Source organism: Streptomyces sp. 35G-GA-8, assembly GCF_023534745.1.
Taxonomy (GTDB): Bacteria; Actinomycetota; Actinomycetes; order Streptomycetales; family Streptomycetaceae; genus Streptomyces.
Map to the genome: position 1 here is coordinate 113,984 of NZ_JAMHJQ010000003.1, position 113,869 is coordinate 227,852.

106 protein-coding genes, 1 pseudogene and 4 riboswitches (2 of these 111 cut by a window edge) are annotated in these 113,869 nt (G+C 70.9%); of the genes and pseudogenes, 50 read left to right on the forward strand and 57 right to left on the reverse strand.

The window, feature by feature from the left end:
- Positions 1-465: the 3' portion of a YbaK/EbsC family protein gene (locus tag M1203_RS06995; RefSeq protein WP_249948640.1), read on the forward strand. It extends 90 nt beyond the left edge of the window; only the last 465 of its 555 coding nucleotides appear in the window; its start codon lies off the left edge, out of view; its stop codon occupies positions 463-465.
- A gap of 166 nt (positions 466-631) precedes the next feature.
- Here the strand turns inward: M1203_RS06995 and M1203_RS07000 are convergent, their stop codons facing one another.
- From M1203_RS07000 to M1203_RS07030, 7 genes are all read right to left on the reverse strand, one after another.
- Complete coding sequence (locus tag M1203_RS07000) at positions 632-1,483, reverse strand: maleylpyruvate isomerase family mycothiol-dependent enzyme (RefSeq protein ID WP_249948641.1); 852 nt, start codon at positions 1,481-1,483, stop codon at positions 632-634.
- A 95-nt stretch (positions 1,484-1,578) separates the two neighbouring features.
- Positions 1,579-1,986 carry a CoA-binding protein gene (locus M1203_RS07005; protein WP_249948642.1) on the reverse strand — a complete coding sequence of 136 codons (408 nt, stop codon included), beginning with the start codon at positions 1,984-1,986 and terminating at the stop codon, positions 1,579-1,581.
- Between the two features lie 47 nt (positions 1,987-2,033).
- Positions 2,034-2,645 (reverse strand): DNA-binding response regulator, encoded by a 612-nt coding sequence (locus M1203_RS07010; RefSeq protein ID WP_249948643.1) that lies wholly within the window; start codon positions 2,643-2,645, stop codon positions 2,034-2,036.
- A gap of 32 nt (positions 2,646-2,677) precedes the next feature.
- Entirely contained in the window at positions 2,678-3,916 is a 1,239-nt protein-coding gene (locus M1203_RS07015; protein ID WP_249948644.1) for a sensor histidine kinase, read from the reverse strand.
- Positions 3,917-4,064: 148 nt separating this feature from the next.
- Entirely contained in the window at positions 4,065-6,380 is a 2,316-nt protein-coding gene (locus M1203_RS07020; RefSeq protein WP_249948645.1) for a TOMM precursor leader peptide-binding protein, read from the reverse strand.
- Complete coding sequence (locus M1203_RS07025) at positions 6,377-6,553, reverse strand: hypothetical protein (RefSeq protein WP_249948646.1); 177 nt, start codon at positions 6,551-6,553, stop codon at positions 6,377-6,379. The genes M1203_RS07020 and M1203_RS07025 overlap by 4 nt, the downstream gene beginning before the upstream one ends.
- Positions 6,554-6,767: 214 nt before the next feature.
- Complete coding sequence (locus tag M1203_RS07030) at positions 6,768-7,751, reverse strand: helix-turn-helix transcriptional regulator (RefSeq protein ID WP_249948647.1); 984 nt, start codon at positions 7,749-7,751, stop codon at positions 6,768-6,770.
- 334 nt (positions 7,752-8,085) lie between these two features.
- Between M1203_RS07030 and M1203_RS07035 the strand changes: the two genes are divergently transcribed.
- Positions 8,086-8,487, forward strand: coding sequence for a cold shock domain-containing protein (locus M1203_RS07035; protein ID WP_249948648.1), 402 nt, complete (start codon positions 8,086-8,088; stop codon positions 8,485-8,487).
- Between the two features lie 172 nt (positions 8,488-8,659).
- Here M1203_RS07035 and M1203_RS07040 read toward each other — a convergent pair whose 3' ends face one another.
- Positions 8,660-9,457 carry an ABC transporter permease gene (locus M1203_RS07040; protein WP_249948649.1) on the reverse strand — a complete coding sequence of 266 codons (798 nt, stop codon included), beginning with the start codon at positions 9,455-9,457 and terminating at the stop codon, positions 8,660-8,662.
- On the reverse strand, positions 9,454-10,431 hold the full coding sequence (locus tag M1203_RS07045; RefSeq protein WP_249948650.1) for an ABC transporter ATP-binding protein: 978 nt from the start codon (positions 10,429-10,431) through the stop codon (positions 9,454-9,456). Before M1203_RS07045 ends, M1203_RS07040 begins: the two co-directional genes overlap by 4 nt.
- Before the next feature lie 85 nt (positions 10,432-10,516).
- On the opposite strand from M1203_RS07045, the gene M1203_RS07050 reads away from it, so the two are divergent.
- The 6 genes from M1203_RS07050 (at position 10,517) to M1203_RS07075 (ending at position 17,964) form a co-directional block, all read left to right on the forward strand.
- Positions 10,517-10,927 carry a GntR family transcriptional regulator gene (locus tag M1203_RS07050; protein WP_249948651.1) on the forward strand — a complete coding sequence of 137 codons (411 nt, stop codon included), beginning with the start codon at positions 10,517-10,519 and terminating at the stop codon, positions 10,925-10,927.
- 72 nt (positions 10,928-10,999) lie between these two features.
- Positions 11,000-12,154, forward strand: coding sequence for a DUF1648 domain-containing protein (locus M1203_RS07055; RefSeq protein ID WP_249949063.1), 1,155 nt, complete (start codon positions 11,000-11,002; stop codon positions 12,152-12,154).
- 34 nt (positions 12,155-12,188) lie between these two features.
- Positions 12,189-12,809, forward strand: a complete 621-nt coding sequence (locus tag M1203_RS07060) for a YigZ family protein (RefSeq protein ID WP_249948652.1) — start codon at positions 12,189-12,191, stop codon at positions 12,807-12,809.
- Positions 12,810-12,845: 36 nt separating this feature from the next.
- Complete coding sequence (locus tag M1203_RS07065) at positions 12,846-14,012, forward strand: exonuclease SbcCD subunit D (RefSeq protein ID WP_249948653.1); 1,167 nt, start codon at positions 12,846-12,848, stop codon at positions 14,010-14,012.
- The gene (locus tag M1203_RS07070; protein ID WP_249948654.1) at positions 14,009-17,062 is read left to right on the forward strand and encodes an AAA family ATPase; all 3,054 of its coding nucleotides are present in this window, start codon (positions 14,009-14,011) and stop codon (positions 17,060-17,062) included. The genes M1203_RS07065 and M1203_RS07070 overlap by 4 nt, the downstream gene beginning before the upstream one ends.
- Before the next feature lie 50 nt (positions 17,063-17,112).
- The gene (locus tag M1203_RS07075) at positions 17,113-17,964 is read left to right on the forward strand and encodes an SDR family oxidoreductase (RefSeq protein ID WP_249948655.1); all 852 of its coding nucleotides are present in this window, start codon (positions 17,113-17,115) and stop codon (positions 17,962-17,964) included.
- A gap of 148 nt (positions 17,965-18,112) precedes the next feature.
- Here M1203_RS07075 and M1203_RS07080 read toward each other — a convergent pair whose 3' ends face one another.
- The 4 genes from M1203_RS07080 to M1203_RS07095 form a co-directional block, all read right to left on the reverse strand.
- Positions 18,113-19,795, reverse strand: coding sequence for a DUF885 domain-containing protein (locus M1203_RS07080; protein WP_249948656.1), 1,683 nt, complete (start codon positions 19,793-19,795; stop codon positions 18,113-18,115).
- Positions 19,796-20,241: 446 nt separating this feature from the next.
- Complete coding sequence (locus tag M1203_RS07085; RefSeq protein WP_249948657.1) at positions 20,242-21,651, reverse strand: GNAT family N-acetyltransferase; 1,410 nt, start codon at positions 21,649-21,651, stop codon at positions 20,242-20,244.
- A 258-nt stretch (positions 21,652-21,909) separates the two neighbouring features.
- A complete protein-coding gene (locus M1203_RS07090) occupies positions 21,910-23,535 on the reverse strand; it encodes an alkaline phosphatase (RefSeq protein ID WP_249948658.1) in 1,626 nt (541 codons plus the stop codon).
- Positions 23,536-23,635: 100 nt separating this feature from the next.
- Positions 23,636-25,141 (reverse strand): PLP-dependent aminotransferase family protein, encoded by a 1,506-nt coding sequence (locus M1203_RS07095; protein ID WP_374402223.1) that lies wholly within the window; start codon positions 25,139-25,141, stop codon positions 23,636-23,638.
- Between the two features lie 65 nt (positions 25,142-25,206).
- On the opposite strand from M1203_RS07095, the pseudogene M1203_RS07100 reads away from it, so the two are divergent.
- From M1203_RS07100 to M1203_RS07110, 3 genes and pseudogenes are all read left to right on the forward strand, one after another.
- Positions 25,207-26,091 (forward strand): annotated as a pseudogene (locus M1203_RS07100) (DMT family transporter); the annotation flags it as partial.
- Between the two features lie 48 nt (positions 26,092-26,139).
- Entirely contained in the window at positions 26,140-27,036 is an 897-nt protein-coding gene (sigJ, locus tag M1203_RS07105; RefSeq protein ID WP_249948659.1) for an RNA polymerase sigma factor SigJ, read from the forward strand.
- Between the two features lie 256 nt (positions 27,037-27,292).
- On the forward strand, positions 27,293-28,057 hold the full coding sequence (locus M1203_RS07110; protein WP_249948660.1) for a GntR family transcriptional regulator: 765 nt from the start codon (positions 27,293-27,295) through the stop codon (positions 28,055-28,057).
- 37 nt (positions 28,058-28,094) lie between these two features.
- On the opposite strand, the gene M1203_RS07115 is transcribed toward M1203_RS07110, so the two are convergent.
- The 11 genes from M1203_RS07115 to bioB form a co-directional block, all read right to left on the reverse strand.
- Positions 28,095-29,252 carry an ROK family transcriptional regulator gene (locus tag M1203_RS07115; protein WP_249948661.1) on the reverse strand — a complete coding sequence of 386 codons (1,158 nt, stop codon included), beginning with the start codon at positions 29,250-29,252 and terminating at the stop codon, positions 28,095-28,097.
- Positions 29,253-29,348: 96 nt separating this feature from the next.
- Entirely contained in the window at positions 29,349-29,840 is a 492-nt protein-coding gene (locus tag M1203_RS07120; RefSeq protein WP_249948662.1) for a DUF6328 family protein, read from the reverse strand.
- A 120-nt stretch (positions 29,841-29,960) separates the two neighbouring features.
- Positions 29,961-30,500 carry a G/U mismatch-specific DNA glycosylase gene (gene mug / locus M1203_RS07125; protein WP_249948663.1) on the reverse strand — a complete coding sequence of 180 codons (540 nt, stop codon included), beginning with the start codon at positions 30,498-30,500 and terminating at the stop codon, positions 29,961-29,963.
- A gap of 7 nt (positions 30,501-30,507) precedes the next feature.
- Complete coding sequence (purB, locus tag M1203_RS07130) at positions 30,508-31,941, reverse strand: adenylosuccinate lyase (protein ID WP_249948664.1); 1,434 nt, start codon at positions 31,939-31,941, stop codon at positions 30,508-30,510.
- 141 nt (positions 31,942-32,082) lie between these two features.
- A complete protein-coding gene (locus M1203_RS07135) occupies positions 32,083-32,862 on the reverse strand; it encodes an SGNH/GDSL hydrolase family protein (RefSeq protein ID WP_249948665.1) in 780 nt (259 codons plus the stop codon).
- A gap of 47 nt (positions 32,863-32,909) precedes the next feature.
- Positions 32,910-33,923 (reverse strand): hemolysin family protein, encoded by a 1,014-nt coding sequence (locus M1203_RS07140; protein WP_249949065.1) that lies wholly within the window; start codon positions 33,921-33,923, stop codon positions 32,910-32,912.
- A complete protein-coding gene (locus tag M1203_RS07145; protein WP_249948666.1) occupies positions 33,923-35,257 on the reverse strand; it encodes a hemolysin family protein in 1,335 nt (444 codons plus the stop codon). Before M1203_RS07145 ends, M1203_RS07140 begins: the two co-directional genes overlap by 1 nt.
- A 95-nt stretch (positions 35,258-35,352) precedes the next feature.
- Complete coding sequence (locus M1203_RS07150) at positions 35,353-35,781, reverse strand: GNAT family N-acetyltransferase (protein ID WP_249948667.1); 429 nt, start codon at positions 35,779-35,781, stop codon at positions 35,353-35,355.
- Entirely contained in the window at positions 35,778-36,530 is a 753-nt protein-coding gene (gene bioD / locus M1203_RS07155; protein WP_249948668.1) for a dethiobiotin synthase, read from the reverse strand. The genes M1203_RS07150 and bioD overlap by 4 nt, the downstream gene beginning before the upstream one ends.
- A gap of 3 nt (positions 36,531-36,533) precedes the next feature.
- Positions 36,534-37,823 carry an adenosylmethionine--8-amino-7-oxononanoate transaminase gene (locus M1203_RS07160; RefSeq protein ID WP_249948669.1) on the reverse strand — a complete coding sequence of 430 codons (1,290 nt, stop codon included), beginning with the start codon at positions 37,821-37,823 and terminating at the stop codon, positions 36,534-36,536.
- The gene (bioB, locus tag M1203_RS07165) at positions 37,816-38,970 is read right to left on the reverse strand and encodes a biotin synthase BioB (RefSeq protein WP_249948670.1); all 1,155 of its coding nucleotides are present in this window, start codon (positions 38,968-38,970) and stop codon (positions 37,816-37,818) included. Before bioB ends, M1203_RS07160 begins: the two co-directional genes overlap by 8 nt.
- A 143-nt stretch (positions 38,971-39,113) precedes the next feature.
- Here bioB and M1203_RS07170 point away from each other — a divergent pair, with 143 nt between their 5' ends.
- A complete protein-coding gene (locus M1203_RS07170) occupies positions 39,114-40,265 on the forward strand; it encodes an 8-amino-7-oxononanoate synthase (protein ID WP_249948671.1) in 1,152 nt (383 codons plus the stop codon).
- Positions 40,266-40,295: 30 nt separating this feature from the next.
- Here M1203_RS07170 and M1203_RS07175 read toward each other — a convergent pair whose 3' ends face one another.
- Complete coding sequence (locus M1203_RS07175; protein ID WP_249948672.1) at positions 40,296-40,502, reverse strand: DUF397 domain-containing protein; 207 nt, start codon at positions 40,500-40,502, stop codon at positions 40,296-40,298.
- 8 nt (positions 40,503-40,510) lie between these two features.
- A complete protein-coding gene (locus M1203_RS07180) occupies positions 40,511-41,365 on the reverse strand; it encodes a helix-turn-helix transcriptional regulator (RefSeq protein ID WP_249948673.1) in 855 nt (284 codons plus the stop codon).
- Between the two features lie 256 nt (positions 41,366-41,621).
- Here M1203_RS07180 and M1203_RS07185 point away from each other — a divergent pair, with 256 nt between their 5' ends.
- A complete protein-coding gene (locus tag M1203_RS07185) occupies positions 41,622-42,062 on the forward strand; it encodes an ATP-binding protein (RefSeq protein WP_249948674.1) in 441 nt (146 codons plus the stop codon).
- Positions 42,063-42,186: 124 nt separating this feature from the next.
- Here M1203_RS07185 and M1203_RS07190 read toward each other — a convergent pair whose 3' ends face one another.
- Positions 42,187-42,660 (reverse strand): C40 family peptidase, encoded by a 474-nt coding sequence (locus M1203_RS07190; RefSeq protein WP_249948675.1) that lies wholly within the window; start codon positions 42,658-42,660, stop codon positions 42,187-42,189.
- Positions 42,661-42,663: 3 nt separating this feature from the next.
- A riboswitch (cyclic di-AMP (ydaO/yuaA leader) is annotated at positions 42,664-42,860 on the reverse strand.
- A gap of 316 nt (positions 42,861-43,176) precedes the next feature.
- Complete coding sequence (locus tag M1203_RS07195; protein ID WP_249948676.1) at positions 43,177-43,824, reverse strand: ATP-dependent Clp protease proteolytic subunit; 648 nt, start codon at positions 43,822-43,824, stop codon at positions 43,177-43,179.
- Positions 43,825-44,009: 185 nt separating this feature from the next.
- On the opposite strand from M1203_RS07195, the gene M1203_RS07200 reads away from it, so the two are divergent.
- Positions 44,010-44,324, forward strand: a complete 315-nt coding sequence (locus M1203_RS07200; protein WP_249948677.1) for a type II toxin-antitoxin system Phd/YefM family antitoxin — start codon at positions 44,010-44,012, stop codon at positions 44,322-44,324.
- Positions 44,325-44,341: 17 nt separating this feature from the next.
- Here the strand turns inward: M1203_RS07200 and M1203_RS07205 are convergent, their stop codons facing one another.
- The gene (locus tag M1203_RS07205; RefSeq protein ID WP_249948678.1) at positions 44,342-45,346 is read right to left on the reverse strand and encodes an ABC transporter permease; all 1,005 of its coding nucleotides are present in this window, start codon (positions 45,344-45,346) and stop codon (positions 44,342-44,344) included.
- 110 nt (positions 45,347-45,456) lie between these two features.
- On the opposite strand from M1203_RS07205, the gene M1203_RS07210 reads away from it, so the two are divergent.
- The 8 genes from M1203_RS07210 (at position 45,457) to M1203_RS07245 (ending at position 52,441) form a co-directional block, all read left to right on the forward strand.
- Positions 45,457-46,077 (forward strand): TetR/AcrR family transcriptional regulator, encoded by a 621-nt coding sequence (locus M1203_RS07210; protein WP_249948679.1) that lies wholly within the window; start codon positions 45,457-45,459, stop codon positions 46,075-46,077.
- 136 nt (positions 46,078-46,213) lie between these two features.
- Positions 46,214-46,516, forward strand: coding sequence for an urease subunit gamma (locus M1203_RS07215; protein ID WP_249948680.1), 303 nt, complete (start codon positions 46,214-46,216; stop codon positions 46,514-46,516).
- A 16-nt stretch (positions 46,517-46,532) separates the two neighbouring features.
- Positions 46,533-46,844, forward strand: coding sequence for an urease subunit beta (locus M1203_RS07220; RefSeq protein ID WP_129769228.1), 312 nt, complete (start codon positions 46,533-46,535; stop codon positions 46,842-46,844).
- Positions 46,837-48,558, forward strand: coding sequence for an urease subunit alpha (locus tag M1203_RS07225; RefSeq protein ID WP_249948681.1), 1,722 nt, complete (start codon positions 46,837-46,839; stop codon positions 48,556-48,558). Before M1203_RS07220 ends, M1203_RS07225 begins: the two co-directional genes overlap by 8 nt.
- On the forward strand, positions 48,558-49,232 hold the full coding sequence (locus tag M1203_RS07230; protein ID WP_249948682.1) for an urease accessory protein UreF: 675 nt from the start codon (positions 48,558-48,560) through the stop codon (positions 49,230-49,232). The genes M1203_RS07225 and M1203_RS07230 overlap by 1 nt, the downstream gene beginning before the upstream one ends.
- A gap of 54 nt (positions 49,233-49,286) precedes the next feature.
- Entirely contained in the window at positions 49,287-49,964 is a 678-nt protein-coding gene (gene ureG / locus M1203_RS07235; RefSeq protein WP_249948683.1) for an urease accessory protein UreG, read from the forward strand.
- Positions 49,961-50,722, forward strand: a complete 762-nt coding sequence (locus M1203_RS07240) for an urease accessory protein UreD (RefSeq protein ID WP_249948684.1) — start codon at positions 49,961-49,963, stop codon at positions 50,720-50,722. The genes ureG and M1203_RS07240 overlap by 4 nt, the downstream gene beginning before the upstream one ends.
- A gap of 141 nt (positions 50,723-50,863) precedes the next feature.
- The gene (locus tag M1203_RS07245) at positions 50,864-52,441 is read left to right on the forward strand and encodes an alpha/beta hydrolase (RefSeq protein WP_249948685.1); all 1,578 of its coding nucleotides are present in this window, start codon (positions 50,864-50,866) and stop codon (positions 52,439-52,441) included.
- A gap of 63 nt (positions 52,442-52,504) precedes the next feature.
- Here M1203_RS07245 and M1203_RS07250 read toward each other — a convergent pair whose 3' ends face one another.
- The 3 genes from M1203_RS07250 to M1203_RS07260 form a co-directional block, all read right to left on the reverse strand.
- Positions 52,505-53,536 carry an NAD-dependent epimerase/dehydratase family protein gene (locus M1203_RS07250; RefSeq protein ID WP_249949066.1) on the reverse strand — a complete coding sequence of 344 codons (1,032 nt, stop codon included), beginning with the start codon at positions 53,534-53,536 and terminating at the stop codon, positions 52,505-52,507.
- 85 nt (positions 53,537-53,621) lie between these two features.
- A complete protein-coding gene (locus M1203_RS07255) occupies positions 53,622-54,338 on the reverse strand; it encodes a lysophospholipid acyltransferase family protein (RefSeq protein WP_249948686.1) in 717 nt (238 codons plus the stop codon).
- 231 nt (positions 54,339-54,569) lie between these two features.
- A complete protein-coding gene (locus M1203_RS07260; protein ID WP_249948687.1) occupies positions 54,570-55,982 on the reverse strand; it encodes a hypothetical protein in 1,413 nt (470 codons plus the stop codon).
- Positions 55,983-56,100: 118 nt separating this feature from the next.
- A riboswitch (cobalamin riboswitch) is annotated at positions 56,101-56,175 on the reverse strand.
- Between the two features lie 108 nt (positions 56,176-56,283).
- A riboswitch (cobalamin riboswitch) is annotated at positions 56,284-56,430 on the forward strand.
- Between the two features lie 113 nt (positions 56,431-56,543).
- Between M1203_RS07260 and M1203_RS07265 the strand changes: the two genes are divergently transcribed.
- From M1203_RS07265 to M1203_RS07285, 5 genes are read left to right on the forward strand one after another with little or no spacing between them, the layout of a single operon-like run.
- Positions 56,544-59,297 (forward strand): prenyltransferase/squalene oxidase repeat-containing protein, encoded by a 2,754-nt coding sequence (locus tag M1203_RS07265; protein ID WP_249948688.1) that lies wholly within the window; start codon positions 56,544-56,546, stop codon positions 59,295-59,297.
- A gap of 47 nt (positions 59,298-59,344) precedes the next feature.
- On the forward strand, positions 59,345-60,238 hold the full coding sequence (locus M1203_RS07270; protein WP_249949067.1) for a hypothetical protein: 894 nt from the start codon (positions 59,345-59,347) through the stop codon (positions 60,236-60,238).
- Between the two features lie 5 nt (positions 60,239-60,243).
- Complete coding sequence (locus M1203_RS07275; protein ID WP_249948689.1) at positions 60,244-61,428, forward strand: energy-coupling factor transporter transmembrane protein EcfT; 1,185 nt, start codon at positions 60,244-60,246, stop codon at positions 61,426-61,428.
- A complete protein-coding gene (locus M1203_RS07280; RefSeq protein WP_249948690.1) occupies positions 61,425-63,098 on the forward strand; it encodes an ABC transporter ATP-binding protein in 1,674 nt (557 codons plus the stop codon). Before M1203_RS07275 ends, M1203_RS07280 begins: the two co-directional genes overlap by 4 nt.
- Positions 63,095-63,919 (forward strand): ECF transporter S component, encoded by an 825-nt coding sequence (locus tag M1203_RS07285; RefSeq protein ID WP_249948691.1) that lies wholly within the window; start codon positions 63,095-63,097, stop codon positions 63,917-63,919. Before M1203_RS07280 ends, M1203_RS07285 begins: the two co-directional genes overlap by 4 nt.
- Positions 63,920-63,964: 45 nt before the next feature.
- Here M1203_RS07285 and M1203_RS07290 read toward each other — a convergent pair whose 3' ends face one another.
- The 4 genes from M1203_RS07290 to M1203_RS07305 form a co-directional block, all read right to left on the reverse strand.
- Complete coding sequence (locus M1203_RS07290; RefSeq protein WP_249948692.1) at positions 63,965-64,744, reverse strand: ABC transporter ATP-binding protein; 780 nt, start codon at positions 64,742-64,744, stop codon at positions 63,965-63,967.
- The gene (locus M1203_RS07295) at positions 64,741-65,754 is read right to left on the reverse strand and encodes an iron ABC transporter permease (RefSeq protein WP_249948693.1); all 1,014 of its coding nucleotides are present in this window, start codon (positions 65,752-65,754) and stop codon (positions 64,741-64,743) included. The genes M1203_RS07290 and M1203_RS07295 overlap by 4 nt, the downstream gene beginning before the upstream one ends.
- Positions 65,751-66,749 (reverse strand): ABC transporter substrate-binding protein, encoded by a 999-nt coding sequence (locus M1203_RS07300; protein WP_249949068.1) that lies wholly within the window; start codon positions 66,747-66,749, stop codon positions 65,751-65,753. Before M1203_RS07300 ends, M1203_RS07295 begins: the two co-directional genes overlap by 4 nt.
- 69 nt (positions 66,750-66,818) lie before the next feature.
- Positions 66,819-67,016, reverse strand: a riboswitch (cobalamin riboswitch).
- A gap of 18 nt (positions 67,017-67,034) precedes the next feature.
- Complete coding sequence (locus tag M1203_RS07305; protein WP_249948694.1) at positions 67,035-68,243, reverse strand: erythromycin esterase family protein; 1,209 nt, start codon at positions 68,241-68,243, stop codon at positions 67,035-67,037.
- A 69-nt stretch (positions 68,244-68,312) separates the two neighbouring features.
- On the opposite strand from M1203_RS07305, the gene M1203_RS07310 reads away from it, so the two are divergent.
- From M1203_RS07310 to M1203_RS07335, 6 genes are all read left to right on the forward strand, one after another.
- Positions 68,313-69,062, forward strand: coding sequence for a TioE family transcriptional regulator (locus tag M1203_RS07310; protein ID WP_249948695.1), 750 nt, complete (start codon positions 68,313-68,315; stop codon positions 69,060-69,062).
- 192 nt (positions 69,063-69,254) lie between these two features.
- The gene (locus tag M1203_RS07315) at positions 69,255-69,530 is read left to right on the forward strand and encodes a DUF6296 family protein (RefSeq protein WP_249948696.1); all 276 of its coding nucleotides are present in this window, start codon (positions 69,255-69,257) and stop codon (positions 69,528-69,530) included.
- A gap of 83 nt (positions 69,531-69,613) precedes the next feature.
- Entirely contained in the window at positions 69,614-70,009 is a 396-nt protein-coding gene (locus tag M1203_RS07320; RefSeq protein WP_249948697.1) for a DUF2267 domain-containing protein, read from the forward strand.
- Between the two features lie 220 nt (positions 70,010-70,229).
- The gene (locus tag M1203_RS07325; protein WP_249948698.1) at positions 70,230-74,291 is read left to right on the forward strand and encodes a Pls/PosA family non-ribosomal peptide synthetase; all 4,062 of its coding nucleotides are present in this window, start codon (positions 70,230-70,232) and stop codon (positions 74,289-74,291) included.
- Positions 74,288-74,956 carry a hypothetical protein gene (locus tag M1203_RS07330; RefSeq protein WP_249948699.1) on the forward strand — a complete coding sequence of 223 codons (669 nt, stop codon included), beginning with the start codon at positions 74,288-74,290 and terminating at the stop codon, positions 74,954-74,956. The genes M1203_RS07325 and M1203_RS07330 overlap by 4 nt, the downstream gene beginning before the upstream one ends.
- Positions 74,957-75,110: 154 nt before the next feature.
- A complete protein-coding gene (locus M1203_RS07335; protein WP_249948700.1) occupies positions 75,111-76,163 on the forward strand; it encodes a chitinase in 1,053 nt (350 codons plus the stop codon).
- Positions 76,164-76,211: 48 nt separating this feature from the next.
- Here M1203_RS07335 and M1203_RS07340 read toward each other — a convergent pair whose 3' ends face one another.
- Positions 76,212-76,877 carry a TetR family transcriptional regulator gene (locus tag M1203_RS07340; RefSeq protein ID WP_249948701.1) on the reverse strand — a complete coding sequence of 222 codons (666 nt, stop codon included), beginning with the start codon at positions 76,875-76,877 and terminating at the stop codon, positions 76,212-76,214.
- 109 nt (positions 76,878-76,986) lie between these two features.
- On the opposite strand from M1203_RS07340, the gene M1203_RS07345 reads away from it, so the two are divergent.
- Entirely contained in the window at positions 76,987-77,934 is a 948-nt protein-coding gene (locus tag M1203_RS07345) for an SDR family NAD(P)-dependent oxidoreductase (protein WP_249948702.1), read from the forward strand.
- Positions 77,935-78,008: 74 nt separating this feature from the next.
- On the opposite strand, the gene M1203_RS07350 is transcribed toward M1203_RS07345, so the two are convergent.
- Together M1203_RS07350 and M1203_RS07355 are read right to left on the reverse strand one after the other, a co-directional pair.
- Positions 78,009-78,626 (reverse strand): DedA family protein, encoded by a 618-nt coding sequence (locus tag M1203_RS07350; RefSeq protein ID WP_249948703.1) that lies wholly within the window; start codon positions 78,624-78,626, stop codon positions 78,009-78,011.
- Between the two features lie 243 nt (positions 78,627-78,869).
- Positions 78,870-79,679 (reverse strand): pectate lyase, encoded by an 810-nt coding sequence (locus M1203_RS07355; protein WP_249948704.1) that lies wholly within the window; start codon positions 79,677-79,679, stop codon positions 78,870-78,872.
- Positions 79,680-80,061: 382 nt separating this feature from the next.
- Here M1203_RS07355 and M1203_RS39000 point away from each other — a divergent pair, with 382 nt between their 5' ends.
- A complete protein-coding gene (locus M1203_RS39000; RefSeq protein WP_249948705.1) occupies positions 80,062-80,532 on the forward strand; it encodes an Lrp/AsnC family transcriptional regulator in 471 nt (156 codons plus the stop codon).
- Here M1203_RS39000 and M1203_RS07365 read toward each other — a convergent pair.
- Complete coding sequence (locus tag M1203_RS07365) at positions 80,519-81,004, reverse strand: Lrp/AsnC family transcriptional regulator (protein WP_206300588.1); 486 nt, start codon at positions 81,002-81,004, stop codon at positions 80,519-80,521. The genes M1203_RS39000 and M1203_RS07365 overlap by 14 nt on opposite strands.
- Positions 81,005-81,286: 282 nt before the next feature.
- On the opposite strand from M1203_RS07365, the gene M1203_RS07370 reads away from it, so the two are divergent.
- The 9 genes from M1203_RS07370 (at position 81,287) to M1203_RS07410 (ending at position 89,436) form a co-directional block, all read left to right on the forward strand.
- A complete protein-coding gene (locus M1203_RS07370) occupies positions 81,287-82,165 on the forward strand; it encodes an ABC transporter permease (protein ID WP_249948706.1) in 879 nt (292 codons plus the stop codon).
- Positions 82,162-82,959, forward strand: coding sequence for an ABC transporter permease (locus M1203_RS07375; RefSeq protein WP_249948707.1), 798 nt, complete (start codon positions 82,162-82,164; stop codon positions 82,957-82,959). The genes M1203_RS07370 and M1203_RS07375 overlap by 4 nt, the downstream gene beginning before the upstream one ends.
- 106 nt (positions 82,960-83,065) lie before the next feature.
- Positions 83,066-84,166, forward strand: coding sequence for a PotD/PotF family extracellular solute-binding protein (locus tag M1203_RS07380; protein ID WP_249948708.1), 1,101 nt, complete (start codon positions 83,066-83,068; stop codon positions 84,164-84,166).
- A 1-nt stretch (position 84,167) separates the two neighbouring features.
- Positions 84,168-85,280 (forward strand): ABC transporter ATP-binding protein, encoded by a 1,113-nt coding sequence (locus tag M1203_RS07385; RefSeq protein ID WP_249948709.1) that lies wholly within the window; start codon positions 84,168-84,170, stop codon positions 85,278-85,280.
- Positions 85,281-85,377: 97 nt separating this feature from the next.
- Positions 85,378-86,166 (forward strand): carbon-nitrogen hydrolase family protein, encoded by a 789-nt coding sequence (locus M1203_RS07390; RefSeq protein WP_249948710.1) that lies wholly within the window; start codon positions 85,378-85,380, stop codon positions 86,164-86,166.
- A 7-nt stretch (positions 86,167-86,173) separates the two neighbouring features.
- A complete protein-coding gene (locus M1203_RS07395) occupies positions 86,174-86,845 on the forward strand; it encodes an RraA family protein (RefSeq protein WP_249948711.1) in 672 nt (223 codons plus the stop codon).
- Positions 86,846-87,003: 158 nt separating this feature from the next.
- Positions 87,004-87,747: a 3-keto-5-aminohexanoate cleavage protein gene (locus M1203_RS07400; protein ID WP_249948712.1), complete on the forward strand. Its 744-nt coding sequence runs from the start codon at positions 87,004-87,006 to the stop codon at positions 87,745-87,747.
- Positions 87,748-87,955: 208 nt separating this feature from the next.
- Positions 87,956-88,177, forward strand: coding sequence for a hypothetical protein (locus M1203_RS07405; RefSeq protein ID WP_249948713.1), 222 nt, complete (start codon positions 87,956-87,958; stop codon positions 88,175-88,177).
- 47 nt (positions 88,178-88,224) lie between these two features.
- Positions 88,225-89,436 (forward strand): flotillin family protein, encoded by a 1,212-nt coding sequence (locus M1203_RS07410; RefSeq protein ID WP_249948714.1) that lies wholly within the window; start codon positions 88,225-88,227, stop codon positions 89,434-89,436.
- 142 nt (positions 89,437-89,578) lie between these two features.
- Here M1203_RS07410 and M1203_RS07415 read toward each other — a convergent pair whose 3' ends face one another.
- From M1203_RS07415 to M1203_RS07445, 7 genes are all read right to left on the reverse strand, one after another.
- Positions 89,579-89,938, reverse strand: a complete 360-nt coding sequence (locus M1203_RS07415; protein WP_249948715.1) for a helix-turn-helix transcriptional regulator — start codon at positions 89,936-89,938, stop codon at positions 89,579-89,581.
- Positions 89,935-90,396 carry an SRPBCC family protein gene (locus M1203_RS07420; protein WP_249948716.1) on the reverse strand — a complete coding sequence of 154 codons (462 nt, stop codon included), beginning with the start codon at positions 90,394-90,396 and terminating at the stop codon, positions 89,935-89,937. The genes M1203_RS07415 and M1203_RS07420 overlap by 4 nt, the downstream gene beginning before the upstream one ends.
- A gap of 106 nt (positions 90,397-90,502) precedes the next feature.
- Positions 90,503-90,661 (reverse strand): hypothetical protein, encoded by a 159-nt coding sequence (locus tag M1203_RS07425; RefSeq protein WP_249948717.1) that lies wholly within the window; start codon positions 90,659-90,661, stop codon positions 90,503-90,505.
- 61 nt (positions 90,662-90,722) lie between these two features.
- Positions 90,723-91,673 carry a cytochrome c oxidase assembly protein gene (locus M1203_RS07430; protein ID WP_249948718.1) on the reverse strand — a complete coding sequence of 317 codons (951 nt, stop codon included), beginning with the start codon at positions 91,671-91,673 and terminating at the stop codon, positions 90,723-90,725.
- Positions 91,674-91,809: 136 nt separating this feature from the next.
- Entirely contained in the window at positions 91,810-92,835 is a 1,026-nt protein-coding gene (locus M1203_RS07435) for a 6-phosphofructokinase (protein WP_249948719.1), read from the reverse strand.
- 173 nt (positions 92,836-93,008) lie between these two features.
- The gene (locus M1203_RS07440) at positions 93,009-93,737 is read right to left on the reverse strand and encodes a type 1 glutamine amidotransferase (RefSeq protein ID WP_249948720.1); all 729 of its coding nucleotides are present in this window, start codon (positions 93,735-93,737) and stop codon (positions 93,009-93,011) included.
- 49 nt (positions 93,738-93,786) lie between these two features.
- Positions 93,787-95,025: a MurT ligase domain-containing protein gene (locus M1203_RS07445; protein ID WP_249948721.1), complete on the reverse strand. Its 1,239-nt coding sequence runs from the start codon at positions 95,023-95,025 to the stop codon at positions 93,787-93,789.
- Between the two features lie 115 nt (positions 95,026-95,140).
- Between M1203_RS07445 and def the strand changes: the two genes are divergently transcribed.
- Positions 95,141-95,686 (forward strand): peptide deformylase, encoded by a 546-nt coding sequence (gene def / locus M1203_RS07450; protein WP_249948722.1) that lies wholly within the window; start codon positions 95,141-95,143, stop codon positions 95,684-95,686.
- Positions 95,687-95,760: 74 nt separating this feature from the next.
- Here def and M1203_RS07455 read toward each other — a convergent pair whose 3' ends face one another.
- Complete coding sequence (locus M1203_RS07455) at positions 95,761-96,405, reverse strand: TetR family transcriptional regulator (RefSeq protein WP_249948723.1); 645 nt, start codon at positions 96,403-96,405, stop codon at positions 95,761-95,763.
- Positions 96,406-96,580: 175 nt separating this feature from the next.
- On the opposite strand from M1203_RS07455, the gene M1203_RS07460 reads away from it, so the two are divergent.
- Entirely contained in the window at positions 96,581-97,807 is a 1,227-nt protein-coding gene (locus M1203_RS07460; RefSeq protein ID WP_249948724.1) for an acyl-CoA dehydrogenase family protein, read from the forward strand.
- Positions 97,808-97,866: 59 nt separating this feature from the next.
- Here the strand turns inward: M1203_RS07460 and M1203_RS07465 are convergent, their stop codons facing one another.
- A complete protein-coding gene (locus M1203_RS07465; RefSeq protein WP_249948725.1) occupies positions 97,867-98,355 on the reverse strand; it encodes a glutathione peroxidase in 489 nt (162 codons plus the stop codon).
- Between the two features lie 129 nt (positions 98,356-98,484).
- On the opposite strand from M1203_RS07465, the gene M1203_RS07470 reads away from it, so the two are divergent.
- Positions 98,485-98,676 carry a DUF6011 domain-containing protein gene (locus tag M1203_RS07470; protein WP_249949069.1) on the forward strand — a complete coding sequence of 64 codons (192 nt, stop codon included), beginning with the start codon at positions 98,485-98,487 and terminating at the stop codon, positions 98,674-98,676.
- 71 nt (positions 98,677-98,747) lie between these two features.
- Here the strand turns inward: M1203_RS07470 and M1203_RS07475 are convergent, their stop codons facing one another.
- Positions 98,748-99,626, reverse strand: a complete 879-nt coding sequence (locus M1203_RS07475; RefSeq protein ID WP_249948726.1) for an acyl-CoA thioesterase II — start codon at positions 99,624-99,626, stop codon at positions 98,748-98,750.
- Between the two features lie 74 nt (positions 99,627-99,700).
- The gene (locus M1203_RS07480) at positions 99,701-102,274 is read right to left on the reverse strand and encodes a DEAD/DEAH box helicase (RefSeq protein WP_249948727.1); all 2,574 of its coding nucleotides are present in this window, start codon (positions 102,272-102,274) and stop codon (positions 99,701-99,703) included.
- Positions 102,275-102,348: 74 nt separating this feature from the next.
- Here M1203_RS07480 and M1203_RS07485 point away from each other — a divergent pair, with 74 nt between their 5' ends.
- The gene (locus M1203_RS07485) at positions 102,349-103,140 is read left to right on the forward strand and encodes a metal-dependent hydrolase (protein ID WP_249948728.1); all 792 of its coding nucleotides are present in this window, start codon (positions 102,349-102,351) and stop codon (positions 103,138-103,140) included.
- Positions 103,141-103,214: 74 nt separating this feature from the next.
- Here the strand turns inward: M1203_RS07485 and M1203_RS07490 are convergent, their stop codons facing one another.
- From M1203_RS07490 to M1203_RS07505, 4 genes are all read right to left on the reverse strand, one after another.
- On the reverse strand, positions 103,215-104,996 hold the full coding sequence (locus tag M1203_RS07490; RefSeq protein ID WP_249948729.1) for an ABC transporter ATP-binding protein: 1,782 nt from the start codon (positions 104,994-104,996) through the stop codon (positions 103,215-103,217).
- Entirely contained in the window at positions 104,993-106,822 is a 1,830-nt protein-coding gene (locus M1203_RS07495; protein ID WP_249948730.1) for an ABC transporter ATP-binding protein, read from the reverse strand. The genes M1203_RS07490 and M1203_RS07495 overlap by 4 nt, the downstream gene beginning before the upstream one ends.
- A gap of 327 nt (positions 106,823-107,149) precedes the next feature.
- Positions 107,150-108,646: a Gfo/Idh/MocA family protein gene (locus M1203_RS07500; protein WP_374402280.1), complete on the reverse strand. Its 1,497-nt coding sequence runs from the start codon at positions 108,644-108,646 to the stop codon at positions 107,150-107,152.
- Positions 108,647-108,841: 195 nt separating this feature from the next.
- Entirely contained in the window at positions 108,842-109,285 is a 444-nt protein-coding gene (locus M1203_RS07505; protein WP_249948731.1) for a MarR family winged helix-turn-helix transcriptional regulator, read from the reverse strand.
- A gap of 108 nt (positions 109,286-109,393) precedes the next feature.
- On the opposite strand from M1203_RS07505, the gene M1203_RS07510 reads away from it, so the two are divergent.
- On the forward strand, positions 109,394-111,274 hold the full coding sequence (locus M1203_RS07510) for an ABC transporter ATP-binding protein (RefSeq protein WP_249948732.1): 1,881 nt from the start codon (positions 109,394-109,396) through the stop codon (positions 111,272-111,274).
- A 129-nt stretch (positions 111,275-111,403) separates the two neighbouring features.
- Entirely contained in the window at positions 111,404-112,255 is an 852-nt protein-coding gene (gene mltG, locus M1203_RS07515) for an endolytic transglycosylase MltG (protein WP_249948733.1), read from the forward strand.
- A 34-nt stretch (positions 112,256-112,289) separates the two neighbouring features.
- Here the strand turns inward: mltG and M1203_RS07520 are convergent, their stop codons facing one another.
- Both M1203_RS07520 and M1203_RS07525 read right to left on the reverse strand, forming a co-directional pair.
- Positions 112,290-113,363, reverse strand: a complete 1,074-nt coding sequence (locus M1203_RS07520; RefSeq protein ID WP_374402529.1) for an NAD(P)-binding domain-containing protein — start codon at positions 113,361-113,363, stop codon at positions 112,290-112,292.
- A 123-nt stretch (positions 113,364-113,486) separates the two neighbouring features.
- On the reverse strand, positions 113,487-113,869 hold the 3' portion of the coding sequence (locus M1203_RS07525; protein ID WP_249948735.1) for an LLM class flavin-dependent oxidoreductase. Its footprint extends 826 nt past the window's final position; only the last 383 of its 1,209 coding nucleotides appear in the window; its start codon lies off the right edge, out of view; its stop codon occupies positions 113,487-113,489.

Consider the following 113,869-nt stretch of genomic DNA (forward strand, 5'->3'; position numbering starts at 1 on the left):
GCCTGGCGCGGCGATGTCCCCGCCGAACAACTGGTGTACGTCGACACCGACCCGGCGATCGCGGACACGGCGGTCTTCGCCGAACACCACGGCCCCGGACTGCTCGACCGATCCGCGAACTGCGTGGTCGTGGCGGGCAAGCGGGGCGGCGAGTCGACGCTCGCGGCGTGTGTCGTGCTCTCCCGCACCCGCGTCGACGTCAACGGCGTGGTCCGCCGACAACTGGGCGCGCGCAAAGCCTCGTTCGCCGCGATGGACACGGCCGTGGGCGAGACCGGCATGGAGTACGGGGGCATCACCCCGATCGGCCTGCCCGCGTCCTGGCCGCTGCTGGTGGACTCCGCCGTGCTCGACACCGACTGGGTCCTGATCGGCAGCGGCCGGCGCCGCGGCAAGCTGATCGTCCCGGGCAAGATCTTCGGCGGCCTGCCGGGCGCGGTGGTGCTGGAGGGTTTGGGCGTCTGACCGCGGCAGGGTGCCCCCCCCATCGCAAGGGCGGAGGAGCGTCGGCACGGCACCTGAGACGATCATCCGGTCCGGCTCCCTGATCGACGAGACCGTCCGCGAGCGCGCCTGCCGGAAGCTCGCCGCCTGGCCCGGAGGCCGAAGTCAACCGATGGATACAGGACGCTCAGTAGACGATGGACACGATCTGGCAGGCAGCTCCGGCTAGCTGACGTTCCCCCCGGATGTTGGCGCGTGTCAGGGCTGTACTGGGCTCGATGCCACGGGTGCACAAGAGCCAGGCCGTCTCTGCGTCCAGCGTCACCGATGCGGTCGGCCGCCCGTCGGGTGCCGCGGCCAGTGACCATCGGCCCTCAGTTGCCGTCACGGTCCAGATGCCGCCGGCTGGACCACTGATGGCCATCCGGACCTGGGCTCCGTCGGCTGCTGAGGTGCCGTGCATCGTGTGAGGCAGGGCCCGCATGAAGGTGTCCAGGACCGTGGCGAGAGCCCGAGGCTCCGAATCCGTGCCACGGCCGGTGGCATGGCGAATCTGCTGGCGGTGCGTCCAGTACTCGGTGAACTCCCGGGCGATGTCCAGCCATGCAGGTGCTGGATCTGCCCCTGCCCAGGACACCCCCAGTCCCGCGGTACCGAGGTCGGCGGCCTCGAATTGCCGGTTGACCTGGGCACCTGCCAGTTCCAGAGCTTCGATGAGCTCGACCGGGCTGTGACCGGTGTGGAGATTGATCCAGTCCTGATTGACGCGATGGATGAACGCTTCCACGGTCTCGCCGGGTGCGAAGGCAGGCCGAAATCCCTCTGTGCTCCAGCCGAGGCGGCCGCGGTAGTCACCGAGGACGTGTGCGGCGAGGTCCTTCACGCTCCAGCCCGGGACCGCCGGCTCGTTCCATTCAGCAGGTCGCAGCGCGCGCAGCAGGTCCAGGAGGGAAGCCATCTCCGGCCCGAACAGAGGGCGGGCGTCGATCGGTGTGCCTAGCCAGGACGCGTCGGACAGGCCGTTGGTCTGGGGACTCATATGCGGAGCCTGGCAGTCTGCCGGCCCAGCCTGCCAGCGGAATACCGTCCTCGCGCGGAGCCCCCCCAGCTTCTGGTCCAGGACTTCCCGTGGGGTCAGCCGAGCTGTGGGATCTCGATCGCGGGGCAGCGGTCCATGACCATGTCGAGGCCCGCCGCGCGGGTGCGGTCGTAGGCCTGTTCGTCGACCACGCCGAGCTGGAACCAGACGGCCTTCGCGCCGATCGCCGTCGCCTCGTCCGCGACCGCGCCCGCCAGCTCGCTGTTGACGAAGACGTCCACGACATCGACCGGGAAGGGGATGTCGGCCAGCGAGGCGTAGCCCTGCTCGCCGTGGACCGGCTCGGCCTTGGGGTGGACGGGCACGACGCGCTTGCCGTAGCGCTGGAGCACCGCCGCGACGCCGTAGGCCGCGCGGGACGGGTTGTCGGACAGTCCCACCACGGCCCAGGTGTCGCCGCTCTGCGTCAGGATCTTACGGATGGTCTCCGTGTCTGCGTACATGACCTGAATAACGGCCCACCGCGCCTGGGCATTCCGCCGGACACGACCTAGAGCAGCCAGTCCGCCTCCTGCGCGATCCTGATCGCGTCGACCCGGTTCCGCGCGTTCAGCTTGGCCACGATCGTCGTCAGATAGTTTCGTACGGTGCCCGGTGACAGATGCAGCTCCCGGGCGATCTCCTGGGCCTCCGACCCCTCCGCCGCCCTCCGCAGCACCTCCGTCTCCCGCTCGGTCAACGGAGACTCGGCGCCGTCCCACGCCGAGAGCGCGAGCTGCGCGTCGATCACCCGGTGGCCGGCGACCACCCGCCGTACCGCCGCGGCCAGTTCCTGGGGTGGCGCGTCCTTGAGCAGATAGCCGGAGACATGCGCCGACAGCGCGCGCCGGAGCGTTCCCGGCCGGCCCAGGCTGGTGAGGATCAGCGTCCGGCACTCGGGCAGCGACTCCCGCAGCCGGGCCGCCGCCGTCAGCCCGTCGATCCCCGGCAGATCGATATCGATGATCGCGACATCGGGGCGGTGCTCCAGAGCGGCCGGCAGGATGAGGTCGCCGCGCTCCAGCTCACAGACGACCTTGAGATCGCTCTCCAGGTTCAGCAGAGCCACCAGCGCTCCACGGACCATGTTCATGTCTTCGGCCAGCAGAATGCGGATGGCCATGAATCGGGTCTCCTCCTCGGATCCAACAGGGCCTAAGCCGCGGAGTCCCGAGCGTAGATGTCGTCGTCCACATCGGGCACCCCTCTGATCAGTTGGGCGGGCGCCTCGGCCATCAGCCGGAAGGTCCCGTCCGCGCCGCGTGCGATGGACAGCCGGCCCGACACGGCACGCAGCCGTGTCTCCAGATTCCCCAGACCGCTGCCGCTGTGCGGCGAGGAGTCGCGGTACGCCGGATCGACGCCGTCGTTGGACACGGACAGCCGCACCAGCCCGCCTTCCTGAATGGCCTCGATGTCGCAGACACACGCGCGTGAGTGCCGCAGCAGATTGGTGATCGCCTCGCGCAGCACCGCGGCGAGTACGGTGTCGACCGGCTGACTGATCTTCCCGAGCCGGACGGTGGCCCGCACCTTCACATCCGCGGCGGTGAGCAGGGACTGCGCCGAGCCGAGCTCCTGTTCCAGCGAGAGCCCGCGCAGCCCGCTGGCGACCGTACGCACATCGGCGAGCGACTGCCGTGAGATCGCCAGGACCTCGCTGATCTCGTCCATCGCGCGCCGAGGATGCGTCGGCACCAGCCGGTGGATCAGCTCGCTCTTCAGTGTGATCGCGGAGAGGCTGTAGCCCAGCAGATCGTGCAAGTCCCGCGCGAAGCGCAGCCGTTCCTGTGTGACCGCCATACGGGTCAGCTCGACCCGGGTGTCGTGCAGTGCCCGGACCAGCTCGGCCATCCTGGAGAGCCCGTACACGACCAGGCCGGTCAGCAGGGTCGACTGGCACAGATAGAAGGCCTCGCGCAGGGGGAGGCGTTCCACGATCGGGGGGACGAGCATGCTGATCCCCACCGCTCCATAGGCGAACCAGGCCCGCCGGCCGGGCAGGAGCAGCAGCAGCGACCCCGCGAGAAACCCGGCCATCGCCCCCCACTGGGAGTGAAAGGCCGCGATCGGCAGATAGGTGAGCAGCGCCTGCGTACCGAGCGTCACCCACTTCTGCCAGGTGGGGGCACGGCGGGCCGTGGCGCTGGAATGTCTCAGTTGCAGCAGGAAGATGAGCACCATCCCGGCCAGGGACGCGGTCAGGGCGAAGGTGCTGTGATCCACTCCTACGAGATTGACGACGGTGACGCTCAGATAGCCGAGAAGAGCGATCGTCAGGATGACGCGGGCCAGCTGAGGAGCCGGCAGATCCGGTGGGGCCGCGGGGCCGTGCGTCGCCCCGTCCTTCTCCCCGGGCCGGACATTCTCTGTGCATCCGTCGCGACTTCGCATGATCGTGAGTCTTCGCAGCCTTCCCCGTCGAACCTCCTTGCTACGTGAAGAGCGTAAGTGATCGACGTGAAGGATGTGCCGAGATCAGACGGTGCCGGAACGAAATCGCCGCTCCGTTACGCGGACTTTACGCGTCCGCTCGTGGGAGTCAGACGAAAAGTGGTATGGGGTTCAGTCGGTCGTAAGGGGTGGGCTCGGCGCATCTCCCCAGCTCCACCGGGGTGTTGTAGAGCCGGCCCGGCGCGAAGCGCGGCCAGAAGGGCCGCAGTCCCGGCACGATCACCTTCACCACGGGGAGTACCAGATCGGGTCGGCTCTGGTCGAGTACGAGCAGTTCCATGCCGTGCGACCGCGTCAACTCCGTGATGGTGGTGACGTCTTCCAGCAGATCACCGGTCGGGGTGTAGGGCCAGTCGCGCGGCCCACGGGCGGGCGCGTCCCGATCCGCCCGCAGATAGGGGCGGTTGGCGGCCGTGGAGTGCCGCCACCAGTCCAGCGGTTCGGGATCGGTGACGCGGTAGCCACCGCCCTCGGGTGTCACCTCGCCGACCAGGGGCAGCAGTTGACCCATCTCCGTCAGGGCCCTGCGCAGTGCCAGCCGCGGGTCGAAGTGCGCGCCGAAGCCGAAGACGATGTCCTCGGCCGGCTTGTCCGTACGCCGGGACAGGGCCGCGATCACAGGGATGCCGAGGTCCGAGGTGAGGTCCAGGGCCCACACCTCGCGGCGGACCGTACGGTAGCCCTCGCGCAGCCGCTCGATGTACGGCTCCCCGAAGGCGTCGAGATCGACACCGGGCTGACGGGTCCGGTTGTACCACCACAGCGCCACCGCGTCCCGCTCCACCAGCTCCAGGAACCCCTGGACCAGGGCGTCTTCGGGGCTGCTGCCGGCCGCGTTGCCGTTGGAGTCGGCCGACAGGCCGTCCGGTGCCTCCTCCTCGCCGAAGTACAGCATGGACGTGGGCAGCAGTCGTTGGGTCCGCCCGGTCAGCGACCACACGGGGGTCCAGTCGGTGGGACGGCGCGCGTCGAACGGCGGTGGTACGTGGTGCAGCCGGGAGCCGCCCGCGTTCCACCGCTCCCTGTCCCGGAACTGCCGGTCGTCGAACAACTGGCAGGAGTTGGGATGGATCGCCGCTTCGCCCAGGGCCTGGAGGGAGTCATGGAGCACCGGTTCGTCACCCTGCCGGGTTCCGCTGTAGCGCTCCACCGCCTCACCCAGCGCGCTCGTACGGGCCTCCTCGTCCGTGAGCCCCTTTCCGCCGCTGAGGGAGCGCAGCCCGGCCCGCAGCCCCGCCAGGGTCCCGCTGCGCATGGCCAGATTCCGGCCGGAGAGAAAGGCGCTGACGAACTCCGGGCTCCCGGGGGCACGCCGGATCTCCTTGATGATGCCGGTGACGGGATCCACCAGCGATCCGTAGCCCTCCCACATCTGACCGGGCGTCAGCGCCCGGTGGCCATTGAGGTCATGGACGGCCTTGGGCCGCGACACCGGTACGAACGGACCGTCCACCCGCCGGGCGACCAGGCCGGGATCCCCGCAGACCGCGCACTGCGGCAGCCGGGCCACGGGATGGGCCGTGGAGCGCAGTCCCAGTGTGTCCAGCGTGTTCACGGAGCCGTGTGAGGAGGACCGTACCCCCGCCAGCCACTTGGCGGCCTCCAGCACGGCGAGTTGTACGGCGATGGCCCGGCCCGCCGCCAGTGTGGCGTGCGGTCGCCGCGGCGGTCCGTCCAGGCCGAGCGCGCGCTGGAGGGGGCGCTCGGAGTGGCGGTGACCGCGCAGCCGGGTCGCCAGACAGTGCCAGCACGGACCCTCGCCGGGGCGGAAGACCGGTCCGATCCAGGGGGTCGCGGAGCCCAGGGCCACCGGCAGCCAGGGCGTCTTCGCCGCGCGGTGCCGGGCATCGACCTCGCGCAGCTCCGGGGAGAGATAGTCGTCGCACAGGACGAGCGAGAGATCCGCCTCGGTGTCCGGCGGCGCGAGCGTCAGCCCCGAGGCGCGGCACGCGGCGCCGACCTCGTCCAGGTCGACATCCGTCAGGGCCACCGGGTGTACCGACGTCCGGGCGAGCCTGTCCAGCGTATGCACGCCGTCCAGCCCGGCCAGATCCCAGTAGGCCTCGGCCGCCGGATCGGGGCAGGGGGGTGCGGTCGGGCTCTCCGGCGCGGCCGGCCGCAGCCGCAGCAGTCCCGCCGCGTCGAGGGCCCGCAGCGAGGCGTCGGCCTCCTCCGCGGTCAGCGCGGGAGCCGCGTCCCGCAACACCTCGTCGGGACTGCGGGTGCCGTCGAGCAGGGGTACCAGCACCTCGCTGTGGTCCCCGTACAGCGCGGTGACTCCGCGCTGGGACACCAGATAGGCCGCCTCTCCCGGGACGACCGTGGCGCGCAGATGGCTCTTGAAGCCGAGTCGCGCCCCGTCACCGGCGGACGGCCACCGGCCGTTCCCCCCTGCCTCGGTCATGCCTGGTGCGGCTCGTGCGCGTTGAACGCGGGGGCGACGGGAGAGGCGTTGATGCAGATGCTCAGCATCGCGACGCCGTCTTCGGGCATCGAGTCGAGGTCCTCGATGACGAGATGACGCCCGCCGGCCGCCGGTCCGTCCGACCCGAGGAGGGAGGTGATGGCGTTGCTCATGACGATCGTTCCCCTTTCATGCTGTCCGTTGTCGTGCGGTCGGTTGACGTGCTGCCGCGTGCGCGACCCGTGGCGATTCTCGCGGGAATGAGGCCGCGCACAACGGTTTGACGAGTAGTCAGTTCCGGATTCACTGCCGGGACATGAAATTCTCATGCTCGACCCGGGTGTTCAACGACCGCCGAAACAGCTGGAGATGGCCGACGGATCGATCCTACTGTCGTGCCGTCCTGGGGCGCGGCGGCTCGTTCACGGAGCCCGGACGCGTACCGGGACGGGCCGTGGAAGGGGCCTTGCGCAGCCGGCCACCCAGCAACGCCATTCCGAGCGGTGTGACCGAATGGAGAGCGCTGTTCCGTACCCGCCGAGTGGTGATCAGCCCCGACTCCCGCAATACGGAGGCGTGTTGGCTCGCACTGCCGGGGGAGACGCCGAGCCGCGCGGCGAGCTGGCTGGTGGTGCAGGTGTTGGTCAGCGCGCGCAGGGCGGCGGCGCGGGTCTGACCGACGAGTGCGCTGAGCGCCTGTCCGCCGGTGACCTCCGGGGCGTCCGGGACCGCGAACAGACCGGAGACATCCGACGGCATGGAGAAGACCAACGCGGGCTGATCGCTGTCCCGTTCGGCGGCGATGACCCGGCCGACCAGCCCCGGCAGGAACGCCGACGGGTTGAGCAGCAGGCCCTGGCCCCTGAGATGGACGTCGAGCTCCAGGCCGTCGTGTATCTCAAGGACCGGTGGGTTCCAGACGATCCGGGGGTGCAGTGTGCCGAGCAGCTGCTCGACCCCGCCCGTCATGGCGATGCGTCCGTGTGTGTCGCACTCGCTGTCGAGCCGTTCCAGAACTCGGTCCCAGTACGGGGCGACACCGGCCCGCCACATGTCCACGGCCAGCCGGGTCGCGTCCGTACGGGACAGGGAGAGCGCGGCGAGCGCGGAGGTGTCCGCGTCCGGCGAGGAGTCGAGCAGGAACAACAGATCGTCCGGTGCCTTGAGGGCCCGGAGCAGTGGGACGAGCGGCCGGTTGAGGGAGGAGGTCTCGCGCAGCCGGCCGAACGCGTCGGCTCGCCATCGCGCGTAGTCGGGGTTGCGGGACTGGGTGAGCACACCGAGCGCGAAGACCCCCTCGGCGACCGGGCCGAGTGTGCTCTGCAGCCGCGTTCGAGCGAGATCTGCCGCGGTGAAGTGGATCCTCTGCATGTAACGCCCCCGTAAGCGAGTGGTGAATCCGTGGCGTCGGCAGTGCGGCCGACCATACGCTCGTCGATGTGCGGTGCCGGGCGTCGCGAGCCCGCCGAAATCGGCGGACGGGGCCCAGGGCCCGTCCGCCGGACAGGCCCTAGCGGGAGGAACCGGGACCCGCAATCGACGTTGCCATGGGCTGAGCTGCGCAGACAGTGTCGGCGTCCTCGAACCGTCATGGCCGATTCACTGTCCGGATCATGAATTCTTCAGGGGTGGCGCCGCGGCGCCGGACGTACCATCCTGGTCGAGCTGAATCAGGGCTGGTTGTGGTGGTCGCGGAGGTGTGGTTGTGCTGAAGACGGGGAAGATCCAGCGGTTCGACGAGACGCGTGGGTATGGATTCATCAACCCGGACGAGGGTGGTGAGGACGTGTTCATGCACGCGAACGATCTGCTGGACGAGAAGTACCTCTACCAGGCGGGCCGGGACGTCGAGTTCTTCGTCGAAATGGGCGAGAAGGGCCCGAAGGCGTCGGAGATCCGTCTGATCCACCAGCCTTCGCGACACCGTCTCGAACATTTCGGAGGCGGCGGCGGGGTGGCCGAGGACGAGCCGGGCGCCGGCGGGTTCCGCAGCGAGCTGACCGACGTGCTCCTCGACGCCGACGGAACCCTGACCGCCGATCAGATCAAGCGGATCCGTGCACGGATCATCGAGCTGGCGCGTACGCACGGCTGGATCGGCGACTGACCGGTGCGCGGAGCCCCGCGCGCGGACGCGCGCAGACGCGCGGGGAAACGGGCGAGTGGAGCATGAGCAACGCGGGTGCCCCGGCATGCGGTCCGGGGCACCCGCCCATTGCGTGTACGGGCGATCGCCGGGGAAGGGAGTCCGGCATCGCTCCGTACCCGCGGTCCGGCGGTCAGACCACGTCCCGTCGCAGGGGTACCCGTACGGCGACGGCCGCCGCGACGAGAGCGTAACCCGCCAGCAGCACTCCGCCGCCCACCGGGGACAGCAATGACACCGGACTCGTGGCCAATTCGTCCGCCAGAACATCAGCGAGATAGGTGAAACCGGTGAGCGAGGCCGTGGCGCCACCCGGCAGCAGCGGGTAGAGCAGATTGACCCCGGGGATCATCATCAGGATCAGCTCGCCCAGGTAGAGATAGCCGATGACCACCGAGAGAGCGACGAGCTGGTTGCGGATCAGCGCGCCCATCGCCACCCCGAGCAGGGTGTAGACGGCCATCGTCAGCGCCAGCCTGAGCAGTAGCTCGATCACCGTGCCGGTGGCGAGCCCGGGGGTGACCCCACGGGCGGCGAGCGCTCCGAAGAACCCCGCGCCCGCGCTGCCGGTCTGCACCAGCCCGTACACCAGACCTGCCGCTCCGAAGGCGACCAGCTTGGCGGTGAGCACCTGTCGGCGCCGCGGGGCGAAGAGGAAGGTGAAGGTGACCGTACGGTGCCGGTACTCCGACGTCATGGCCACCGTGCCCAGCGCCGCCGGGACGAAGACCGTGAAGCCCAGCATCCCGAAGACCGACAGAACACCCTCCTCCGTCGCCAGGCCCGGCATGGGCGGCGAGAAATTCTCCGGTCCGACGGCGGTCAGCAGCCCGACCATGCCGCCGCCGAGAACGACGGCGGTCAACAGCGACCACAGCCACATGCGGGTGGCGAGCAGCCGGCGGAACTCCGCCTTGATCAACGCGTTCATCGGGCCTCCCCCTCGCTGTCCGAGCTGTCCGAGGTCAGTTCGAGGAACAACCGCTCCAGGCTCGTGTCCTCAGAGAGCAGTTCATGCACCCGCAGCCCCGCGGCCGACGCCAGATCGGCGACCTGCGCGGTCGTGAGCCCCCGCACCCGCAGCGCGCCGTCGTGCCCCGTCTCGACGTTCCGCGCGGCCCCCACCCCATGGGGTGTACCCCGTAACAGCGCCTTCTTGAGCGCCTCGGCGTCGGGGGAGCGGACCAGTACGGTCGAGGGGCTGAGCCGCTCGATCTCCCGCAGCGGCCCCGCCGCGACCAGCCTGCCGCGCCGGATCATCACGATGTCGTCCACGATCTGCTGAACCTCGCCGAGCACATGGCTCGACACCAGTACGGTGCGCCCCTCGTCGGCGAGTTCGCGCAGGAAGCGACGGAGCCACGCGATGCCCTCGGGGTCGAGGCCATTGCCCGGCTCGTCGAGCAGCAGCACCCGGGGATCGCCCAGCAGCGCGGTCGCGAGGCCGAGCCGCTGCTTCATTCCGGTGGAGAAGGTACGGGTCTTGCGGTGCGCGGCGTGCGCGAGGCCGAGCCGGTCCAGTAACTCCTCGACACGGCCCGCCGGATGGCCGCCCATGGTGCGGTAGATCCGGAGATGGTCCCGCGCCGAGTGCTGCGGGTGGAAGGCCGAGGCGTCGAGCACCGCCCCGACGACCTCGGAGGGCCGGCGCAGCTCTCCGTACCGCTTGCCGCCGATCGTGGCGGTGCCCCCGGTCGGGGTGACCAGGCCCAGGATCATGCGCATGGTCGTGGTCTTGCCCGCTCCGTTGGGTCCGAGGAAGCCGGTGATGGCGCCCGGCTCCACGGAGAAGCTGAGCCCGTCCACCGCGGCGACCGGCCCGAACCGCTTGGTCAGGCCGGTCACGTCGATCCGGTGGCTCGGGTGACGCGTCGGTTCCGTGGCTGAAGTCCGCGTCTGTGCCATGGGATCCATCCCTCCCTCTGGGACCCGGGGCCCGGTCCTGCCGTGATATCTATTCTAGTAGTTGTACATCAGATAGAGTGAGCGTGTGCGACTCGTGCTCGATCTCGACAGTGAGGCCCCGATCTATCAGCAGATCCGCGACCGGGTGGTGGAAGCCATCGCGGACGGCTCCCTGGCGCCCGGTGCGTCCCTGCCCTCCACCAGACAGCTCGCCGTCGACCTGGCGATCAACTTCCACACCGTGAACAAGGCATACGACCTGCTCCGGCGCGAGGGCATCATCCGCGTCAACCGCAAGAGCGGAGCGGTGGTCCACCCGGATGTGCGGACGGCGACGGCGGAACTGCGGGTGGGGACCGACTGGGAGCGGCGGCTGCGCACGCTGCTGGCCGAAGCGGTGGTGCGAGGCAGTACCGAGGAGGAGGTCGACGCGTATGTACGGGCGACCCTGGAGGGGTTCGCCCAGCGGAACGAGGGGGGTGGCGGGGAGCGGTGAAGAAGCCCTGGCGGCTGCGGTCCCGGCCGGCCGTGCCCCGTCGCTCACACGAGATTGGATCGGGTGACCACCATGCTTGTCAGCCTGCTCGTCAATGCCGGAATCCTGCTGCCCCTAGGAGCCACCCTCTGCGCCGCGCCGAGCCCGTCGCTCAACCCCCACTCGGTGCCCTTCGGTGTACGGGTACCGCCCGACAGGGCGGACGCCCCCGAAGTGAGCGCGCAACGTCGGCGCTACCGCGCTCTGTTGCTGCCGGCCACCCTCGTGGTCACCGTGGCCGCCCTCGTCATCGGCGCGGTGCTCGACAGCGTCGCGGTCGGCGGCGTCGCGGCGCTCGTGCTCTGTGCGATCGCCGCCGCGCTGTGGCTGAGCGCGCATCGCGCCCTCGTCCGCGCGAAGGAGCGGGGCGACTGGTACAAGCACGTACGGCAGGGTGTGGCGACGGACACCTCCCTGCGCACCGATCCCGTACGGCTCCCGTGGGCATGGACGATTCCTTCGCTCGTGGTGATCGTCGTGACCGCCGTCGCAGGTGCGATCGCCTATCCGCGGCTGCCCGAGACGATGGCGCTACCGAAACGTACGTCGAGCGGGACCGTGTACCGCGAGATCACGACCACCTTCTGGACCGTGTTCGGCCCGGTCTTCGCCCAGATCCTGCTGACCGCCGTGGTCATCGGGACGGTCGCCGCCGTGCTGCGCGCCCGCGCGGACCTGGATGTCTCGCGGCCTCTGAGCAGCGCCGCCCGGCACCGCCGCCACCTCGGTCTGACGGGGCGGTCTCTGCTGGGCATCGCCGCGCTGCTGAACCTCATGCTGCTCGGGCTGTCCGGGATGATGTGGAGCGACAACCGCTCCGGCGCGGTGCTGTCCCTGGTCGTCGGCGGGCCGCTGCTCGCGGCCGTCGCCGCGTCCGTGCCGCTCATACGCGACGGATCCGGGGGCGGCCGACCGACGTCGGAAGGCACGGGCGGCTCGGGAGGCGAGGGTGGCGCGGATGGCTTCGACGGCGCGGACGAGGAGACCGGGCTGGTGCCGCGCGACGACGACCGCCACTGGTACGGCGCCGGCACCGTCTACGTCAACGCCGACGATCCCGCCGTCCTGGTGCCCCGGCGCGTGGGGCTGGGCTGGACCGTCAATCTGGGCAATCCCCGGTTCCTGATCATCTCCGCGGCGGTGCTCGCCATCGCCGCGGGGGCGACGGTCGTGTCCGCGACCGTGTGATCGGGCCGGCTCGGGCCCCGCATAGGGTGGGGGGATGCAGGAGCAGTACCGGACCGTCGCCCGAGCGGGCGTCCACGAGACCGAGATCAATCGGTCGCGCTTCATCTGCGCGCTGGCGCCCGTGGCGACGGAGGAGGAGGCGCGGGAGTTCGTCGCGCGGATCCGCGAGGAACACCCGACGGCCACGCACAACTGCTTCGCGTATGTGATCGGCGCCGACGCCTCCGTGCAGAAGGCCGGTGACGACGGTGAGCCGGGCGGTACGGCGGGCGCGCCGATGCTCCAGATGCTGACGCGACGTGAGGTGCGCTACACCGCCGCGGTCGTGACCCGCTACTACGGCGGGGTCAAGCTCGGCGCGGGCGGACTGATCAGGGCGTACGGGGGAGTGGTCGGCGAGGCCCTGGACGCCGTCGGGACCCTCACCCGGCAGCGCTTCCGACTGGCGACCGTCACCGTCGACCACCAGCGCGCGGGCCGGCTGGAGAACGATCTGCGGGCGACCGGGCGTGCGGTGCGCGACGTACGGTACGCCGAGGCGGTCACGATCGAGATCGGCCTGCCGGACTCGGAGGTACCGGCGTTCCGGGCATGGTTGGCCGATACGACGGCCGGGACCGCCGTGCTGGAGCTGGGCGGAGAGGTCTTTGCCTGATATGCCCCGCGTCTTCCGCCCTTTGGAGAGCCGGTCTTGAGGATTCTGCACACGTCGGACTGGCATCTCGGGCGGTCGTTCCACCGGGTGAGCATGCTCGACGCCCAGGCCGCGTTCCTCGACCATCTCGTGGCCACGGCCCGGGACCGCGCGGTGGACGCCGTCGTCGTCGCGGGCGATGTCCACGACCGGGCCGTACCCCCGCTCAGCGCGGTGGAGTTGTTCGACCGGGCCCTGCACCGTCTCGCCGACGCCGGCGTACCGACCGTGATGATCTCCGGGAACCATGACTCGGCGCGTCGGCTCGGCGTCCTCGCGGGCCTGGTCGAGCGCGCGGGGATCCATCTGCGGACCGACCCGGCCGGCTGCGCCACCCCCGTGCTGCTGAAGGACGCGCACGGCGAGGTGGCCTTCTACGGACTGCCCTATCTCGAACCGGCCCTGGTAAGGGACGAGTTCAAGGTCGCCAAGGCCCACCACGAGACGGTGCTCGGCGCCGCCATGGAACGGGTACGGGCCGATCTCGCGGGACGCGACCCGGGCACCCGCTCCGTCGTCCTCGCGCACGCGTTCGTCGCGGGCGGCGCGCCCAGCGACAGCGAACGGGACATCACCGTGGGCGGTGTGGCGGCCGTGCCCACCGGAGTCTTCGACGGCGTCGACTATGTCGCCCTGGGACATCTGCACGGCGCCCAGACCCTCACCGAACGCGTCCGTTACGCGGGCTCGCCCCTCGCGTACTCCTTCTCGGAGACCACGCACCGCAAGACGATGTGGCTGATCGAGCTGGGGCCGCGGGGCGAGATCGGGGCGGAGCGGATCGACTGTCCGGTACCACGCGCCCTGGCCCGGATCCGGGGCACGCTCGACGAACTGCTCGACGACCCCCGGTTCGCCCGCCACGAGTCGTCCTGGGTCGAGGCGACCCTGACCGATCCGGTACGCCCCGCCGAGCCCATGGCCCGGCTCACCGAACGCTTCCCGTACACACTCAGCCTTGTCCTCGACCCCGAGCGGGGCGACGACGACCCGCTCTCCTCCTACGCGCAGCGCCTCGCGGGCCGTACCGACCAGCAGATCGCGGAGGACTTCATCGCGCACGTACGGGGCGGATCGGGGCCCGACGAGCCCGAACGCGCGGTGCTGCGCGCCGCGTTCGAGGACGTACGGGTCGACGCGACGGTACGCGAGGAGACCCCGTGAGGCTGCACCGGCTGACCATCACCGCCTTCGGGCCGTTCGCCACCACCGAGGAGGTGGACTTCGACGCGCTCTGCGCCGCCGGGCTCTTCCTGCTGCACGGCCCGACCGGCGCCGGGAAGACCTCGGTGCTCGACGCGGTCTGCTACGCGCTCTACGGCGCCGTGCCGGGCGCCCGTCAGAGCCCCGGGGTCACACTCCGCAGCGATCACGCGCCCGTCGGGACCCCCACCGAGATCGGCCTCGATCTGACCGTCGGCGGCCGACGGCTGGAGATCGTCCGACGGCCCGCGCAGCTCCGGCCGAAGAAGCGGACGAAGGGATTCACCACCGAGAAGGCGCAGAGCTGGCTGCGGGAGTACGACGCCGAGAGCGGTACATGGCGCGCGCTGAGCCGCTCCCACCAGGAGATCGGCGAGGAGATCGGAGTCCTGCTCGGGATGAGCAGGGATCAGTTCTGCCAGGTGGTGCTGTTGCCACAGGGCGACTTCGCGCGCTTCCTGCGCGCGGACGCGGAGGCGCGCGGGAAGCTTCTCGGCAAGCTCTTCGACACCCGCAGGTTCGCCGCGGTCGAGGAGCGCCTCGCCGAGCTGCGGCGCGCGGCCGAGCACCGGGTACGCGCGGGCGACGACCGGCTTCTCGCCGTCGCGCAGCGGCTCGCCCAGGAGGCGGGGGACCGTACGGCGTCCCCCTCCGGCAACCGTACGGCGTCCCCCTCGGGCGACCCCGCGACGCCGCCACTGCCCGAACTCCGGCCGGGCGACGCGGGGTTCGCCCCGGCCGTCCTGGAGTGGGCGGCGGTCGTCCGCACCGGCGCCCACGAGTGGTCCGACATCACGGAATCCGCCCTGTCCGGCGCCGAGAGCCGCGCCCTGGCCGCCGGGCGCGCGCTGGACGCCGAGCGGGAACTGGCCGCGCTGCAGGAGCGGTTCGTCCAGACGCGGCGCCGCGCCGAGGCGCTGGAGGAACAGCGCTCCGAACACGAGCGGGCACGGGCCCGGCTGGAGCGTTCCCACAAGGCGGAGCTGGTCGCACCGGCGCTCTCGCTGCGCGCCGACGCGGAACAGGCCCACCGCGCCGCCACCGCCGAGTACGAGCACGCCCGGGCGCTGCTGCCCGCCGGTCTCATGGACGCCGGAGCGGAACAACTCGCCGCGCTGGAAGGGAAGGTGCGCCAAGAGCTGGGCGCGCTCGACGCGGCCCGGCGCGCCGAGCACCGCGACACCGAGATCACGGCCGAGCGCGCCGGCCTGGACCGGCAGGCCCGTGCCGACGACGAGGTCCTTCAGGAAGCGGCCGACTGGCTGGCCGGGTGGGAGCACCGACGCGGCGTCCTCCAGGACCGTGTCGAGGCCGCGCAGGAGGCCGCGACCCACGCCGAACAACTCGCCGGACAGCTCGACCCCGCGCGCCTGCGGCTCGAAGCGGCCCGGCGGCGCGACACCCTCGAAACGGCGGCCTCGGAGGCCGGGCGGCTGCTCAACTCGGCCCGGGAGCAGGCCAATACGGCGCATGAGCACTGGCTCGACCTGCGCGGCCGACGGCTGGCAGGCATGGCCGCCGAGCTGGCCGCCCGGCTCGTCGACGGTGAACCCTGCGCGGTCTGCGGCTCCGCCGCGCACCCCGGGCCCGCGCCGGCCACCGACGGCCAGGTCGACCCCGCCGCGGAGGACGCCGCGCTGGCGGCCTACCGGCGCGCCGACCAGGCCCGCGGCCGCGCCGAGCGCGAACACACGGCGATACGGGAACGACACACGGCGGCCCGCGCGGCGGCCGGTGAGTCGAGCGTCGCCGAACTCGCCACGCTCACCGAGCGGCTGGACCGGGAACACACCGAGGCCCGCCGTGTCGCCGCCGGTACCCACGCGGCCCGCGAGGCCCTGGGCCGCGCCGAGCGTGAGTACGAGGGCCGGCTCACCACGCAGCGCGAGGCCGAACGCCGCGTGGCCGCCCGTACCTCCAGGCGCGACGCCCTGGAACGCGAACAGAACGCGCTGCGGGCCGAGTTGAACCACGCCCGGGGAGCCGCGGACAGCGTCGCGGAACGCGCCGCGCAGCTGGCCGACCGGGCCGGCCGGTTCGCCGGGGCCGCCGAGGCCGTACGCGCCGTCGAGACCACCGCGCTCCGGCTCAAGGAGGCCGACGGCCGGGTGGCCGGCGCCGCCTTCCGGGCCGGGTTCGACACCCCGGAGGCCGCCGCGGACGCCCTGCTCACCGACACCGACCGGCGGACGCTCCAGCACCGGCTCGACGACTGGCGGGCCGAGGCCGCCGCGGTCGCCGACCGGCTCGCGGAACCGGAGACGCGGGCCGCCGCGGATCACCCGCCCGCCAGGACCGAGGCCGTCGCAGCCGCCCACAACGCCGCCGAACGCGCCCTGCGCGACGCGTCGTCCGCCGCGACCACCGCCCGGGACCGCCGTGCCGAGCTGGGCAGACTCTCCCGGCTGGCCGAGGCCGAGGTACGCGCACTCGGCCCGGTGCGCGAGGAGTACGACAGGGTGGCCCGCCTCGCCGGTCTCACCGCGGGCACCTCCACCGACAACGAACGCAGGATGCGCCTGGAGTCCTATGTGCTGGCCGCCCGCCTCGAACAGGTCGCGGCGGCGGCCACCGTACGGCTCCAGCGCATGTCCTCCGGCCGGTACGCCCTGGTCCACTCCGACGCCAGAACGGGCGGCCAGCGGCGCTCCGGGCTCGGGCTCCAGGTCATCGACGCCTGGACCGGCAGCGCGCGTGACACCTCGACACTCTCCGGCGGCGAGACCTTCTTCGCGTCCCTCGCCCTCGCGCTCGGCCTCGCGGACGTCGTCACCGACGAGGCGGGCGGCGCCCGGCTGGACACCCTCTTCATCGACGAGGGCTTCGGCAGCCTGGACGATCAGACGCTGGACGAGGTCCTGGACGTCCTGGACTCGCTCAGGGAGCGCGACCGGAGCGTCGGCATCGTCAGCCACGTCGCCGACCTGCGCCGCCGTGTCCCCACCCAACTGGAGATCGTCAAGGACCGCCATGGCTCGGCGATCCGGCAGGGGACCCAGGTATCTCCCTGAGGGGAGAACCGCGTGGACAACGGCCGCCCCTCAGACCATGATCGTCAGCTATGCCCCTCCTTGAGCCCCCGGCTCCCGAAGCACTCCGCCGCGACCCGCTGCCGCTGCGTGGCCGTACCGCGCTGGTCACCGGCGCCAGCCGGCGCGGCGGTATCGGATACGCGGTCGCCCGGCGCCTGGTTGCGTACGGCGCGAGCGTGTATCTCCATCACCATGTGCCGCACGACGCGGGTCAGCCCTGGGGAGCCGATCCGGACGGTCCCGAAGGTGTCGCCGCCGCCGTACGGGAGGCGCGCGCGGATCCGGAGGCGCTGGTGGTCCACGGGCCCGCCGACCTGTCCGATGCCGAGGCGCCCGCCGCGCTGATCGCCACCGCGGCGGAAGCGCTCGGCGGCCGGCTCGACATCCTGGTCGCCAACCACGCGCTCAGCGGCGACGACGGCCCACTCGACACCATCGACGCGGCGATGCTCGACGCCCACTGGGCGGTCGACACCCGGTCGGTGATCCTGCTCATCCAGGCCTACGCCCGGCGGCGCGCGACCCTGCCCGGCCGTACGCCCGGCGGCCGGGTCATGATGATGACGTCCGGTCAGGACATCGCGGGCGGGATGCCGGGGGAGATCGCGTACGGTCTGGCCAAAGGCGCTCTCGCCTCCGCGACCCGGTCGCTGGCCGGCTCGCTCGCGGCACAGTTGGTGACGGTCAACACGGTCAACCCCGGGCCCGTCGACACGGGTTACCTGACCGGAGCGGCGTACGAGGAGATCGCGGCGTTGTTCCCCGCCGGGCGCTGGGGGATGCCCGACGACCCGGCCCGGCTGATCGCCTGGCTGGCCACCGACGAGGCCGAGTGGATCACCGGTCAGGTCATCGACTCCGAGGGCGGTCTCCGCCGCTGACCGAGGTCGACGGGAAACCTGGCGCCCATCGAAAGCCCCTCAGGAAAGAGGGCGCGGCCGGGCTCATGCCTCTCGGCTGAGCCCGGCCACCCCCGTGACGAGACACGCGGCCATCCCGTGGCCACTTCTGTACCGGAAAGGGGCAGGGTCAGAGCTTCGACAGCTCGTCCACCAGATCGTCGAGGCCCAGCGAGCCCTGCGACAGCGCCGCCATGTGCCACGCCTTCGCGTCGAACGCGTCGCCGTGCGCCCGGCGGGCGTTCTCCCTGCCGAGCAGCCAGGCACGCTCGCCCAGCTTGTAGCCGATCGCCTGGGCGGGCATCGACAGATAGCGGATCAGCTCGCTCTCCACGAAGTCCGCGGGACGGCCGCTGTGGTTCCCGAAGAACTCCTGCGCCAGCTCAGGGGTCCAGCGCTCGCCGGGGTGGAACGGCGAGTCCGCCGGGATCTCCAGCTCCAGATGCATACCGATGTCCACGATCACCCGGCAGGCGCGCATCATCTGCGCGTCCAGGTAACCGAGCCTGCGCTCCGCGTCCGGCAGGAAGCCCAGCTCGTCCATGAGCCGCTCCGCGTAGAGCGCCCAGCCCTCCGCGTTGGCGCTGACCTGGCCGACCGAGGCCTGGTAGCGCGAGAGCTGATCGGCGACATGGGTCCACTGCGCGATCTGGAGATGATGGCCGGGAACGCCCTCGTGGTACCAGGTCGACACCAGGTCGTACACCGGGAAGCGGGTCTCGCCCATGGTCGGCAGCCAGGTGCGGCCGGGGCGGGAGAAGTCCTCGGAGGGACCGGTGTAGTACGGGGCCGCCGCGCCGCCCGGCGGGGCGATCCGGGACTCCACGCGCCGTACCCGCTCGGCGAGTTCGAAGTGGGTGCCGTCGAGCGCGTCGATCGCCTCGTCCATCAGCCCTTGGAGCCAGACCCTGACCTCTTCGACCCCCTCGATGTGCTTCCCGTGCTCGTCGAGATGGGCGAGCGCCTCCCAGGGGTCCGCGCCCGGCAGGATCTTCTCGGCCTCGGTCGTCATCTCGGCGCGCAGCCGGTGGTACTCGGACCAGCCGTACGCGTACGCCTCGTCCAGATCCAGATCGGTGCCGTTGAAGTACCGCGACCAGCGGGCGTAGCGCTCCCGGCCCACGGTGTCGGGGGAGCCCTCGACGGCGGGCGCGTACACCTCGCGCATCCAGTCCCGCAGCTCGGCGAGGGAAGCGGTGGCGGTGCGTGCGGCGGTGTCCAGTTCGGTACGGAGACTGTCGGGACCGGCGGAGACGAACTCCTCGAACCAGCCGCGCTCCTCGCCCACCCACTCCGTCAGCTGGCCGATGAAGGTCGCGGTGGGCCGGGGACCGCCCGGCAGCTTGCGCTCCAGGCCCAGGGCGAGCGACTCGCGGTAACCGGCCAGCGCGGCGGGCACGGCCCGCAGCCGCTCGGCGATCGCCGACCAGTCCTCGTCCGTCTCCGCCGGGGTCAGCGGGAACGCGTCACGGAGATGGTGCACGGGCGAGTGGATGTTGCTGACCAGTCGCAGCCCCTCCTCGGCGTCATGGACGGCGAGCTCGGCCGTCAGACGCTCACGCAGCAGCCGGCCACAGCGCCGCTCGGCATCGCTGTCCGCGCCCGGCAGCGTTTCGGCCACATCGAGCCGGGCGAGAGTCGCCCGGGCGAGATCGGCGACGGCCTGCTGTCCGGCCGGGGAGAAGTCGGGCAGGCGACGGGAGCTCTCCGCGACGCCCAGATAGGTTCCGGTGATCGGATCGAGTTCGATGAGTGCGTCGACGTAGGCGTCGGCGACCTGGCGGGGCAGCGCGCTGCCGGAGGTGTCTGACATGCGGACATCCTCTCCGAGGGAGAACTTCCGCGTCACATCCCCGTTTCCGGCGGATCGGTCGGAATGGCTGATGACGGCGACCTCGGGGGACCGCCACTCGCCGGAGACCACCTCCGTCCCGGCACGGGCGACTCAGGGCGTGTCCGGCGGCGCGGCATGGACCGGGCAGTCGTCCGGGCCGGTGAGACGGATCGGCGCCCATGTCGGGCAACAGCGCCGGGAAACAGCGCCTGAACCATGGAAACGTCCGGATCCGCTCCCCGAACGGGCCCATCGGCTGTGGGCCGTGCGGTCAGGACCGAAGGGCGGGCCGGGCCTCCGCGCCTCGGCCGATTTTGGCCGGATCGCACCGTGGCCGACAGCCGACAGCCGACAGCCGACGCCCGGAACCGCCTCGGACCCGGGCCGCGCGGGCAGCTGATCCGGGCCGCGCGGTCAGCGGTCGGTCAGCGGTCGGCCTGCTCGTGGCCGAACCAATGCGCGTCACCGTACGGAGGCAGCCCGCGCGCGGCCGTCGGCTCCAGCCGGGCCGTGATGACCAGCGTTCCTTCGTCGATCTGGTAGTCCAGCGGCAGACCGAGATCCCGCATGGTCGCGACCATGCCCGTGTTGGACGCCTGCGTGACGGCGTACACACTGCCGCATCGCGCCTCGACGGCGAGCGCCACGAGCCTGCCCAGCAGCTCGGATCCGATCCCGCGCCGCTGCCAGGCGTCCTCGACGATCAGCGCCACCTCGGTCTCGTCCCCGTCCCAGAGCAGATGACCGAGGGCGACGAGCCGGCCGGACTCCGTCTCGACCGCGAGCGTACGTCCGAAGCGCGGGCTGAGCAGATGGTTCAGATAGCGGTCGGCGTCCCCGACCGGGCCGTGGTAGCGCAGGCCCAGGGTCCGCTCGGAGCAGCGGGCGTGCATGGCGAGCGCGGCGTCGAGATCGCCGCGGTCGGCGCGGCGGACGGTGATCTCCTCGCCCTCGGGCAGCGTGAGGACGTCCTGGCCGCGGGGGATACGGGGACCGAGCCGGGCGTCCAGCTCGACCAGCGCGCGGGCCCGTGCGAACTCGGTCGGGGTGAAGGGCAGATAGGGGCGCTCGACGATGATGCTGCCGCCGTGCGGGTCGTGCAGTCGCATCTCCGTTCCGTCCAGTACTCCCTCGACGGGCGCGCTCTCGCCGGCGGAGCGGCCGGCGAGGGAACCCGCGGGCCGGGAGCGGATCGTGCAGCGGCCGAGCAACTGGCGCAGCGAGAGCGGCAGTTCGGCGGCGTCCAGCGCGGTACGGGTGGCGAGACCGAGCACCCGGGTCGGGGTGTCGACCAGATCGTGCGCGTCGGCGCGCTCGATCCATGTGCCGCTGCCGCCCGCGGCGGAGATCTCGCGGGTGAGGTCCTTGGCCTGGAGGGCGGACGGGGCGCGCAGCAGGAACTCGTCCACGGTGCCCTCGGCCAGCGGATGGGTCTGGAGGGTGAGGATGTCGACATGGCGCGCGGCGAACGCGGTGCACAGCGCGGCGAGACTCCCCGGCTCGTCCCGCACGGTGGTCCGCATCCGCCACAGCGTCGTCTCCACCGGCTCGGACGGGGCGGTGCTCTCCCGCGCGTCCGGCACCGGCGGGGCCGGGATCCCGGGCGGCGGAGGGGCATGACCGTGCCTTCGTGCCCACCATGTGTGGAACATGGCCGTGGCGATCAGCGCCACGGCGGAGGCGACCAGCAGGAACGCGCCGTCGGGGCCATGGGCGATCATGTTCGCGAGGGCGTCGGCGACGGCCACGGCGGTGAACAGGGCGGCCAGCTCAACAAGATCCCGCCGCCAGTGGTGCGGGCGGCGGACACTCTTCGCAGACGTCACATTGGTCATGACCTCACTCTGACGGAATGGTGTTGCGTGATCACGAACGGTTTGTGACTGATGGGTTAAGTATGGATCTGTTCCCTTTTGGTCTGTCTTTCATAAATTTTGGCGTGGAGTGATCGCTTCAGCGATGCAATATGGCCGCCGCCTGAGCAGCCGTCCGCCCTGCGCGTCCGCCCCGCGCGTCCGCCCCGCGCGTTCTCCGGGGCGGACGGACGGGAAGAGGCGAGTGCCGGGAACTCCGACAGCCGGAGTGACCGGCTCCTACTGGCCGACCTTCCCCGGCTGGAGCACCTTCGTGAACAGCACCGTGCCGCCCTCTTCCCGCAGCCGGACCGTCAGCTCACCGCTGGCGCCGTCGATGTCCACCTCGCCGAAGAGCGGCGGGACCTCCATCGGGGAGAGGTTCGAACCCGCCGGCGCCTTGACGAAGGCACGGTCGGGGCCGAACGTGTCGTCCAGCTTGCTGGCCGGGAACTGGCCCGCGGCGAGGGGACCCGAGACGAACTCCCAGAAGGGCGCGAAGTCCTTGAAGGCGGCCCGCTCCGGCGTGTAGTGCTGCGCCGAGGTGTGGTGCACGTCCGCCGTCAGCCACAGCGTGCCGGTGATCCGGTGGTGCTTGATGTACCGCAGCAGCTCGGCGATCTGGAGCTCCCGGCCGAGCGGGGCGCCGGGGTCGCCCTGGGCGATCGCCTCGATGTTCGCCGAGCCGTCCGGCACGACCAGCCCGATCGGCATATCGGCGGCGATCACCTTCCACACCGCGCGCGACCGCGACAGCTCGCGCTTGAGCCACGCCAGCTGCTCCGCGCCGAGGATGCCGTTGGTGTCGTCGTTCTGCCGGCCCGGCGAGTTGGCGTTGCGGTACGTCCGCATGTCCAGCACGAACACATCGAGCAGCGGACCGTGGTTCACCACGCGGTGGACGCGCCGGTCCTGCCCGCGCGCCGGCGCCGAGATCGGGAAGTACTCGTGGAACGCCTGCGTCGCGCGGGCGGCCAGCACGTCCACGCTCTTCTCGGTGTAGCGGACATCGTCCAGGATCTGGCCCGGGTACCAGTTGTTGCGCACCTCGTGGTCGTCCCACTGAGTGATCGAGGGGACCTCGGAGTTGAAGCGCCGTACGTTCTCGTCGAGCAGGTTGTAGCGGAAGTTCCCCCGGTACTCGTCCAGCGTCTCCGCGACCTTCGCCTTCTCCGGAGTGGTGATATTGCGCCAGACACGGCCGTCGGGCAGCGTGACACTCGGCAGGATCGGGCCGTCCGCGTAGACCGTGTCGCCGCTGCACAGGAAGAAGTCGGGGTTGAGCCGGCGCATCTCGTCGTACACCGTGAAGCCGCCGATGTCCGGGTTGATGCCCCAGCCCTGTCCGGCGATGTCGCCCGACCACAGGAACCGCACGCCCTGACGGCGCTTCACGGGCGCGGTACGGAACGTGCCGTACACCGGCTCGCCGGTACGGCGGGGGTCGTGGGGGTCGGCCAGGGTCACCCGGTAGTGCACCTGCTCACCGGCCGGCAGACCGCGCAGCGGGACCGTACCGGTGAAGTCGGTGCCGGGGCCGAGCAGCGGACCGTGCCAGGAGCGGGCGCGGCGGAACGATTCGGTGGCCGAGGTCTCCACGATCATGCGGGCGGGCCGGTCGGACCGTACCCACACAAGACCGGACGAGGAGGTGACATCGCCGGCCTGCACACCCCAGGCGGCGCGCGGCCGGCCGGACAGCGCCTGGGCGGGGGCGGCGCCCGCGAGCGCGGCACCGGGCAGCGCCAGCACGGCGGACGCGGCGAGCGAGCCGCGCAGCACACCGCGGCGGCCGGGACCTCTCGGGGCGTCCGGGGACGGAGCGGAAGAAGGGTCGGGGGAGGTAGCGCGGGCGTTGTGCGACATCGATGCGTCTCCTGGACAGATGGTGCGTCGGGGTGTCATGCCATGCCTAATGCCCGGCGGCGGCCGGTGCGCGAACCCCGGGTGAACAACCGGACGCGCCCTACCCGTCCCGGACGGCCTCGGCCAGCAGCCGCACGCCCCGCTCGATCCCACCCGGCGTCAACTGCGCGTATCCGATGACCAGTCGTACCAGGCCGTCCGCCGGCCGCGCCGTCCCGTGGTCCGCCAGCGGACGCAGCGCGATCCCCGCCGCCTCCGCCCGCCGCAGGAACCGCGGTTCTGGGCCGTGGCGCGCGGGCAGCCGGGCGATGACATGGAGCCCCGCCGCGATCCCGCTGACCTCCGTACCGGGGAAGTGGGTGGCGAGGGCCGCGACCAGCGCGTCCCGCCGCTCCCGGTAGAGACGCTGACAGCGGCGCAACTGGCGGTCGTAACCGCCCCGTTCGATGAACTCCGCCAGCACCGCCTGGTCGAGCGAGGGATGGCCCAGATCCATGGTGCGCTTGCGCTCGACGAGTTCGTCCAGCAGCTCGCGCGGGGCCAGCAGCCAGCCGAGCCGCAGTCCGGGCGCCAGCGATTTGCTCACCGAGCCCGTATAGACCACACGTTCGGGATCCAGCCCCTGGAGCGCGCCGACCGGCGCCCTGTCGTACCGGAAGTCGCCGTCGTAGTCGTCCTCCAGGACGAAGCCGTCCACGGACCGCGCCCACTCAAGGAGTTCCCTACGGCGCTCCGGTGAGTACGCGATCCCCGAAGGGAATTGGTGGGACGGCGTCGTCACCACGGCACGCACCCCGGAACGGACCAGCGGACCCGGAGCCAGCCCCTCCGCGTCCAGCGGCAGGGGGACGGTCCCCAGCCCGGACGAGGCGAACAGCGAGGTGTGTTCCGGACTGCCGGGATCCTCCATGCCGACGGTACGCAGCCCGCGCCCGCGCAGGACGAATCCGAGCAGCGTCGTCGCCTGGGCCACCCCGGAACAGACCAGCAGCCGCTCGGGATCGGCCGCCGCACCGCGCCGCCGGGCCAGCAGCGCGGCCAGCGCGGTACGCAGCGCCGGCAGCCCGCGCGGGTCGGGATAGCCCAGCGCGTGGTGCGGCAGCCGCGCCAGTACGGACGCGTGCGCCGCCGCCCAGGCCGCGCGCGGGAAGAGGGAGAGATCCGGGGTGCCGGGACGGAGATCGGCCCGCGCCCCGGGCGGCCGCGGGGCGAGATCACGGACCTCGGGCGCGGCCGCCCGTACGGCGTCGCTCACCCACGTACCCGCGCCGCGTCCGCTGCGCAGATAGCCCTCGGCCGTGAGCTGCTCGTACGCCTCCGTGACCAGCCCGCGCGACACCCCCAGATCGGCGGCCAGCTCACGGCTGGCGGGCAGCCGGGTCCCGGCGCCGAGCCGCCCGGACCGGACGGCCTCGCGCAGCGCGGACTGGAGCGCGCGGCCCCGGCCCCTGGCGGGCGCGGCGGCGGCCGTCGTCAGCAGTTCCCACGCCGGGGTCCCGCCGTCCCCCGGGGGCCCGGCCGAGGAACCGGACCCGGCAGAGGCCGGTGGATCGGCTGAACAATCTGTCGGTGGATCTGTCGGTGGATTGGTCCCCGATGGCGCCATGGAAATGGACCTTAAACCGGACCGCCCGGCTCCCTAGCGTCGGCCCCATGAAAAGCGTCGGCCCCATGAAAGCGAACTCCGTCCAAGGGGCGCTCCTCGCCGCCCTCGCCTGCGTCCTCGTCGGCGCCTCCTTCACCGCCAACAGCCTCCTCGGCGCCTATCCGTACGCGGGCGGCCAGGCCCTGCGCTACGGGTTCGCCTGCCTGCTGCTCCTGCCCCTGGTCGGCCGGGGCGGCACGGCCACCCTGCGCGCGCTGACCCGTCGCCAGTGGGGGCGGCTGGCGGCGCTCGCGGCGATCGGCATGGTGGGGTTCAACCTCGCGATCCTGGCGGCGGAACGCACCGCGGAGCCCGCCGTTCCAGGGGTCTTCGTCGGGTGCGCGCCGATCGTGGTGGCCGTATTGATCCCCCTGACGGCCCGCCGCCGCCCGGCCCGCCCGGCGGTGATCGGGGCGCTGCTGGTGGCGGCCGGCGCCTTCGCCGTCCAGGGATGGGGCCGTACGGACGCGACCGGCATCCTCTGGTCGGTGGGCGCGCTCCTCGGCGAGGTCGGCTTCGCGGTCATCGCCGTACCGGTACTGCGACCCCTCGGCCCCCGGCTGCTGTCCGCCACGGTCTGCGGGATCGCGGCCGTCGAGTCCCTGATCATCGGACTCGTCCTCGACGGCGCCGCCGTACTGCGGGCCCCGACCGGCCAGGAGACCGCGGCGCTGCTCTGGCAGGCCTCGGTGGTGACCGTCGTCGGCTTCGTCTGCTGGTACATGGGCCTGCAGCGCATCGGCGCCGAACGCGCCACCCTCTTCTCGGGGTTGATCCCGGTCTCCGCCGCGCTCACCGCGCCCCTGGTGGGAACGGGGACGTACGGCGCGGCGCAGGCGGCCGGGAGTCTGCTGGTGGGCGCGGGGGTGGCCGGCGGCTCGGGAGTCCTGGCGAAACGGCGGCCGGCCGCGGGCTGAATCGCCTGGACAGCAGGTGCGTCCATCGGTTGGGATGGGAATGTGGCGACCGATACCGCGAGCACCGACGAATTCGAAGCGCACCGGCCCGTACTGACCGGGGTCGCCTACCGCATGCTCGGCGCGGTCGCCGACGCCGAGGACGTGGTCCAGGAGGCATGGCTGCGCTGGAGCGCCGCCGAGCGCACGGACATCCGCGAGCCGCGCGCCTATCTCGTACGGATCACCACCCGCCTCGCCATCGACCGGCTCCGGCAGGCCAAGGCGCGGCGCGAGTCCTATGTCGGCCCCTGGCTGCCCGAGCCGATCGTCACCGACTTCGGACCCGCCCTGCCCGACACGGCCGAGCGCGCGGTGCTCGCCGACTCGGTGTCCGTCGCCGTGCTGGTCGTCCTCGAATCCCTCTCGCCGCTGGAGCGCGCGGTGTTCGTGCTGCGCGAGGCGTTCGGTTTCCCGTTCGGCGAGATCGCCGTCACCCTGGAGCGCAGCGAGGCCGCCGTCAGACAACTGGCCGGCCGGGCCCGGCGCCATGTCGAGGAACGCAGGCCGCGATACGACGTCGATCCGGCCGAACGCCGCGCTCTGACCGAGCGGTTCCTCGCCGCGGCGGGCGGCGGCGACATCGACGCGCTGCTCGCCCTGCTCGCGCCCGACGTACGGCTGGTCGGCGACAGCGGCGGCAAGGCCAAGGCGCCCCTGCGGATCATCGAGGGTGCCGACAAGGTGGGCCGGTTCATGTTCGCCGTCGCGGAGGGCGCGGCGCGGTTCGAGCTGCGGGCGATGGAGTTCAACGGCGCCCCCGCGGTGCTCGTCCTCGACGGCGGAGTACCCGATCTCGTCCTCCAGCTGGAGATCAGGGACGGCAAGGTGGAGTGCGTCTACATCGTGCGGAATCCGGACAAGCTCAGTGGAGCCGCCCCGGAGCGCCCCTCCGCGTAAGCCCTGCTCGCCGCTGACGGCGACGCCCGGCGCCGGGTCCGATCCGGACGACCGGTCCCGTGTCACGCGCGCCTCACCAGCGTACGAACGTACTGTGAACACCCTGAGTCGGAGAGTGACTTCTCTCCGTGACCGGCGGAGGATTGGTCTTGACCAAGAGGATGGCCCGTCCTATCGTCACTATTTAGTGCAGGAACCTTTAATAAACAAGGGCACGGAAAACCCGCCGGAGAGACGGCGATTGCGGAGGATCAGGGTGGGGACCACGCAGCTGGAAGCAGTGCCGGAGCCTAAGTACTGGCACCTCAAGACCGTGCTCGGCGAAGCGCTCGACTCCGACTTCGCGGTGGGGGAGGTCCTGCCCAACGAGCGTGATCTGGCCGCCCGTTTCGGGGTCGCCCGCGCCACGCTCAGGCAGGCGCTCGAACAGCTTGAGCTGGAAGGCCGGCTCCAGCGCCGCCGCGGGGTCGGCACGACCGTCGCCCCGCCGCGCGTGGGTGTCGACGTCTCCACCACCCAGCACGAATGGCCGGGCACCGTACAGGACGCCTGGCAGCCCGTCGACTGTGCCATGGCGCCCGCGCCCACCGCGGTGGCCCGGCTGCTGGAGACGGACGCCGACGAAGAGGTCCACACCGTCCGCAGGGTCCGCTCCACCCATGGCCAGGCCGTCGCGGCGGAACTGCTCTACGTACCCGCCTCGTCGGTGCCCGAGCTGTCGGCCATCGAGTCCCCCGAGGGGCCCGTGCGTGCCCGCGCCGTCCTGCGTGAGCTCCAGCGCCTCGGCCTCGACGGCCAGGACCGCGCCGTGGAGCTGGGCTCCGCGCGCGCGGACGACGCCAGGGAGCTGGACCGGCTGCCCGGCGCGCCCGTCCTCGTCGTCACGACGCGCTATGTCGTGGCGGGCCGTCACGCCGCTGTATCGGTGGCCACGTACCGCGCCGACACCTGCCGGCTCACGTTCGGGGACTCCGGCGACCTGGAGATCAGCGAGGAGCCGCAGGAGCGCCGCGCGTCCTGAAACCCGTTCACGCCCTCCGGTCCGCGAGGCCCGTCGCTCAGCGGCGGGCCGTCACCGTACGCTCCACCGCGAACAGTTCCTCCTCGACATGGTCGAGCGCCAGCCGCAGCGCGCCCGTGGCCACCGCCGCCTCGCCGAGCAGTGAGAGCGCCACGCGCGGCGGGCGCAGACAGAAGCGGGAGAGTTCCTGGCGCAGCGGGTCCAGTACACCGTCGAGCCCGGCGGCCCAGCCGCCGATCACCACCAGCTCCGGATCCAGCGCCAGCACCAGCGCCGCGACATCGTGCACCAGCCGCTCGATGAACCGCTCGACGGCCTCCTGAGCCCGCACGTCCCCGCCCTTGGCATCGGCGAAGACCTTCGCCACCGCCTGCTCGTCGAGCGGATGCAGCGGCTCGTCCGTCGTCGACAGCAGCGTCTCAGGACTCGCGCCGCGCCCCAGCAGATGCAGCGCCCCGATCTCGCCGGCCGCGCCGCCGAAGCCGCGGTGCAGCCGCCCGCCGATCAGGGCGCCCGCGCCGGGGCTGAGCCCGGCCAGTACGAAGACGATGTCGTCGGAGTCGATGGCCGCGCCCTTCCACTGCTCGGCCACGGCCGCCGTGTTGGCGTCGTTCTCCACCAGCACCGGACAGCGGAACGAGCGCCGCAGCCGCTCGCCGAGCGGCAGCCCGGTCCACTGCGGCAGCGCGGTGCCCAGCCGTACGGTCCCGTCGGCCTCCACGATCCCGGGGCTGCCGACGCCGACGGCGCGCAGCGAACCGCGTGACACCCCCGTGCGGCGCAGCACATCGGCGACGACCAGCCGTACGCGTTCGAGGCGCTCGTCCGCGTCGGCCGTCTCCGAGACCACCCGGGAGCCGGCGCCCATGATCCGGCCGTCCAGCCCGGAGATCAGCGCGGCCACGCGGTGCGGGCCGATCTCGATGCCCAGCAGATAACCGGCCTCGGCCCGGAACCGGAACCGGCGCGCCGGGCGGCCCTGCTTACGGGTCCCGCCCTCCGCCGGCGCCGACTCCACGACCAGGCCCGTTTCGATCAGCCCTTCCACCACGCCCTCGACCGTCGGCCGGGAGAGCCCCGTGATCCGGGTCAGATCCGTCAGCGTGAGATCACCGGAGTCCCGCAAAGAGTGCAGCACCACCGCGGAGTTGATCCGCCGCAGGAGCGAAGGGTCTCCACCGGTCAGCCGCCCCACGGTGTGTCCTCCAAGCTCGTGCGCGTGTAGGCGGATGGTACTCGGTGCCCGCCGGTGCTGCGAGTGGTGCGTCCCACCCGGGCGTTGGCGTGCGCGTCATGGGGCCGGGCGACGTAGCGTCCTCGGGAGGACGAACCACAGGCCGGTGAACAGGGTGAGCGTGGCGGCCGTGATCGCGACGGCGGCGGTCAGGCCGAGGACAACGTCCATGAGCAGGAGGACAACGCCGTTGAGCGCGAGGGCGAGAAAGACCAGCCCGACCTCGGCGAACCGCGCGGACAGGGCGACGATCCGGATCTTGGCGCCCCGGTGGAACAGCCCGCGGTGCAGCGCGACCGGCGTCGCGAGTACGGCCGAGGAGACCACCGTGAGCAGCAACGTCACCACGTAGGTGCCGCGTTCGAAGTGATCGAGGTGCAGAAACCGGTTCGTGAAGGCCACGCCGAGAAGGAAGGCGAAGACGATCTGCACGCCGGTCTGCACGACCCGCAGTTCCTGCAGAAGTTCGAGCAGGTTGCGGTCGGCCCGCTCGGCGGGCGTTTCCCAACTCAACGAAGGCGGATCGCCACCTGGCGCGATATGAGACATGAGTCCCATTGTTCTCCGGCAGCCCGGTCACCTCACGCGGCGCACCGCATCGCGCCCGAAAGGCCCCGGGTGAGGCGTCCTGTGCGGTCGGGGAACGACCCGCCCGCCCGGTCCGCGCCGCTACGCGGCCATCGCGGCGGCCCGCAGCCGCGCGAATTCCTCCGCCATCGTCCGTGCCGTCCAGTGCGCGTTCAGGCCGCTCGGGTTGGGCAAGGCCCAGATCCTGGTGTCACCCAGCGTCCGCTCCTGCGGCCCGACGCGCGCCTTCTTGTCGTCGAAGGCCGTCCGGTACGCCGTGATGCCCGCCACCGCCAGCCAGTTCGGCCGCAGCCGTGCCACCTTCGCCGCGAGCAGCCGGCCGCCCTCACGGAACTCCTCGTCGGTCAGTTCATCGGCCCGCGCCGTGGCCCGTGCCGCCACATTGGTGATGCCCAGGCCGTAGTTCAGCAGCTCGTCCTGTTCGGTGGGGCTCAGCTGTCGCGGGGTGAAGCCGGACAGGTGCAGCACCGGCCAGAACCGATTGCCGGGACGGGCGAAGTGGTGGCCCGTGGCCGCGGACATCAGACCCGGATTGATGCCGCAGAACAGCACACGCAGACCGCCCGCGACCACGTCGGGGATGACGCGGTCCCGGGCGGCTTCCAGTTCCTCGGGCCTCATCCGGAGGTCACAGGATCGAGCCCGGCGTATAGCCCGCGGCCTCCGGGTGGCGCTTCACGATCTCCTCGACGCGGGACACCACCGTCGCGATCTGGTCCTCCGCCGCGCCCGTGAAGGAGAGCTTGTCCGCCATCAGCGCGTCCAGCGCGGCCCGGTCGAGCGGCATGCGGTCGTCCGCGGCCAGCCGGTCGAGGAGTTCGTTGCGCTCGGCGCCCTGTTCGCGCATGGCGAGGGCCGAGGCCACGGCGTGCTCCTTGATGACCTCGTGCGCGGCCTCACGGCCCACCCCGGCCCGTACGGCGCCCATCAGCACCTTGGTCGTGGCCAGGAACGGCAGATAGCGGTCCAGTTCACGCGCCACGACCGCGGGGAACGCGCCGAACTCGTCGATGACCGTCAGGAAGGTCTCCAGCAGCCCGTCGAAGGCGAAGAACGCGTCCGGCAGCGCCACCCGGCGGACCACCGAGCAGGAGACGTCGCCCTCGTTCCACTGGTCGCCCGCCAGCTCGCCGGTCATCGACGCGTAGCCGCGCAGGATCACCATCAGGCCGTTGACCCGCTCGCAGGAGCGCGTGTTCATCTTGTGGGGCATCGCGGAGGAGCCGACCTGGCCGGGCTTGAAGCCCTCGGTGACCAGTTCGTGCCCGGCCATCAGCCGGATGGTTTTGGCGACCGAGGACGGCGCCGCCGCCAGCTGCACCAGCGCGGTCACCACGTCGTAGTCGAGCGAGCGGGGGTAGACCTGGCCGACGGAGGTGAAGGCCCGCGCGAAGCCCAGATGACCGGCGATGCGGCGCTCCAGCTCGGCCAGTTTCGCGGTGTCCCCGCCCAGCAGGTCGAGCATGTCCTGCGCGGTGCCGACCGGGCCCTTGATCCCGCGCAGCGGGTAGCGGCCGAGGAGATCGTCCAGGCGGCCGTACGCGACGAGCAGCTCGTCCGCGGCGGTCGCGAAGCGCTTGCCGAGCGTCGTGGCCTGCGCGGCGACGTTGTGCGAGCGGCCGGCCATGACCAGCTCCCCGTACTCGCCCGCGAGCTTGCCGAGGCGGGCGAGCACCGCGACCGTACGGTCCCGCATCAGCTCCAGGGACAGCCGGATCTGGAGCTGTTCGACGTTCTCCGTCAGATCGCGGGAGGTCATCCCCTTGTGCACCTGCTCATGGCCGGCGAGCGCGTTGAACTCCTCGATCCGCGCCTTCACATCGTGCCGGGTGACCTTCTCGCGCTCGGCGATCGACGCCAGATCGACCTGGTCGAGGACGCGCTCGTAGTCGGCGAGCGCGGACTCCGGCACCTCGATCCCCAGGTCCCGCTGGGCGCGCAGCACGGCCAGCCACAGCTGACGCTCCAGCTTCACCTTCTGCTCGGGCGACCACAGCACGGCCAGCTCCGTCGAGGCGTAGCGGCCGGCAAGGACATTGGGGATACGAGGCTTGGCAGTCACGTGAAAGGATTCTATAGGCGGTTTGTGCAGGCCGGCGCCGCGGGCGTTTTTGTGGGTTGCTACGGAAGCCCGCGCGCGCCCCGCGTCTCCCACGGCTCACGCGCGCCCTGCGTCTCCCACGGCTCACGCGCCCTGCGTCGCCTACGGCTCATACGTCTCGTACGGCAGCAGCTCCGGCCGCTTCGCGGGCCGGCCGTCCCCCGAGGAGCGCCCCGTCACCCGGCGCATGATCCACGGCCCGAGATGCCGCCGGGCGAACCGGAGGTCGCTCGTCCGTCGCGCGGGCCATCCCACGGGCACGGCCGGCGGCAGCTCCGCGCGCCAGTCGTCCCGCGCGGCCAGCCCCAGCGTCTGCCAGACGGCCTCGGTGACCCGGCGATGGCCCTCGCCGGTCAGATGCAGCCGGTCCGCGTCCCAGAGCCGCTGATCACCGAGCACCGGAACCCCGTACAGATCCACGACGAGCGCGCCATGGCGCGCGGCCAGCTCGTCCACGAAGGAGAACAGCTCCTCCATCCGTGGCCGGAACCGCTCCATCACCGGGCCGTTCCGGCCCGGGCTGCGCATCAGCACCAGCTGTCCACAGGCCGGGGCGAGCCGTTCCACCGCCTCGGTGAGCAGTCCGCGCACCCGCCCCATGTCGACCTTCGGCCGCAGGGTGTCATTGAGCCCGCCGACCAGCGTCACCAGATCCGGTTTCATCGCGGCGGCGACATCCACCTGTTCCGCGACGATCTGGCCGATGAGCTTTCCGCGTACGGCGAGATTCGCGTACCGGAACCCGGGGGTACGGGCCGCGAGCCGGCCGGCGAGCAGATCCGCCCAGCCGCGGTACGAGCCGTCGGGGAGGAGGTCGGACATGCCCTCCGTGAAGGAGTCACCGACCGCGACGAAACTGGTGTAGTTGGCATTCATCTCCATGGCGGAGCGATCGTACCGCTCGGTATGGACCACGCTGGGCCCAGGGCCTACATGTGCCTGCCCACCAGCTCGCGCAGCACGTCCTCCATCGTCACCAGCCCTTCGAGCCTGCCTTCCTCGTCCTCGACGGCGGCCAGATGGGTCCGGCTGCGGCGCATCGCCGTCAGTACGTCGTCCATCGGTGTCGTGGCCCGTACCCGCGCGATCGCCCGCATCCCCTGGACCGGGAACGGTTCGTCGCGCGGTACGGCGTCCAGCGCGTCCTTCACATGGAGATAGCCGAGGATCCGCCGCGAGGTGTCCACCACCGGGAAGCGCGAGAATCCGGTCTCCGCCGCCAGGCGCTCCAGCCCCTCCGGGGTGATCCCGAGCCGCGCGGTGACCACCCGCTCCAGGGGCATCACCACCTTGCGCACCGGCTTGCGTCCCAGCTCCAGCGCGTCGTGCAGCCGCTCGGCCGCCCGGTCGTCCAGCAGCCCCGCGTGGCCCGCGTCCGTGACCAGACGGGCCAGTTCGTCGTCGGAGAAGGTGGCGCTCACCTCGTCCCTCGTCTCCACCCGGAGCAGCCGCAGCAGCGCGTTGGCGAAGGCGTTGACCGTGAAGATCACCGGGCGCAGCGCCCGCGCCAGCGCGACCAGCGGCGGGCCGAGAAGCAGCGCCGCCCGCGCGGGACCGGCCAGGGCGACATTCTTCGGCACCATCTCGCCGAGCAGCATGTGCAGATAGGTGGCCACGGTGAGCGCGATGAGGAACGAGATCAGATGCACCAGGCCGTGCGGCACCCCCACCGCGTCGAAGACCGGCTCCAGCAGATGCGCGATGGCCGGTTCGGCGACGATACCGAGCACCAGCGTGCACAGCGTGATGCCCAGCTGCGCCGCCGCCAGCAGCGCCGACACATGCTCCAGCCCCCAGATGACGTGGTGCGCCCGCCGGTTGCCGGCCTCCGCCTCCGGCTCGATCTGGCTGCGGCGTACGGAGATCAGGGCGAACTCGGACGCGACGAAGAAGGCGTTGACGACCAGCGTCAGCAGACCGACGAACAGCTGGAGCGCGGTGATCATCCCTCCTCCTCACCGTCCCCGGCCGAGGACGGGGGCGCGCGCAGCAGCAGCCGGGCCGCGCGCCGTCCCGTGGCGTCCACGACCTCCAGCTCCCAGCCGTCCAGCACGAGACGGTCGCCCTCGGCGGGGATACGACCCAGCTCCGTGGCGACCAGACCGGCGAGCGTCTCGTAGGGCCCCTCCGGCATCCGCAGTCCGACGGCCCTCAGCTGGTCGGCCCGCGCCGCGCCGTCCGCCGACCAGAGCCCATGGCCCTCCGCGTCCTCGCCCAGCAGCGCGAGACCGGGGATCTCCTGCGGATCGTGCTCGTCGCGCACCTCGCCGACGACCTCCTCGACGATGTCCTCCAGCGTCACGACGCCCGCCGTCCCGCCGTACTCGTCGACGACGACGGCCATCGTGGCGCCGCTCGACAACCGGTCGAGCAGCTGGTCCACCGTCAGGGTCTCCGGCACCCGCAGCGGTTCGCGCAGCAGCCCGGCCACCGGCTGCCGGGGCCGCCGCTCGGCGGGGAGCGCCAGTACGTCCTTGATGTGCGCGGTGCCGACGACGGTGTCGAGACTGCCCCGGTAGACGGGAAAGCGCGACAGGCCGGTGGCGCGGCTGGCGTTGGCGACATCCTCCGCGGTGGCGCGCACATCGAGGGCCATCACCCGCACCCGTGGGGTCATCACGTTCTCGGCGGTCAGCGCGGACAGGCTGAGCGTCCGTACGAACCGCTCGGCGGTGTCCGCCTCCAGCGCGCCCTCCTTCGCGGAGTGCCGGGCAAGGGCGGCCAGCTCGTTCGGTCCGCGCGCGGAGGCCAGCTCCTCGGTGGGCTCAAGGCCGAACCCGCGCACGATCCGGTTCGCGGTGCTGTTGAGATGGCCGATGAACGGACGGAAGACCGCGCTGAAATACCGCTGGGGAGTGCCCACCACCTTGGCGACGGCCAGCGGCGACGAGATCGCCCAGTTCTTCGGCACCAGCTCGCCGACGATCATCAGGAAGACGGTCGACAGCGCCGTACCGATCACCAGCGCCACCGAGGAGGAGACGGCGGGGGACAGCCCCACGGCCTCGACCGGACCCCGGATCAGTCTGGCGATGGACGGCTCGGAGAGCATGCCCACCACCAGATTGGTCACGGTGATCCCCAGCTGGGCGCCGGAGAGCTGGAAGGTGAGGCTCCGTACGGCCTTCAGCGCCCCCGCCGCGCCCCGCTCCCCGCGCGCGGCGGCCCGTTCCAGCTCCCCGCGCTCGACGGTGGTGAGGGAGAACTCCGCCGCCACGAAGGCCCCGCAGGTGAGCGACAGCAGCACCGCCACGATGAGCAGCAGCACCTCGGTCATCGATTCACCTCCGTCCAGGAGCGGTCAGCCCCAGGATCGGTCAGCGAGGAGAGGATCGCGCGACGTCGGCCCTCCGGGGGCCGCCTCCCGGCGGATCAGCGGTCGCCCAGCGGCTTCACCCAGCGGGTCCACTGCGGCTGCGGGGCGTAGCCGGACGCCCGCCAGGCGTGCCGCGCCGGCTCATTGCGGTCCAGCACCATCGCGTCGCCACGCCTCCCGCCCAGTTGTACGAAACGCTCCTCGGCCGCCGCCAGCAGCGCCCCGCCGATCCCCAGACGCTGCTGGTCCGGATGGACCGCGAGCCGGTACAGATGACAGCGCCAGCCGTCGAAGCCCGCGATCACCGTGCCCACGATCGCGCCGTCGCGCTCCGCGAGGATCAGGGACTCGGGGTCGCGGGCCACGAGCCGCTCGACGCCGTCGCGGTCGTCCGTGATGCTGGTGCCCTCCGCCGCGTCCTTCCAGAAGGCCAGCACCGCGTCGAGATCGGCCGCCGTCGCGGCCCGTATCCGGAAATCATTCATCCGGGCACTACCTCCGCCGCCCCGGACACGCCCGCCGCTTCCGCGTCCCGCGTGAACGTCCCCGCGTCCCACCGTCCGTCCAGCCGGGGCGCCAGCCAGGACGCCGCGCGCTCCCGGAACTCCCCGGGAGTCAGCGCGCCCGCGCCCTGCGGCACCGCGCCCAGCAGCGGCGCCCCCGCGGACTCCGGCAGATCCGTCAGATTGCAGCGCGCCGCGAGGTCGGGCACGGCCGGCCAGCTGCCGATCACGACCCCCTCAAGCGTCAGCGACCTCGCCCGCAGCGCCTCCGCGGTCAGCGCGGTCATATTGAGCGTGCCGAGCCCGGCGGGGGCCACCATCAGGACGGGGGCCGCCAGCAGCCGGGCCGCGTCCGCGAGCGTCGCGCCCGTCTCGTCGAACCGTACGAGCAGCCCGCCCGCGCCCTCGACCAGCACCAGATCATGCTCGGTCGCCAGCTTCTCGGCCGCGTCGGCGATCTCGCGCGGCCCCACCGGCGCCGCGCCGGCCCGCCGCGCGGCGGTCGCCGGGGCCAACGGGTCGGGGAACCGCGCCAGCTCGACGGCGGTGACGGACCCCGCCAGCCGCGCGACCTCCGCCACGTCACCCGCCTCGTCAGGACCCAGCCCGGTCTGCGCGGGTTTGAGGACCGCGACCGTACGCCCACGCGCCAGCGCGACCGCGGCCAGCGCCGCCGTGACGACGGTCTTGCCGATCTCCGTCCCGGTCCCCGACACGATCACCACCGGCATGCTTCAGCCCTCTCTCGCCGCCGCCGTCACCGCGCGGCAGATCCGTTCGACATCGCCGTCGTCCGTGACATACGGCGGCATCGTGTACACCAGATCGCGGAACGGCCGCAGCCATACGCCCTCACGTACCGCCGCCCGCGTCGCGGCGGCCATGTCCACCGCGTGGTCAAGCTGCACGACGCCGATGGCGCCCAGCACCCGTACCTCCCGTACGCCGGGAAGGGACGCGGCCGGCGCGAGCCCGTCGCGCAGGCCCGCCTCGATCCGCTTGACCTCCCGCGCCCAGTCCTGGTCGAGCAGCAGCTCGATCGAGGCGCGGGCGACCGACGCGGCCAGCGGATTGCCCATGAACGTCGGTCCGTGCGCCAGCACGGGCACCTCGCCGCGCGAGATGCCCTCGGCCACCCGCGCGGTGCACAGCGTCGCCGCCATCGTGAGATACCCGCCGGTCAACGCCTTGCCGATACACATCACATCGGGCGAGACGCCGCCCTGCTCGGCGGCGAAGAGCGTCCCCGTACGCCCGAACCCCGTCGCGATCTCATCGAGGATCAGCAGCACATCGTGCTCGTCGCACGCCTCCCGCAGCACCCGCAGATACGCGGGGGAGTGGAACCGCATTCCGCCCGCGCCCTGTACCACCGGCTCGACGATGACCGCGGCCAGTTCGTCCGCGTGGCGGGCGATGAGCGCGCGCAGACCGTCGGCGTACGGCTCCTCGTACCCGGCGGGCGGCGCGTCCGCGAAGATCTGCCGGGGCAGCACCCCCGACCAGAGGTCATGCATCCCGCCGTCGGGGTCGCACACCGACATCGGCTGCCAGGTGTCGCCGTGGTAGCCGCCCCGCCAGGTCAGCAGCCGACGCTTCGCCGGGCGGCCCACAGAACGCCAGTACTGGAGACACATCTTCACCGCGACCTCGACCGACACCGAGCCCGAGTCGGCGAGGAACACATGGCGCAGCGGCTCCGGCGTGATCTCGACGAGCAGCGCCGCGAGTCGCACGGCGGGCTCATGGGTGAGCCCGCCGAACATCACATGGCTCATACGGTCCAGCTGGCCGCGCGCCGCGGCGTTGAGCACGGGGTGGTTGTAGCCATGGATCGCCGACCACCAGGACGACATGGCGTCGACCAACTCGCGCTGTCCATGGGCGGGTTCGGCGAGCCGCAGCCGTACCCCGGACGCGGACTCCACGACCAGCGGTTCGGCACGGCCGGGCATGGGGCCGTACGGATGCCAGACATGGGCCCGGTCCAGGGCCAGCAGTTCAGCGGCGGACATGTCAGGCATTGGGCGCCAGGTCGGTACCGGCACCGCGGCGGCGTACGGTCACCAGATCGGTACGGGGCGCCCCGGTGTCCGCGGCCTGCTCGCGCGCGTCGTCCGGCGCGGACCGCCCGGGTTCGTCGCCGCCGCACGGACCGCATCCGCCGCGCCGGTGCTCGGGCAGCGTGGTCGTGTCCGCGCCCTCCACCTCGAAGCCCGCGTCCGCGATCATCTCCAGGTCCGCCCGGCCCTCCTGGCCCTCGCTGGTGAGATAGTCCCCGAGGAAGATCGAGTTGACCAGATGGAGCGCGAGAGGCTGCATCGAGCGCAGATGCACCTCGCGCCCGCCCGAGAGCCTGACCTCCACATCGGGGCAGACGAACCGCGTCATGGCCAGGATGCGCAGACAGTGCTGCGGGGTGAGGTTCCACTCCTTGGCGAGTGGTGTCCCCTCGAACGGGATCAGGAAGTTGACCGGCACCGAGTCCGGGTCCAGCTCGCGCAGCGAGAAGACGACATCGACCAGATCCGCGTCACTCTCCCCCATACCGGCGATCAGCCCCGAACACGCGGACAGCCCGGCGGTCTGTGCCCGCCGCACGGTGTCCACCCGGTCGGCATAGGTGTGGGTGGTGGTGATGTCGCCGTAGGTGCCCTCGGACGTATTGAGGTTGTGGTTGTACGCGTCGGCGCCCGCGGCCCGCAGCCGCTCCGCCTGGCCGTCCGAGAGCAGCCCGAGACAGGCACAGATCTCGACGTCCTCGTTCTGCTCCTTGATCGCCTCGATGGTCCGCGAGACGCGGTCGACATCCCGGTCCGTCGGACCCCGGCCGCTCGCGACCAGACAGACCCGCTTCGCCCCGCCCGCCACTCCGGCGGCCGCCGCCTTCGACGCCTCGTCGGGCTTCAGCCAGGTGTACTTGAGGATCTCGGCCTTGGAGCCGAGCCGCTGCGAACAGTACGAGCAGTCCTCGGGGCACAGTCCGGACTTCAGATTGACCAGATAGTTGAGCTTCACCCGCCGCCCGAACCACTGACGGCGCACCTTCCCGGCCGCGGCCACCACTTCGAGCAGCTCGTCGTCGGAGGTCGCCAGTACGGCGAGCGCTTCTTCGCGGGTCGGCGGCTCGCGCCGCAGCCCCTTCTCCACCAGCGTGTTCAGCAGGTCCATGGTGCTGATCCTTGCCCACTGAGCCCATGGGGGAAAAGGAGGAATTCCACAACACCGCCGGATCGACGTGTGTGTATGACCACACCCTGACCCGGTGGCGGCCCGGCTAAGGTCTGTGCGTTGCCTACAAAAAGGACCGGACCATGGAGCGCGACCCCTTCGGCTGGACCGACGACGAGGCGCGTCGCCGTGAACGGTCGGGTCTGGTCCGTACGCTCCGGCCGCGCCCGGCCGAATCCGAGCTGCTCGACCTGGCGAGCAACGACTACCTGGGGCTCACCCGCCACCCCTCGGTGACCGGCGCCGCGGCGGAGGCCGCGCGCCGCTGGGGCGCGGGCGCCACCGGCTCCCGGCTGGTCACGGGCAGCACCGAGTTGCACGCCGAACTGGAGCGTGAACTGGCCGCGTTCTGCGGCTTCGAGGCCGCGCTCGTCCTCTCCTCCGGGTACGCGGCCAATCTGGCCGCCCTGACCGCGCTCACCGCCCGCGACTCGCTGCTGCTGTCCGACGCGGGCAATCACGCCTCGATCGTGGACGGCTGCCGGCTCTCGCGCGCCGAGACCGTGGTCGTACCGCACGCCGAACCCGAGGCCGTGCGCAAGACACTCGACGCGCGGGCCGGGCGGCGGGCGCTGATGGTGAGCGACGCGGTGTTCTCGGTGGACGGCGACGCGGCGCCGCTCGGGGAGCTGGCCGAGGTCTGCCGTACCCGGGGCGCGGCCCTGCTCGTGGACGACGCGCACGGTCTGGGGGTGCTCGGGGCGGGCGGCCGGGGCACGCCGGACGCGGCGGGCATCGCCGGGGCGGACGGTGTGGTGGCCACGGTCACGCTCTCCAAGTCGCTGGGCAGCCAGGGCGGCGCGGTACTCGGCCCGGCACGCGTCATCGGCCATCTGGTCAACGCGGCCCGTACGTTCATCTTCGACACCGGACTGGCGCCCGCGGCCGTCGGCGGCGCGCTGGAGAGTCTGCGGCTGCTGCGCCGGGAGCCCGCCAGAGCGGACCGGGCGCGGGAGGTTGCCCGTACGCTGCACCGGCTGCTGACCCGGGCGGGGCTGACGGCCGTACGACCGGATGCCGCCGTGGTCTCCGTACGGGCGCCGTCGCCCGAGGCGGCGGTGCGCTGGGCCGCGGAGTGCCGGGCGGCGGGGCTGGTCGTGGGCTGCTTCCGTCCGCCGTCGGTGCCGGACGGCATCTCCAGGATCCGGCTCACCGCCCGTGCCGATCTGACGGATCAGCAGATCGGCACGGCGGTGGACACGATCGTGGCGCTCGCACCCGAGGGTACGGGCTGAGCCGACCGGGCCCGGCGGGCTGACGAGCGGTCAGTGCGTCGGCGCGTCGGCGCGCAGCGCGGAGACGAAGGAGGTCCAGGCGTCCGCGGAGAAGAACAGATGAGGTCGGGTCACTTCCTTGGAGTCACGTACGGCCAGTCCGCCCGCGTCGCCGGGGGCGCACTCCACGCAATTGTTCGCGCCGGTGCTGTAGCTGCTGCGATGCCATACGTGTGGCCATGTCAGGTGGGGGGTCATGATGCTCCCTAGGCGCCGTCACCGATCCCGGCGATGAGATCCAATGAATCCTCTGTCGAGAGGGCATGCGCCTGCATAGTGCCGAACGCCGCGCAGTACGCCTCAAGGTCTTCTTTCCGCTCCAGATAGAGGCTATTCGTCAAATGGTCGAGAACGACCAAATCCAGATCAGTAATGTGCGGAAACGAGAAGATAACGAAAGGGCCGGTCAGTCCCACATAGCCACCGGCCGTGAACGGCAACACCTGTAGACAGACATGCGGAAGCCGCGCCAGCTCCGACAGCCGCAGCAGCTGCTCCCGCATCACGCCCGGCCCGCCCACCTGACGGCGCAGAACCGCCTCGTCCAGCACGGCGTGCAGCTCCATGGGTATGTCGGTGCGCAGCACCTCCTGACGGGCGAGCCGCACCTCGACCAGGGAGTCGACCGTCGCGGCGGGCAGTCCGCCGAGCGCGGCACGCGTCACGGCGCGGGCGTACGCGGGGGTCTGGAGCAGCCCCGGGACCACGGAGGTCTCCAGTGTGCGCGCGGTGCGGGCCTGGGACTCCAGGCTGATGAAGTCCCGGTACTGTGGCGGGATCACGCCGCCGTACGCCATCCACCACCCCTGACCCTTGTTGGTGGTGCCGGCCAACGCGCCGAGCAGCAGCCGCAGTTGTGGATCGGTGACGCCGAGCGCGTCGAGCAGCCCCGCCAGATCCTCGTCCTTCACCCCGCTGACGCCCGTCTCGATCCGGCTGACCTTCGACTGATGCCAGCCGAGCAGCCGCGCGGTCTGGCCGCTCGTCAGTCCCGCGCTCTGCCGCAGCTTGCGCAATTCCTCACCGAGCCTGCGCCTGCGCACCTCTGGAATATGCCGCATGAATGATTGCCTTCCCACCCTGTGTTCGGCGCCCCCTTGGGCGCCGCGGCGGAGAAGATATCTTTCCATCGCCCAAATACGGTCTCGCGTTGCAGAGTTCACCGCTTTGAGCGACAGATATATGCAGATCTCGGTGGATCGGCCCTGGGAACGGCACGATCAGTGGCAGGCTGGCGCGAAGCACGGTCCGAGGCCCTCCGCGCAGTCATCCGCTCTGTGCCGGAGCCAGGCCCGGCGGGAAAGGGACGGCGTCGCCATGGCAGACCACCAGGAAGCATCCATCACCCTGCCGAGCGAACCCGCCTCGGTCACCGCGGCGCGAAGATACGTCGTGGACCTGCTGGCCGAGTGGGGGCTGCCGGCGCGGGAGGACATGGCCGAGACGGTCCGGCTGATCGTCTCGGAGCTGGCCACCAACGCGGTGCAGCACACCCTCGGCCAGTCACCCACGTTCACCGTGGAGATCCGGCTCGAACGCGACGAGCAGCTGCGCGTCGGCGTCACCGACAGCCATCCGCGCTGGCCGCAGCGGCTGCCCGCGGCGGTGCAGCAGGACAACGGCCGCGGCATGGTGATCGTCCGCTCGCTCACCGCCGAGCAGGGGGGACAGCTCTCGGTCACCCCGACCCCGGAGGGCGGCAAGACGGTCTGGATCGTCCTGCCCTGGGCGGTCCCGGTCACCGCCGACGCGAGCTGACCCTGGACGAGGGCCGTCCCCGCCGGGGCGGGGGCGGCCCTTCCGACGCGTCGTCAGCGTCCTTACGTCCGGGGGCTGGGGCTGGGGGCTGTGCGGGCGGAGGGGCCGGTGTCGGCGGCCGGGGTCAGTTCACCCGGCCGTACAGAACGCTCTGGGTCCAGATGCGTTCCAGCCGCACCAGCGCCCCGGTCTTCGGCGAGTGCCAGATCTTGCCCCGGCCGGCGTAGATCCCGACGTGGTAGACGCTGTTGCCCCAGTGGAAGAACACCAGATCTCCCTTGCGCCGTTCGGAGGGCGCGATATGGCGGGAGTTGTTGTACTGCTGCTGGGCCGTGCGGGGGAGCTGCTTGCCGGCCTTCTTGTACGAGTAGAGGGTCAGCCCGGAGCAGTCGAATCGATGAGGCCCCGTGGCTCCCCACCGGTACGGCGAGCCTTCCTTCGAGGCGGCGATCTTGAGGGCCTTGGCCGCGCGCGTGGCGGCCTCGGCCTCGGACGTGGCGCCGGGCACGAGCATCGTGCCGCCGAGCGCGGCGAGTGTCAGGACCGAAACCGCACCGGTCCTGGACAGCAGAGACGGGACAGTCGTCTGCGTGGTCATGTGCAACCCTTCGTCAGCCGCCTGTGAAGGATGACCTGTCGGGTTCGGGCTGGCGAAGTTGCCCGGCCGCTCTCACGGCTTCACCCCGAGGGACGACCACAACGGGCGTCGTCCCGTACTGCCTGGGTCCTCCACTCCTGCCGATCCACTCCTGTCGACCAGGCATCCGGTGCGGCGGCAGGACTCGGCGTCCGCCCGGACCGCCCCGCCGCGGTGGCGGGGGCTTGTCGTCCCACGGATCTTGACGCAGGAACAGGTGGATATCCGAGACGAAACGACTATATGTGAATTTCATCACGGATCGTCCGAAAGGGTGGCGAAGGGGTGTGTCGCGCCCCGGCGTGCGACCTGATGAGGCCCTTACCCGCACGGGAGTTGGGGAGCGCTTCACCGATCCGGCGCTCCGCGCAACTTGCGTCCCCTGATGCGTCCGGTCGGTTCATACGCCGAACGTGCGAGTCGTTCCCGTACGGGGGGCGTCCATACGGGAACGACTCGCCGCTCCGGCACCGGAGTTCATCGCCCGCCGAACGGGGAACGCGGCGTGTCGAGGGACGTCTTGCGGTTCTGTACGACGTGGTCGAGCAGCCCGTACGCCTTGGCGGCCGGCGCGTCGAAGATGGTGTCCCGCTCGATGTCCTCGGTGATCCGCTCCGTGCTCTGCCCGGTGTGCCGCGCCAGCATGGAGGTGAGCAGGGACCGCAGTCGGAGCATCTCCTTCGCGTGGATGGCCAGATCGGACGGCTGCCCCTGGACCGGCTCCTCGATGGCGGGCTGTTGGAGGACGAGCCGCGCGCCGGGCAGCGCCAACCGCTTGCCCGGCGCCCCGGCGGCCAGCAGTACGGCGGCCGTCGAGGCTGCCTGGCCGAGGCAGATGGTCTCCACGTCGCAGGTGACGATCTGCATCGTGTCGTAGATCGCCGACATGGCGCTGATCGACCCGCCGGGGGAATTGATGTAGAGCGAGATGTCCTGGTCGGGCGCGGCGTATTCGAGGTGGATGAACTGGGCGATCACATCGTTGGCCGCGGTGTCGTCGACCGGGGTGCCGAGGAAGATGATCCGCTCTTCGAGGAGCTTGGAGTACGGGTCGAGGGTGCGGGTCCCGTTGGACGTCCGCTCGGTGAACTCGGGCAGGACGTAGCGGGCTGACGGACGGTTCATGGCATGCCTCTCCTCGGACGCGGGCTCACGGCTCTCTGTGAAAAATGTACAGGACGTACAGAAAATGGAGACGCGTATGCCTGAAGAGGCACCCGGGTGCGGGGGAGTGCGGCGGTCGCGTACGGCCGTCGTCGGCCTCGGCCGATCGAACCCTCGCGATGCGGTGCCCTCTTAAGCTGGGGAGCATGGCCTACGAGATTCCGGTGACCCAAGCCCGGGCAGAGCTCGCCGATCTGATCAACCGCGTGGTCTACGGCGGTGAGCGCGTGGTGGTGACCCGGCACGGGAAGCCGCTGGTCGCGCTGGTCTCCGCCGCCGACCTGGAACGGCTCGAAAGCGAGCCGGACGCGGCCGAGGAGCAGGTGATCAGCTCGGTCTCGGCCATCCGGCCCGTACCGTCCGTTCCCGGTGAGCGGCGGCGGTTCGGGATCGCGGCGGAGCATCGGCCCGAGCACCATGGCCCGGACGGCGGTGACCGGCCTCCGGGCCATGGCGGGTGATGCCACCGCTCCGGGTCTCAGCCGGCCGGTGCGGGTTCGGTGTCGGCCCTGTTCGGCGCCGGGGCGGTCACCGGCCGTCGGCTCCGGCCGGTCACGAGCAGCGCGGCCACTCCGAGCGCGGCCCAGAGCGTGAGGGTGAGGAGCGGGGTCCCGGCGGCGGCCCCGTCGAAGAAGGCGACCGAGCGGAGCAGTGAGCCACCGGCGCCCGGCGGCAGCCACTGACCGAGCGGACCGGCGGGTTCCGGCAGCAGCTCGGGCGCGCTCGTCACCCCCGCGAAGGAGTTGCCGAGGAGCACCATCGTCAGACCCCCGAGGGCCAGGCCGGCCCGGCCGAGGAGCGCCGCGAGCCCGGCGATCCCCGCGCTGATGGCCAGGACGGTCAGCCCGATCGCCCCGGCCTCCGTCCACCAGTCACCGGTGAGCACCCCCAGCCAGCTGTGCGCCAGCGCGGTGGCGGTGATCCCCACCAGTGCCGAGGCGCCGATCAGGGTGATCGCCGCGCGTGTCCCGCGCAGTCCCAGCAGGGTCACGACCGCGCCGCCGCCGACCCCCGCCAGCGCCATCGGCAGGATGCTGGCCCCCAGCGCGCTCCCGCGCGGATCCGCGGGGGCCGCCGCGACGACATCGGTGACCGGTACCCGGGTGCCCGCCGGTGCCTGGGCCGTCACCGCCTCGGTGAGCAGCTGGGCCACCATCGGGCTCGCCGCCGTGGCCGTCAGCAGATGTGGCCCCTGCGGGGTGACGACGACGGCTCCGTATACGACCCGGTCCTCGATCGCCCGGCGGGCGGCGGCCTCGTCGGGGTAGCGATGCGGCGCGAAGGCCCCCTCGCGCTCCGCGAACCGCTGCGCCACCTGGTCCGCCGCGGCGGCCGGTCCTGCGATCCCCACCGGCAGGTCGCGTGGCGCGATCCGGGCGGCGGGCCAGGCGAAGGCCCAGAGCGCGACGGCCACCGCGACGGGTATCAGGATGATCACCGCGATCATGCGCCGGGGCGTCTGATCTCTTGCTGTGCCGGACATGCGGCTCCTCGGTCTGATCAAAAAGAAGGATCGTTCGTTCTGAGTACGGCGCCACTGTGCGGAAGGGGGCGGCGCTTGTCAAGAAGGAATGTTCGTTTTACCTTGACGGCATGGCTCGTGTATCCCAGGAACATCTCGACGCCCGCCGCCGCCAGATCCTCGACGGCGCGGCGCGCTGCTTCGCGCGCAATGGCTTCCACGCCACGTCGATGCAGGATGTCCTGCGCGAGGTCGATCTCTCCGCCGGCGCCGTCTACCGGTACTTCGGCGGCAAGGAGGAGCTGATCGCGGCGATCGTCACCGAAGCGCTCGACGACGTCCAGGGCTCGTTCGAGGAAGCGGCGCTCCAGCGGCCCCCCGAGCCCCCGGACGTGCTGATCGCCGGGGTGATGGAGCGGGTGCTCGCGGGGCGCGGCATGTGGCACGGCAAGGACGGCTTTGCCCGGCTCCTCATACAGGTGTGGACCGAGACGCTGCGCAACGACAAGCTCGCGGCGCTGATGCGGGAGGGCTACGGCAGGGTGCGCGAGGCGTGGATCAAGGTGGTCGAGGCGTACCAGGAGGCGGGTCTGATGCGCGCGGACATCCCCGCGTCCGATGTCGCACGGACCATGATCGCGGCGGCCCAGGGGTTCGCCGCGCAGCAGGCGCTCTTCGGTGAAGTGCCCATCGAGGTGCTGCGGAACGGGTTGCGTGGCCTGATGTCCATGGGTGAGCAAAAGATCAGTTAACGCGTTGGAAAAACTTCCGCCCTAACGTGCGATGCCTGGCCCCGAACACCCCGATGATAGTTCAACAGAGTGTTGAAGTTGGCTGAGGTTCCGCTGCGCCCGGCCGTCACCGGGCCGGAGACGATGAGGTGGAAGCGTGCAACTGACCCCGCACGAGCAGGAACGCCTGCTCATCCATGTGGCCGCGGACGTGGCGGCCAGGCGCAGGGAGCGCGGACTGCGGCTCAACCATCCCGAGGCGGTCGCCCTGATCACCTCGCACATCCTCGAAGGCGCCAGGGACGGCCGTACCGTCGCCGAACTCATGGCCTCGGGACGCGAGGTGCTCGGCCGGGACGATGTCATGGAAGGCATCCCCGAGATGATCCACGACGTCCAGGTGGAGGCCACCTTCCCGGACGGTACGAAGCTGGTCACCGTCCATGACCCGATCGTCTGACGGGGGAACGCGGCCGATGATTCCCGGAGAGATCCTGTACGCCGACGGTCCGATCGCACTCAACGAGGGCCGCGAGGTCACCGCGCTGACCGTACTCAACACCGCCGACCGGCCCGTCCAGGTCGGCTCCCACTATCACTTCGCCGAGGCCAACCCGGGGCTGGAGTTCGACCGGGCCGCCGCGCGCGGCAAGCGGCTGCACATCGCCGCCGGCACCGCCGTGCGCTTCGAACCCGGCATCCCCGTCGATGTCGTACTCGTACCCCTCACCGGTCTGCGCGTCGTGCCCGGCCTGCGGGGAGAGACCGGAGGTCCCCTCGATGACTGAGCTGTCCCGCGCCGGATACGCCGATCTGTTCGGTCCCACCACCGGCGACCGGATCCGGCTCGCCGACACCGATCTGCTCGTCGAGATCGAGGAGGACCGCTCCGGCGGGCCGGGACTCGCCGGGGACGAGGCGGTGTTCGGCGGCGGCAAGGTGATCCGCGAGTCGATGGGCCAGTCCCGTACCACCCGGGCCGAGGGCGCGCCCGACACCGTGATCACCGGCGCTCTGATCATCGACCACTGGGGCGTCGTCAAGGCCGACATCGGCATACGGGACGGCCGGATCACCGGAATCGGCAAGGCCGGCAACCCCGACACCATGGACGGCGTCCACCCCGAGCTGGTCATCGGGCCCGAGACCGAGGTCATCGCGGGCAACGGAAAGATCGTCACCGCCGGTGCGATCGACGCGCATGTCCACTTCATCTCGCCGACCGTCGTCGAACAGGCGCTGGTGAGCGGAGTCACCACGCTTGTGGGAGGCGGCACCGGACCGGCCGAGGGGACGAAGGCCACCACCGTCACCCCCGGAGCCTGGCATCTCGCGCGGATGTTCGAGGCGCTGGAGGCCTTTCCCGTCAATATCGGGCTGCTCGGCAAGGGCAACACGATGTCCCAGGACTCGATGCGCGCCCAACTGCGCGGCGGAGCACTGGGGTTCAAGATCCACGAGGACTGGGGCGCCACCCCCGCAGTGATCGACGCGTGTCTTCGGGTGTGCGAGGAGTCCGGGGCCCAACTCGCCATCCACACCGATACGTTGAACGAGGCGGGCTTCGTCGGCGACACGCTCGCCGCCATCGCGGGCCGCACCATTCACGCGTACCACACCGAGGGCGCGGGCGGCGGGCACGCCCCCGACATCATCACCGTGGTCGGCGAGCCGTACGTACTGCCCAGCTCCACCAACCCGACCCGGCCGCACACCGTCAACACCATCGAGGAACACCTCGACATGCTGATGGTCTGCCACCATCTCAACCCGGCCGTGCCCGAGGATCTCGCCTTCGCGGAGTCCCGGATCCGGCCCTCCACCATCGCGGCCGAGGACATCCTGCACGACCTGGGAGCTATCTCGATCATCTCCTCCGACGCCCAGGCCATGGGACGGGTCGGTGAGGTGATCACGCGCACCTGGCAGACCGCGCATGTGATGAAGAAGCGCCGCGGCGCACTGCCCGGCGATGGTCGCGCGGACAACCACCGTGTCCGACGCTATGTCGCCAAATACACCATCAACCCGGCGGTCGCGCAGGGACTCGACCGGGAGATCGGCTCCGTCGAGACCGGCAAACTCGCCGATCTAGTGCTCTGGGACCCGGCCTTCTTCGGTGTCAAGCCGCAGCTCGTCCTCAAGGGCGGACAGATCGCCTACGCGCAGATGGGCGACGCCAACGCCTCCATCCCCACCCCGCAACCGGTGCTGCCCCGGCCGATGTTCGGCGCGCTGGGCCGCGCCGCCGCGACGGGCTCGGTCAACTTCGTCGCGCGGGCGGCGATCGAGGACGGGCTGCCCGGACGTCTCGGCCTGGCGAAGAGGTTCGAGGCGATCGGCAACACCCGGGGGGTCACCAAGGCGGACATGCGGGAGAACGACGCACTGCCGCGCGTCGAGGTCGATGCCGACACCTTCACGGTCACCATCGACGGCGAGCCGGTGGAACCCGCGCCCGCCGCCGAACTCCCGCTGGCCCAGCGTTACTTCCTGTTCTGATGAACCGCGCCGCACTGCTCGTGCTCGCCGACGGCCGGTTCCCCGCGGGTGGCCACGCCCACTCCGGCGGGGCCGAACCGGCCGTCAGGGCGGGGCGGATCCATGACGCCCCCAGCCTGGCCGCGTTCTGCCGGGGCCGGCTGAACACCGTCGGACTGACCGCGGCGGCCCTCGCCGCCGCGGCGGCCGGGGGCCTCGACCCGCTGGAGCTCGACGAGGCCGCCGACGCCCGTACGCCCTCACCCGCGCTCCGGGCGACCGCGCGCAAGCTCGGCAGGCAACTGATGCGGGCCGCCCGCGCCACCTGGCCCAGCGGTGAACTGGACGCGCTCGCCGCCGCCCGGCCGCGCGGCGCGCACCAGCCGGTCGTCCTCGGTCTCACCGCCCGGTCCGCCGGGCTCGCCCCCGAGGACGCCGCGTACTGCGCGGGGTACGAAACGGTCAGCGGCCCCGCGACCGCGGCCGTACGGCTGCTGAGCCTCGACCCCTTCGAGGCCACCGCCGTCCTCGCCCGTCTCGCGCCCGAACTCGACCGGATCGCCGAGCGGGCCGCCGAGCTGGCGGCGCGGGCCGCGCGGGACGGTCTCGACGCGCTGCCCGCCGCTTCCGCCCCGCTGCTCGACATCACCGCGGAGGCGCATGCGGGGTGGCCGGTGCGGCTGTTCGCCTCGTGACGGACCAGACATCTCGCCTCCGCTTCCCGTACCGCCCCGAACAGGAGCCGCACCATGCATCTCGATCACAGCCACCCGGGCCCGGCCGCTGTCAGTGCCGACGCCCTGCGCCCCGACGGCAGGCGGCGCGCTCTGCGGGTCGGCCTCGGCGGGCCCGTCGGCTCGGGCAAGACCGCGACAGTCGCCGCGCTCTGCCGGGCGCTGCGTGAGCGGCTGTCGCTCGCCGTCGTCACCAACGACATCTACACCCGCGAGGACGCGGAGTTCCTGCTCCGTCACGCGGTGCTGCCTCCCGAGCGCATCCAGGCGGTCGAGACCGGCGCCTGCCCGCACACCGCGATCCGCGACGACATCTCCGCCAACCTGGAAGCCGTCGAGGATCTGGAGGACGCCGTCGGCCCGCTCGATCTGATTCTCGTCGAGTCCGGCGGCGACAATCTCACCGCGACGTTCTCCAAGGGCCTCGTGGACGCCCAGATCTTCGTCATCGACGTGGCGGGCGGCGACGACATCCCGCGCAAGGGCGGGCCCGGTGTCACCACCGCCGATCTGCTCGTGATCAACAAGACGGACCTCGCGCCGTACGTCGGCTCCGACCTCGGCAGGATGGCCCGCGACGCCAAGGAGCAGCGCGGCGAACTGCCCGTCGCCTTCACCTCGTTGACCGGTGCGGACGGGGTGCGGCCCATCGCGGACTGGGTGCTCGCGCGGCTCGCCGACTGGACCGCATGAGCGTCCACGCCACCGCCCGTATCGTCGCCACCCGGGCGGGACTGCCCGTACTGACCGGTGAGGGACCGCTGGCCCCGCGCCGCACCCGGGCCACCGGGGCGGGCGCCCGGGTCACCGTCGTCGGCGCCATGAGCGCACCGCTCGGCGGCGACCGGCTCGCGATCGAGGCCGAGGTACGGGACGGCGCGCGGCTCACCGTGGACGCGGCGGCGGCGACCGTCGCCCTGCCGGGGCGCACGGCCGAACCCGCCCACTACGACGTGCGGCTGACCGTGGGGGAGGGCGGTGAGCTGCACTGGCTTCCGGAGCAGCTCATCTCGGCGTACGGCAGCGATCTGCGGATGCGTACCCGCGTCGAACTCGCCGCCACCGCCCGGCTGGTGCTGCGCGACGAGCAGATCCTCGGCCGGCACGGCGAGGGGCCCGGCACGCTGCTGACCCGGCTCACCGTCCACCGCGCCGGACGCCCGCTGCTCGACCAGGAACTCGCCCACGGACCCGGCGCGGCCGGCGGCTGGGACGGCGGAGCGGTCCTCGGCGGCTATCCGGCCGTCGGTCAACTCCTGCTCGTGGCACCGGAGTTCGAGGAGAAGCCGAGGGCGCCGCGGCTGCTGGGCGACACCGCCGTACTCACCCCGCTCGCCGGACCCGGGGCGCTCGTCACGGCGGTCGCCCCGGACGCCCTGCGGCTGCGGCGGCTCCTGGACGAGGTGCTGCGCGACCACCTGAACCACGGATCCTTCGCCGCGTACCGCTGAGCGGGACAGCGCGTACCGGTTATTGGTTCGGTAAAGAAATGGCCGGGTGGCCTGTTCTCAGCGACCACACAGACGAAAGGATCCCGGGAACGAATCGAACGCGTTGCCGCAGGCGGCGCACCACTGAGGGGGAGGTTCCACTTGAGACGCACCGCAGTGCTCGGCTCGGCCGGCACGCTGCTCACGGGAACGCTCATAGCGGGCGCGATAGCCGCCCCGGCGGCCACCGCCGACGGCCGCCACCAGGGCGACCCGGCGGCGTACGGCGCCACGGTCGCCGCCGAGCGGGCCGCGAAGAAGGGCATCGACTGGCAGGACTGCCCGGCTGACTGGGCACTGGAAAAGCCCATCCAGTGCGGCTGGGTGAGCGTCCCGCTCGACTACGCGAAGCCCAACGGCCGGCAGATCAAGATCGCCGTCGACCGGATCGGCAACACCGGCACCCAGCAGGAGCGCCAGGGTTCCCTGGTCTACAACCCGGGCGGTCCCGGCGGCTCCGGCATGGCCTTCCCGCGCCGCGTCGTCACCAAGAACGCCATCTGGGCCGACGCCGCGAAGGCCTACGACTTCGTCGGGTTCGACCCGCGCGGAGTGGGCCACTCGACGCCCATCTCCTGCGTCGACCCGCAGGAGTTCGTCAAGGCGCCGAAGCTGGACCCCGTCCCCGACAGCGAGGCCGACAAGCGCGCACAGCGCAAGCTGGCCGCCGAGTACGCGGACGGCTGCCAGGAGCGCAGCGGCTGGATGCTGCCGCACATGACGACGCCCAACACCGCGCGCGACCTGGATGTCATCCGGGCGGCGCTCGGCGACAAGAAGCTCAACTACGTCGGCGTCTCGTACGGCACCTACCTCGGCGCGGTCTACGGCACGCTCTTCCCGTCGCATGTGCGCCGCATGGTCGTCGACAGTGTGGTCAACCCGTCGAAGGAGAAGATCTGGTACCAGGCCAACCTGGACCAGGACGTCGCCTTCGAAACCCGCTTCCAGGACTGGATGGCGTGGGTCGCCAAGAACGACGCGTCCTTCCACATCGGGACCACCGTCGCCCAGGTCGAGAAGCAGTGGGAGACCCTTCGCGCCACCGCGAAGAAGAACCCCATCGGCGGCGTGGTGGGACCGGCCGAACTGCTCAGCCTGTTCCAGAGCGCTCCGTACTACGACTCCAGCTGGGTCCCCGTCGCCTCGGTCTGGAGCAAGTACCTCGCCGGTGACACGCAGGCGCTGATCGACGCGGCCGCCCCCGACATGACGGACACGGTGGGCAACGCCAAGTCCGAGAACGGCAACGCGGTCTACACCGCCGTCGAGTGCGCCGACGCCAAGTGGCCGACGAGCTGGCGGCAGTGGGACCGGGACAACACCCGGCTCCACCGCGACCACCCGTTCCTCACCTGGTCCAACGCCTGGATGAACCTGCCGTGCGCCACCTGGGGCAGCAAGCAGGGGACCCCGGTGGAGGTCAAGACCGGCAAGGGGCTGCCGCCGGTGCTGATCACGCAGTCCACGCGGGACGCCGCCACGCCGTACGCGGGCGCCGTCGAGCTGCACAAGCGCTTCAAGGGATCGCGTCTGATCACCGAGCGCGACGCCGGTTCGCACGGCATCACCAATGTGCTGAACCCGTGCATCAACGACCGGGTGGAGGCCTATCTGCTGACGGGGGCGCTGGACAGCGCCGATGTGACGTGCGCTCCGCACGCCACGCCCAAGCCGTAGGACCCGGGGCATGAGGACGGGGGTGACCGGTACGCCGGTCGCCCCCGTCCACCGTTTCAGGCCCTAGCCGGCCGTCCGGTCGTACCGCGCCAGCCAGGCGTCCTCCGCCGCGTAGTCGAAGAGCCCGTCCCGGCCATAGTTCTGGACCATCTTGGGGAACGCGTCCGTCCAGTCCCGGCCGCGCAGACGCTCGGTGAGCCAGTCGACGGTCCCGGGCAGGGACTCGGCGTAGTCCGTGACCGGCCGGTACCCCAACTCCCGCTCCGCGGCGGCCATGTCGTAGACCACGGGATGCTCCAGCGTCCAGGGGGTGTCGCCGACACCGTCCACCGGCGCCCCCTCCGCGAGTACCGTCTCGGTCTCGCGGTCCAGCACCTTGTCGATCGCCGCGCCGATCTCCGCGACGGTCGGGGCCCCGGGGTCGGCGGCGTTGAGCACCCGGGAGCCGGGGCGCGCCGCCGCCAGCCTGATCAGCTCGGCGAGGTTGCCGACATGGACCGGATGGAAGCGGCTCCGGCCGCCGTACGCCAGTACGCGCCGACGGCGGCCGTCCAGCAGCCGTTTGACGAAGTACAGCTCACGCGGGGTGCGGCAGTAGGGGCCGTGGATCGCGCCCGCCCGCAGCAGCGTCACCGGCAGGGTGTCGCCCGCCGCCAGCAACTCGCGCTCCAGCAGCACCTTTCGCGTACTGTACGTCGCCTCGCCGGGCGCCACGGTCCGCTGAGTCTCCGGTATCGGCACCGGATAGCGCGGGCCGCCGTCGGGCCTGTCCTGGGTGTCGAAGCCCCGGCCCCGATCGTCCTCGTACACCGAGCCACTGGAGATGACGACCGCCGAGCCGATCCGGCCGGCGAGCCCGGTCAGCTGGCGGGCGTGGGTCCGCCCGAACGCGACCAGGTCCACGACCACATCGCAGCCGTCGCCGATCACCGCGGCCAGCGCCGCGTCATCCTCACGGTCCAGCCGTACCGCGCGTACCTCCCGCGGCCACCGCTCGTCCCGGCCACCGCCGCGCGAGGCCGCCCGCACCTCCCAGCCGTCCTCGGCGAGCGCCCGCACGGCGACCCGCCCTGTCTGTCCCGTCGCACCGATCACCACTACGTTTCCCCTGGTCATACGGGGACGTTAGAGGTGCGGGAAGCCGCACGGCCAGGGGCGTTCACCGGTGGCGATTCCGCTCTCAGCGGCGCAGCCTCGGGAATTTCCTGGCCGCCTCCGCGTTCGCCAGCTCCGCCTTCACCTCGGCCGCGTAACGGTCGACGTACTCCTGCCCGGAGAGCCCGAGGATCGCGTACATGATCTCGTCGGTGACCGCACGGACCGCCGCCTTCTCGTTCTCCAGACCCGCGTAGCGCGCGAACTCCAGCGGTTCACCGAACCGGATCGTCACCCGCTTGATCCGCGGCACGACCTGGCCGGGCGGCTGGATCTCGAACGTACCGACCATGGCGCACGGCACCACCGGCACGCCCGCCCTGATCGCCATCACGGCGACTCCGACCTTGCCCTTGTAGAGCCGGCCGTCGTGCGAGCGGGTGCCCTCCGGATAGATCCCCAGCAACTCGTCCTTGGCCAGCACCCCGAGCCCTTCCCGGATCGCCGCCTGCCCGGCCTCCTTCCCCGACCGGTCCACCGGGATCTGCCCGGCGCCGCGGAAGAAGAAGGCCGTCAGCCGCCCCTTCAGCCCGGGGCCGGTGAAGTACTCGGCCTTGGCGAGAAAAGTGATGCGCCGCTTGAGAATGGCCGGCATCAGAAAGTGATCGGAGAACGACAGATGGTTGCCCGCGATGATCGCGGCACCGTCGGCGGGTATGTGCTCAAGGCCCTCGATACGGGGCCGGAACAGCAGCCGCAACAGGGGCCCCAGCAGCACATATTTCAGCACGTAATAGAACACGGTATGCGCTCCTCACTGGCCCGGCCGGCCACAGGACGGCGTTGTCCCAGGTCAACAGGGGGATTCCGGCGGACGCAAGTGTATGTGCAGGCGTAGCCGGTTGGAACTGTCGGCGGGCGGTGGAGGAGTCACCGGGAGAGGGCGCGGCGATCGTGCGGAGATGATGCCGGTGCGGCCGGGCCCCGTGTGGGCCCGACCGCACCGGGAGGGCGCTTCAGTGCCGGATGCCGGTCACGCGCCCCAGCGCAGCGCGATGGTGTCGCCCGCGTTGATGACCTTGCCCCGGGTCGCCGCGGCGAAGGCCGATCCGTCGGTACTGACCTGCCAGGTATTGGCGCCGTTGTTGGCCTTGCCGTTGAGCGCGGTGACCGTGCCCGTGCCGGACGACGGCGTCACGGCCGTCACGCAGCCCGCCGGGGTGCCCGCGCCGACCGCCGCGTCCAGCACGGCTCCCAGCGTGGTCGTGGTCGCGGTCGGGGTGAGGGAGACGGAGCAGACCTTCATGTTCCCGGCGCCGTCGTCCACGGTCAGGGCGAGCTTCGCCGCCGTGCCTGCGGTGAAGGTGCTCTGCGCGACCCACTGGGGCGCGCCGCTGGTGACCGGGGTCGGGGGAGTGGCGGTGAAGCCGCCGCCCGCCACGGCACGCAGCCCGTCGATGGAGGCGTAGGCGGACGGCACAGTGTCACTCGGCAGATATTTGAAGCCCCCGCCGGGGTTGAACTGCTGGGCGATGAGGAAATCCACCGGGGTCTTGCCCGCGGAGGTGAGGAAGTCCCCGGTCTGCGGATTGATGCCACAGGCGTTCAGACCGGAGACGGCCCAGCCGTTGGAGTCCGTGTTGACGCCGAACATGGCGTTGAAGGCACCGCTGTTCGCGATCAGCTTGCTCTTGAGGAACGCCTTGGCCTGGGCGATGTCCGTATCGGTGTTCGGTACGCCGGAGACACAGAGGGCGGCCATCGCGGCCCCTGTCATATCGATGTCGCTCACGGCGCCGAGCTGATCCGGATTGCCCTCGGCCTTGCTGAAGTTCCAGCCTCCGTCGTTGTGCTGGTTGGCCCGGATACGGGTGATCAGCGAGTCCCGCAGGGACTGGGGTATGCGCTGAGCGCCCGCCTGTGTCCTGGCCCCGCCGAGGGCGAGTGCGGCGAAGACGGTGCCGTTGAAATTGGCGGACGGGCCGAAGTAGCCGGGTTCGGCGTTCTGCCAGTAGCCGTAGATGTCGGCGATCAGGTTGCGGGAGGCGGAGACGCGGGCCGGGTCGATACCCGCGGCGTAGGCGTTGAGGGTCGCACGCTCGTAGTCGGTGACCACCGGCGACGCGGACGGCCAGCTCGCGGTGGACAGGAGGCTGCGATAGACGGTTCTCGCGTTCTTCGTCGTATCCCCACCCGGCGTGACATCGACGGCCGCCGTGCCGGCGGCGGCGAGCGCGCTGAACGCCCACTCGTTCGACAGTCCCGAGCCGGCGTATGAACCGTCGGCGCCCTGGAGGGATTTGAGGTAGGCGACGCCATTGGTTTTCGAGGTCGCGATCTGCGCGGGGGTGGAGGTGGCCGCCGAGGGGAGCACGGTCAGACAGAACGCGCCAATGGCGGCGGACGCCGTGAACGCCAGACGGCGGGAGGACGAAGGACGGGGCATGGCCTGCTCCTGGGAATGAGGGGCGCCGACCGGACCTGTGTCCTCTCCACGCGGGGAAGCAGCAGGCAGGGCCGCCGCCCGAACGCGTGGACCGGCTTCCTGTGGTGCACCGCCGCATGGGCATTCGGGCTCGGCACGACCCCCGTCGTGCCATACCGCTGCGCGTCAGCCCCGGATTCTCACCGGGTTCCCCCATGTGGCAGCGCAGGACGCTACCCGAGGGGCGCGGCTCCCGCCAGACACACGGGACCGCCCGCTCCCGCTCATCGGATCTCACACCGGGTCTCTTGTCGGCGCGTCTTGACGTCGTCCGCCTCATCGTGCTCAAATCCGCCTGATATGCACTGAGTTCCAGGGGAAGCCGGTCGAAGTCCGGCGCTGACCCGCAACCGTAGGCCCGGTTCTCGCCGGGCGAGCCGGAATGCCTGGGACACGATCTGCAGCGAGAAGCGCCGTCGCGGACTACGGCGTGGTCGATCAGCCCTGTCACGCGGCCCCGCCGTGCGGTGGAGGCCCCTCAACCACGTTCCTGTTCAGGCGGACACGGAACGAGGGGGCGTGGTGGGGACCGTACGACGAAGAGGCCGGCGGCCTGGTGCCGCCGGTGGCCTGGCGTTGATATCGGCGATATGCCTCACGTTCCTCGCGTGCGTGACGTTCCTCACCGTCAGCGACGCGGCGGCGGATCCTCTCGACAGCTGCACCGCCACCAAGGGCGCCGTCGTCGCCGTCGACTTTGGGCCGTTCGGCGGAAAGGTCGAGCGCGGCTGCGACACCACGCCGACCACCGGTTACGAACTCCTCCATGAGGGCGGCTTCACCACCACGGGTACCCAGCACGACGGGCCGGCCTTCATCTGCCGTATCGGCTTCGGCTCCGGCAGCCAGTACCCGACCGAGGAGACGGAGTCCTGCGTCCGCACCCCGTCCGCCAAGGCCTACTGGTCGTACTGGATCGCCTCGCCCGGTCAGGACAAGTGGACGTACAGCCCGTACGGCGCCATGAGCCGGATACCGAAGGACGGCGACGTGGACGCCTGGGTGTTCGGCAGCACCGATGTCGGTGGCACCACCGGTAAGCCGACCTTCACCCCGGACGAGGTCCGTGCCCGAGGTGGCGGCACGACACCCGGCCCCGGCGGCACACCCACGGTTCCCGCCGGCGAGATCGATGTACCGGCCGCCGCCCAGTGGGTCAGGGACGCCCTGAAGGACGGTGAACGCATCGTCGACGACGGCGCGGACACCCCCAACTACCCGCTGACCACCGAGAGCGCGTACGCACTGGCCGCCGCGGACGGCAAGAGCGCGACCCTCGACAAGGTCACCGCCTTCCTCGCCGCCCATACCGACGACTATGCCTACCCGGCCGGCGCGGACCAGGCTCCGGACGCCGGCGCCGCCGCGCGCCTGGCGCTGCTCGCCGAGATCACCGAGGGCGACCCGCGTGACGTCGGCGGCCATGACCTGATCGGCGATCTGACGGACAACGTCTGCGCCGCCGGTCCGGAGTCCGGTAACGCCACCCCGGGGTGCACCGCCAAGGGCGACTTCCGCAACGCCACCTACGCCGATGGGCAGGCGCTGTCCGTACTGGCGCTGCTGCGGGCCGACGCCGAACCACCGGCCGCGGCCGTCGACCGGCTGACTCAGGTGCAGTGCGACGACGGCGGGATCACCAGCATCCTCATCCGTCCCGGTGAGTACTGCGACGGCGACCCCGCCACCACCGGCCTCGTGACCCTCGCCCTGCGTGCAGCGGGCGGCCACGACGCGGCCGTGGCCAAGGCCAGGACCTACCTGAAGAAGGCACAGCGGGAGGACGGTTCGTTCCCCGGCTACACCGGCGCCACGGTCGGCAGCGTCACGGCCACCGCGTACGCGGCACAGGCGCTGCGTTCCCTCGGCGACACCGCGCAGGCGGACACCGGTGTCGCCTGGCTGTCGCGCCAGCAGTTGGACAACGGCGGCTTCGGCTTCGAGGAGGACGCCACCGACGCCTTCGTCTACCCGACGGCCCCCGCCGTCCTCGCGGGCGCGGACACCGATCTCGTGCGCCTGACGACGAAGAGACCCGACCCGACCGACCCGCCGGCCACGGACCCGCCGGCCACCGGGCCACCCACCCCGCCTCCCGGTGAGGGGCCCGACCTCCGCAAGGGCGTTGCCTACCTCACCCGCTCGGCCAACCTCAAGCAGGGCCAGTACTACGAGGTGGGTCCCGGCTCGAACCGCGCCGACTTCGGTCTGACCATCGACGGCGCCTACGCGCTCGCCGCCACCGGTCTGAACAACGACAAACTGCGCGGGATCGTCGACTTCCTCGACAAGGGCGGCAAGGACGCCGAAGGACGCACCGTCCACGACTGGACCGGTGTGGGCACGAAGTACGCCGCCGGAGGCTCGCTCGGGAAGACCGCGCTGCTGGCCGAGGCCGTCGGCCGTGACCCGCGCGACTTCGGCGGCCACGATGTGATCGCCGCCCTCGGCAAGGCGGTCTGTACGGCGGAGAGCGAGGCACCGGACCGCAGTTGTGCGGCCCCAGGGGCCTATACCCACGCCCCGTCCGTCTTCGCCCAGTCCCTCGCGCTCATGGCCCAGTTGCGCGCCGACGAGACGGCGGCGGCTCAGAAACCGATCGGGTATCTGGCGAGCCTGCAGCACGACAGTGGCGCGTGGCCCAGCCTGATCCCCTCCACCGACGACTCCGATGTCGACTCCACCGCGATCGCGGCCATGGCCCTGGATCTGGTCGGGGACGAGAAGGCCGACGAGGCCGTCGGCAAGGCACTGCACTGGATCGCGAACGAGCAGCTTCCGGACGGCGGCTTCCCCGGAGCGGCGGGCAACTCCGTGAATTCGGCGGCGCTGGCGATCCAGGGCCTCTCACTCGACGCGCGGACGTATGGCTCCGAGATCGCGAAGGCACGGAAGTTCCTGGCCTCCCAGCAGAACGGCGACGGCGGCTTCAACATCGCCAAGGAAGGCCAGCGCGGTTCCGACCTGCGCGCGTCCACCCAGGCGGTCGGCGGATCCACCGGCATCTCGTTCGGTGTCCTGGCCCGCAGCCTCGATGGCACCACGCCCCGGCCCACGCCCAGCCCGACATCCTCCACCCCCGCCATCGTCACCCCCGGGGACACGGCGGGCGGCCCGGACGGCGACGTCGACACCGCGGGCTCCGGCGGCGGAGCGCTCGCCTCCACCGGCGCACAGGTCGGCCTCCTCGCGGCGGGCGCGGCCGTACTGATCGGTGCCGGCTGGCGCACGGTCGTCGTCACCCGTCGCCGTACGGCCACCGGGGAGCAGCGGTGACTTCTTCGCTCCGGCGGCGAGCCGTACACGCCCTGGCCGCACTCGGCATGGCCGTCGCGGCCCTGACCACGGCCCCCACCACCGCCGCGGCCGACCCGCAGCCCATGGGCCGGTGCACCACCGCCTCGGGGGCCGTCCTCGCCGTCGACTTCAGCCACTGGGGCGGCCCCATCTACCGTTCCTGCGGTACGACACCCACCACTGGGTACGAACTGCTCAACCAGGGCGGCTGGCGCACCACCGGCACCGGACACGACGGCCCGGCCTTCATCTGCCGTATCGGATACAGCGGTTACCAGAAGGGCAAGCAGTACCCGACGCCGCAGCAGGACGACTGCGTTCTGACCCCACCGGCCTCCGCCTACTGGTCGTACTGGCACGCCGACCCGGGCGCCAACACATGGCAGTACAGCCAGCTCGGTGCCATGCTCTACAAGCCGAAGCCGGGCAGCGTCGACCTGTGGATCTTCGGCGGCACCAATATCGAGGGCACCGAAGGCCGCCCCCAGGTCACCCCCGACCAACTGCGCGCCCACAACACCAAGCCCACCGGGGACATCGCCAGTCCCCCGGCGACCGATCGCGCGCCCGCGCTGCCGCCCGGCACGGACACCGGACCGGCCCCCGAGCGGCGGAAGCCGGAGCCGTCCACGCCTTCGTCCCCTTCGGCGAAGCCGCCGACGAGCCCGTCGCCCACGCCGTCGGCCAAGCCGTCCCCCTCCGTGTCCTCCACCAGCCCGACGGCCGATGCCACCGCGACCCGGGAAGCGGAAGCGGCGGCGGCGCCCAGCACCGGCGCCAAGGTCGTCGACGCCGATCCGGCGGCCGACGCGCGGCATGACGCGGGATCGCTGACGCCCGTCGTGGCGGGCGGCGCACTCGTGGTTCTCATCGGCGGGGCCGCCGTGTTCGCGGCCAGACGCCGGCGCCGCACGGGGTAGCGGCGGTGTTGCGCGCCACCCACACGGCGAAGCCGCCCGTATCCGGTCATGGTCCGGATACGGGCGGACGCAGGCTGCCCAGAATCCTGCATCCGGTCGCCTGGTGGATCTGGGCCCTCGCCCTGGCCACCGCCGTCAGCCGCACCAACAACCCGCTGCTGCTCCTCCTCGTACTCGCGGTCCTCGGCTATGTCGTCACCGCCCGTCGCACCGAAGCCCCCTGGGCTCGCGGCTTCAAGTACTACCTCTACCTCGCCCTCACCGTCGTCGCGATCCGTGTCGTGTTCCGGGCCGTCTTCGCCACCGGCATCACCCCGCACGACCACTTCCTGTTCTCGCTTCCGCGCATCCCCACCCCCGACTGGTACGCCGGCATCCAGCTCGGCGGACCCGTCTCCCTGGAGGCGCTGCTCTCGGCCGCCACCGACGGGCTGCGGCTGGCGTGCATGCTGTGCTGCATCGGTGCCGCCAATACGCTCGCGAACCCCAAACGAGCCCTGCGCGTCCTGCCCGGAGCGCTCCACGAACTCGGCGTCGCGGTCACCGTCGCCATCAGCGTCGCGCCCCAACTCGTCCAGAGTGTGCAGCGTGTGGCCCGTGCGCGCAGGCTGCGTGCCGGACGCGGCAAAGGGGTCAAGGCGCTGCGCGGCATCGTCGTCCCCGTACTGGAGGACGCGCTCGAACGCTCACTGCGACTGGCGGCCGGGATGGACTCCCGCGGCTACGGGCGGGCGGGCACCGCCACTCGACGCTCCCGACGATTGACCGGGGCGCTGATGCTGCTCGGCATGTGCGGCCTGTGCGCCGGGGCGTACGGACTCCTCGACGCCACCGCGCCGGCCTTCCTCGGCCTGCCCGCCATGGGGATCGGCGCACTGCTGTGCGTCGCGGGCCTGCGCCTGGGCGGACGGCGGGTCGCCCGCACCACCTACCGGCCCGACCCCTGGCGTCTGCCCGAGTGGGCCGTCGCCGGCGCCGGAGTGCTCTCGGCGGTCTTGCTGTTCAGCAATGTCGGCTACGACGCCGCCGAGCTCAACCCGTCGATCTACCCGCTCAGTTGGCCGACCCTGCCCATGGTGCCGACCTTCGCGATCCTCCTCGCCGGAACCGCCGGCTTCCTCGCACCGCCACCGACCCCGCCCCGTCCGGTCATCCCCGCCCAGCGCACCCAGAAAGCCGGCATCACGTGATCACTTTCGACCAGGTCACGGTTGAGTACGACGACATGGCCGAACCCGCCCTGCGCGAGGTGAATCTGACCATCGAGGAAGGTGAACTCTGTCTGGTCGTCGGACACACCGGCGTCGGCAAGTCCACTCTGCTCGGCACCGTCAACGGCCTCGTGCCGCACTTCACCGGAGGCACCCTCCACGGTCGGGTCACCGTCGACGGACGGGACACCGCGGACCATCCGCCCCGTGAGCTCGCGGATGTGGTCGGCGTGGTCGGACAGGACCCCCTCGACGGATTCGTCACCGACACCGTGGAGGAGGAACTCGCCTACGCGATGGAGCAGTTGGCCATCCCTGCGGGTGTCATGCGGAAGCGGGTCGAGGAGACCCTCGACCTGCTGGGCCTGGCCGACCTGCGCCATCGCGCGCTGCACGAGCTGTCCGGCGGGCAGCAGCAGCGCGTCGCCATCGGGTCCGTCCTCACCGCCCACCCGCGCGTCCTCGTTCTCGATGAACCCACCTCGGCGCTCGACCCCAGCGCGGCCGAGGAGGTCCTCGCGGCTGTCACCAGGCTCGTTCACGACCTCGGGGTCACGGTGCTGATGGCCGAGCACCGTCTGGAGCGGGTCGTTCAGTACGCCGATCGCGTCGTCCACCTTCCGGGCGACGGCCGCGTGGTCGACGGGACACCGGCCGACATATTCCGTACGTCGTCGATCGCGCCACCGATCGTGGACCTGGGCCGCGCGGCCGGATGGTCCCCTCTTCCCCTCTCCGTCCGTGACGCCCGCCGCGCCGCGGGGACCCTGCGCGCCCGTCTCGCCGGACACCCGCCCGCCCCCGCCCGCCCGCGCACCTCCCACGAACAGGAAGCCCTGCTGAGGGCGCGGGACGTCACCGTCAGTTACCACGGAGTCCCCGCCGTACGCGAGATCGATGTCGAACTGCGCGGAGGCGAGATCACCGCGCTGATGGGACGCAACGGATCGGGAAAATCCTCACTGCTGTGGACCCTTCAGGGATCGGGACCACGCACCTCGGGCACGGTACGGGTTACCTCCGGGCCGCGGGGGCGGGCATCGGGCGACCCCCACACGATGTCGTCGGCCGAGGCGCGTCGTTCCGTCGGACTCGTCCCGCAGACACCCGCCGACCTCCTCTATCTGGAGAGCGTCGACCAGGAACTCGCCCAGGCCGACAGGGAGTCGGCCGTCGCAGGACCGAAGAACGGCGAGGCGCGGTCGATCCTCGACCGGATCGCTCCCGGCATCGGCGACGCCACTCATCCCCGCGATCTGTCCGAGGGCCAGAAACTGGCTCTGGTCCTGGCGATCCAACTGTCCGCCGCCCCACGGGTGCTGCTCCTCGACGAGCCGACCCGCGGTCTCGACTACCGGGCCAAGACGGAACTCATCCGGATCGTGGACGCGCTCGCCGCCGAGGGACGAGCCGTCGTCATCGCCACACACGACGTCGAGTTCGTCGCCAGGGCCGCCGACCGGGTCGTCGTCATGGCCGAGGGTGACATCGTCTCGGACGGACCGACGGCCGATGTCATCGTCGCCTCACCCGTCTTCGCCCCGCAGACGGCCAAGATTCTGGCCCCCTTGCCGTACCTCACCGTCGACCAGGTCACGGCTTCGATCGCCGCGACCACCACGCTCACCGAAGGAGAGGCCGGCGCGTGACAGCCCGTACCGCGGCGGCCATCCGCCTGACTCCGCGCGCCGGCGTGGTCATCGCCCTGGCCGCGTTCCTCGGAGTGGTCGCCTTCTTCTGGCCGTTCGTCGTCGCCCCGGGGAAATTCGGCTCGGACTACGCACCGCTGGTCATCTTCGGTGTACTGCTCGTCCTCGTCCTGTGCGTGGTGCTCTCCGAGCTGGCGGAGGGAGGCATCGACTCCAAGGCACTCGCCATGCTGGGCGTCCTGTCCGCCGTCAACGCGGCCCTGCGCCCCCTCGGGGCCGGTACCGCGGGCATCGAAACCGTCTTCTTCGTCCTGGTCCTGGCCGGCCGCGTCTACGGACCCGGCTTCGGCTTCACCCTCGGCTGCACCTCCCTCTTCACCTCCGCCCTCATCACCGGCGGCGTCGGACCGTGGATGCCCTACCAGATGTTCGGCTGCGCCTTCGTCGGCATGCTCGCCGGGTTCCTCCCCCGCGCCTCCGGCCGATGGGAAGTCCTGCTGCTCGCCGGGTACGGCTCCCTCTCCGGCTACCTCTTCGGCTTCCTGCTCAACCTCTCCTTCTGGCCCTTCTCCCTCGATCCGAACAGCTCCATCGCCTACCTCCCCGGCCTGCCCTTCACCGAACAGTGGCAGCGCTACCTCGCCTTCGACCTCGCCACCTCACTGGGCTGGGACACCGGCCGTGCCGTCACCAACTTCGTCTGCATCACACTGGCGGGCCCCGCCGTACTCACCACACTGCGCCGGGCCGCCCGCCGTGCCCGCTTCCGGGCCCCCGTCCGGTTCCGGCTGCCAGGTGCGGCACCGGCCGACAAGGGCTGAACGCGCGGAGAGCGGTCCCGCGAGCCCCCGGGCAGCGGGCGCCGGTCAGCGGTGGCGGCTCACGCTGCCGAGTACGCGAATGTGCGGGCGGCCGTCCTCGCCCGGCTCGGTGACCGCCACCTTGACGCCGTAGACCTCGGCGATCCGGTCCTCCGTCAGGACCTGTCGGGGTGTGCCCGCGGCGACGACCCGCCCGCGTCGGAGCAGCACGATCCGGTCGCAGAACATCGCCGCGAGGTTGAGATCGTGCAGGGCCACCACACTGGTGACGCCGAGTTCGGCGACCAGGGTCAGCAGATCGAGCTGGTGCTGGATGTCCAGATGGTTGGTCGGCTCGTCGAGCAGCAGTTCGCGCGGCTCCTGCGCGAGAGCGCGGGCGATCTGCACGCGCTGACGTTCGCCGCCGGACAGCGTGGACCATGGCTGGGACGCGCGGTCGCCGAGCCCGGTGCGCTCCAGCGCGGCCGTCACGGCCCGCTCGTCGGCCGAGGTCGGGGGATACCAAGGGCGCCGGTGGGGGACACGTCCGAGGCGTACGACGTCGACGACGCTCAGCTCGACCAGTGTGTCGGCCTGTTGCTCGACGACGGCGACGCGCCGTGCGATGTCCCTGCGGCGCAGTCCGTCCAGGGGACTGCCGTCGAGTGTGACGACGCCGCCGCTCGGGGTGAGAACGCCGGCGAGCAGACGCAGCAGAGTGGACTTTCCGGACCCGTTCGGTCCGAGCAGACCGGTCATGGCCCCTGGCAGGGGCGCGAGACTGACGCCGTCGAGGATCGGCCGGCCGTCCGCGGTACGGGAGACGTGGTCCGCGCTGAGAGTCATCGATGAGTCCTCCGTGTCCTGTGGAGCGCGAGGACGAAGACGGGCACGCCGATCAGTGAGGTCATCACGCCCACCGGAATCTCCTGGGGCTCCAGGGCGGTGCGCGCGAGCGTGTCGATCCAGACCAGGAACACGGCCCCGCCGAGCGCGGTGACCGGCAGCAGACGGCGGTGGCCGGGGCCGACCAGGGCGCGGGCCATGTGCGGCAGCACCAGACCGACGAAGCCGATGGCGCCGGCCGAACTCACCAGCGCGGCCGTGAGCAGGGCGGTGGCGCAGAGCAGGATCAGCCGGGTACGGGACACATCGACGCCGAGCGTGGCCGCGGCGTCCTGTCCGAACGCGAAGGCGTCGAGGGTTCCGGCGTACCCCAGGCAGATCGTCAGGGCCAGGGCGAGCACGGCCAGGCACAGCCACACGTCGGCCCAGCCCGCGCCGCTGAGCGAACCGAGCAGCCAGAACAGTACCCCTCGGGTCGTCTCGGCGTCGGCGGAGGTGACCACGACGAACGAGGTGAGCGCGGAGAACAGCTGCATCGCCGCGACCCCGGACAACACCACCCGGTCCGTACTGTCACCGAGCGTCCGGCTCAGCAGGAGCATCAGGGCGAAGGAACAGACGGCGCCGACGAACGCGCCGGCCGAGAGCGACAGGGCGCCACCGCCCACGCCGAGTACGACCACGACGACCGCTCCGGTCGACGCCCCGGAGGAGACGCCGAGAACGAATGGGTCGGCGAGCGGATTGCGCAGCAGGGACTGCATCACCGCACCGCACAGAGCCAGCCCCGCCCCGCACACCGCCGCCAGCAGCGTGCGCGGCAGCCTGAGGTTCCACACGATCCCGTCCCGGATCGGCGTCAGCCCGGAGACATCGCCCGCCAGATGTGAGGCGAGGGCGGACCAGACCTCGTCGACGCCGATGTCCGCCGGGCCGATGGTGACGGCCACGGCGACGGAGACGACAAGTGCGGCCAGACCGACCGCCGTTCGCAACAGCGTCGCGGTCACTTCGCCAGACCGAACTCGCGCAGTCCGGCCGCGACCCGCTCAACTCCCTCGACGGTGCGGATCGTCGGGTTCATGGCCTGCCCGCTGAGGAGGACGTACCGTTTGTTCCGTACCGCGTCCATGGCCTTCGTGACCGGATTGGACTCCAGGAACTCGATCTTCTTCGCGGCACTCTCGGCGGTCTCCGACTTACGGGTCAGATCACCGATCACCAGGACGTCGGGGTCGCGGTCGGCCACGGTCTCCCAGCTGATCTGGGGCCACTCCTCGGTGGTGTCGTCGAAGACGTTCCTCGCCCCGAGTTCCTTGGTGATGATGCCCGGGGCTCCGCAGCACCCCGCCATGTACGGGGACTCGGCGTTGGCGAACCAGTACAGCAGCGTGACGTCCGGCACATCGAGGTCCTTGGTGGCACGCTCCACACGGGACTTGAGCTCCGCGACGAGCTTGTCTCCTCGTTTCTCGACACCGAAGACATCGGCCAGGTCACGTACTTCGCCGTACACCGTCTCCATCGTCAGCCGTCCGGTTCGACTGCCGTCGCCATCACCGCTGTTGTCCTTGCCCTCGCAGTCGGACGGGGAGAGATAGGTGGGCACGCCCAGCTTCTCGAACCGCTCACGCGTGGCCACTCCTCCCTTGCCCAGCGTGGAGGCGAAGGAGGCCGCGACGAAATCGGGTTCGGTACCGAGGACCCGTTCGAAGGACGGATAGTTCTCCGCCAGCCGTTCCACCACTCGGTCGGACTTCTCCAGCCCCTTCATCACGGGATCGGTCCAGGTGGCGGTGCCCACCATCCGGTCGGCGAGGCCGAGGGAGAACATGATCTCGGTCGTGCCCTGGTTCAGCGACACGGCCCGCTCAGGCGCCGCACCACCCAGGTCCACGGTGCGCCCGCAGTTCTCCAGCGGCCGGGAAGTGTCGGACGCCCGCGGAGTGGAGGCATCGGAGGAGCTCCCACAACCGGACAGCAGGAGGACCCCCGAAAGGAGCATGGCGAAGCAGGGTGCGGGGCGCGCGAAGGTCACAGTGATTCCTCAACGTCGAGGACCCGTTCGCGGGGCCCGTTCGTACGGTCCGCCAGCAGGTCTTCGGACTCGGGATCACTCGAACGGGGCGCCTTCCCGGACCGTGGTAGGCCCAGTGACTTCAATGCCCCGTCCGTCACCCTCACCGCTGCGCGTCAGTTCCGGATTCGCACCGGATTCCCCAACCCCCGCTCATACACGTACGAGAGTTCGACTGGCCCCGGCAAGCTATCACGACCCATCCGGGACCGGTCACGCCGAGCTTTCCGGGACGTCCTTGACGAACACCATCCCGTCGTATCCGGTCAAGTGGGCCTGGTCGAGCGGGGCGTAGCCGAACCAGGGGGACACGCGGGGCGCGAGCCGCGTGGTGCCGAGGGCGGTGGCCAGCCGGGGAGCGTCGATGACACAGCGGTCCGCCGGGAGCGCGTACAGCAGCCCTTCGAGGGTGTCCGGCGGCGGGGTGTCCACGCCCCGGTGGCGGATCGTGCCGAGGGCCGTGGCCAGGAAGCCGTACTCCTCGCCCAGCAGGGAGCTCATGATCGCGCCGGCGCTCCACCACTCCAGCGGCAGATCACCCATCCGCATCGTGCTCTTGTCCCGCTGGAGATGGCCGTTGTGGGCGTGGATCAGTACCGGGCCGCGTTCGGCGAGGGCGAGGAGGTTGTCGGCCATCATCTGGCCCCGCAGACCCACCAGCCGCGTCATACGGCTCGGTGAGGTGTCGGCCATCCAGTGGTGGTAGCGCAGCAGGCCGATGGCGGTGCGCCCGTACAGGCACGCCCGGTCCCAGTCCTCCCGTGAGGTCGCCGTGATCAGGTGCGGCGTCCACGCGGTGAGCAGCGCCACCAGATCGTCGGCGAGCAGCCGCAGTTCCTTGGCCTCGGCCGACTGTCCCACGGACGTGGACGGGTCCATCATCACGGCGGGATCGGTCCACCGGTCGTCGGCGCCGAGCAGGCGGGCGAGGGTGTCCGCGGAGCAGGGGAGCAGGCCGGGGTCCACCCGGGCCGCGAGGTAGCCGTGGAGTGCGGTGAGGGCCTCTCGGGGGCTCGCGGCGCCGGTGATCTCCAGCGGGCCGTCGAAACCGGCGAAGCGGAGCCGTTCGGACGCGGGCCGGCCGTCGTTGTAGGCGCGCATCCAGCGCACGAGCTCGCGGTTGGCCGCGGACGCGCCGAACCCGTGGCTGAATCCGTGCTCCATGACGTCGTCGAGGGTGCCCGTGCCCGAGGCGAGGTAGTCGTCCACGACCAGTCCCCTCAGGCAGTCGCTCTCGATCGTGATCGTCCGATAGCCCTCCTCCGCGATGAGCTGCCGGAAGAGCTCGTTGCGCACTTCGAGCAGCGTGTCCTCGCCGTGGGTGGGCTCGCCCAGGGCGAGCAGCCGCGGCCGGGCGGGAAGCAGCTTCATGACGGCGGCGGCCTCGACGGTATGGGCGGTGTGCTTGATGTCCATTGCCATGCCTTAAACGGTATCGTTGAACCTTCGGTGGAGACTTGGCCTGCGGTTGGCCGGGAAAGCGTGGGGTTCGTGGCACGAAACCTTCAAAACACGGGGCAGCTCAGGCCGATTGACCTGGCGCGCGGCCACGGTCTGTCCACGCAGGCCATCAGGAACTACGAGGAGGCCGGCATCCTTCCGGCCGCCGCGCGCACCCCCGCCGGTTACCGCATGTATGCGCCGCTGCACGCGCGGGCCCTGGGCGCGTTCCTCGCCCTGGTGCCCGGCCACGGCCACCCGACGGCGACATCGATCATGCGGGCCGTGAACGAGGGCGCGGTCGACGAGGCGTTCCGCCTCATCGACGAGAGCCATGCCCAGCTGCTCGACGACCGGCGGACGCTCCAGGCCGTGGAGAGCGCCCTGCGCGGCCTGACGCCCACCGCGCCCACCGCGCCCACCGCGGCGACCGCGGCGTCCGAACCGTCCGGGTCCGGCGGTACGTTCATCGGGCCGCTGGCAGAAGAGCTCGGGATCCGGCCCGCGACGCTGCGTAAATGGGAGCGCGCCGGGCTGGTGCGCCCGCGCCGCGACCCGGTGACCGGATACCGCGTCTACGACGAGGCCGATGTACGGGACGCCCGGCTGGCCCACCAGCTCAGACGGGGCGGCTACGTGCTGGAGCGGATCGCCCCCCTGATCACCCAGGTGAGGGCGGCCGGCGGGCTGGAGCCGCTGGAGGCCGCGCTGGGGGACTGGCGTGCCCGGCTGTCCGCCCGCGCGCGGGCGATGCTGACCGGGGCCGCCGAGCTGGAGGCGTATCTCCGCGAGCGCGGATGACGAGCCGCCGCGGCCGGGCCACCGGTACGTCCGACGCCGAGCGCGGCCGGGATGCGGCCGTGGGGTCCGTTTGGTTTGATCGGTGGTGGGGCCCGCCGGTGGTGGGGCCCGCACGCCGTGACGACGGGCTCCCGATGCCACGAGGCACCGCTCACCGCTCTCCGTGACAGGTGAGCTGTTCCAGGAGGCCGCATGGGAATGTCGGATACGTACACGCTGGTCTTCGCGTACCCGGACGCGCCCGCGAGTGATCCGGGTGACGAGGACGTCGTGGTGGTGCACCGTACGGACCGGCTGGGGCCGGGCGGGCACGCGCTGTACGCGGACGAGACCGGCATCGTGCTGGCGGAGATCAGCGACCAGGACGAGGTACGGATGGTCGCCAGTGGCGGACACCAGGACCTCAAGGCGTCGGTCCGGGCGCGCCCGGCCGAGGACCACGGGGCGGGCCGCGCGCGCCCGGCCTGAGCCCCGGTCTTCCGATCATGGTCCTGGTCTTCCCGTCGCGGTCTTCCCGTCGCGGTAAGTGCTGAGGAGGAGGTGCGGCCGCCATGGTGATGCGGTGGGACGCGTTCCTGGCCGCGGTCCAGGAGCGTGGTGAGTACTCCGCGCCGCAGGAAGCCGAACGGGCGGTCCGTGTCGTGCTGGCCCTGCTCGGCGCCCACGTGGTGGGAACCGAGAGGGCCGAGCTGGCCGCCCGGCTGCCGGAGTCCTGCGCCCTGGTGCTCCTCGATCCGCTTCCGGCGGCCGAACCGCTCACCCCGGAGCGGTTCGTGCGGGCCACCGCCGCCTGGATCGACGGAGCGACCGACGAGACCGCGAAGTGGGACGTCGGGGCCGTCCTGAGCGTCGTGGCCGACGCCGCCGGCGAGGAACTGACGCGCCGGATCCTCCTCCAGCTCCCACCGGGGTACGACCTCCTCTTCGGCCGGCCGCAGCCGACCTGAACGCACCGACCCCGGGGATCCGCCGGCTCGGGATGCCGAAACGCGCGGATGACGTTTCACTGGTGAAGCAGCTTGACCGACAGCTGTATCGAACGATTCGCCGGGCAGGGACGGACCGTGTCCCCCTGTCCGGGCTGGTGGCTCTCCCGTCGTATGACAACCCGGGATTCGGACCTCACCCCCGCAGTCCCGCCGTGCGCCGCGATGAAGGACAGACGTCATGAGATTGCTCGATTCCGCGCGTGGGACGCCGTCGGGAGGGGCGGCCCGGCGCCTGCACTCCGTATTCGAGACCGCCTGCGATCGAACCCCGTCGGCCACCGCACTTGAGTGCGAGCGTCACGCGCTGACCTACGCCGAACTCGACGCGCGCGCCAACCAGCTCGCGCACTTCCTCCGCGCACTCGGGACAGGTCCGGGGGCCCGGGTCGCGATCCTGATACCCCGTTCGGTGGAGGCGTACGTGTCCTTGCTCGGGGTGGGGAAGGCCGGTGCGGTGTTCGTGCCGGTCGATCCGGCGTCCCCCGCGGATCGGATCGCCTTCATCGCCGAGGACGCCGCTGTGGATCTGGTCCTGACCACGTCCGCTCTCGCGCCGGCCGTGGCCGGCCTGGCGTGCCGGGTGGTCGAGCTGGACTCGTACGGCCATGAACTCGCGGGCGTGCCCACCACCCGGCCCCTCCCGGTCGACGTCGACCCCGGGGACGGCCGCCCCACCGCGTACATCATGTACACCTCCGGGTCGAGCGGCAGGCCCAAGGGGGTGAAGGTCGCCCAGTCGAGCATCTGCAACTTCCTCGATGTCGTGCCCAAGGTCTATGACGTACGGCCGGACGACCGGGTGTACCAGGGCATGACGATCTCCTTCGACTTCTCCATCGAGGAGATCTGGCCGACCTGGTCCGTCGGCGCCACGCTCGTCGCCGGTCCGGACGGCGCCGGTCATCTCGGCCCGGAACTGGGCGAGTTCCTCCACGGCCGGCGGATCACGATGCTCTACTGCGTGCCGACGCTGCTGGAGACCATCCCGCCGGAGCTGCCGTATCTCCGCAGCGTCATCGTCGGCGGCGAGGCCTGCCCCGGTCAGCTCGTCGAACGCTGGAGCAGCCCGGGGCGGCGCATGCTCAACACCTACGGCCCGACCGAGGCCACCGTCACCGCGACCTGGGCGGAACTGACGCCGGGCAGGGCGGTGACGATCGGACGGCCGCTGCCGACCTATTCGGTGGTGCTGCTCGACGAGGAGCTTCGGCCGGTGGCCGACGGCGAGACCGGTGAGATCTGTATCGGGGGCCCCGGCGTCGCCGACGGCTACGTCGGGCGGCCGGAGCTGACCGCCGCCCGGTTCATCGAACACCCACTGGCCCCCCGGGGAGGCAGGCTCTACCGCACCGGGGACCTCGGCCGGATGACCCAGGACGGGGAGGTCGAGTTCCTGGGCCGGGCCGACGACGAGGTGAAGATCCGGGGATACCGGGTGGATCTCGGCGAGATCGACAATGTCCTGCTGGAGGATCCCGGCGTGGCCGAGGCGGTCACCGCCCTGACGGCCCCTGCGGACCGTGCCGGTGGCGGGGGAGCCGGCGAACTGTGCGCCTACGTGGTCCGCGCGCCCGGCAGCGCGGAAGAGGAGGACGACCTGATCACCCGGGTGCACGAGACTCTGCGGCGCAGACTTCCCGCGTACATGGTGCCGTCCTTCCTGGACATCCTCCCCGGTCTGCCCGCCATGGCCAGCGGCAAGGTGGACCGTAAGCGGCTGCCCGCCCCGACCGGCCGGCGGCTGGTGGGCGGTGGCCGACTGGTGGCCGCCGAAGGCGAGTTGGAGACACGCGTACGGGACGCCTGGGCGGAGGTGCTCGGGATCGAGCCCGGCATGCTGTCGGCCGAGGCGGACTTCTTCACCGACCTCGGCGGCCACTCGCTCCTGGCGGCCCGGGTCGTATCGGTCCTGCGCGGCCGGGAGATCGGCGCGAACACCGCGCTGCGCGACCTCTACGCGTATCCGACCGTGCGCGGGCTCGCGGCCCGGCTGAGTGCCACGCAGAACACCGGCCGGCGGTCCGCGCCGCGCCGCCCCGCACCGATCCGTCACACCAGCGTCCGTATCGCGGGCGCGGGGGCGGCCCAGACGGCTGTGATCTATCTGCTGCTGCTCGTGCTCAGCCTGCCGGTGGCGTATGTGTACAGCGGGCACGGCGGTCAGATCTCGGTCCTGACGTCGGCGCAGACCACGATCGGCGTGTATCTCAGCTATCTGGTCGTGCGCTGGCTCATACCGGTCGCGCTGGTGCGCCCCCTGTCGGCGGGTATCCGGCCGGGCCGCTACCCGCTGTGGGGCTCGGTCTATCTACGGCTCTGGACGGTGGATCTGCTGCTGCGGATCGGCCCGCTGCCGGTGCTGAGCGGTTCGCCCCTGATGGCCGCCTATCTGCGGCTGCTGGGCGCCCGGATCGGACCGCGTACCACCATCGCCACCAGCACGATCACCCTGCCCGCGATGCTGCGGATCGGCGGCGACACCTCGATCGGCTACGGCGTGTCCCTCACCCCGTGGCGGGTGGCGGACGGCTGGGTGACCGTCGCCCCGATCGAGATAGGGCCGCACGCCTTCGTGGGAGCCAACGCGGTCCTCGAACCCGGCGCACGCATGGGAGCGGGGGCCGGACTCGGCGAACAGTCCGTCATCGGCCAGGACGAGGCGATTCCCGCCGGAGAGCGCATGGCCGGCTCACCGCCGCGCCCGGTGGACTCGCTCGCCCCCGGCGTCGAGGCCATGATGCGGGCCCACCGCCGTACCGACTCATGGCGCCCGCGCCATCTCGCCGCCGCGCTCCTCGCCCTGACGCTGCTGGAGATCGCCGCGGTGGCGATGACGCTCCCCGGCGTCGTGCTGTTCTGGTGGGCGACGCTGACCTGGGGCATCGCCGCCGGCATTGTCGCCACGGCGCTGTCAGGTCCGGTGTTCGTCGTCACGGTCTGCTCCGTGGTCGCCGCCGGCAAGCGGCTGATCCTGCCGAGTGTGCCGGTCGGCATCCATCCGGTGCGTTCCTCGCTCGGCGTCCGCAAGTGGGCGTCGGACAAGCTGCTGGAGATCAGCCTCACCTTCACCAACTCGCTGTACGCCACCCTCTACACCGTGCCCTGGCTCAGGCTGCTCGGCGCGCGGATCGGCCGGGGCGCCGAGGTCTCGACCGTCTCGCACATCGACCCGGACCTGCTCACCCTCCACGACGGCAGCTTCGTCGCGGACCTGGCCAATGTCGGTGGTGCCACCTTCGCGGCCGGCCAGGTCGCGTTCGGCCCCACCGAGGTCGGGGAGCGGGCGTTCATCGGCAACTCCGCGCTCCTGCTCGCCGGAACGCGCACCGGACCGGGGTCCCTGGTCGGCGTGGGGACGGTCCCGCCGCAGGGTGATGTGGCCGAGGGCACCACCTGGCTGGGCTCGCCCGCGATACGGCTGCCGGTGCGCCAGAGCAGCGGATCGTTCCCCGAGGAACTGACCTTCCGGCCGACCCGCAAGGCCGTACGCCAACGCCTGGGCATCGAATTCCTCCGCATCACGATGCCCACATCGGTGCTGGGCCTGAGCGCGTACTTGTATCTGCTCGCGCTGTCCTGGCTGACCCGCCGTCCCGGCCTGCTGGTGCCGGTGCTCCTGGCGCCGGTCCTCATGATGATCGCGAGCCTCGTGGTGATCTCGTACTGCGCGGCGGTCAAGCGGGTGGTGATCGGGGTCTACCGGCCCCGGGTCGAACCGCTGTGGAGTCTGTTCGTACGCCGCACCGAATTCGTCACCGGCCTCTTCGAGGCGGCGGCGGTACCGGCGGGGGTGGGCTTTCTGACCGGAACGCCGTATCTGCCGGTGATCCTGCGCCGGTTCGGGGCGCGCGTCGGCAGAGGAACCTGGATCGGCACCACCTTCCTCACGGAGTTCGACCTCGTCGACATCGGGGACAACGCCGCGATCGGTCTCCGCGTCTCGCTGCAAACACACCTCTTCGAAGACCGCGTCATGAAGATGTCGCTGGTCACGGTCGAGGACGGGGCGAGCGTCGGCACCCGGGCGGTCGTGCTCTACGACTCTGTCGTCGGCGAGGACGTCCAACTCGGCGCGCTCTCGCTGCTGATGAAGGGCGAGCACCTCACCCCGGGCACGAGCTGGCGCGGCATCCCCGCCGAAGGCGTCGTCGAGCGCGCCGTCCTGGCCCCCGAGGCACCGGCTCCGGACGACCGGGTTTTCGGCATCCCCGCCTTCGACGCCCGGACGAGAGGCTCATGACATCCACCGGAGCGGACCTGGCCCTCGTCTACCGGGGGCCCGCCGCCAGACCCGGCTGTCCGGAAGCCGTGGCGGCGCTGCTCGCCGACGGACCCTGGGGCCTGGACGTCCGCTACACCGGACCGGGGGAGGAACTGCCCCTGTCGGGTGGGTCGTTGGCCCGAGCGCGGGTGTACGCGCAGCCGGGCGGCGGAACGCTGTCGGACGGGTACCGGCACCTGGAGCGAGAGCGTGACACCGTCCGTGCGTACGTCCGGGGCGGGGGGTGCTATCTGGGCTTCTGCCTCGGCGGCTATCTGGCCGGTGCCACCCCGGGGTTCGGCCTGCTGCCCGGCGACACCGACCAGTACATCTCCTCGCCGGGCGCAACAGTGCACGGCGAGGACGACACACTGGTCGAGGTGCGCTGGCGCGGCCGGCCACGCACCGTCTTCTTCCAGGACGGTCCCCTCTTCCTCCTGGACGACGGCGCGGACGCCACGGTGCTGGCCACCTACCCCAATGGCGCTGTCGCCGCGCTCGTCACACCGTTCGGCGCGGGCCGCGTCGGGGTCGTAGGGCCGCACCCCGAGGCCACCACGGACTGGTACACCGATGTCCGCCTCCCGGTGCACCACACGCGCGACCTGGCGCTCGATCTCGTGACCGAGGCGATGGCGAGATAACGGCGCGGCCTCGGCACCGGCACCGCTCCCTTTGGTCCAGACCTATTGACGGCAGGTCTGGACCACTCTACGTTTCCCCCAACTACCCACCGTACGTTCCCAGTCCGCCGCGCCGGCACGGTCGCGGGCGGGCATGGTCGGAAGGGAGCACAGCATGATCCGCCGAATATCGCGCGTGCTGGGGGTCGGCCTCGCCATGGCCTTCGTCATGCAGACACTGGTCGCCGCGGCGGCGCCCGGCGCGGCGCCCGCCGCCGACACCTGCGCGGTCAAGTCGAAGCCCACCGGCAAGGTGCTCCAGGGGTACTGGGAGAACTGGGACGGCGCGGCGAACGGTGTACACCCCCCGCTCGGCTGGATTCCGATCACGGACTCCCGTATCCGCGACCACGGTTACAACGTGATCAACGCGGCGTTCCCGGTCATCCGCTCGGACGGCACCGTCCTGTGGGAGGACGGGATGGACGCGACGGTGAAGGTCGCGACCCCGGCCGAGATGTGCCAGGCCAAGGCATCCGGCCTCACGACCCTGATGTCCATCGGCGGCGCGACGGCCGGTATCGACCTCAGCTCCAGCGCCGTCGCCGACCGGTTCGTCGCGACGGTGGTACCGATCCTGAAGAAGTACAACTTCGACGGCATCGACATCGACATCGAGACCGGGCTCGTGGGCAGCGGCAACATCAACACACTGTCGGCCTCGCAGGCCAATCTCATCCGCATCATCGACGGCGTACTCGCCCAGATGCCCTCGAACTTCGGCCTGACCATGGCGCCCGAGACGGCCTATGTCACCGGGGGCAGCGTGGCGTACGGCTCGATCTGGGGCGCCTATCTGCCCATTGTGAAGAAGTACGCCGACAACGGCCGGCTCTGGTGGCTCAACATGCAGTACTACAACGGCAGCATGTACGGCTGCTCCGGCGACTCGTACTCCGCCGGTACGGTCCAGGGGTTCACCGCGCAGACGGACTGCCTCAACAGGGGACTGGTCGTCCAGGGAACCACGATCAGGGTCCCCTATGACAAGCAGGTGCCCGGACTGCCGGCCCAGCCGGGCGCCGGGGGCGGCTATATGGCGCCGAACCTGGTGTCGCAGGCCTGGAACACCTACGGCGGCGCGCTGAAGGGCCTGATGACCTGGTCGATCAACTGGGACGGGTCGAAGGGCTGGACCTTCGGGGACAATGTCCGACGGCTTTGGTAGCACGGCGTCCCCGGCAGCGTGGATCACGCACCGGCCGTGCGACGCGGGTCAGTCGCGGGGCAGCGTGCCCAGGAGGGTCGCGGTCAGGGCCAGCTTCAAGGCGTCCTTCAGCTCCAATTGGAAGCGGGCCAGGTCGGGCTCGGCTTCGTAGGCCGCCCGCAGGCTGGGTGGGGGAGTGCTGTACGCCGACAGCGCGCCGGCCATGACCATGGTTTGCAGGCTGAACAGTGTCGCGTTCTCGCCCAGCTCCGGCAGGTGCTTCCGGATCAGGGCGGTCATGGTTGCCAGGCGGTCCAGGAAGGCGCGCTTGTAGCGTGCTACGACCTCGACGGAGACGTTGTGTTCCAGGACGCCGCCCTGCGCGCCGAAGAGGTCGCACAGCGCCACTCGGCCGGAGAGTGAACGGCTGAGGATCTCGGCCACCGCTGCCGCCCGCTCGGCCATGGGCAGATTCTCGTCAATGTCGGCGGCCAGCTCGCCTGCCAGTGCCGTCAGCCACTCGTGCAGGTAGCGGTCCAGCAGTTCCAGCAGCACCGCCTCGCGGGACTCGAAGTAGCGCAGCACGTTCGGCTTCGCCAACCCCACCCGACGGCTGAGCTCGTTCAGGGTGACCGAGGCCACCGGCATCTCGTCGAGCATCGCCGACGCCATGTCGAGGATCGCCCGTCGGCGGATCTCCCGCTGCTCTTCGGTTCGCGCCCGCTGGAATGTCACGATCGCCAGCCTAACTTAGGTACCGGCGGTACGTTGACAACGTACCGAGAGTACTTTAACGTCGTGGGCACAAGATACCTTCGGTACGTTAATTGGCTGGGAGTCTGACATGGGTGAGAAGTGGACGACGGCGAACATTCCGGACCAGCACGGCCGGGTGGCCGTGGTGACCGGGGCCAACACCGGACTCGGGTACGAGACCGCCAAGACGCTCGCCGAGCGCGGGGCGTCCGTGGTGCTCGCCGTGCGCAATGTCGAGAAGGGCGAGCAGGCCGCGGCCCGTATGACCGGCGACGTGACCGTACAGGCGCTGGACCTGACCTCGCTCGACTCCGTCCGGACCGCGGCGGCGGCGCTGCGGTCCCGGCTCGACCGGATCGATCTGCTGATCAACAACGCCGGCGTGATGTACACCCCGAAGCAGACCACCCGGGACGGCTTCGAGATGCAGTTCGGCACCAACCACCTCGGCCACTTCGCCTTCACCGGGCTGCTGCTGGACCTGATGCTGCCGGTGCCCGGCTCGCGCGTGGTGACGGTCAGCAGCACCGGTCACCGCATCCGGGCCGCGATCCACTTCGACGACCTGCAGTGGGAGCGGTCGTACGGCCGGGTCGCCGCCTACGGTCAGTCCAAGCTGGCCAACCTGATGTTCACGTACGAGTTGCAGCGCCGGCTCGCCACGCACGGCACCACCGTCGCGGTGGCCGCGCACCCGGGCATATCCAGCACCGAACTCGCCCGCAACACCCCCGCGGCCCTCCGGCTTCCGCTCACCTGGCTCGCGCCGCTGATCACCCAGACGCCGGCGATGGGCGCGCTGCCGACCCTGCGCGCCGCCACCGACCCCGCCGCGCTCGGCGGCCAGTACTACGGCCCCGGGGGACGCAACGAGATCATGGGCCACCCCCGGCTGGTCACCTCCAGCCAGGCGTCGTACGAGGTGGCCGTCCAGCAGCGGCTGTGGGCCGTCTCCGAAGACCTCACCGGTGTGAAGTTCCCCGTCGTTCAGTCCAAGCGGTACTCGCTTCCCTCCGGATCGGCCGTCACGATGTAGCCCACGCGGGCAGGGGGCGCAGGCCCGTCGATGGGCGTGGCGGCCGAGTGTGATGCGGTCAGTCTGTGATGCGGTCAGTCGCGCGGTGGGCGGTTGCGGCGGTGGCGCCGGAACGCCCAGGCGCCCAGCGCGAGCACCACCACGCCCGCGATCACCGCCCCGGTGATCCGTCCCAGTTGTGACTCGATCCGGATGAACGCGGCCCCGGCGAAGTAGCCGACGGCCGTACAGCTCACACCCCAGCACAGCCCGCCCAGCGCGTTGAAGAGCAGGAACCGTCGGTACGGCATGTCCGAGAGTCCCGCGAGCGCCGGCATCAGCGCGCGGAGGAACGCGATGAAGCGGGCGAAGAACACCGCGGAGGCGCCCCGTACCCGGATCATCTCCCGAGCCCGCTCGACCTGGTGGCGGCGCTTGCGCAGGCTCCGGGTCGCCAGGATCCGGTCGCCGAAGTGGCGGCTCACCGCGTATCCGGTGCTGTCGCCCAGGATCGCGGCGACCACCACGACCACCGTCAGCCACCACACCGACACCTCGCCCTGGGCGGCCAGCAGTCCGCCCAGTACCGCGGCGGTCTCACCGGGCAGTACGAAGCCGAAGAACAGGGCGTCCTCGCAGAAGACGATCACGCCGACCACGGCGTAGACCACAGGGCCGGAGAGACCGCCGAGCCAGTTGGTGATCGTATTCATCCGGCGCGCTCCTCCCTTCCGCTGACGCCGATGTCGATGCCCGTGCCCGTGCCCATGCCCATACCGGTCCTACCGGTCTCCTAGGCGATGATGACAGTGTGTACACGGTCACAGGCGCCCATCCTCGTCAGCACCCGGCTGACACAGGTCTCAATGGATGATTCCGAGGCCCCCCATGCATGGGGGGCGCCGCTCGGGCCGCGCGCCGCGGCCCTACACGACGCTTCCCCCATACACGGTCGCTCACCTGTAGGTGAGATCGGAGGCGCTGTACTTGCAGTACGTGCCGTCCGCGTCGGAGCCGTTCTTCGTCGGCTCGGCGCCGGTGTTGTTCCCGATGTACTTCTGGCACGGCACGATCTTCTTGCCGCTGTCCCCGACGATGGTGATACCCCGCAGGGTCAGCGAGTCACCGTAGTTGGTGTTGATGCCACCGATCACACTGCCGGGAGCGGTGATCTCCGTGTTGGTCACATTGATCGTGCGCTTGTACTGACTTGAGCAGTTGCCGCACGAGCGGACGAAGGTCTTGAAGTCCTGACCGGCGAAGTTGGAGATGTTCAGGGTGCCGCCGCCGTTGAACTGGAAGATCTTGTCCGCGGCCTTGCGGGCGCCACCGCCGTTGACGGTGAACGTCTTGCCGGTGCCGCGGAAGGTGGCCGCGTCCTCGCCGACATCCTCCCACCACACGTTCTGCAGTGTGCAGCTGCCGGAGCAGTGGATGCCGTCGGCGGCGGGGGCGCCGATGATGACATTCTTCAGCGTCGCGCCGTCGGCGAGCTGGAAGATCGGGTCCTGGTCCTCGTTCTGACCACCGCTGCCCAGGTCACCGGTGCCGTAGTAGCGCTTCATACCGCCGTCCACGGAACCGCTGACGGGCTTGGTGGCGCCGACCGCCTCGCTGCCGTTGGGCGACGGCCAGGTGGCGGCCGAGGCGGTGGGCAGTGTGAGTCCTGAGGTGAGTGTGGTGAGGACGAGCGCGGCGGCGCCGAGGCCGCCGGCGATCACCCGCCGCTTCCCGGTGCCGGGACGGGTGCCGTGTTGTCGCGTCATGCTGGGGCGCTCCTTTTGTCGTGTGAAGTGTGGTGATGAGGCGAGGACCGCGCCGGACACCGCGAGCACGCCCAGCGGCATCCCCCGGCGGACGAGGCACCGGGGTGGTCGTGATGGTCGTGGCGGGGATCCCGAACGTGCTGCGTACGTGCCGGCTCCTGACCGCACGAGTCCTCCGGAGGGGTGGGGGGTGTCTGTCCCTGTGTCCCCTGGTCGCCGCCCGCAGGGAAAAGGTTGCCGTCCCCGGCGCCCCTCACCGTCCCCCTGCCGTCCCCCGGCTTCGGCATCCTGTCTCCGGCTCCCCGCCGCGAGACACACGCACCCGCGCCGGTACCCTGACATAGGGGTTTCGGGCGGGTATGGGCGGCCGGGAGGTGCCGGGGTGATCGATGACCTCGACCGCGGGATCATGCGGATCCTCACGCGGAACGGCCGTACGCCCTACACCACGGTCGCCCGGGAGCTGGGCACCTCGGAGGCCACGGTGCGGCAGCGCGTCACCCGGCTCCACGAGAGCGGCGCGCTGCGGATCGTGGCGCTGTGCAATCCGCTGACCCTCGGCCATCAGTCCGTACGGCTGATGATCAGGGTGCGCGATCTGACGCCCCGCGCGGTGGCGAAGAGCCTGGCGGATCTGCCGATGATCAACCATGTCGCGCTGTGCGCGGGCAGCCAGGACATCTTCCTGGAGGGGACCTGCCGCGACCAGGCGCAGCTCGTGCAGCTGCTGGACGACATCCGGATGCTGCCCGGCGTCTCCGAGGTACAGGTCCTGCTGCTGCTCGAACTCTTCAAGGACTACTCGTGGAGCGGACTCGCCAGCGCTGTGGGGCAGGGCGTCACGGCGGAATGATCCGCTCTCCCGGCGCCGCGGGCAGCTCACGGAAACCCGCCCACAGATAGCTGTCCTTGATGACCTCCAGCACGGTCAGCGCCTCGGCGTGGGCGACGCCGTTGACGCGCCGTACCCGCTCGGTGAGCAGCTCGGCGAGGTGCCCGAGGTCCCGGCAGCGCACGTCGGCGATCAGATCGTACGGACCGACGCAGGAGGCGACATAGCGCACCTCAGGCATCCGGGACAGCTCACGGGCGACCAGCGCGACGGGCATGTGGTGCACCCGGACGGCGAGGTGCACCTCCATCTCGCCGAGCTTCACCGAGTCCGTCATCCCGACGACCTGCACCACCCCCTGGCGCTGCAACCGGCCGAAGCGGGCCCGGACGGACGCCTCGGACAGGCCGATCGAACGGCCGATCTCACCGAAGGACCGGCGCCCGTCGACCCGTAGCTGGTCGATGATCTGCCGGTCCAAGTCGTCGATCATCAGAACTCGGCTCCTGTCCTTGGGCGGGTACGGGTGCTCCGGGCGGGTACAGGGCCCGCCCTGTCACTCCATCATCTCCCCGCTCACGTTGCGCGGAGATGTCCGTTCCGTCACTACGGACCACCACGGACGGCCGGCTGCGAGATTCGTGGAATCAACCGCCGGTTTCCACTCGATCCGATGTCGTCCCACCTGTTCAGAGCGGTGCCCCCGGCCCGAGGCTGTTCCCCACCCGGGCGCCTGACAACCCGGACAAGCCGAGTACGTCCGGGAGGCCAGCGCATGACCGCACCACCCCCCGCCGGCGCGGGGGCCCGCCGAGGATTCCTCACCGCGGCCCTGCTGGCACCCGCCGGACTGACCGTGGCGGGCCTGGTACTCGTACCGCTGCTCCTGGTGGTCCGGGACAGCTTCGCGACGCCGGACCTCTACGGCGGGACCAAGGGCGGCTTCACCCTCGCGAACTACCGGAGCCTGTTCGACCCGGTCTATCTGAAGGTCTTCGGCTACAGCCTCGGCATGGCGGCCCTCAACGCGGCGGTCTGCCTGCTGCTCGGCTATGTGGTCGCGTACTACCTCGTCAGCAGGGCGCCCCAGCGCCAGATGCTGCTGCTTCTGCTGATCATCGTGCCGTTCTGGACCGACTTCCTGGTCCGCACCTTCGCCTGGATCAACCTGCTCAGCCCCGGCGGCCCGGTGAACAGCCTCACGGACGCGGTCGGACTCACTCACGGGCCCGCCCAGTGGATACCCGGACAGGGAGCCTCGTTCGTCGGCCTCGTCTACGCCTTCCTGCCCACCGCGGTCTTCCCGGTCTACGCGTCGCTGCGCGGGGTCGATCCGGCGCTCGGCGAGGCCGCCAGGGATCTCGGCTGCGGCTGGTGGCGGGTGCACACCAAGGTGCTGCTGCCCATCGCCAGGCCCGGGCTGCTGGCCGCCGCGCTGCTGACCTTCATCCCGACGCTCGGTGTCTTCGTCATTCCGGTGCTGCTCGGCGGCGGCAAGAACCAGCTCGTCGGCAACTTGATCGTGACGCTCTACACCGAGTTCCGTAACCGGCCGATGGGCGCCGCCGCCTCCGTCGTCCTGCTGGTCCTGATGCTGGTCTCCCTCGCTGTGTTCGGTACGGCCGCCCGGCACTTGAGGAGGAAGACGGCATGAAGTCCGCTCTCGACACCGTCACCGCCTGGCTGGCACGGGGCGTCATCGCCTTCCTGTACGTGCCGATCGTGGTCGTCGTCGTCCTCTCCTTCAACGACTCCGACATCACCTACAAGTGGGCCGGTTTCACCACCCGCTGGTACGGGGAACTGGCCCGGGACACCGAACTGCTGGACGCCCTCCGGGTCAGTGCCGAGACGGCCCTGCTCTCGGCGACGCTGGCCACCGGCTGCGGACTGCTGGCGGCCATGGGGATGGCCCGGCTGCGTCCCCGGTGGCGTGCGGTGTTCTCCGGCGGGCTCTTCCTGCCGCTGGTCATCCCCGAGATCGTGCTGGGGGTGGCGCTGCTGTCGGTCTTCGGCAGTCTCCACGCCGGCCTGGGCCTGACCACGCTGGTGCTGGGACATCTCGTGGTGACCCTCCCGTACGCGGCACTGATCATCCTCGGCGCACACGGCGCCCTCGACCCCGCTCTGGCGGAGGCCGCGACGGACCTCGGCTGCGGCGCCTGGCAGGCATTCCGCCGGGTGACTCTGCCACTGCTGCGGCAGGCGCTGCTGGCCGCCTGGCTGCTCTGCTTCACCATCTCCTTCGGCAACATCGTGATGTCGACCTTCACCAACGGCGTCGGCACCACCACACTCCCGCTGCGCGTCTACTCCCTGCTCAAGGTCGGACTCACGCCCGAGATCAACGCGCTGGGCACCCTGCTCGTCCTGTTCACCTTCCTGATCATCCTGGGCGTCGGACTCCGCCAGATGCGCCGTGTGCTCCTCGGCGGCGACCGTACGTAGCGGTGACCGCCTGTATCCCCCGCGCCCCTCGCCCCCCTCGTATCCCTCGCCGCCTCCTACCGCCGAAGTCCCGTACCCCGCAGGTCCGTTCTCCGAAAGGCCCGTCATGCGCAGAAGCACCGCCTCCGGCCGCATCGCCTCCAGAGCCCTCCTGACGACCGCCGTCCTCACCGCCACCGCGCTGCTCGCCACCGCATGCGGCGGCTCGGCCGACACCGCCGCCGGTTCCTCCTCCGGCGGCGGCAAGACCCTCAACATCTACGCCTGGGCCGGTGAGATACCCGACACCGTGGTCAAGGGCTTCGAGAAGGAGACGGGCATCAAGGTCACCGTCGACACCTTCGACAGCAACGAGACGATGACCGCCAAGCTCAGCTCCGGCTCCTCCGCGTACGACCTCGTCGAGCCCAGCCAGTACACCGTCCAGCAGCTCATCGGCCAGCAGCTCATCCAGAAGCTCGACCACTCGAAGATCAAGGGTCTGTCCAACCTCGCACCCAAGTTCCGCGACCCCGGCTACGACAAGGGCAACCAGTACAGCGTCCCGTGGATCTGGGGCACCACCGGGTTCGCGTACAACGACACATGCGTCCCGTCCGCGACGAGCTGGAAGACCCTCTTCGACCCGAAGTACAAGGGCAAGCTGTACATGCTCGACAACATGCTGGCCTCCTACATCGCCGGACTCCAGGTCAGCGGCTACCGGGCGACCAGTACCGACAAGGACGAGATCGCCACCGCCACCGCGGCCCTCCAGAAGCAGAAGAAGATCCTCGCGGGCTACAACTCCACCAACTACGCCCAGTTGCTCTCCACCGGCCAGGCATGCGCGGCCGAGGCATGGAGCGGTACCGCCATGGCGAAGGTCGTGCAGTCCAACCCGCATGTGCACTACGTGATCCCGTCCGAGGGCGGCTCGATCTGGACCGACGGTATCGCCGTCACCAAGAACGCCAGGAACACCACCTCCGCGTACGCGTTCATCAACTACCTGCTCCGCCCCGAGGTGGCGGCGCTGGCGACCGACGACGGCTCCTCGGCCAGCACCAACCAGGCGGCCCGCACACACATCAAGGACACCGCGGCCCTGGAGAACCCGGCCGTCTACGCCCCGGACGCGGCCATAGCGAAGTCGGACTTCCTGCTCGACCCCGGCACCGCCATGCAGTACTTCCAGCAGGGCTGGACGAAGATCAAGGCATCCTGACATGACATCAGCTCCCGCCCCCGCCTCCGTGCCGGATTCCGCCACGGCCCCCGCCCCCGCGGTCCGGCTGACCGGGATCGGCAAGGCGTTCGGCCCGGCATACGCCGTCAAGGACGTCACCCTGGACATCCGGCAGAACGAGTTCTTCTCGATCCTCGGTCCCTCCGGCTGCGGCAAGACCACCCTGATGCGGATGATCACCGGCTTCGAAACGCCCAGTGAGGGCTCCGTCGAGCTGGGCGGCGTCACCGCCACCGGCGTCCCGCCGCACAAACGGGACCTCAACATGCTCTTCCAGAGCTACGCGCTCTTCCCGCATCTGAGCGTGTACGACAACGTCGCCTTCGAACTGAAGGTCCGCAAACACCCCCGGTCCGCCATCCCGGACGCCGTGCGCGACGCCCTGGCGCTGGTACGTCTCGACGGTTACGGCGACCGCGCCATCGCCGGGCTGTCGGGCGGCCAGAAGCAGCGCGTCGCGATCGCCAGGGCGCTGATCGGACGGCCCTCGCTGCTGCTGCTCGACGAACCACTCGGCGCGCTCGACCAGAAGCTGCGCGCCGAGATGCAGTTGGAGCTGAAGAAGCTGCAACGCGAGGTCGGGGTCACGTTCGTGACGGTCACCCACGATCAGGAGGAGGCCCTGACGATGTCCGACCGCATCGCGGTGATGGACGGCGGACGGGTACTCCAGGTGGACACCCCCGAGGCGGTCTACGAGCGTCCCGCCACCCGCTTCGTCGCCGACTTCATCGGTACGTCCACCTTCCTCACCGGCCGGCTCGGCGCGGCCGGACTGGCTGTGGCGGGCCTGGGCACCGTACCGGTCCCCGGGCACGCGCTGTCCGACGGGGCACCGGCCCATCTCGCCGTACGGCCCGAGAACGTGACGGTCGCCCGTACCGCGGAGGCGCTGCCGCCCGGCGGTGTGGCCCTTCCCGCGACCCTCCAGCAGACCGTCTATCTGGGCAACGCCACCCGCTACCACCTGACCCTGGCCGACGGCAGCGAGCTGCTGGCCGAGGCGGGCGGCGCCGGCCGCGCGGAGCTGCCCGTGGGTGAGCCGGTGTGGGCCGGCTGGGACCCGGAGCGTTCGCGGGTGCTGGCCGAATGAACACCCTCTTGAGCGGCCCGGCGAGCAGCCCGTCGAACGGCCCGCCCCGCGCGCGGAAGTCCACCCCCACGTACCAGCACAGCAAGGAGACACGGCCGTGAAGGTCGCCGTAGCCCAGTTCGCCCCGACCGCCGACGCCGCCGGCAATCTCGTGGTCATCGAGGAGATGGTCCGCGAGGCCGCGGCGGCGGGCGCCGAACTCGCCGTATTCCCCGAGGAGTCCATGCTTCCCTCGGAGGCCGTGACGTCCCTGCGGGAAGCCGCCGCCGCGCACTGGCCGCGCTTCCTGGACACACTGTCCGGCCTCGCCGCCGCGCACGGTGTCGCCATCATCGCCGGCGGCTACGAGGACAGCGGCGAGTCCCTGCCGTACAACACTCTCGTCGCCCTGGACTCCGGCGGCCAACCGCTCGGCAGCTACCGGAAGATGCATCTCTACGACGCCTTCGACTACAAGGAGTCCCGCGAGGTCCAGCGCGGCGAGCACGGGCCCTGCGTCGTCCGTATCGGCGCGTTCAATGTCGGCCTGGTCAACTGCTACGACCTGCGCTTCCCCGAATTCACCCGGTCCCTGGTGGAGATGGGAGCCGATCTGCTGTCGGTGTCGGCGGCCTGGGTCCGGGGCCCGCTGAAGGAGGACCACTGGACCACACTGCTGCGCAGCCGGGCCATCGAGAACACCTGCTGGGTCGTGGCCTCCTCGCTCACCACCCCCGACTGCATCGGGATGAGCATGGCCGTCGACCCGCTCGGCGTGGTCAGGGCCGCGCTCGGTGAGGAGCGCAGGGCGCTGTTCGTCGTCGACATCGACAAGGACCGGATCGACACCGCCCGCACCGTGCTCCCCGTCCTGCGCAACCGCCGCATCATCATCGGACCGAGGTGAATCCACCGTGCCCGTCACTCTGCACGACTTCCCCGCCCCCGTGGACCCCGTACTGCTCGAACGGCTGGCGCGGCTCGATTTCCCCACCCTGGGTCACTACTTGGAGGAGGGCTTCTGCGATCCGCGGCTGCACCGTGTCGCCGGTGAGCGCAAGCTGATCGGCCGCGCGGTCACCGTACGGATCACCGCCACCGATTCCACACTGCTGCACCACGCCGCCGGGCTCGTGGGGCCCGGCGATGTCGTGGTGATCGACTGCGGAGGCGACCGCAGACACGCGCCGCTCGGCGAGGTGGTCGCCAACGCGTTGGCGGCGCGCGGCGCGGTGGGCGCGGTGGTGGACGGGGTCTGTACCGACATCGACGCGCTGCGCGCGGTCGGCCTGCCCGTCTACGCGTACGGCCTGTCGATGCTCACCACCAAACTGCACGGCATCGCCGACGGCGCGCTGAACACCCCTGTCACCTGCGGCGGAGTCTCCGTGCGCGCGGGTGACCTCGTCCTCGGGGACGGCAACGGGCTGCTCGTCGCCCCGGCCGGGCGGCTCGCCGCCGTACTGGACGAGGCGCTCGCCGACGACGCGGAGGAGCCGGAGCTGATCGCGGACCTGTGGCGTGGCAGGCCGCTCGGTGCGCTGACCGGCGCGACGGAGGTGGTCGAGAGACTGTCGGCCCACTGACACACCCGCGCCCACCGCACACCCCGCGCCCACCGCACACACCGCCCACCGCACACACCGCCCACCGCACACACCGCCCACCGCACACACCGCCCACCGCACACACCACCCATCGAGCACCGCACCCATCGCGCACCAGACTCTTCGAAAGGACCACCGTGTTCCTGAAAGCCGCCGTCAACGGTGGACGCAGCACGTCCGAGCACCCCGGCGTCCCGATCACGGCCGCGGAGATAGCCGCCGACACCGCCGAGGTCCTCGCCGCCGGAGCCGATGTGGTCCATCTCCACGTCAGGGACGAGCGGGGCGGCCAGACCATCCGCCCCGACGCCCTCGCCGAGGTCCTGCGCGAGGCGCGCGCGGCGGCCCCGGGCGCGGTCCTCGGCACGACCACGGGACTGTGGACCTGCTCCTCGCCCGACGAGCGGTTCGCCCTGGTCAAGGCGTGGGAGGTACTGCCGGACTTCGCCTCCGTCGCCTTCAGCGAGGAGGGCGCCGCCGAAACGGCCGCTCTCGTGGTGGCGCGCGGTATGGGCCTGGAGAGCGCGGTATGGAGCATGGCCGATGTCCCCGCGCTGCTGGCCTCCCCGACGCTCCACCGGAACGAAAGGATCCTGATCGAGCCGATGGACCCGGACCCGGACACGGCGGTGGCCCATGCCAGGGCCATGGCCGCCGCCGTCCGGGCCGCGGGTGTCGGCTGCCCGCTGCTCTACCACGGCGAGGACGCCACCGTCTGGCCGGTGCTCCGCGCCGCCCTGGCCGACGGGCACCAGATCCGGATCGGATTCGAGGACGGTACGGCCCTCCCGGACGGCACCACGGCCCCCGACAACCGGGCGCTGGTGCTGGCCGCCCGCGCTGCCGGCCATGCTGCCGGGACCCCCTCCGGAGTAATGTGAAGAAGACGAGGGTATGTCGCCGTCGGCCGCTTCGCCGGGGGCGTCCTCGATGATGGACGAGGTCGGAGGCGCGGCCCCAGGAGCGTGATCGCCATGATCGCGACTGACGCGATGACCGTACGGACGCGGGCTCATACGGACCGCGGAGCGACTCCGTCCGCCGGGGCCCGGCGCGCCGCCACGAGGGAGACGGGTGGAGCAACGACGTATGTCCGTGGCAGATGAGTCGGCGCAGAGCCCTGTCGGCGCGATCGGCAGGGTCACCGTTCCGATCCCGGCCGACGGTCCCGGTGAGGTGCTGGTGTCCGTACGGGGCGGATCCGAGGCCTACGCGGCCTGGGCGGACCATCCGATCGGCAGAAACCTCCGGGTGATCGTCGTCGAGTCGATCTCGGCGCGTTCGGTCATCGTGGAGCCCTTTCCGTCCTGAACCCTTCCCGAACCACAGAGAAGCAGGTAGTTCGACAGGAGTACCCCATGCTGTTCTGGCATGTTCCCGCGCCCAACGAGGCGATGCTCATATCCGGTTCCAAACGTCAGGCACAGGACACCCAGTTCCGGATCGTCACCGGGCACGGCAGTTTCGTGATGCCCATCAAACAGAAGGCCCGCATGCTGTCGCTCGCGCTGCGCGAGGCGGAGATCGTCGAGGACTGTGTGACCCAGCAGGGCATCCGGCTCAGGGTGCGGGCGGTATCCGTGTTCAAGGTCGGCGACGACGCGGTGTCGATCGCCAACGCGGCCCGGCGCTTCCTGACGGAACAGGAACACATGGAAGAGCTGGTCGGCCGGATCTTCGCCGGTCACCTGCGCTCCATCGTCGGCGGACTGACCGTGGAGCAGATCATCCGCGAGCGCGACCGGGTGGCCCAGGAGGTCAAGCAGGGCAGCCACAGCGAGATGGAGAAGCTCGGCATCGTCGTGGACGCCCTCCAGATCCAGGAGATCGAGGACGCGACCGGCTACATCAACAACCTCGCTGCCCCGCACGCCGCCGCCGTCGCGAGCCAGGCGCGTATCGCCCAGGCCAAGGCGGACCAGGAAGCCTCCGAACGTGAGCAGCAGGCCGCCGCGCTCAAGGCGGAGTACGAACGGGACACCGCGATCAAACGGGCCGGCTTCCTCGCCGAGACCGAGCAGGTCAACGCGCGCGCCGCGCAGGCGGGACCGCTGGCGGAGGCCAGGGCCTCGCAGGACACCATCGAGCAGCAGACGGCCCTGGCGGAGCGTCAGGCGCGACTGGCGGCGCAGCGGCTGGAGGCCGAGGTCCGGCGCCCGGCGGACGCGGAGGCGTACCGGCAGCGTACGCTCGCGGAAGCCGGCCGGGACCGGGCGAAGTTCGAGGCGGACGGCAACGCGTACAGCGAGCGTGCGCTCGCCCAGGCCCAGGCCGACGCGAACACCGTCCGCGCGGCTTCCCTGAAGGACGGCAACCAGGAACTCATCGCGGCCAACCGCATCGTGGAGAACCTGCCCGCGCTGGCCGACGCGGCCGCCCGGGGCATATCGGGTGCGAACCTCACCGTCCTGAACGGCACCGACGGCGTCAACGACATGGCCGCGGGGCTGGTCGGCCAGGGCATGGCCATCCTGAACTCGCTCAAGAGCTCCACGGACGGCGCCAAGGAGGCGGGCGCGACCCCCGGCGTGAGCCGGAAGCCGGCGCTCCGCGTCACCGAGTCCAAGTGACCCGGCGTCCCATCGATCCCGGAGGCGAGTGACCCCGAATCCAGGTGACCCGAATCCAGGTGACCCGAATCCAGGTGACCCGAATCCAGGGACCCGAATCCACTGGGCCCCGGACCGTTCCAGGAAGTTAGTGCCGGGGGCGCTAGGACCGGTCCGGGGCCTCGTCGGCGGAAGCATCCTCGGCGAGACGCTTGATCGCCGTGAGCCGGGAGTCCCAGTCGGCGGCGACCCGGTCCATCCACCGGGCGGTGACACTGAGCCGCGCGGGGCGCACCGCGTAGCGCGCCTCGCGGCCCGCCCGGTGCGCGGCGACCAGACCGGCCCGGTCGAGGACCGCGAGGTGTTTGACGATCGCCTGGCGGCTGACCGGCAGCTCCCCGGCCAGGACCGTGGCGGTCGCCTCGCCGTGAGCGGCGAGGGCGTCGAGAATCCGGCGCCTGGTCGGATCCGCCAGCGCGGTCAGGACCTCCGCCACGGTGTCCTGGTCGGCTTCTGCCGTCATGCGTCGAGTCGCTCCACGTAATCCCGGATATTGACGACCATGTCCGTCCAGCCGTCCGTGTGGCTCTCCTTCGAGGCGACGTCCTTCCTGTCGTCCGGGATCACGATATCGGCGAAGCCGGTCTCGACCACACGCAGCCTGGTTCCGTCGCCCTCCGGGGTGAGCGTGAACTCCACGAGGGTCGAGTTGCCCTCGTCGGCCACCTGGCCGGGGTACGCGCTCGCCCAGCGGTACGAGAAGTAGTGCGGCGGATCGACCTTCACGATGGTCGTCGGGAACTGGCCGTACTGGCCGTGGTCCAGGTGCATGATGCCGCCCGGCCGCAGGTCGATGGGGGCGGGCTGCCCCTGGCCGAACCACTGCCCGACATGCTCCGGTTCTGTCAGCACCGCCCAGACGCGCTCCATGGGCGCCGCGATGGTGATCTCCCGTTCGATGCGGTCTTCGGATGTGGACATGAGGGAACCTTCCGCTGTTCGGAACTAACGTGCAACTCGATGGTTGCACCACTCCCGTGATAGTGCAACCCAAGGGTTGCGCGAAGTGGGTTCCCGCGACGCGGGCTCAGTGTCCGCGCGAGGCCGCCATGGCGATCGTGATCAGCGCCAGCACCACCCAGCCGAACCACAGCCAGCCGTTACTGCCGAGCGCCGCGGTGTAGCCCGTCACGACGACCAGCGCGCCGACGGTCACCACACCCATAGTCTTGGTGGATCCGGACATGTGCGTCCTCCTCCAGGCCGGGGCCATGACGCCCATCGTCGCCCGGGACCAGGGGTTCGCGCTACTGCCCCCGGGCCTGGAGTGAGGCCAGATACGCGTTGTACGCGGCGAGTTCCTTGTCGCCGTCCCGGTCGGCGGCGCGGTCCGAGCGCTTCGCCTGTCGCTGCTCCGAGCGGTACCACTGGTAGACGAGCGCGATCAGGACCAGCACCGACGGGATCTCGCTGAACGCCCAGGCGATACCGCCCGCCGCGTTCTGATCGGTCAGCGCGTCGATCCCGAGCGAGGCCGGGGGATCGCGGTACGCGGCGACCATCGGCTCGCTCGCCATCATCAGCGCGATCCCGAAGAACGCGTGGAACGGCATGCCGGCGAAGAGTTCCAGCATCCGCATCACATAACCGGGCCGGTGCGGCCCCGGGTCGATGCCCATGATCGGCCAGAAGAACACCAGCCCGACCGCGAGGAAGTGCACCATCATCGCGATGTGCCCGGTCTTGGACTCCATCAGGAAGTCGAAGAGGGGCGTGAAGTACAGCCCGTACAGGCTCGCGATGAAGAGCGGGATGGTGAAGGCAGGGTGACTGACGATCCGGACGTAGCGGCTGTGCAGCAGCGCCAGCAGCAGCTCGCGCGGACCCTTGTGGCCGCGCCCCGCGACCGGCAGCGCGCGCAGCGCCAGCGTCACCGGGGCGCCGAGCAGCAGCAGGATCGGCGAGACCATGCTGATGATCATGTGCTGGACCATATGCACGCTGAACATGACCATGCCGTAGTCGTTGAGCTTGGTGCACATCACCAGCGCCACGGTCAGTACGCCGAGGACGAACGCGACGGTGCGGCCCACCGGCCAGCTGTCACCGCGTCGCCCGAGCCGCAGGACGCCCCAGCCGTACAGGACCAGTCCCAGCAGACAGCCGATCAGGAAGAAAAGGTCCGGGGAGAACTCCAGTGCCCGTCCCAGCGTGAACGGCGGCAGATCCATGGTCATGCCGTGCCCGCTGTGATCCATCCGTCCGCTCCCGGATTCGTATCGATTGTCCGCACCAGACTAGAACCGCCCCCGGTCGCGGCTGCGACCGGGGGCGGTTCCATCGGTTCCATCGGGTTTCGGCGCGGTTCCCCCGCGGTTCAACCGTCGCTCGGGCTCAGAGCACGCACTCCGCCTCGGCGTACCGCTCGGCGGGCACCGTCTTGAGCGTCTCGACGGCGTCGCCCAGCGGCACCATCACGATGTCCGTGCCACGCAGCGCGGTCAGCATCCCGAACTCGCCGCGGTGCACGGCCTCGACGGCGTGCCAGCCGAACCGGGTGGCCAGCACCCGGTCGTACGCGGTGGGGGTGCCACCGCGCTGGACATGGCCGAGTATCACCGGCCTGGCCTCCTTGCCGAGCCGCTCCTCCAGCTCGATCGAGAGCTGCCGGGCCACACCCGCGAAGCGCTCGTGGCCGTAGATGTCCTTGCCGCCCACGTCGAATTCCATCGAGCCCTCGCGCGGCTTCGCGCCTTCCGCGACCACCACGATCGCGAACCGCTTGCCCGCCGAGAAGCGCTTGCCGACCAGCTCGGTCAACTCGCCTATGTCGAAGGGCCGCTCGGGCACGACGATGGCGTGGGCGCCCGCTGCCATCCCGGAGTGCAGCGCGATCCAGCCGGTGTGCCGGCCCATGACCTCGACGATCAGCACACGCTGGTGGGACTCGGCGGTGGTCTTCAGCCGGTCAAGAGCCTCGGTGGCGACGCCGACGGCCGTGTCGAAGCCGAAGGTCACGTCGGTCGAGGAGATGTCGTTGTCGATGGTCTTCGGCACGCCGACGATCGGCAGTCCGGCCTCGGAGAGCAGATGGGCGGCCTTGAGGGTGCCCTCACCGCCGATCGGGATGATCGCGTCGATACCCAGGTCGGCCACATGACCCCGGGCGCGCTCCACGCCGTCCCGCAGATGCGCGGGCTGCACCCGGGACGAGCCCAGGATCGTGCCGCCGCGGGCGAGGATGCCGGCGACCGCGTCCAGATCGAGCTTGCGGTAGTCGCATTCCAGGAGGCCTTTCCAGCCGTCATGGAAGCCGATCACCTCGTCGCCGTGGTCGACGACGGCGCGGTGTACGACGGACCTGATCACGGCGTTGAGGCCGGGGCAGTCGCCGCCTGAGGTGAGCACACCAATTCGCATTGCCCGCAATACCTTCGCTTCGTGGGCCGACGGCCGGACCCCATCGTCCGACCAGGTCGCCGCCACCCTACCGGCGGGCGGTGGCGGGACCGAAACCCGGCGTCCGCCTGCTGGACAGGACATGCCGGCGGCCCCGCCCGGAGGCGGGGTGCCGGAGACCTCGGAGAACGGCGTCAGGCGGGCTGGACCGCGGCGGCGACGCGCTCGGCGCGCAGCGCCTCGTACCAGCGGTCGTCCGTCGGCGGCAGCGCGTTCACATCGAGGGCCAGCTTCAGCAGCAGGTCCGCGATCTGCGGATTGCGGGCCATCACGGGACCGTGCATGTACGTGCCGAAAACGGTCCCGTTGTACGCGCCCTCCGTGCCGTCGCCGGTGCCGTTGCCGCGGCCGAGCCGCACCCGCGCGAACGCCCGGGCCGTCGGACCCAGGTGCGTGATGCCCTGGTGGTTCTCGAACCCCGTCAGCTGCGGCAGGTTCAGCTGCGGGTCGATGTCGGCCAGTACGTCACCCACGCACCGCTCGCCCTCGCCGCGGGTGGAGATCACGTCGAGCAGCCCGAGGCCGGCCTCGCGCTCGCCCAGATCATTGACAAATTCATGGCCGAGGATCTGGTAGCCGGCGCAGACCGAGAACACGATCGCGCCGTTCGAGACGGCCCGGCTGAGCCCGCCGTCACGGCGCAGCCGCTCCGCGGCCAGCCGCTGGGGCCGGTCCTCACCGCCGCCGATCAGATAGATGTCGCCCGAGGTCGGCACCGGCTGGTCGCTGCGTACGTCGACACGGGTGACGTTCAGACGGCGCTGGTGGGCCCGGCGCTCCACCACCAGGGCGTTGCCCTGGTCCCCGTAGGTGCTCAGCAGGTCGGGGTAGATCCACACCAGGCGCAGGCTGCTGTCGCTCATTCTCGCTCGTCCTTCATGCTTCCGAGGGGGCTGGTTTGCCGGTGCCGGGTCAGTTGCCGACACGGCGGCGCAGGTCCTGGAACGAGGTGTAGTTCGCGATCGCCTCGATCCGTCCGGGCGGCGCCATCTGTACGGCCTCGTCCGGAGTCTCACAGACCCGGAAGTCGAGACCGGCGACTTCGAGACGTACCGCGAGGTCCAGCTTCCGGTCGCCGATGACGAAGATCGGGTGGCCCCTCAGCCGGGTGTAGTCGACGTCCCACAGCCAGGAGGTGTCCGTGCCGTCCGCGCCACGGGCGTTGACGGCGAGGATGACCGGGGTAGGCGGCGGATCGATGAGGGAGAAGGTCTCCAGCCAGCCCGCGGGGTTCTTCGCGAGCAGCAGCCGCAGATCGCGGCCGAGGAACGACACCACGTCGTACCGGCCGGCCACGGCCTGCACCTGGTACATGCGCTCCAGCGCCACCTGCGGCGGCACCCCGAAGGTCGCCGCGACGGCGGCGGAGGTGGCGGCGTTCGCCTTGTTCGCGCGGCCGGGCAGCTGGAGGTGGATCGGCCAGGCGGAGCCGTGCGGATCGAGGACATGGTCGCCGTGCAGCGCCCAGCTGGGGGGCGGCCTGCGGAATCCGCAGTCGCCGCAGAACCAGTCGTCGCCGGGGCGCTGCATCACACCGCCGCAGGCGGGGCAGGACCAGGCGTCGTCCTTCCACTCCTGTCCCGCCGCGACCCAGACCACATTGGGCGAGGAGGAGGCGGCCCAGACGATCAGCGGGTCGTCGGCGTTGGCGATGACGACGGCCTTCGTACCGGCCAGGCCCTCGCGCCACTTCTCGGCGAGCATCCGGGTCTCCGCGGCGCGGTCGAGCTGGTCGCGGGAGAGATTGAGCAGGGCGATCGCCTTGGGCGTCGTGTCCCGCGCCACCCCGGCGAGGTACTTCTCGTCGACCTCGATCACGCCGTACTTGGCGTCAGAACCGCCCGCGAGGGCCGAGGTGATACCGGCCGGCATATTGGCGCCGAGAGCGTTGGAGACCACGGGCCCCGCGGCCCGCAGCGCCTCCGCGATCAGCCGGGTCGTGGTGGTCTTTCCGTTGGTCGCCGACACGAGGATGACGTCGAGATGCTGCGCCAGCCGTCCGAGCAGATCGGGGTCGAGTCTGAGCGCGACCTTCCCGCCGATCACCGATCCGCTGCCGCGGCCCGCGGCGCGCGACACCGCTGCCGCGGCCCTGCCCGCCGTCACGGCCAGCTTGGCCCGCGGCGTCAGCGGGTCCGTGTTGCCTGACATCGCCTTGATCCTCCTTGCGTCGGTCCGTGGGTCAGCCTATCGAGATCCGGCCAGGGGCCCGAACCGCGGCACCGGGCAGAAGGCGGGGGTCACCACGGACCGTACCCTGACCGTCATGCGAAACCGTCCGATCCCCGGCAGTACCGGGCGAGTACGAGCCATGCGAATGCTCGGTGATCCCGTGCTCCACACCCCCTGCGAGCCTGTCACCGACTTCGGTCCCGCGCTCGCGGAACTGATCGAGGATCTCTTCGCGACCATGTACGCCGCTCGGGGGGTCGGGCTCGCCGCCAACCAGATCGGCGTGCCTCTCCGGGTGTTCGTCTTCGACTGCCCGGACGACGAGGACGTCCGCCATCTCGGACACCTCGTCAACCCCCGATTGACCGAGGCGGACGGGATCACGCTGCGCGGTCCCGAGGGCTGTCTCTCGCTGCCCGGCCTTGAGGCCGGTACGGAGCGGTACGACCACGCCGTGGCCGAGGGCGTCACCCGGGACGGCGCACCGGCGCGGATCGAGGGCTCGGGGTTCTTCGCGCGCTGTCTCCAGCACGAGAGCGACCATCTGGAGGGCCTGGTCTATCCCGACCGGCTCTCCGGGTGGCGGCGCGCCAGGGTGCTGCGGGCCGCGCGCAAGGCGCCCTGGGCCACCGGGGCGTAGCACCCGAGCGCGGCGGGTCGGGGCGCGCGGGGCGTAGGCGCCTCCCGCGGTTTCCCGGAAGCCGGGGCGGTTCCTCAGAAGCCGGGGCCGCCCGCGCGGTCGCTCACATCCGCCAGCCGCCCCCACAGCAGATCCGCCAGACTGCGCACCAACTGCTCCCGCGAGCAGGGCCGTTCCCCGAGCCACCAGTCGCCGGCGCCGTGCATCATGCCGACGATGCCATGGCCCCAGACCCGGGACAGCTGCTCGCTGTCGGGGCCGAGGTCGACCCGCTCCTCTATGACCTTGGCGAGCTCTTCGCCGAGGCGGCGCAGCAGCGGCGCGGAGTGGCGGCCGACGTCGAAGCCCTGCTCGGGGAGGTGCGCGTCCTCGGCCGGATGCATCAGGAACCGGTAGACCTGGGGACGCGCCTCGATCGCGGCGAGATAGGTGTCGAGCGTGCTCTCGACGCGCCGGCGCCGCTCGGCGGGGGCGTCGAGCGCGGTCCGCAGGGCGTCGAGCAGCGCGTCGGTGTGGCGCTTGGCGAGCGCGCGGTAGAGGCCGCCCTTGTCGCCGAAGTGACGGTAGAGGATGGGTTTGGTGATGCCCGCCTCGGCGGCGATGGCGTTCATGGACGCTTGGGGCCCGTCCCTGAGCACCACTCGGTCCGCGGCCTCCAGAAGCTGGCGCCGTCGCGCTCGCGCCGACCGCTGCTGCTCGGCCTGCTGTGTGGTCTCCATAGGTCTGTCTCCCCGCCCCTGCGATTGCCTGACGCCCCGGCAACGTAACACCCTGCCCGCCATCGACGCTGATCAGGCCGTGGCCCGTTGACATTTCCCACGTACGGGTAACAGGCTAAGGTTACCGCAGGTAACAACGTGATGGCTCAGCGGTCGCGCAGCGCTGGAGGGGAACATGGCCGAGTTCACGCTCGATCTCGACGACGAGCAGAAGCGGATACGCGACTGGCTCCACGGCTTCGCCGCGGAGGTCATCCGCCCGGCCGCCGCGGAGTGGGACGAGCGCGAGGAGACGCCGTGGCCGGTCATCCAGGAGGCCGCCAAGATCGGCATCTACTCCCTGGACTTCTACGCCCAGCAGTTCTTCGACCCCACGGGCCTCAGTATCCCGATGGCGATGGAGGAGCTGTTCTGGGGTGACGCGGGCATCGCCCTGTCGATCGTCGGAACGGGCCTGGCGGCCGTCGGCGTCCTCGCCAACGGCACCGACGAGCAGATCGGCACGTGGATTCCGCAGATGTACGGCGACGCGGACGATGTGAAGGTCGCCGCCTTCTGCTCCTCGGAACCCGACGCGGGCTCCGACGTGGCCGCGATGCGCACCCGCGCCGTGTACGACGCGGCGAAGGACGAGTGGGTGCTCAACGGCACCAAGACCTGGGCGACCAACGGCGGGATCGCCAACGTCCATGTGGTGGTCGCCGTCGTCGACGGCGACCTGGGCTCCAAGGGCCACGCCTCCTTCATCGTCCCGCCGGGCACCCCCGGCCTCTCCCAGGGCCAGAAGTTCAAGAAGCACGGCATCCGCGCCTCCCACACCGCCGAGGTGGTCCTGGCGGACGTCAGAGTCCCGGGCCACTGTCTGCTCGGCGGCAAGGAGAAGCTCGACGAGCGGCTCGCACGGGCCCGGGAGCGGGCCGCGTCCGGCGGTGAACGGGTGAAGAACGCGGCGATGGCCACCTTCGAGGCATCCCGCCCGGCGGTCGGCGCGATGGCGGTGGGCACCGCGCGCGCGGCGTACGAGGTCGCCCTCGACTACGCGAGCACCCGCAGCCAGTTCGGCCGCCCGATCATCGACAACCAGGGCATAGCCTTCCAGTTGGCCGATATGCGCACCCGGATCGACGCCTCCCGGCTGCTGGTGTGGCGGGCCTCCTGGATGGCGGCCACGGGCAAGCCGTTCACCTCGGCCGAGGGATCCATGTCCAAGCTGTACGCGAGCGAGACGGCGAAGAAGGTCACCGCGCAGGCCGTACAGATACTCGGTGGCAACGGCTTCACCCGCGAGTACCCGGTGGAGCGGATGCACCGGGACGCCGCGATCTACACGATCTTCGAAGGGACGAGTGAGATCCAGCGCCTGGTGATCGCCCGAGCGCTGTCGGGGATGCCGATCCGCTGAAGCGCACGTACGGCCGAGCGGGCCCGCGTGACGAAGCGGGCCCGCTCGGCGGTCGCGGTTCAGGCGGGCAGCTGCGCCTCGATCGCCGCGACGACCTCCGGCGCCTCCGGCTCCGTACGCGGCCGGATACGGCCGACGACCTCGCCCTTGGGGGAGATCAGGAACTTCTCGAAGTTCCACTGCACATCGCCGGCCTCGCCCTCGGAGTCGGCCGTCTTCGTCAGCTCCGCGTACAGCGCGTGCCGGGCCTCCCCGTTCACATCCGTCTTCTCCAGCAGCGGGAACGTGACCCCGTACGTCGCCGAGCAGAACGTCCCGATCTCCTCCGCGGTGCCGGGTTCCTGACCGCCGAACTGGTTGCAAGGCACGCCGAGGACCGTGAAGCCCCGGTCGCCGAACCGCTGCTGAAGCCGCTCCAGACCCGCGTACTGCGGGGTGAGACCGCACTTGGAGGCGACATTCACCAGCAGCACGGCCTTGCCCTCGTACGCGGCCAGGGAGGTGGGCTCACCGGTCAGAGTGTTCAGCGGGATGTCGTACAGAGTCATCAAGATCTCCTCGGTATCCGGTCTTCTCAGCTCATTGTGGACCCGTGGACGACCACCCCGGCGGGCAGGGCTGATACAGCTGGGACCGTGCAGGAATCACCACGACCCTCAGAGCTCCACGACGACCGGCTGCCCGGCACGGAACCGGACGACCCCACGCACCGGACGGTCCGCTGCGGGATGTGCGGCAGACCGCTCACCGGCACGGCGTCACGCCGTACCGGCCTCGGCCCCGCCTGCGACGCCAAACTCCATCCGCCCGCGCCGGACATCAGGACCCGGCGGCGCGAGGCCGATCAGGACCCGCTCCCCGGGATCTGAGGGGTTCCGAGACGCGCGGCGCTGCCCGAGCTCGCTGCCCACGCTCTGCCCGGACACTGCGTCCCCGGGCTCTATCCCCGCGCGTCGTGGCGGCGGAACAGCCCCTCCTGCACCACCGACACCAGCAGTTGCCCCTCGCGGTCGTAGATACGGCCCCGGGCCAGCCCTCGGCCGCCCGTCGCGATCGGCGACTCCTGGTCGTACAGGAACCACTCGTCCGCGCGGAACGGACGGTGGAACCACATCGCGTGGTCCAGCGACGCCATGTCGAAGCCCCGCGGGCCCCACAGTGGCTCCACCGGGATGCGTACCGCGTCCAGCAGCGTCATGTCGCTCGCGTATGTCAGCGCGCAGGTGTGCACCAGCGGATCGTCGCCCAGCGGGCCCACCGCGCGCATCCAGACCGCGCTGCGCGCGTCCGCGTCCTTGATCTCCTCGCGCGTCCAGCGCAGCCGCTCCACGTACCGGATGTCGAAGGGCTGGCGCCGGGCCATCCGCTCCAGCGGTTCCGGGAGTTGGCCCAGATGTTCCCGTACCTCCTCCGAGACCGTGGGCAGCGACTCGGGGTCCGGGAAGTCCAGCCGGGGCGGCAGCTGGTGCTCGAAGCCGCCCTCCTCGGGGTGGTGGAAGGAGGCCGTCAGATTGAAGATCGTCCGGCCCTGCTGAACCGCCGTGACCCGGCGCGTGGTGAACGAGCGGCCGTCCCTGATCCGTTCGACCTGATAGACGATCGGGACACCCGGGCGGCCCGGCCGCAGGAAGTACGCGTGCAGCGAGTGGACCGGGCGGTCCCCGTCCGTGGTCCGGCCGGCCGCGACCAGCGCCTGGCCCGCCACCTGCCCGCCGAAGACCCGTTGCAGGGACTCCTGGGGGCTGCGCCCGCGGAAGATGTCGACCTCGATCCGCTCCAGGTCGAGCAGATCGACCAGTCTCTCGGCGGGGTTCGTCATGGCGCGGTGTTCTCCCGTTCTCGGTGCTCGGTGCTCGGTGCTCGGTTCTCGGTGCTGTGCCCGCGTTGTGCGTCTCAGAGCTGGCCCACGGAGGTGACACGCACCACCGCGAGCCCTTCCTCGTCGGAGGCCGCGAGGTCGACCTCCGCGCTGATGCCCCAGTCGTGGTCGCCGTTCGGGTCGGCGAAGGTCTGCCGGACCCGCCACAGGCCGTGCGCCGGGTCCTCCTCGATGGAGAGCAGCTTCGGCCCGCGGGCGTCCGGGCCGGTGCCCAGGTCCTCGTACTCGTCCCAGTACGCGTCCATCGCCTCGCCCCACGCGTCCTCGTCCCAGCCCGACTCGGCGTCCAGCTCGCCCAGTTCGCGGACCTGGTCCAGCGCGGCCAGCTCGACCCGGCGGAACATCGCGTTGCGTACGAGGACCCGGAAGGCGCGGGCATTGGCCGTGACCGGCCTGACCTGGTCGGCCTTCTCCTGTGCCTGCTCGGCGGTCTCCACCTCGGGGTTGGCCAGCTGCTCCCACTCGTCGAGCAGACTGGAGTCGACCTGCCGGACCATCTCGCCGAGCCAGGCCGTGAGATCCTCCAGATCCTCCGACTTGAGGTCGTCCGGAATGGTGTGTTCCAGAGCCTTGTAGGCGCCCGCGAGATAGCGCAGCACGATGCCCTCGGTACGGGCCAGCTCGTAGTGGGAGGTGAACTCGGTGAAGGACAGCGCCCGTTCGTACATGTCACGGATCACGGACTTCGGCGAGACCGGATGGTCACCGACCCACGGATGGCTTGTGCGGTAGGTGTTGTACGCGTGCACCAGCAGCTCTTCGAGCGGCTTGGGGTACGTGACCTCCTGAAGCCGCTCCATCCGCTCCTCGTACTCGATCCCGTCCGCCTTCATCGCGCCGACCGCCTCGCCGCGCGCCTTGTTCTGCTGCGCGGCGAGGATCTGCCGCGGATCGTCGAGCGTGGACTCGACGACGGAGACCATGTCCAGGGCGTACGAGGGCGATTCGGGGTCCAGCAGCTCGAACGAGGCCAGCGCGAAGGTGGACAGCGGCTGGTTGAGCGCGAAGTCCTGCTGGAGATCGACGGTGAGCCGGACGATACGGCCCTCGGAGTCGGGGGCCGCCAGCCGCTCCACCACACCGCCGTCCAGCAGCGAGCGGTAGATGGCGATGGCCCGCCGGATGTGCCGCAGCTGCTGCCTGCGCGGCTCGTGATTGTCCTCCAGCAGACGGCGCATCGCCTCGAAGGCGTTGCCCGGCCGCGCGATGACCGACAGCAGCATGGTGTGGGTGACCCGGAAGCGCGAGGTCAGCGGCTCGGGATCGGAGCCGATGAGCTTCTCGAACGTGGTGTCCGACCAGGCCACAAAGCCCTCGGGGGCCTTCTTCCGCACCACCTTGCGGCGCTTCTTCGGATCGTCGCCCGCCTTCGCGAGCGCCTTCTCGTTCTCGACGACATGCTCCGGCGCCTGCGCGACGACGAACCCCGCCGTATCGAAACCGGCACGCCCCGCCCGGCCCGCGATCTGGTGGAACTCCCGGGCGCGCAGGGTGCGGACGCGATTGCCGTCGTACTTGGTGAGCGCGGTGAACAGCACCGTACGGATGGGGACATTGACGCCGACGCCGAGCGTGTCCGTACCGCAGATGACCTTCAGCAGACCGGCCTGGGCCAGCTTCTCCACCAGCCGACGGTACTTGGGCAGCATGCCCGCGTGGTGCACCCCGATGCCGTGGCGCACATAACGGGAGAGATTGCGGCCGAACTTGGTGGTGAAGCGGAAGTTGCCGATCAGATCGGCGATCCGCTCCTTCTCCTCGCGCGTGCACATATTGATGCTCATCAGCGACTGCGCCCGCTCGACGGCGGCGGCCTGCGTGAAGTGCACGATATAGACCGGTGCCTGCCTGGTCTCCAGCAGTTCGGTCAGCGTCTCGGTGATCGGGGTGCGGCGGTACTCGTACGACAGCGGGACCGGCCGGGTCGCGGACCGTACGACGGAGGTCGGCCGGCCCGTGCGACGGGTCAGGTCCTCCTCGAAACGGGAGACATCACCGAGCGTCGCCGACATCAGGATGAACTGCGCCTGCGGCAGCTCCAGGATCGGGATCTGCCAGGCCCAGCCGCGGTCCGGCTCGGCGTAGAAGTGGAACTCGTCCATCACCACCTGGCCGATATCGGCGTGTTTGCCGTCGCGCAGCGCGATGGAGGCCAGCACCTCGGCCGTGCAGCAGATCACCGGGGCGTCGGCGTTGACAGAGGCGTCGCCGGTCAGCATGCCGACGTTCTCCGTGCCGAAGAGCTTGCACAGGTCGAAGAACTTCTCCGAGACCAGCGCCTTGATCGGCGCGGTGTAGAAGGTGACCTTGTCCTGGGCCAGCGCCGTGAAGTGCGCACCCGCCGCGACCAGGCTCTTTCCCGAGCCGGTGGGCGTGGACAGAATCACATTGGCCCCGGAGACCACCTCGATCAGCGCCTCTTCCTGCGCCGGATAGAGCGTGATGCCCTGGCCCTCGGCCCAGGAGGAGAAAGCCTCGAAGAGGGCATCGGGGTCGGCATCCGGCGGCAGCTGATCGATAAGGGTCACACCCCCATCTTGCCTGCCTTCCGTCCCGATCAGGGAACCGGACGCCGGGTCGAAGATCACGGACGATACGCTGGCCCGTCAACTGGGCTTGGCCACAATGGCCTTCACCACAATCGCACGGGGCGGGTACGACCATGATGGGACCGGCACACTCTCTGTCAGGGGCAGCGGCCTGGCTGGGGGTGGGCGCCGCCGCGGCCGCCGCCGGCCACACCATGCCCTGGCCCGTCCTGGTGGTCGGCGCGCTGATCACCGCGGGCGCCGCGCTCGCCCCCGACCTCGACCACAAGGCCGCGACGATCTCCCGCGCGTTCGGACCGGTGTCCAAGGCGCTCTGCGAGATCGTCGACAAGCTGTCGTTCGCCGTCTACAAGGCGACCAGGAAGCCCGGCGACCCCCGCAGGACCGGCGGCCACCGCACCCTGACCCACACCTGGCTGTGGGCGGTCCTGATCGGCGGCGGTGCCTCGCTGCTGGCGATCACCGCCGGGCGCTGGGGGGTGCTGGCGATCCTCTTCGTCCATCTCGTGCTCGCGGTGGAGGGCCTGCTGTGGCGGGCCGCCCGGGTCTCCAGCGATGTCCTGGTCTGGCTGCTCGGCGCGACCAGTGCCTGGCTCCTCGCGGGCGTCCTGGACAAGCCGGGCAACGGCGCGGACTGGCTCTTCACCGCGCCGGGACAGGAATACCTCTGGCTCGGTCTGCCGATCGTCCTGGGCGCGCTCGTGCACGACATCGGGGACGCGCTGACGGTCTCGGGCTGCCCGATCCTCTGGCCCATCCCGCTGGGCCGCAAACGCTGGTACCCGATAGGCCCGCCGAAGGGGATGCGGTTCCGGGCCGGCAGCTGGGTGGAGCTGAAGGTGCTGATGCCGGCGTTCATGCTGCTGGGCGGGGTCGGCGGCGCGTCCGCCCTCAATCTGATCTGACAGGGCGGGCCCGTCGGCGGGGGGCGGTCCCGTACAGGCTCTCGGGCCTGTACGGGACCGCCCCCCGCGCTCCGTCAGCCGTGCCAGGACCGCCACAGCGCGGCATACGCGCCGTTCACGGCCACCAGCTCGTCATGGCTGCCCAGTTCGCTGATCCGGCCGTCCTCGACCACCGCGATCACATCCGCGTCATGCGCGGTGTGCAGCCGGTGGGCGATCGCCACGACCGTACGGCCGTCCAGGACGCGGGCCAGTGAACGTTCCAGATGCCTGGCGGCGCGCGGGTCGAGCAGCGAGGTCGCCTCGTCGAGCACCAGCGTGTGCGGGTCCGCGAGCACCAGCCGCGCCAGCGCGATCTGCTGCGCCTGGGCCGGTGTCAGCGCCGTGCCGCCGGAACCGACCTCCGTGTCCAGGCCCTTGTCCAGCGCCCGCGCCCAGCCCTCCGCGTCGACCGCCGCCAGCGCCGCCCACAGCTCGGCGTCCTGCGCGCCCGTGCGCGCCAGCAGCAGATTGTCACGCAGCGCGCCCACGAACACATGGTGCTCCTGGTTGACCAGGGCGACATGCTCCCGTACCCGCTCGGCGGGCATCTTGGACAGCTCCGCGCTGCCCAGCGTGATCCGGCCCGTACGCGGACCGTAGATGCCCGCGAGCAGCCGGCCCAGTGTCGACTTGCCGGCGCCGGACGGCCCGACCAGCGCGAGCCGGGTGCCCGGACTGACGTCCAGCGTCACCCGGTGCAGTACGTCGACGCCCTCGCGGTAGCCGAAGTGCACCTCGTCCGCGTTGACGGCACGCCCGTCGGGGACGACCGAGGCGTCGCCCGCGTCCGGCTCGATGTCCCGTACCCCCACCAGCCGCGCGATGGAGACCTGCGCGACCTGGAGCTCGTCGTACCAGCGCAGGATGATGCCGACCGGTTCCACCAGCATCTGGGCGAGCAGCGCGCCCGTGGTCAGCTGCCCGACGGTGATCCAGCCCTGGAGGACGAAGGACCCGCCGATCACCAGCACGGCCAGGAAGATCGTCGTATGGGTGACATTGATGACGGGGAACAGTATCGACCGCAGCCAGAGCGTGTACCTCTCCCAGGCCGTCCACTCCTTGATCCGCCGTTCCGACAGCTCCACCCGGCGCCTGCCGAGGCGGTGGGCCTCCACGGTCCGGCCCGCGTCCACCGTCTCGGCGAGTACGGCCGCGACCGCCGCGTATCCGGCGGCCTCCGAGCGGTACGCGGAAGGCGCGCGCTTGAAGTACCAGCGGCAGCCGACGACCAGCAGCGGCACCGCGAGCAGCACCGCGAGCGCCAGCGGCGGCGCGGTCACGGTCAGCGCGCCGAGCAGCAACGCCACCCAGACGAGGCCGATCGCGAGCTGGGGCACGGCCTCGCGCATCGCGTTCGCCAGCCGGTCGATATCGGTGGTGATCCGGGACAGCAGATCGCCGGTCCCCGCCCGTTCCAGCACACCGGGCGGCAGCCCGACCGATCTGACGAGGAAGTCCTCCCGCAGATCCGCGAGCATCTCCTCACCGAGCATCGCCGCGCGCAGCCGCATCAACCGTACGAAGACGGTCTGGACGATCAGCGCGATCGCGAACAGCGCGGCGGTGCGCTCAAGATGCAGCTCGCGCGCGCCGTCGGAGAGCTTCTCGACGATGTCGCCGAGCAGATAGGGGCCGACCATCGAGGCGATCACGGAGACCGTGTTGACCGAGACCAGCAGGATGAACGGTTTGCGGTGCCGTCGCAGCAGCTCGCCCACATAGGCGCGTACGGTCGCGGGCGTCCCGACGGGCAGGGTCGTCGCCGACTCCGGCGCCGCCGGGTCGTACGCCGGAGGGGCCACGCCGATCATGCTGTTTCCTCGATCTCTTCCCGTGCCCGCGCTGACGCCGGCGCCATGATCTGTCTCTGTTCGCCGTGCTCGCCGTGCTCGTCCTCCGTCTCGCGGGTGACGACCTCCCGGTAGCCGAGGTCGCTCCGCAGCAGCTCGCGGTGGAGACCGACCGCGCGGACCTGGCCCTCATGGATGAACACCACGCGGTCCGCGTGGTCGAGCAGCAGCGGTGAGGACGCGAACACCACGGTCGTACGGCCGGCCCGCAGCTCCTTCACGCTCTGCGCGATCCGGGCCTCCGTATGCGAGTCCACGGCGGAGGTCGGCTCGTCGAGCACCAGCACCTCCGGATCGGTCACCAGCGACCGGGCCAGCGCGAGCCGTTGGCGCTGGCCGCCGGAGAGCGACCGGCCGCGCTCGGTGATCCTGGACCGCATCGGGTCGCCGCTGCCGTCCACGGACGCCTGGATCAGCGCGTCGAGTACGTCGCCGCACTGGGCCGCGGCCAGCGCCTTCTCCGGATCGACCGCGCCGGAGGCCGGGATGTCCAGCAGCTCGGCGAGCGTCCCGGACAGCAGGACCGGGTCCTTGTCCTGTACGAGAACGCAGGCCCGCGCCGCGTCCAGCGGGAGATCGTCCAGCGCCACCCCGCCGAGCAGCACGGACGCGCTCTTCTCCTCACCGGCGGCATGGCCCCCGAGGCGCTCGGCGAGCCGCCCCGCCGCGTCCGGGTCCCCGCACACCACGGCGGTCAGCAGTCCGGACGGGACGCGAAGACCGGTGGCGGGGTCGTACAGATCCCCGCTCGGCCGGGCGTCGTCCAGTTGGCCGCGCTCGTCCTCGAACGCGGTCCGCTCCAGCGAGAGCACCCGGGCCGCGCGCTTGGCGGAGGGCCGGGAGAAGGAGTACGCCATCGCGATCTCCTCGAAGTGCCGCAGCGGGAAGAGCAGCAGCGTCACCGCGCTGTAGACGGTCACCAGACCGCCGACCTCGATCCTGCCGTCCAGGACGAGCCGGGCTCCGTACCAGATGACCGAGATCAGCATGATGCCGGGCAGCAGCACCTGGACCGCCGAGATCAGCGACCACATACGGGCGCTGCGCACCGCGGCCTCGCGCACCTCCTGCGAGGCGGCGCGGTAGCGGCCCAGGAACAGCTCCTCGCCGCCGATGCCGCGCAGCACCCGCAGTCCGGCGACGGTGTCCGAGGCCAGCTCGGTGGCCTTGCCGGCCTTCTCTCGCTGGATGTCGGCGCGTTGGGCGGCTCGGGGGAGCAGCGGCAGCACCGCGAGCGCGAGCACCGGCACACCGATCGCGACCAGCGCCCCCAGCTCCGGCAGATACACCACCAGCCCGACGCAGATCAGCACGATCGCGATGACGGCGGCCAGGAAGCGCGAAAGCGCCTCCACGAACCAGCCGATCTTCTCGACGTCGCCGGTCGAGACCGCGACCACCTCGCCCGCGGCGACCCGGCGGGTCAGCGCCGAGCCCAGCTGGGCGGTCTTGCGCGCCAGCAACTGCTGCACGCGCGCGGCGGCGGTGATCCAGTTGGTGACGGCGGTGCGGTGCAGCATGGTGTCGCCGACCGAGATGGCGACGCCGCACAGCGCGATGAAGCCCCCGGCGAACGCGAGCCGGCCGCCGGAGCGGTCGATCACCGCCTGGACGGCGAGCCCGGCGCCCACCGAGAGCCCGCCGATGCCCGTGAAGTGCAGCAGGCCCCAGCACACGGCCTTGATCTGTCCGCCCAGCTGACTACGCCCGAGCCACAGCAGGAACCGAGGGCCCGACCTGGCGTCGGGAACCCCTGGATCGGGATACGGAAGGTCGCGAATCTGCATGATGTCCCATGACTCGTGGAGTGGCCCAAACCGTGCAAGGTTCGCCTTTTTGGAGTGCCCGGGGCAATGGGTTTTCCATGGAGAGAGCCAGAACGAGCCAGGGGGCGGGGTACGGGGAGGGACGCCGGGAGCCGGGTGGGCCGGCCGGTGCGGGGGCCCGACNCTCAGTCACGCGTCGCTCAAGGCGAACGGATCCCCGCAGCAGATCCCCGACTTCACGCGCGGTGAGTGGCGCAAGGCCCGTGCGGGGGTGGACTCCGACAGACCGGAGGAGTGACCGGGGTGCGGGGGCCGTACGGTACGTACCGTACGGCCCCCGCACCCCGGTCACTCCTCCGGTCTGTCGGAGTCCACCCCCGCACGGGCCTTGCGCCACTCACCGCGCGTGAAGTCGGGGATCTGCTGCGGGGATCCGTTCGCCTTGAGCGACGCGTGACTGAGTGGCACTGGCGCGGTCCAGGTCGCCGCGTCGTACACGTCGAAGTCTGGCACGAGGCCCAGCCGGACGCACTGCATCAGCCGGAAGACCATGATGTAGTCCATCCCGCCATGGCCACCGGGCGGATTGGCGTGCTCCTTCCAGAGCCAGTGGTCCCAGTCCGCGTACTTCCCGAAGTCACCCCAGGAGTCATCGGTGTGGTCCGGCTCGATATAGATGCGCTCGGGATAGTCCTCGAACACACCTTTGGTACCGCCGAGACTGTTGATCCGGCTGTACGGGTGTGGCGTCGACACATCGTGCTCCAGCCGGATGACCCGGCCCTTCGCGGTCCTGACCAGACTGATCGTCCGGTCGCTCTCGATGTAGGTCTCCTTCCAGCTCGGGTCGCCGGGTGGCATATGGGCGGCGCGGTACTCGGCGAGGCCGAGCGCGGGCGTGCCGACGCTGGTGAGGGAGACCGCGCGGTCGCCCCGGTTGACGTCCATGTAGTTGGCGACCGGGCCGAAGCCGTGGTTGGGGTAGAGATCGCCGCGCAGCCGTGTGTGCCAGAGCCGGCGCCAGGGCCCCTCGTAGTAGTCGGGGTCGAACATCAGACCGCGCAGGTCGTGGTTGTAGGCGCCCGCGCCGTGCAGGAGCTCCCCGAACTTGCCCGCGTGGGCCATCCGGAGGACCCGCATCTCGTTCTTCCCGTAGCAGCAGTTCTCCAACTGCATGCAGTGCCGCCGGGTGCGTTCGGAGAGATCGACGAGCTGCCACAGCTCGTCGAGGCGCATGGCGACCGGACACTCCACCCCGACGTGCTTGCCGTTCAGCATCGCCGACTTGGCCATCTCGAAGTGGAAGTCCCAGGGCGTGGCCACATAGACGAAGTCGAGATCCCCGCGGGCGCAGAGATTCTCGTAGTCGTCCTCGCCATTGGTGTAGACGGCGGGCGCGGGCTGACCGGCGCGCACCACCTTCGCGGCGGCGCTCTCCGTCTTCGCCTTCACCGGGTCGCAGAGTGCGACGACCCGGACGCCCGGGACGGCGAGGAAGAGATCGATCATGCTGCCGCCGCGGTTGCCGAGGCCGATGATGCCGACCCGTACCGTCGTACGGCGTTCGAACGGGACCCCGGCCATGGTGCGGCCCTTGCGCGGGGGCGCCGAGGAGTCGGCGGAGTCGGCGAGCGCGGCCGGGTCCGCGGTTCCCGCGGCCGTGGCGGGCCCTGCCGCGGCAGCGGTGCCGCCGCCGAGAGCGGAGAGGCCGAGCCCGGCGCCCGCCACGCCCGCCGTGGTCCGCAGGACCGAGCGGCGGCTCATCTCTCCTTGGGCGCTGCCTTCTCTGTCCTCACCGACGAATGCGTCGTCCCGGCCGGGGTTCTCCGGTGCTGCGTCGTGCATCGACCCTCCAAGGGGGAGTTGACGTGCGCGGCTGGTGCGTGAACCTCGGAAAGGACCTTGGCCGCCGACGCGGGCGATGCGCAAGGTGATGCGCAAGGGTCCGATTGGACTCTTGGGCATGGGCTGTTGGACTCTTCTGGGCTTCTCCGGGCGTCCTCCGGGCGCCCGGGACACGCGGGTCCGCGCGCCCCCGGGTCAGTGGTGACGCTCGGGGCAGCCGTCCACCAGCGTCGACAGCAGTCCGCCAAGGACCTCGCGCTGCTCGGCGGTCAGCGGGGCCAGGACATCCTCGGCGGCCGAGCGGCGGGCGACGCGCAGGGCCCGCAGCGTCTCCCGGCCGGTGTCGGTCAGCTCGATACGGATCACGCGCCGGTTGGTCGGATCGGGGGCGCGGCGCACCGAACCGCTCGCCTCCAACCCGTCGACCAGGGAGGTCACGGCACGGGGCACCACTTCGAGACGCCGGGCCAGGTCGGCCATCCGCGGCGGCTTGTCGTAGGACGCGACGGTACGCAGCAGCCGGGCCTGGGCGGGAGTGATACCGATCGGCTCCAGCTGCCGCTTCTGGACGCGGTGGAGCCTGCGGGTCAGCCGCAGCAGCTGCTCCGCCAGCAGGCCGTCGGAATCGGGGGTGTTCATGGCGGAATAATATCAGGACCATTGTCATTGTGAACATAGGTAACAGTGAGCTATGCTCGGCGAGGTACGGCGAGACCTCGCCCGTCGCCCCAGCCATCGAAGGAGCCCATGAAACCCGAACACTCGACGTGGACCCCGTCGTCCCGCCCCGGTGATCCGGGGCAGCCGGAGCCGCCCGCCCAGCTGCGGCGCATCTTCGGCCTCTTCCGTCCCTACCGCGGCCGGCTCGCGATCGTCGGGCTGCTCGTCGGCGCGTCGTCGCTGGTCACGGTCGCCTCGCCGTTCATGCTGCGCGAGATCCTCGACACCGCCATTCCGCAGGGCCGTACCGGACTGCTCAGTCTGCTCGCCCTCGGCATGATCCTCACGGCCGTCGTCAACAGCGTCTTCGGCGTGCTCCAGACCCTGATCTCGACCACGGTCGGCCAGCGGGTCATGCACGATCTGCGCACCGGCGTCTACAGCCGGCTCCAGCGCATGCCGCTCGCCTTCTTCACCAGGACCAGGACCGGCGAGGTCCAGTCCCGTATCGCCAATGACATCGGCGGTATGCAGGCGACCGTCACCTCCACCGCGACCTCCCTGGTCTCCAACCTCACGGCCGTCGTCGCCTCGGTCGTCGCGATGCTCGCCCTGGACTGGCGGCTCACCGCCGTCTCGATGACTCTGCTGCCGGTGTTCGTCTGGATCAGCCGCCGTGTCGGCCGCGAGCGCAAGAAGATCACCACGGACCGCCAGCGCCAGATGGCCACCATGGCCGCCACCGTCACCGAATCGCTCTCCGTGAGCGGAATCCTCCTCGGCCGGACGATGGGGCGCGCCGACTCGCTCACCAAGTCCTTCGCCGACGAGTCCGAGCGGCTGGTCGGCCTGGAGGTGCGCTCCAACATGGCCGGGCGGTGGCGGATGTCGACCATCGGTATCGTCATGGCCGCGATGCCCGCCCTGATCTACTGGGCCGCGGGGATCGCGCTGGGCGCCGGTGGCACGGCCGTCTCCATCGGTACGCTCGTCGCCTTCGTCTCGCTTCAGCAGGGCCTGTTCCGGCCCGCCGTGAGCCTGCTCTCCACCGGCGTCGACATGCAGACCTCGCTCGCCCTCTTCCAGCGCATCTTCGAGTACCTCGATCTGCCCGTCGACATCACCGAGCCCGAGCGGCCGGTCAAGCTCGACACGATCCGCGGTGAAGTGCGGTTCGAGGACGTCGACTTCAGCTATGACGACAAGGGGCGCCAGACGCTGCGGAAGATCGATCTGACGGTCCCGTCCGGCGGCAGTCTCGCGGTCGTCGGACCCACGGGCTCCGGCAAGTCCACCTTGAGCTATCTCGTACCCCGCCTGTACGACGTGACGGGCGGCCGGGTCCTGATCGACGGCGTCGACGTGCGCGACCTGGACTTCGACACGCTCGCGCGGGCCGTCGGCGTCGTCTCGCAGGAGACCTATCTGTTCCATGCCTCGGTGGCGGAGAATCTGCGCTTCGCCAAGCCGGAAGCCACCGACGAGGAGATCGAGACGGCCGCCAGGGCCGCCCAGATCCATGACCACATCGCCTCGCTCCCCGACGGCTACGGAACGCTCGTCGGTGAGCGCGGATACCGGTTCTCCGGCGGTGAGAAGCAGCGGCTCGCGATCGCCCGCACCATCCTGCGGGACCCGCCGGTGCTGATCCTCGACGAGGCCACCAGCGCGCTGGACACCCGTACCGAACAGGCGGTGCAGCAGGCCATCGACGCCCTCTCCGAGGGGCGCACCACCCTTACGATCGCGCACCGGCTCTCGACCGTCCGGGACGCGGACCAGATCGTGGTCCTCGACGCGGGCACCATCGCGGAGCGGGGCACGCACGACGAGCTGATCGAGCAGGACGGGCGCTATGCCGCCCTGGTGCGCGGGGACGGCCGGCCGCCGCATCAGGAGCCGCATCAGGACTCGGGTCAGGAGCCGCCGCATCAGCAGACCGAGGCGTTGGCGTCGGTCTCCCCGTGACCGGTCGGGCCGCCGTCGGCAGGTGGCTCGCGTGCCGTTCGTATGCCGTTCGTATGGTATTGCCGCGTTGCCCGTGTCGGCACGCCTGAAGTGCCGGGTTCGCTGATCACTCCGGGTTAGCGTGCCCATATGATGAACGAGCATCCGGAGGCGAGCTATGGGGGCAGACCCCGTCTGACCCGCCGGGGCCGACTGGTCCTGCTGCTGACCGTGGTCCTGGTCGTGGCCGCCGCGGTGCTGGTTCCCGTGCTGCTTCTGACCGGCGACGGAGACGAGGAGAAGCGGACGACGCTGGTCGTTCCGGAGGGCCGGCGCGCCGCCGAGGTGTATGTCTCCGTCGATCAGGCCCTGGGGCTGCCCGAGGGCACCACCCGCAAGGCGGCGTCCACCGCGCGGCTGCGGCTGCCCGAGCCCGCCAAGGGCAATCCCGAGGGCTTCCTCTTCCCGGCCACCTATCCCGTCGGCTCCGCGACGACCCCGGCCAATCTGCTGAGCTATATGGTCAACACCGCCAACCAGCGGTTCGGGGCGGGCCGGGTCAGCGCCGGGGCGCAGAACGCGGGAGTGACGACCTATCAGGCCGTCACCATCGCCAGCATCGTGCAGGCGGAGGCGGAGTCGGTGGCCGACATGGCGAAGGTCGCCAGAGTCGTGCACAACCGGCTGTCACTGGGCATGCCGCTCCAGATGGACTCGACACTGAACTACGCGCTGAACCGTTCGACACTGGACACCAGTCACGCGGACACGAAGATCAACAGCCCGTACAACACCTATGAGCGCAAGGGCCTGCCCCCCACGCCGATCGGCAACCCGGGGGAGGAGGCGATGAACGCGGCGCTCAACCCCGCCAGTGGGGACTGGCTGTACTTCGTCACGGTGAAGCCCGGGGACACCCGCTTCACCAACAAGTACGCCGAACAGCGCCAGAACGTCGAGGAGTTCAATCAGAACCGCAAGGCCGCGAACGGCTCGAACTGATCGCGTCGCCGCCCGCTCCCGGGGACTGTGCGCCTCAGGCCATGGCCGGTTCGCGCGCCAGCAGCTGTCTGATCTCCCGTACGGCCGCCCGCCCGGCCCGGTTGGCGCCGATGGTCGAGGCCGACGGCCCGTACCCCACGAGATGGACCCGCTCGTCCCGTACGGCCCGTGTTCCTTCGACCCGGATACCACCGCCCGGCTCCCGCAGTCCGAGGGGCGCCAGATGGCCGACGGCCGGGCGGAACCCGGTCGCCCAGAGGATCACATCGGCCTGCACCGTCCGGCCGTCGTCCCAGGCCACGCCGTCGGGGGTGATCCGGTCGAACATCGGCAGCCGGTCGAGTACCCCCGTCTCGCGGGCGCGTGAGGTCGCCTCGGTGACCGGCAGACCGGTCACCGACACCACACTGCGCGGCGGCAGCCCCCGCCGTACCCGTTCGTCGACGAGCGCGACGGCCGCCCGCCCCTGTTCCTCGCCGAACGGACCCTCGTTCCAGACGGGCGGGCGTCGTGTCACCCACGTGGTGTCCGCCGCCACCTCCGCGATCTCCATCAGATGCTGGGTGCCGGAGGCCCCGCCGCCCACCACGACCACCCGCAGCCCGGTGAACTCGCCGGGCCCCGGATAGTCCGCGGTGTGCAACTGCCGCCCCCGGAAGGTCTCCTGGCCGGGGTAGCGCGGCCAGAACGGCCGGTCCCAGGTCCCCGTGGCGCTGATCAGCGCACGGGCCGACCAGCTCCCCTCCGACGTTTCCACCAGCAGCCGCCCGCCGTCGCCCTCGCGCACCGCCCGTACGTCCACGGGCCGATGGACCCGGAGGCCGAAGCGCCGCTCGTACGCGGTGAAGTACGCCCCGATGACCTCGGAGGACGGCCTGCCGTTCTCGCTCTCCGAGGTGATCAGCTCCATGCCGGGGAGCGCGTGCATGCCGTGCACCTTGCCGTACGTCAGTGACGGCCAGCGGAACTGCCAGGCGCCGCCTGGGCGCGGGGCATGGTCCAGTACGACGAAGTCACGGTCGGGTTCCAGACCCGACCGCCGCAGATGGTAGGCGCCGGACAGCCCCGCCTGCCCGGCGCCGACGACCACCACATCGATGTCCCGCACCCCAGAATCGTTCACGTTTCTACCAACAGCCTCCGGGGCGGGAATCTTCCCCCGAGCCCCGGGAGCACCCAGCTCCGGCCCGGGACGGAGCGGGCGGGCTGGATCGTGCCGCCGGGTGCTCTGTCACCGGCCGCCGGAGAGCAGCAGCGGAGCGCCGCCGGGCGCGGACGCCGGGCGGCCGTTCGCCGCGGGCACACCCAGCAGCGGCGACGCCGGGATCCGCGCCAGGAGCCCGCGCTCGGCCAGCAGCGGCGTCACACCCTCCCCGAACCAGTACGCCTCCTCCAGATGCGGATAGCCGGACAGGACGAAGTGCTCGATCCCCAGTTCGTGGTACTCCTCGATCCGGTCGGCCACGTCCGCGTGACTGCCCACCAGCGCGGTGCCCGCTCCGCCCCGTACCAGCCCGACCCCCGCCCACAGATTGGGCGCGATCTCCAGCCGGTCGCGCGACCCGCCGTGCAGGGCGATCATCCGCTGCTGGCCCACCGACTCGCTCCTGCCCA

Bases quoted from the DNA above. Each gene is read 5' to 3' on its own strand.
- M1203_RS07000 (WP_249948641.1), bottom strand. From the start codon at position 1,483: ATGAGTCCCCAGACCAACGGCCTGTCCGACGCGTCCTGGCTAGGCACA.
- M1203_RS07005 (WP_249948642.1), bottom strand. From the start codon at position 1,986: ATGTACGCAGACACGGAGACCATCCGTAAGATCCTGACGCAGAGCGGC.
- M1203_RS07010 (WP_249948643.1), bottom strand. From the start codon at position 2,645: ATGGCCATCCGCATTCTGCTGGCCGAAGACATGAACATGGTCCGTGGA.
- M1203_RS07015 (WP_249948644.1), bottom strand. From the start codon at position 3,916: ATGCGAAGTCGCGACGGATGCACAGAGAATGTCCGGCCCGGGGAGAAG.
- M1203_RS07020 (WP_249948645.1), bottom strand. From the start codon at position 6,380: ATGACCGAGGCAGGGGGGAACGGCCGGTGGCCGTCCGCCGGTGACGGG.
- M1203_RS07025 (WP_249948646.1), bottom strand. From the start codon at position 6,553: ATGAGCAACGCCATCACCTCCCTCCTCGGGTCGGACGGACCGGCGGCC.
- M1203_RS07030 (WP_249948647.1), bottom strand. From the start codon at position 7,751: ATGCAGAGGATCCACTTCACCGCGGCAGATCTCGCTCGAACGCGGCTG.
- M1203_RS07040 (WP_249948649.1), bottom strand. From the start codon at position 9,457: ATGAACGCGTTGATCAAGGCGGAGTTCCGCCGGCTGCTCGCCACCCGC.
- M1203_RS07045 (WP_249948650.1), bottom strand. From the start codon at position 10,431: ATGGCACAGACGCGGACTTCAGCCACGGAACCGACGCGTCACCCGAGC.
- M1203_RS07055 (WP_249949063.1), top strand. From the start codon at position 11,000: ATGCTTGTCAGCCTGCTCGTCAATGCCGGAATCCTGCTGCCCCTAGGA.
- M1203_RS07060 (WP_249948652.1), top strand. From the start codon at position 12,189: ATGCAGGAGCAGTACCGGACCGTCGCCCGAGCGGGCGTCCACGAGACC.
- M1203_RS07075 (WP_249948655.1), top strand. From the start codon at position 17,113: ATGCCCCTCCTTGAGCCCCCGGCTCCCGAAGCACTCCGCCGCGACCCG.
- M1203_RS07080 (WP_249948656.1), bottom strand. From the start codon at position 19,795: ATGTCAGACACCTCCGGCAGCGCGCTGCCCCGCCAGGTCGCCGACGCC.
- M1203_RS07085 (WP_249948657.1), bottom strand. From the start codon at position 21,651: ATGACCAATGTGACGTCTGCGAAGAGTGTCCGCCGCCCGCACCACTGG.
- M1203_RS07090 (WP_249948658.1), bottom strand. From the start codon at position 23,535: ATGTCGCACAACGCCCGCGCTACCTCCCCCGACCCTTCTTCCGCTCCG.
- M1203_RS07095 (WP_374402223.1), bottom strand. From the start codon at position 25,141: ATGGCGCCATCGGGGACCAATCCACCGACAGATCCACCGACAGATTGT.
- M1203_RS07120 (WP_249948662.1), bottom strand. From the start codon at position 29,840: ATGTCTCATATCGCGCCAGGTGGCGATCCGCCTTCGTTGAGTTGGGAA.
- mug (WP_249948663.1), bottom strand. From the start codon at position 30,500: ATGAGGCCCGAGGAACTGGAAGCCGCCCGGGACCGCGTCATCCCCGAC.
- M1203_RS07135 (WP_249948665.1), bottom strand. From the start codon at position 32,862: ATGGAGATGAATGCCAACTACACCAGTTTCGTCGCGGTCGGTGACTCC.
- M1203_RS07145 (WP_249948666.1), bottom strand. From the start codon at position 35,257: ATGACCGAGGTGCTGCTGCTCATCGTGGCGGTGCTGCTGTCGCTCACC.
- M1203_RS07150 (WP_249948667.1), bottom strand. From the start codon at position 35,781: ATGAATGATTTCCGGATACGGGCCGCGACGGCGGCCGATCTCGACGCG.
- bioD (WP_249948668.1), bottom strand. From the start codon at position 36,530: ATGCCGGTGGTGATCGTGTCGGGGACCGGGACGGAGATCGGCAAGACC.
- M1203_RS07160 (WP_249948669.1), bottom strand. From the start codon at position 37,823: ATGCCTGACATGTCCGCCGCTGAACTGCTGGCCCTGGACCGGGCCCAT.
- bioB (WP_249948670.1), bottom strand. From the start codon at position 38,970: ATGGACCTGCTGAACACGCTGGTGGAGAAGGGGCTGCGGCGCGAGCCG.
- M1203_RS07170 (WP_249948671.1), top strand. From the start codon at position 39,114: ATGGAGCGCGACCCCTTCGGCTGGACCGACGACGAGGCGCGTCGCCGT.
- M1203_RS07175 (WP_249948672.1), bottom strand. From the start codon at position 40,502: ATGACCCCCCACCTGACATGGCCACACGTATGGCATCGCAGCAGCTAC.
- M1203_RS07180 (WP_249948673.1), bottom strand. From the start codon at position 41,365: ATGCGGCATATTCCAGAGGTGCGCAGGCGCAGGCTCGGTGAGGAATTG.
- M1203_RS07185 (WP_249948674.1), top strand. From the start codon at position 41,622: ATGGCAGACCACCAGGAAGCATCCATCACCCTGCCGAGCGAACCCGCC.
- M1203_RS07190 (WP_249948675.1), bottom strand. From the start codon at position 42,660: ATGACCACGCAGACGACTGTCCCGTCTCTGCTGTCCAGGACCGGTGCG.
- M1203_RS07195 (WP_249948676.1), bottom strand. From the start codon at position 43,824: ATGAACCGTCCGTCAGCCCGCTACGTCCTGCCCGAGTTCACCGAGCGG.
- M1203_RS07200 (WP_249948677.1), top strand. From the start codon at position 44,010: ATGGCCTACGAGATTCCGGTGACCCAAGCCCGGGCAGAGCTCGCCGAT.
- M1203_RS07205 (WP_249948678.1), bottom strand. From the start codon at position 45,346: ATGTCCGGCACAGCAAGAGATCAGACGCCCCGGCGCATGATCGCGGTG.
- M1203_RS07210 (WP_249948679.1), top strand. From the start codon at position 45,457: ATGGCTCGTGTATCCCAGGAACATCTCGACGCCCGCCGCCGCCAGATC.
- M1203_RS07220 (WP_129769228.1), top strand. From the start codon at position 46,533: ATGATTCCCGGAGAGATCCTGTACGCCGACGGTCCGATCGCACTCAAC.
- M1203_RS07225 (WP_249948681.1), top strand. From the start codon at position 46,837: ATGACTGAGCTGTCCCGCGCCGGATACGCCGATCTGTTCGGTCCCACC.
- M1203_RS07230 (WP_249948682.1), top strand. From the start codon at position 48,558: ATGAACCGCGCCGCACTGCTCGTGCTCGCCGACGGCCGGTTCCCCGCG.
- ureG (WP_249948683.1), top strand. From the start codon at position 49,287: ATGCATCTCGATCACAGCCACCCGGGCCCGGCCGCTGTCAGTGCCGAC.
- M1203_RS07240 (WP_249948684.1), top strand. From the start codon at position 49,961: ATGAGCGTCCACGCCACCGCCCGTATCGTCGCCACCCGGGCGGGACTG.
- M1203_RS07260 (WP_249948687.1), bottom strand. From the start codon at position 55,982: ATGCCCCGTCCTTCGTCCTCCCGCCGTCTGGCGTTCACGGCGTCCGCC.
- M1203_RS07270 (WP_249949067.1), top strand. From the start codon at position 59,345: ATGGCCGTCGCGGCCCTGACCACGGCCCCCACCACCGCCGCGGCCGAC.
- M1203_RS07290 (WP_249948692.1), bottom strand. From the start codon at position 64,744: ATGACTCTCAGCGCGGACCACGTCTCCCGTACCGCGGACGGCCGGCCG.
- M1203_RS07300 (WP_249949068.1), bottom strand. From the start codon at position 66,749: ATGCTCCTTTCGGGGGTCCTCCTGCTGTCCGGTTGTGGGAGCTCCTCC.
- M1203_RS07305 (WP_249948694.1), bottom strand. From the start codon at position 68,243: ATGGCAATGGACATCAAGCACACCGCCCATACCGTCGAGGCCGCCGCC.
- M1203_RS07315 (WP_249948696.1), top strand. From the start codon at position 69,255: ATGGGAATGTCGGATACGTACACGCTGGTCTTCGCGTACCCGGACGCG.
- M1203_RS07320 (WP_249948697.1), top strand. From the start codon at position 69,614: ATGGTGATGCGGTGGGACGCGTTCCTGGCCGCGGTCCAGGAGCGTGGT.
- M1203_RS07325 (WP_249948698.1), top strand. From the start codon at position 70,230: ATGAGATTGCTCGATTCCGCGCGTGGGACGCCGTCGGGAGGGGCGGCC.
- M1203_RS07330 (WP_249948699.1), top strand. From the start codon at position 74,288: ATGACATCCACCGGAGCGGACCTGGCCCTCGTCTACCGGGGGCCCGCC.
- M1203_RS07335 (WP_249948700.1), top strand. From the start codon at position 75,111: ATGATCCGCCGAATATCGCGCGTGCTGGGGGTCGGCCTCGCCATGGCC.
- M1203_RS07345 (WP_249948702.1), top strand. From the start codon at position 76,987: ATGGGTGAGAAGTGGACGACGGCGAACATTCCGGACCAGCACGGCCGG.
- M1203_RS07350 (WP_249948703.1), bottom strand. From the start codon at position 78,626: ATGAATACGATCACCAACTGGCTCGGCGGTCTCTCCGGCCCTGTGGTC.
- M1203_RS07355 (WP_249948704.1), bottom strand. From the start codon at position 79,679: ATGACGCGACAACACGGCACCCGTCCCGGCACCGGGAAGCGGCGGGTG.
- M1203_RS07365 (WP_206300588.1), bottom strand. From the start codon at position 81,004: ATGATCGACGACTTGGACCGGCAGATCATCGACCAGCTACGGGTCGAC.
- M1203_RS07370 (WP_249948706.1), top strand. From the start codon at position 81,287: ATGACCGCACCACCCCCCGCCGGCGCGGGGGCCCGCCGAGGATTCCTC.
- M1203_RS07375 (WP_249948707.1), top strand. From the start codon at position 82,162: ATGAAGTCCGCTCTCGACACCGTCACCGCCTGGCTGGCACGGGGCGTC.
- M1203_RS07380 (WP_249948708.1), top strand. From the start codon at position 83,066: ATGCGCAGAAGCACCGCCTCCGGCCGCATCGCCTCCAGAGCCCTCCTG.
- M1203_RS07385 (WP_249948709.1), top strand. From the start codon at position 84,168: ATGACATCAGCTCCCGCCCCCGCCTCCGTGCCGGATTCCGCCACGGCC.
- M1203_RS07405 (WP_249948713.1), top strand. From the start codon at position 87,956: ATGTCCGTGGCAGATGAGTCGGCGCAGAGCCCTGTCGGCGCGATCGGC.
- M1203_RS07410 (WP_249948714.1), top strand. From the start codon at position 88,225: ATGCTGTTCTGGCATGTTCCCGCGCCCAACGAGGCGATGCTCATATCC.
- M1203_RS07415 (WP_249948715.1), bottom strand. From the start codon at position 89,938: ATGACGGCAGAAGCCGACCAGGACACCGTGGCGGAGGTCCTGACCGCG.
- M1203_RS07420 (WP_249948716.1), bottom strand. From the start codon at position 90,396: ATGTCCACATCCGAAGACCGCATCGAACGGGAGATCACCATCGCGGCG.
- M1203_RS07425 (WP_249948717.1), bottom strand. From the start codon at position 90,661: ATGTCCGGATCCACCAAGACTATGGGTGTGGTGACCGTCGGCGCGCTG.
- M1203_RS07430 (WP_249948718.1), bottom strand. From the start codon at position 91,673: ATGGATCACAGCGGGCACGGCATGACCATGGATCTGCCGCCGTTCACG.
- M1203_RS07435 (WP_249948719.1), bottom strand. From the start codon at position 92,835: ATGCGAATTGGTGTGCTCACCTCAGGCGGCGACTGCCCCGGCCTCAAC.
- M1203_RS07440 (WP_249948720.1), bottom strand. From the start codon at position 93,737: ATGAGCGACAGCAGCCTGCGCCTGGTGTGGATCTACCCCGACCTGCTG.
- M1203_RS07445 (WP_249948721.1), bottom strand. From the start codon at position 95,025: ATGTCAGGCAACACGGACCCGCTGACGCCGCGGGCCAAGCTGGCCGTG.
- def (WP_249948722.1), top strand. From the start codon at position 95,141: ATGCGAAACCGTCCGATCCCCGGCAGTACCGGGCGAGTACGAGCCATG.
- M1203_RS07455 (WP_249948723.1), bottom strand. From the start codon at position 96,405: ATGGAGACCACACAGCAGGCCGAGCAGCAGCGGTCGGCGCGAGCGCGA.
- M1203_RS07460 (WP_249948724.1), top strand. From the start codon at position 96,581: ATGGCCGAGTTCACGCTCGATCTCGACGACGAGCAGAAGCGGATACGC.
- M1203_RS07465 (WP_249948725.1), bottom strand. From the start codon at position 98,355: ATGACTCTGTACGACATCCCGCTGAACACTCTGACCGGTGAGCCCACC.
- M1203_RS07475 (WP_249948726.1), bottom strand. From the start codon at position 99,626: ATGACGAACCCCGCCGAGAGACTGGTCGATCTGCTCGACCTGGAGCGG.
- M1203_RS07485 (WP_249948728.1), top strand. From the start codon at position 102,349: ATGATGGGACCGGCACACTCTCTGTCAGGGGCAGCGGCCTGGCTGGGG.
- M1203_RS07490 (WP_249948729.1), bottom strand. From the start codon at position 104,996: ATGATCGGCGTGGCCCCTCCGGCGTACGACCCGGCGGCGCCGGAGTCG.
- M1203_RS07495 (WP_249948730.1), bottom strand. From the start codon at position 106,822: ATGCAGATTCGCGACCTTCCGTATCCCGATCCAGGGGTTCCCGACGCC.
- M1203_RS07500 (WP_374402280.1), bottom strand. From the start codon at position 108,646: ATGCACGACGCAGCACCGGAGAACCCCGGCCGGGACGACGCATTCGTC.
- M1203_RS07505 (WP_249948731.1), bottom strand. From the start codon at position 109,285: ATGAACACCCCCGATTCCGACGGCCTGCTGGCGGAGCAGCTGCTGCGG.
- M1203_RS07510 (WP_249948732.1), top strand. From the start codon at position 109,394: ATGAAACCCGAACACTCGACGTGGACCCCGTCGTCCCGCCCCGGTGAT.
- mltG (WP_249948733.1), top strand. From the start codon at position 111,404: ATGATGAACGAGCATCCGGAGGCGAGCTATGGGGGCAGACCCCGTCTG.